The following is a 90,706-nucleotide window of genomic DNA, read 5'->3' as shown; positions in this document are numbered from 1 at the left end:
AACGCCCGGTTACATTCCGAACCCGGAAGCTAAGCCTCACAGCGCCGATGGTACTGCAGGGGGGACCCTGTGGGAGAGTAGGACGCCGCCGAACTTTACTTATAGCCGTGGTTCCCGGAATCAATTGATTCCGGGAACCACGGCTTTTTGTGTTTCTGGCCCCGGACCACCCCTCTGCACCGCCGGCCGACAACTGAGGGTAAGGTCAGGGGGCATCATCGGCTCGTTTCCCACAGGAGGCCCCCGGGTGGAGGTCCAGGAGACGCGTGTCCAGACGGACCGAGTCCTCACCATCCCGAACATCCTCAGCATGGCGCGCCTCGTCGGCGTACCCCTCTTCCTGTGGTTGATCCTCAGGCCGGAGTTCGGTGGCCCCAAGAGCGACCACTGGGCGCTGTTGGTGCTGATGCTGAGCGGCATCAGCGACTATCTCGACGGCAAGTTGGCCCGCCGCTGGAACCAGATCAGCAACCTCGGGCGGCTACTCGACCCGGCTGCTGACCGGCTCTATATTTTGTCCACATTGGTCGGACTCACGTGGCGGGAGATTCTTCCGCTCTGGCTGACCGCGGTGCTGCTCCTGCGCGAGCTGGTTCTGCTGGTGATGGTCGGGATCCTCAGGCGTCACGGCTATCCGCCGCCGCAGGTGAACTTCCTCGGCAAGGCGGCCACCTTCAACCTGATGTACGCCTTTCCACTACTGCTGCTCAGCGATGGAAGTGGCTGGATCAACACGCTCGCTGCTATTTTCGGATGGGCGTTCGCCGGATGGGGTACAACGCTGTACTGGTGGGCAGGGATCCTCTACGTGGTTCAGGTCCGCAGACTTGTCCGGGCGGACGCCACGGCCGATTGAGCTTGCCGATTCGGCAGTTGCAGAGGCTTGCAGGTCCGTGACTGACATATGCGGGCCTATCCGGGCGGGCTAAGTCGGCTAGATCGTCGTCTATTGAGGAGGACGCTTCCGACATGAAGGCCGTCGTAATGGCCGGAGGCGAAGGCACGCGCCTTCGCCCCATGACCTCGAGCATGCCCAAGCCGCTCCTGCCCGTGGCCAATAGGCCGATCATGGAGCATGTGCTGCGGCTGCTCAAGCGGCATGGGCTCACCGAGACCGTAGTGACCGTGCAGTTTCTGGCCTCTCTGGTCAAGAATTACTTCGGCGATGGTGAAGAGCTCGGGATGGAGCTCACCTATGCCAATGAGGAGAAGCCACTCGGCACTGCTGGGAGTGTGAAGAACGCTGAGGAAGCGCTGAAGGACGATGCATTCCTCGTGATCTCCGGTGATGCTCTCACTGATTTCGACCTCACCGAGCTCATCAACTTCCACAAGGAAAAGGGCGCGCTTGTCACCGTCTGTCTGACGCGCGTGCCCAATCCGCTGGAATTCGGCATCACCATCGTGGACGAAGAAGGAAAGGTCGAGCGCTTCCTCGAGAAGCCGACCTGGGGGCAGGTCTTCTCGGACACGGTGAATACGGGCATCTATGTGATGGAGCCCGAGGTCTTCGACTATGTCGAGGCCGATGTGTCGGTGGACTGGTCCGGTGATGTCTTCCCTCAGCTGATGAAGGAGGGCAAGCCGGTCTACGGGTATGTCGCCGAGGGGTACTGGGAAGACGTCGGCACCCACGAGAGCTACGTCAAGGCGCAGGCCGACGTGTTGGAGCGGAAGGTCGACGTCGAGCTCGACGGCTTCGAGATCTCGCCCGGCGTGTGGGTGGCCGAAGGCGCAGAGGTGCACCCGGACGCCGTGCTGCGCGGGCCGCTCTACATCGGTGACTACGCCAAGGTCGAGGCCGGCGCCGAGATCCGGGAGCACACCGTCGTCGGCTCCAACGTCGTGGTGAAGAGCGGCGGCTTCCTGCACCGGGCCGTCGTACACGACAACGTCTACATCGGGCAGCACAGCAATCTGCGGGGCTGTGTGATCGGCAAGAACACCGACATCATGCGGGCTGCCCGGATCGAGGACGGTGCGGTCATCGGGGACGAGTGCCTGGTCGGTGAGGAATCGATCATCCAGGGCAATGTGCGCGTCTATCCGTTCAAGACGATCGAGGCCGGCGCCTTCGTCAATACGTCCGTCATCTGGGAGTCGCGGGGCCAGGCCCATCTCTTCGGCGCGCGCGGAGTGTCCGGGATCCTGAACGTGGAGATCACTCCGGAGCTGGCGGTGCGGCTCGCGGGGGCGTATGCGACGACCCTGAAGAAGGGTTCCACGGTCACCACCGCGCGCGACCACTCCCGGGGCGCCCGGGCGCTGAAGCGGGCCGTCATCTCGGCACTGCAGGCCAGCGCCATCGACGTACGCGATCTGGAGAATGTCCCGCTGCCCGTGGCACGGCAGCAGACCGCGCGCGGCAGTGCCGGCGGGATCATGATCCGGACGACCACCGGGGTGCCGGACTCCGTCGACATCATGTTCTTCGACGGGCGTGGGGCGGATCTGTCGCAGGGGAGTCAGCGGAAGCTTGACCGGGTGTACGCGCGTCAGGAGTACCGGCGTGCCTTCCCCGGTGAGATCGGGGATCTGCACTTCCCGTCGAGTGTCTTCGATTCGTACACCGGCTCGTTGCTGCGCAATGTCGACACGACGGGTGTGGCCGAGTCGGAGCTGAAGGTGGTCGTCGACGCGTCCAACGGCAGTGCGGGGCTTGTGCTGCCGAGCCTGCTCGGGCGGCTCGGTGTCGACGCGTTGACCATCAATCCGGGGCTCGACGAGTCGCGTCCGACCGAGACCTATGAGGCGCGCAGGTCCGGGCTTGTGCGGCTCGGCGAGATCGTGGCGTCCGCGCGGGCCGCGTTCGGGGTGCGCTTCGACCCGGTGGGCGAGCGGCTCTCGCTCGTCGACGAGAAGGGGCGGATCGTCGAGGACGACCGGGCGCTGCTGGTCATGCTCGACCTGGTCGCCGCCGAGCGGCGCAGTGGGCGCGTGGCGCTGCCGGTGACGACGACACGCATCGCCGAGCAGGTGGCGGCGTATCACGGGACGCAGGTCGACTGGACGACGACTTCGCCGGACGATCTGACCCGCGTCGGGCGCGACGAGTCGACGATCTTCGGGGGTGACGGCCGCGGCGGCTTCATCATTCCCGAGTTCAGCAGCGTCTTCGACGGTACGGCGGCGTTCGTGCGGCTCCTCGGTCTGGTGGCACGGACGCAGCTCACGCTCAGCCAGATCGACGCGCGGATCCCGCGGGCCCATGTGCTGCGGCGGGACCTCGCGACTCCCTGGGCGGTCAAGGGGCTTGTGATGCGCCGTGTCGTGGAGGCCGCGGGGGAGCGTTCGGTGGACACCACCGACGGTGTACGGGTCGTGGAGGCCGACGGGCGGTGGGTGCTCGTGCTGCCCGACCCCGCCGAGGCGGTCACTCATCTGTGGGCCGAGGGGCCCGACGACGCGTCCGCCCAGGCGCTGCTCGACGAGTGGTCGGCCGTGGTGGACAGCGCGGGTCACTGACCGTGCGCGGGGGCCGGACGGCACACGGGAGAGGTGGCGTCCGGCTCGCCGGTGGGGCCATTCGGAGGTAACGCCCGCGACGTGCGACGATGTGCGGCATGCCGCAGCAGCCCCCCGTTCGGAGCACCCCCTCGCGCCCCCGGCGCCCGGACGCCTCCATGTCGCTGCTCACCACCGTCATGGACCACAGCCTGGACGAGGGGTACGCGGAGGCGGCGGCCCGGAAGCGGGCGAAGGGTGACGGCGGTGTGCCGCGTCCGTTGCGCGCCAAGCTCGGTCTCGCGCTCGGTCTCGTGCTCGCCGCCCTGGTGGTGACCGTGGGCGCCGCGCAGGCGCGGATAGCGGCACCGGTCGTCGCCAAGGAGCGCGCCGAGCTCATCGACCGTATCGAGTCGGCGACTTCGGACGCGGACAGCCTCGAGGATGACGTCGAGACGCTCCGCGACGACGTCAGCGAGCGGCAGCGTGAGGCCCTGAAGAAGCACGGCGGCAGCCAGGGCGAGTTGGTGGCCCTCCTTTCCGGTGCCACCGAGGTGCAGGGGCCGGGCGTGAAGCTGGTCGTGGACGATGCCAAGGAAGCCGACCAGGGCGGTGGCGGGCCGCGGGAGAGCGCGGGTTTCTCCGACACCGGACGGGTGCGGGACCGCGACATGCAGCGGGTGGTCAACGGCCTGTGGCAGTCGGGCGCGGAGGCGATCTCCATCAACGACCAGCGGCTGACGGCACTGTCGGCGATCAGGGCCGCGGGTGACGCGATACTGGTCGACAACAAGCCGCTCGTGCCGCCGTATACGGTGCTTGCCGTGGGGGACGGGCAGCGCTTGAGCACGAGATTCCAGAACAGTCGCGACGGTCAGTATCTGCATGCTCTGCAGGAGAACTTCGGGGTCAGGACCAGCATTTCCGTCCAGGAGAGCCTCCGGATCCCGGCAGCACCGAGTGTGACCGTACGTACAGCAGAGCCGAAGGCAGGAAAGGGCACATAGTGATCGCCGTACTGGGCCTCGTCGTGGGAGTCGTGGCCGGATTGTTGGTCCGGCCCGAGGTTCCGGCGGTGGTCGAGCCGTATCTTCCGATCGCCGTCGTCGCGGCACTCGACGCGGTGTTCGGAGGCCTGCGCGCGATGCTCGACGGGATCTTCGACGACAAGGTCTTCGTGGTGTCGTTCCTGTCGAACGTCGTGGTGGCCGCCCTGATCGTCTTCCTGGGCGACAAGTTGGGCGTCGGCGCCCAACTCTCCACCGGCGTCGTCGTGGTGCTCGGCATCCGGATCTTCTCGAACGCCGCCGCCATCCGCCGACACGTCTTCCGGGCGTGACGGCCATGGGGACGGACGGGACGCCCGGGAACGACGACCGGCACAAGGAGCTGCCCGCGGAGGTGCCGAGCACGCCCGTGGAGCCGGCGGACGGCGCCGAGCGCGCGCGGGGCGAGCAGCCGCAGCTGACGGGCCGTAAGCGGCTGCGGGAGGCGCTGTGGCCGCCGCGGGTCACGCGCCCGCAACTCATCGTGGCCCTGCTGCTGTTCGTGCTGGGGCTCGGCCTGGCCATCCAGGTGCGCTCCAACAACGACAGCAGCGCGCTGCGCGGGGCACGTCAGGAAGATCTTGTACGCATCCTCGATGAACTGGATGACCGTACACAGCGTCTGGAAGATGAGAAGCAGCGTCTGGAGGATCAGCGCACCGGTCTCGAGAACAGCTCGGACCAGGCCGAGGAGGCCCGCAAGCAGACGGTCGAGAAGGAGCGTCAACTCGGCATTCTGGCGGGCACCGTGGCCGCGCAGGGTCCTGGCATCACGCTGACCATCGACGACAAGAAGGGGTCGGTAGAGGCTGACATGCTGCTCGACGCCATTCAGGAGCTGCGCGCCGCGGGGGCCGAGGCCATCCAGATCAATGATGTCCGGGTGGTGGCGAATACCTATCTTTCGGACACGGACGGTGGGGGTGTCCGCGTGGACGGGCAGAAGGTCGGTAAGCCCTACCGCTTCAAGGTGATCGGCAAGCCGCAGGATCTGGAGCCGGCGCTGAACATCCCCGGTGGGGTGGTGCAGACTCTGGAGAAGGAGCAGGCCACCGTGACCGTGGCGCGAGCGGAGAAGATCGTGGTGGACGCCTTGCGACCTGCGAAGCGGCCTGACTACGCTCGGTCGTCCTCCCAGTGAGGCGGGGGCGCATGGGGGCCGTTGTGGGAGGGCATGAGGTTGCGGGGGGTCGGCGCACTGGAAGCGTGGTGCGTGGTGGAAACTGTTTGGCGGATACGGACGTTGTGAGGATGTCTGGTAAGCCGCTGTACGCCGGTGTGTGCAATCAGGGTTCGTCCTGCCCCACGGGCGGGTCTGTTTCGGTCAAGGGGAATCGCCCGTGAAGTTGTTTGAGAAGTTGTTCGGCAAGCGTTCGCGCGAGGACAGTGGCAATCCCGCCACTGCCCGGCACCGTGCGCCGCGCCAGTCAGATGCCGAGGGGCAGGGCGCCGAGCGCCCGATGTTCCGTGATCAGGTCGGTGGACCGGGCGGAGACATTTCGGGCGGACAGGGCGCGTCGTCTGTTGACCCTGCCGGTCCGGGCCGCATAGGTTTCGGAGAACCGTCAACCTCAAGTACGGGTGGAGGGTTTACCCCCGATCCGTACGCATCCAATGCCCCCGCGGGGCAGCCGCGGCAGGAGGATCCGTCCATGGCCCTGGTGTGTACGAGGTGCGGGAACCGCAACGCCGAGGCGAGCCGGTTCTGCTCCAACTGCGGTGCGCCGCTGCGGGCCGGGGCCGCGCCGGAGCGCGCGTCCGAGACGACCTCGACGATCTCCATCTCGGGCCTCGAGGCCTATGACGCGGAGGTGACGGGCCAGACCGCGTCGCCCGCCCTCTCGCCGGAGGCCCAGGCCGCCGTCGACGCGTTGCCGCTCGGTTCGGCGCTCCTCGTCGTTCGCCGCGGGCCGAACTCGGGCAGCCGCTTCCTGCTGGACGGCGAGCTGACCACGGCGGGGCGTCACCCGCAGAGCGACATCTTCCTCGACGACGTGACCGTGTCACGCCGTCACGTGGAGTTCCGTCGCGTCCAGGACGGTTCCTTCACCGTCGCGGACGTGGGCAGCCTCAACGGCACGTACGTCAACCGGGAGCGCATCGACTCCGTCGCGCTGTCGAACGGCGACGAGGTGCAGATCGGCAAGTACCGGCTGGTCTTCTACGCGAGCCAGCGGGGCGTCGGCATCTGACCCGTATCTGATCCGTCAGGAAGGTCCATGCTTCAAACACCGAGGGGCGGTGCCGGGAACGGCACCGCCGCCGAGGACCGTCGGCTGATGAGCATCGGCGCTGTGCTGAACGCGCTGCGTGACGAGTTTCCCGAGGTCACGATCTCCAAGATCCGCTTCCTGGAGTCGGAAGGGCTCATCGAGCCGGAGCGCACGCCGTCCGGGTACCGGAAATTCAGCCCTGAGGACGTCGAGCGGCTCGGTCACGTCCTGCGGATGCAGCGGGACCACTATCTGCCGCTCAAGGTCATCAGGGGCCACCTTGACGCCCTGGAGCGCGGCGAGCGGGTCCAGCTGCCGTCCCTGGGGCAGCCGAGGGAGCCCGGGGATGCCTGGGAGCCCGCTGAGGCCGATGGGCCCACCGCTGCCCGTGTGGGCAGGGCCGAGCTGCTCGCCGCCGCCGAGATCGGGGCGGAGCAGCTCGAGGAGTGGGAGACGTACGGACTCATCGCGCCGCTGCCGGAAGGTGGTTACGACGCCGAGGCCGTGACGGTCGCCGCGCTCGTGGTCGAACTCGGCAGGTTCGGGATCGAGCCACGTCATCTGCGCGCCATGAAGGCCGCCGCCGACCGCGAGGCCGGTCTGGTCGAGCAGGTCGTGGCGCCGCTGCGCAGGCACCGCAATCCGCAGACCAGGGCGCATGCGGAAGCCCGCACGAAGGAGCTGGCGGGGCTCACGGGAAAGCTGCATTCGGCGCTCCTGCAGACCGCTCTCGGGGTGCGGCTGCCCTGACTCAGGGGGTGCCCGACTACCCAAACCTGCCGGGCACGTCCTAGGGTTGCTGTGTGAACGAGCTCGACGTCGTAGGTGTCCGGGTCGAAATGCCCTCCAACCAACCGATCGTGCTCCTGCGTGAAGTGGGAGGCGATCGGTACCTCCCCATCTGGATCGGACCAGGGGAGGCGACCGCGATCGCCTTCGCACAGCAGGGGATGGCGCCCGCGCGGCCGCTGACCCACGACCTGTTCAAGGACGTGCTGGAGGCGGTGGGTCAGGAGCTCACCGAGGTGCGCATCACGGACCTCCGTGAGGGGGTCTTCTACGCGGAGCTGGTCTTCGCCAGTGGAGTCGAGGTGAGCGCGAGGCCGTCCGATGCCATAGCGCTCGCCCTGCGGACCGGAACGCCGATCTACGGCAGCGACGGTGTCCTCGACGACGCCGGCATCGCGATTCCGGACGAGCAGGAGGACGAGGTGGAGAAGTTCCGCGAGTTCCTCGACCAGATCTCGCCCGAGGACTTCGGCACCAACAGCCAGTGAAACGACGGCTCCGGAGGGTCCCCGCGGGCCATTCGGCTAGCCTTTCCCGGCGGTGAGGTACGGCAAACCACTCTCAGGGTGATTATCACTCGGCGTGCCGAGTGTGGCGATCGTTGACGAGCCCCTGGTGACTGCCTACCGTCGAGAAGGCAGGTCAAGGACGGAGGTCGGCGTGAGAAGCAGCGGCGACGGTACGGCGATGGGCGGACCGTATCCGCTTCACGGCAGCTCGGCCGATCACTCTCCGAAGCGGCCGGTGGCGGTTCAGGGGAGCGGGGACGGGACGTCCGGACAGACCGAACAGGAACAGATCGGCTACCGGGGGCCGACCGCGTGCGCGGCCGCCGGGATCACGTACCGCCAGCTCGACTACTGGGCCCGTACGGGGCTCGTCGAGCCGAGTGTGCGGGCCGCGGGCGGGTCGGGGACGCAGCGCCTCTACAGCTTCCGGGACGTCGTCGTCCTCAAGGTCGTGAAGCGGTTCCTGGACACCGGGGTGTCCCTGCAGAACATCCGGACCACGGTCCAGCATCTGCGGGACCGCGGGTTCCGGGATCTGGAGCGGATGACTCTCATGAGCGACGGTGCGACCGTCTACGAGTGCACGTCGCCCGACGAGGTCCACGATCTGCTCCAGGGCGGCCAGGGGGTCTTCGGGATCGCCGTGGGGGTCGTGTGGCGGGACGTGGAGGCGGCGCTCTCGCAGTTGCACGGGGAGCGGGTCGACACGGGGGAGACGCTGCTGCGGCAGAACCCGGCGGATGAGCTGGCGCGGCGGCGTAATCGGGCTGTGTGAGGCGTTCCGGGGCGGCTGTGGGCACTGGGGCCGGTGTGGTGCTTCCGGTCCGTTGTCAGTGGCGTAGGGCAGCATCAGGGGTGTGAGAACCGCGCCGACGATCCTGCATCTGGACATGGATGCCTTCTACGCGTCTGCCGAGCAGGCCGCGAAGCCGAGCCTGCGCGGGAAGGCCGTGGTCGTGGGCGGGCTCGGGCCGCGGGGTGTGGTGGCCACGGCGTCGTACGAGGCGCGGGCGTTCGGGGTGCATTCGGCGATGCCCATGGGGCAGGCGCGGCGGCTGGCGCCAAACGCGGCGTATCTGGTTCCGCGCTTCGGGCTCTACCGGGACATCAGCGAGCAGGTGATGACGCTGCTGCGTGAGCTGTCGCCGCTGGTGGAGCCGCTCAGTCTGGACGAGGCCTTCGTGGATCTGGAGGCGGGCGGCGTCGCGGACGACGAGGCGTCGGCGCGGGCGGTGGGGGAGCGGCTGCGGTCGGACATCAAGGCGGTCACCGGGCTCACCGGGTCGGTGGGGCTCGCCGCGTCCAAGATGCTGGCCAAGATCGCCTCGGAGGAGGCCAAGCCGGACGGGCTGCGGCTGATAGTGCCGGGGACCGAGCGGGCGTTGCTGGGGCCGATGACGGTGCGGACGCTGCCGGGGGTCGGGCCGGCCACGGGGGACCATCTGCGGCGGGCCGGGATCACCACGGTGGAGGAGATCGCCGAGGCGGGCGAGGACGAGCTCGTACGGCTCCTGGGGAAGGCGCATGGGGGTGCGCTGTACGCGATGGCGCTGGCGCGGGACGAGCGGCCTGTGGTGGCCGAGCGGGACACGAAGTCGGTGAGCGTCGAGGACACGTACGACGTGGACATCCATGACCGGGTGCGGGTTCGGGGGGAGGTGGCTCGGCTCGCGGATCGGTGTGTGGAGCGGTTGCGGGGGGCGGGGCATTCGGGGCGGACGATCGTGCTGAAGGTGCGGCGGTTCGATTTTTCGACGCTTACGCGGTCGGAGACGTTGCGGGGGCCTACGGATGATGCGGGGGTCGTGCGGGAGGCCGCTGCTCGGCTGCTGGAGTCTGTGGACACTACGGGTGGGGTGCGGTTGCTGGGGGTGGGGGTTACGGGGCTTGCGGATTACACGCAGGAGGATTTGTTCGCGCAGGCGCAGGCGCAGGCTCTGGCCGGGGGCCTTGAGCGGGAGGCTTCCTCGGGGGTGGAGGTGGCGGAGGCCGTCGTGGAGGAGGCCGGGGTTGTCGAGGAGGTGCCGCTTGGGGAGCGGCGGTTTGCTGCGGGGCACGATGTTCGGCATGCGCGGTTCGGGCATGGGTGGGTGCAGGGGAGCGGGCTTGGGCGGGTGACTGTGCGGTTCGAGACGCCGGGGTCTGCGCCGGGGCGGGTGCGGACGTTTCGGGTCGATGATGCGGAGTTGGAGGCGGCGGATCCGTTGCCGTTGGTCGGTTTGGGGTGACCTGCGGTCGGCTGGGCCGGGGTTTGGGGTGACCTGCGGTCGGCTGGGCTGTGGCTTGGGGTGACCTGCGGTCGGCGTGTGCGTGCTGCCGCTTTCGTCGGCGCTCGGCGCTGTGCGTTGTGCCCACCCGTTCCGCCGTGCGGAACGCCTGCCCACAACGAGGGCGGGGCCTAGGGGGTGGGGGGGAGCTGTGCTGAACGGTTGCCCACAGTGAGGGCGGGGGCCTGGGGGTTGGGAGAGCCGTGCGGAGCGGCGTTCCGCAACGAGGGCGGCGGGCTAGGGGGTGGGGGGAGCTGTGCGGAGCGGCGTCCCACAACGAGGGCGGGGGCCTAGGGGGTGGGGGGAGCTGTGCGGAACGGTTGCCCGCGGGTGAGTGCGGGGGCCTAGGGGGTGGGGGAGAGCCGTGCGGAGTGGGCTGGCCGCAGCGAGGGCGGCGGGGTGGGGTGGGGAGCTGTGTGGAGCGGCGGTCCGCAGCGAGGGTGGCGGGCTAGGGGGTGGGGGAGTTGTGTGGGAGGTCTGTCCGTGACGGCCGTGGCCTGGGGATGTGGGGAGTGGCTGGGGGCGGCGGAGGGTGGGTGTGGGGCCTGGGTTAGAGGGTGTCCTCGCCTGCGATGTTGCCGAAGTCTTTGTCCGGGGGTGGGGGAGGGGTGATGTCCAGGCCGTAGTGGTGGTAGAGCTGGAGTTCTTGTTCGGGGGAGAGGTGGCGGCCTACTCCGAAGTCGGGGGCGTCCTTGATCAAGGAGCGTTCGAAGGGGATGCGCAGGGTGCCCTCCGTCGTGACCTCGCTGGGTTCCAGGGGGACGAAGGCGTCGCGGCTGAACAGGCCCGTGCGTATCGCGGCCCACTCCGGGGCGCCGGTGGCATCGTCGAGGTAGACCTCGTCGATCGTGCCGATCTTGGCCCCGTTCCGGTCGAACGCCTTGCGGCCGATCAGGTTGCGCGGATCGATGTCGGTCTGCACGGGCCCTCCAACTGGTCGCAGTTTGTCGAAATGGCGCGTAACTCATCCTTATTCGCTCGTAATCACTACGAAAGAGCACATCGGGGCAGGCGGCCACTCGAGGGATCGGGCGCGGTCCTCGCTGGTAGGCTGGCGGTGGCTGTCGACCCCGTGCGGGAGAGCTCTCCGGAACCTGGTTCTCGGAGGCGCCGAAGGAGCAAATCCTCCCCGGAATCTCTCAGGCACCTGTACCGCACGGACGAGGTCACTCTGGAAAGCAGGGCGGGCGTCGGGCGGGCACGTTCGGGACCCTTCCTCACCGACGGTGAAAGCAGATCTGTCCAGGACTGGGCGGGCCTGTGAAGCTCTCAGGTTGAGATGACAGAGGGGGAGGCCGTCCGGGTACCCGCGCCGTGGTACCCCTCGCAGGTCGTGCAGACCAGGAGGCCTCCGCAATGACCACCACCCATCGCATCCCGCTCTCCGAGCTCGAGCAGGGCATCCCCTTCGAGCAGCGGCACATCGGGCCCGATGCGGAAGCGCGGGCCAAAATGCTCGCCCAGGTCGGGTACGGCTCGCTCGACGAGCTGACCGCCGCCGCGGTGCCGGATGTGATCAAGAACGCCGAAGCGCTGAACCTGCCCGGAGCGCGCACCGAGGCCGAGGTGCTCGCGGAGCTGCGCTCCCTCGCCGATCGCAATCAGGTGCTCGATTCCATGATCGGGCTCGGGTACTACGGGACCTTCACGCCGCCCGTCATCCTGCGCAATGTCATGGAGAACCCTGCCTGGTACACCGCCTACACGCCGTACCAGCCCGAGATCTCCCAGGGGCGGCTCGAGGCCCTGCTCAATTTCCAGACCGTCGTCGCCGAGCTGACCGGGCTGCCCACCTCCGGTGCCTCGCTGCTCGACGAGGGGACCGCCGCCGCCGAGGCCATGGCCCTTTCGCGGCGCATGAGCAAGGTCAAGGACGGGGTTTTCGTTGTTGATGCCGATGCGCTGCCGCAGACCATTGCCGTCATCCAGACCCGTGCCGAGCCCACCGGCGTCGAGATCGTCGTCGCCGACCTGAGCGACGGCATCCCCGCCGAGGTCGCCGAGCGCGGCGTCGTGGGCGTACTGATCCAGTACCCGGGCGCCTCCGGTGTCGTACGCGACATCAAGCCCGTCGTCGACCAGGCGCACGAGATCGGTGCCGTGGTCACCGTCGCCGCCGATCTGCTCGCGCTCACCCTGCTCACCTCGCCCGGCGAGCTCGGCGCCGACATCGCCGTCGGCACCACCCAGCGCTTCGGCGTCCCGATGGGCTTCGGCGGTCCGCACGCCGGCTACATGGCGGTCCGCGAGAAGTTCGCCCGCAGCCTGCCCGGGCGGCTCGTCGGCGTCTCCGTCGACGCCGACGGCAACAAGGCCTACCGCCTCGCGCTGCAGACCCGTGAGCAGCACATCCGCCGCGAGAAGGCGACCAGCAACATCTGTACGGCCCAGGTACTGCTCGCCGTCATGGCCGGTATGTACGCCGTCTACCACGGGCCCGAGGGGCTCAAGTCCATCGCGCGGCGCACCCACCGCTACGCGACGCTGCTCGCCGCGGGGCTCACCGCCGGCGGCGTCGAGGTCGTCCACGGCGCGTACTTCGACACGCTGACCGTGCGCGTCGAGGGCAAGGCCGAGGAGCTCGTGACCGCCGCCCGCGAAGGCGGCGTGAACATCCACCTCGTCGACGCCGACCACGTCTCCCTCGCCTGCGACGAGACCACCACGCGCAAGCAACTGGCCGCCGTATGGAGTGCCTTCGGGGTCGAGGCCGACGTCGAGGCGCTCGACGCGGCCAGCGAGGACACCCTGCCCGCCGGGCTGCTGCGCTCCGACGACTACCTCACGCACCCGGTCTTCCACCAGTACCGCTCCGAGACCGCGATGCTGCGCTACCTGCGCAAGCTGGCCGACCGCGACTACGCGCTCGACCGCGGCATGATCCCGCTGGGCTCCTGCACCATGAAGCTCAACGCGACCACCGAGATGGAGCCGGTCACCTGGCCCGAGTTCGGCCAGCTGCACCCCTTCGCGCCCGCCCAGCAGGTGCAGGGCTACCTCACGCTCATCCGTGAGCTGGAGGAGCGGCTCGCCGAGGTCACCGGGTACGACAAGGTCTCGCTGCAGCCCAACGCCGGGTCGCAGGGCGAGCTGGCGGGTCTGCTCGCCGTACGCGGCTACCACCGTGCCAACGGCGACGAGCAGCGCACCGTCTGCCTCATCCCGTCCTCCGCGCACGGCACCAACGCCGCGAGCGCCGTGATGGCCGGCATGAAGGTCGTTGTCGTGAAGACCGCCGACGACGGCGAGATCGATGTCGCCGATCTGCGTGCCAAGATCGAGAAGCACCGCGACGAGCTGTCCGTGCTGATGATCACGTACCCCTCGACGCACGGTGTTTTCGAGGAGCACGTCGCCGACATCTGCGCCGAGGTGCACGAGGCCGGCGGCCAGGTCTACGTCGACGGCGCCAACCTCAACGCCCTGGTGGGCCTGGCCAAGCCGGGCCACTTCGGCGGCGACGTCTCGCACCTGAACCTGCACAAGACCTTCTGCATCCCGCACGGCGGCGGTGGCCCCGGCGTCGGCCCGGTCGGTGTCCGCGAGCACCTCGCGCCGTACCTGCCCAACCACCCGCTGCAGCCCGCGGCCGGTCCCGAGACCGGTGTCGGACCGATCTCCGCAGCGCCGTGGGGCTCGGCCGGGATCCTGCCGATCTCCTGGGCGTACGTACGCCTCATGGGCGGCGAGGGGCTCAAGCGCGCCACCCAGGTCGCCGTTCTGTCGGCGAACTACATCGCCAAGCGGCTCGAGCCGCACTTCCCGGTGCTCTACACCGGCCCCGGCGACCTCGTCGCGCACGAGTGCATCATCGATCTGCGGCCGCTCTCCAAGGAGACCGGCGTCAGCGTCGACGACATCGCCAAGCGCCTCATCGACTACGGCTTCCACGCGCCGACCATGTCGTTCCCGGTCGCGGGGACGCTGATGATCGAGCCGACGGAGAGCGAGGACATCGTCGAGATCGACCGGTTCTGCGAGGCGATGATCGCCATCCGCCGGGAGATCGAGAAGGTCGGGAACGGCGAGTGGGCCGCGGACGACAACCCGCTGCGCAACGCGCCGCACACCGCTGCCGCGCTCGGCGGTGACTGGGAGCACGCGTACAGCCGCGAGGAGGCCGTCTTCCCGGCCGGTGTCTCGGCCGCGGACAAGTACTGGCCGCCGGTGCGCCGCATCGACCAGGCGTACGGCGACCGGAACCTGGTCTGCTCCTGCCCGCCGCTGGATGCGTACGAGGACTGATACGCGGTCCAGGACAAGCGGCCTGGCACATGCGTGGGGGCCGGTCCGGAGGTTGATTCTCCGGGTCGGCCCCTTTGTGTTGTCCGTGCCGTGGCGCCGCGTCAGGCGGCCGTCATGATCTCGTCGGTGCCCAGCGGTCGGTGCGGGGCGATGATCTGGCCGTCCGGCAGCAGCTCACCGGTGTCCTCGAAGAGAAGGACGCCGTTGCACAGCAGGCTCCAGCCCTGCTCCGGGTGGCTCGCCATGAGGAGAGCGGCTTCCCGGTCGGCGGAGTCGGCTGTCGGGCACGGTGGTTGGTGCTGGCACATGGAAGGGTTCTTTCGCTGCGATGTGATGGCTGTGACGTCTGTCCTGCGGCTCGATGCGGTGTTCATGACCGCCCCCCGTGGTTAGTTCGGTCCGTTCCCAGTGTTGCCCTACGGGCGTCAATCCGCAGGGATTTTGCGGCAGCGCTTCCTACTGCTTAATGACGTATCACCCGCCCGGACGGTTCAGCCCAACTGCACTGTCTCTTCGGGTGGTTCGGGGTGGTCATACCGGGCTAGTCCGTCTGGGCAGCACAGCGCGCCGTGCCCCGCGGCGGGGCACGGCGCGGACGGCGAGGTCAGGCGGGCGAGCCGAGCAGCGGCGCCGGGGTCAGCCGGTGGGTGAGGACCTTGAGCAGTTCGGCGGCGCGGTGCGGGCGATGGGCGGCGATGCCGGGCGGGGCAGGTGCCAGCGGCACGAGGATGTCGGTCGGGTCCAGATGGCCGCTCGCGCCGTCCGCGGTGCAGTCGCCGTGCAGCCACAGCGTGAGCATGTAGAGCTCGGGCACCGAAAGGAGGCGCGGCTGGTACGGCAGCGGCATCGCCTCGGCGTGCCGCAGGGCGCGCTCGGTGGCCGCTATGTACGGGCCTTCGAAGAAGTGCGAGAACGTCCATCCGTCAGGCGTCAGCATCGTGTCCGCCGCGGCCACCGCACGCTCGCCGCAGCGGATCAGGAACCGCCACCCCGCGAGCCGGGTGGGCGTACCGCCCGACGGGGTGATGCGGTCCAGGACGTGGACCGGCAGCGGGAGTTCGGGTGTCGCGGGTCCCTGGGCGGAACGCAGGGACGGGGTGCGGGCTTCGCGTACGGCCGTGGGGGAACCGAGTGCCGCGAGGACGCTGCGCAGGGCGGGCGCGGGAGCCGGGGGGACTTGCAGCGGCATGGTGGGTCGCCTCTCTCATTCGACAGGCACGGTGGATCGAGGACAGGTGCGGACGGCGCTGTCTGCTCTGGGGTCAGAGGGGCGGGGGCAGGGGGACCGCGAGCGCCAACTCTCTGCCTCGTTCGCGGAGTTTATACGACACGTGTTCAGACGGTGTTTCGTCTAACCGGGCCCAATATTGCCCGCAAGTCGCTTACCGGTCGCGCTTCTGCGCGCTTTATCCCGATTCCACATGGCACGTCTTCGGCTGACCTCGGGTCACTTCCCGGGAGCGGACGGCCGATTCTCGTCGGTGTTTTTCACCAGACGCGGGTGCGGGGATTTTCTGCTGTGTGTCATGCCTCGCGAATGTGCCGAGTGACGACCCTGTCGAGCGTACTGGGCCGGGGGCATGTGCGGGGCGTTATCGATCATATTGGCGGGCATCATCCCCCGTGACACAGCGGCCGGATCATTGGCTGCCCATCCGAGGAGGGGACGCTTCGATGGGGGAGAAGGTCGTGGCAGGAACGTTTGACCTGTCCGAGCGGAACCGGTACCGGAGCAAGCTCAGGGAGTGTCTGGCGGGACTGCGGAGGCTGTTGGACGACGAGCGGTTCGACCGGCCCAAGAATCTGATGGGCGTGGAGATCGAGCTGAATCTCGCGGGGCCCGACGGGATGCCGAGAATGATGAATGCGCAAGTTCTCGAGCGCATCGCGAGCCGCGACTTCCAGACGGAACTCGGAATGTTCAATCTCGAAGTCAATATCGCCCCGCACCGATTGGGCGGCCGCGTTCTCGACCGGCTCGCGGAGGAGCTGCGCACCGGTCTCGCATATGCCCACCGGAAGGCGAACGAGGTGAACGCCGGCATTGTCATGATCGGCATTCTGCCGACCCTCGCGCACCAGGACCTGGTCTCCGGGAACCTCTCCGACGTCGACCGCTATGTGCTGCTCAACGACCAGATCGTGGCGGCGCGCGGCGAGGAGTTCGTCCTGGACATCACCGGGGTCGAGCGGCTGACCTGCACGTCCACGTCCATAGCACCCGAAGCGGCGTGCACCTCCGTGCAGTTGCACCTCCAGGTGACCCCGGGACGGTTCGCCGACGTGTGGAACGCGGCGCAGTCCATCGCCGCCGCGCAGATCGCCGTGGGCGCCAACGCCCCGTTCCTGTTCGGCCGCGAGCTGTGGCGCGAGTCCCGGCCGCCGCTGTTCCTGCAGTCCACCGACACCCGCCCGCCTGAGCTGCAGGCGCAGGGCGTACGGCCGCGCACCTGGTTCGGGGAGCGGTGGATCTCGGACGCGTACGAGCTGTTCGAGGAGAATCTGCGCTACTTTCCCGCGCTGCTCCCCCTGATGGACGAGGAGGACCCGCTGCGGGCGATCGACGAGGGCCTGGTGCCGCGTCTTGGCGAACTGGTCCTGCACAACGGCACCGTCTACCGCTGGAACCGCCCGGTGTACGGCATCGCGGACGGCGTCCCGCACCTGCGCGTGGAGAACCGCGTGCTGCCGGCCGGCCCCACCGTCACCGACGTCATCGCCAACGCCGCCTTCTACTACGGTCTGGTGCGCGCCCTCGCCGAGGAGTCGCGGCCGGTGTGGACCCGGCTGCCCTTCGAGGCCGCCGCCGCCAACTTCGACACCGCGTGCCGGCACGGCATCGAGGCCCGCCTGAAGTGGCCCCGGCGCGGCAGATACGGCGGGCTCGTCGAGGTGTCCGCGACCTCACTGGTCCGCGACGAACTGCTGCCGCTGGCCGCCGCGGGACTCGACGCGTGGGGTGTCGAGCCCGCCGACCGGGACTTCTACCTGGGGGTGATCGAGGAGCGGTGCAGGCGGCGCGTGAACGGGGCGTCCTGGCAGGCCGCGACGTACCACCAGGCATTGGAGACCGGCCTCGACCGGGAGACCGCGCTCGCCGCCACCACCCGGCGGTACGCCGAGCTGATGCACTCGGGGGAGCCGGTGCACACCTGGCCGGTGGGGCTGCCCGAACCCGCCGTACTGAGCTGAACCCGGCCTCGGGAGGCGGGCGTCAGACCTGGCTGCCCGCCTCCATGATGGCCTTGAGGATGACCGCGTGGATCTGTGCCGGGTCGTCGACCTGGTGGCCGGAGCCGCCGGTCGCCTCGGCGATCTGCTTGACCTCCTCCTTGTCCGTGTTCGGACCGACGGCGATCGCGATGAGCGGCACCGGGCGCTTGGGGTCGGCGAGGCCCTCCAGCTGGGAGACGAGGCTGGAGCGCGAGATGGAGTCGGTGTCCTGGTTGACGCCGTCGGTGAGCACCACGAGCGCGTTGAACTTGCCGCTCGCGTACGTCGACGTCGCCTCCTTGTAGGCGGCGAGTGTGGTGTCGTACAGACCCGTCGCACCTCCCGGAATGGGCCGCAGACCGCTGAACGCCTTGGAGATCTTGTCCCGTTGGGTGCCGTCGCCCTTGCGGTCGCCGAGCCGTTCGGTCGGCACGAGCTTGCGGTAGTCACGGGTGCCGTCGAGCGTCGTGGCGAACTCCCAGAGCCCGATCTCGTCCTCGTCGGTGAACCCCGCGAGCCCCTGGAGCAGCGAGGACTTGGTGACCTCCATACGGGACTGGTCCGTGCCCGGCACGAATTCGCCCATGGAGTCCGACACGTCGACGACCGTGCTGAGCCGGGCGCTCTGCACCGTGATCGTCCACATGCCCAGCGTCTCGTCGAGCTGCTTGTCCGACGGCGGCTCGGTCGCCTCGCCCGCGTACGGCTGCGGGGTGCGGCCGCCGGCGGCCGTGACGAGCTTCTCGGAGGGCCGCTCGTCGTCCGTCCTGAAGCCGTGTTTCTCCAGGATCCTCTGACCGTCGTCGTCGCCGAACAGGGTCATGAAGCGCAGCGCGGCCCGGCTCTCGTCCGTGGACAGCCGGTCCTCATCGACCAGCGTGTACGGGTAGTCGAGGCGGGGCGAGCCGTCCTTCGGATAGAACATGTCAAGGCTGTTCTCCTCGCCCGCCGACGCGTTGTGCCGGAACGCGGCCTGCTCGGAGAGGATCAGCGCCTGATTGCGGCGAGGGTTGCCCTGCTCGGTGCCGGAGGAGTCGCGGGCCAGGGTGTCCAGGAGCTGGCTGTCGCTGTCGGTGGTGCGGGCCGAGAGGGCCTTGGCCATGCCCGCGGCCTGGCTGTCGCCGTCGTCGCCGCCCGATTTCCGTGCCGAGGCGCTGAGTTTGGTGAGGGCCAGCAGGCCCGTCGCGCTGCGCGCCGGGTCGGCGGCGCCGAGCCGCAGCTTGTCGCCCTTCATCGCGGCGCCGGCCAATTCCTGCCAGTCGTACGTCTTCTTGGGCCAGCCCAGGGATTCGGCGGCGGACGGCACCATGGCCACGCCGACCGGCGACGAGGCGATGTTGCCCGCCGGGGACACCTTGGTCTGCTTGCCGCCGAGGCCGACGCGCTGCACCCACAGATCCGAGTCGGGCACCCACACGTCGTACCCCGGATCGCCCTTGCCGGAGCGGAGTTCGTCGGCGACCTTGGACGACTCGCGGGCGGTGACCCGCACGTCGATGCAGTGCCCGTCGGACATCACCTGCTTCTCGCGGGCGTCGTCGGCGGCGGCGCGCAGCGCCGGGGTCACGTCCGGAGCGGCGACGACATCGAGGCGTACCGCGTCGTCGCCGCACGATCCGCCGAAGTCGAACAGGTCGCTGCGGACGGCGAACGCGGTGCCCGCGGCGACCGCCAGGACGAGCGCCGTCGCGATGGCCACGGTGCGGCCGCGGGTATGCGGCCGTGGGTCGGGTGCGACCTTCCCGTACTCATCGGGCAAGCTGTGACGTCCCATGGCGGTGGTGCCCCTCCTTGATTGATGAAGCAAGGAAAGAGGGGGTGGTATGACCGCAGTCGGCGTCCGTCCCCCTCGGCCTGTCGCGCACGATCTTCGTAACTTCTTTCGAGACCCTAGCGGGGCGCGGGTGAGGATGAGGCGGGAATACTCAACTGGAGGCGCAGTGCAAGCGGAGCCCGGGTCGTTGGCCGGTTCTTTTCGTCCGGAGGTGCCGTCACGGCGGATCTTCCGGGACGAGACGCTGCTCGTCCTGGCGCTCTCGCTCGGAGCGAGCGGTGTGTCCGCGCTGATCAGCTTTGTCGGATCGGTCACCAAACCGGGCGGTCTGAAGGATCAGGCGGCGACGATGAACGCATCGGCCGCGCCGGGGCGTCCATGGCTTGATCTCGCGTGGCAATTGTTCGGGATCAGCACCGCGTTGGTGCCGGTGGCGCTGGTCGCGCACTTCCTGCTGAGGGAGGGTGCCGGGCTTCGCACGATCGGCTTCGACCGGAGCCGGCCGTGGCCCGATCTGGGGCGCGGGGCGGCGATCGCCGCGGTGATCGGCAGCACCGGGATCGCCTTCTATCTGGCGGCGCGGGGCCTCGGGTTCAACCTCACGGTGGTGCCGGAGGACCTGCCCGACGTGTGGTGGAAGTACCCGGTGCTCGTGCTGTCCGCGGTGCAGAACGCGGTGCTTGAGGAAGTGATCGTCGTCGGCTATCTGCTGCGCAGGTTCGGCCAGTTGGGCTGGACGCCGATGGCCGCGCTGGTCGGCAGCTCGGTGCTGCGCGGCTCCTACCACCTCTACCAGGGCATCGGCGGGTTCATCGGGAACATGGCGATGGGGGTCGTCTTCGTGCTGCTGTACCGCCGGTGGGGCCGGGTGGGACCGCTGGTGGTCGCGCATTCGCTGCTCGACATCGGGGCGTTCGTCGGATACGCCCTGCTCGCGGGCAAGGTCGGGTGGCTGCCCACTCCTTAGCGGCCTCGCCGTGGGGACGTACGAGAGATTTCTCCGTACGTCCCCACAGTGCTGTCAGGCGAGCAGCTCGCCGTCGACGACCGTGACCGCGCTGCCCGTCAGCAGGGTGCGCTCGCCGCGCAGTTCGAGGCGGACGAGGCCGCTGCGGGCCGATGCCTGGAGGCCGGTCAGTTCCGTGCGGCCGATGCGCTGGGCCCAGTAGGGGGCGAGGGCCGTGTGCGCGCTGCCCGTCACCGGGTCCTCGTCGATGCCGACCCGCGGGAAGAAGCAGCGGGAGACGAAGTCGTGGCCGGCGGCGGGGTCCTCGGCGCGGGCGGTGGCGATGATGCCGCGCTCGGAGTGCCGGACCAGGGCCTTGTGGTCCGGGTTCAGGGCGCGCACGGTCTTCTCGTCCGCGAGCTCCACCAGCAGGTCGCCGAGGTGCGGCCCGGTGTCGTACGCCGCCAGGGGCCGGGCGCCCAGGGCCTCGGCGACGCCGTCGGGGATCTCCGCCTCGGTGAGCGGGGCGGTGGGGAAGTCCATGGTGATGGTGGAGTCGGCGTGCGCGGTCGTGGTGAGGACGCCGCTGCGGGTGGCGAAGCGGACGGAGCCCGTCGCGGCGCCCGTGGTGTGCAGGACGTGCGCCGTGGCGAGCGTGGCATGGCCGCAGAGGTCGACCTCGGTGGCCGGGGTGAACCAGCGCAGGGCCCAGTCCGCTTCGCCGTGCGCGGGGAGGCGGTGCGCGAAGGCGGTCTCGGCGTGGTTGACCTCCGCGGCCACGTTCTGGAGCCACTCGTCGTCCGGGAAGGCGTCCAGGAGCAGGACTCCTGCGGGATTGCCGGAGAACGGGCGGTCGGTGAAGGCGTCGACGACGCGGATGCGGTGGGAAGTCGGCATGACGCCGACGCTAGCGGGCCAATCCGGGGGGCGGCCAAGGCCAATCGGGGGTGCGTGGACCGACCCACGGGAAGAGGCTTGCCAGGCGAAGTGTTCCGATATATCGTTGACGCATCGCGACTGATCAACGATAAGACAGTTGATCGATGGCACGCGAGTCGACGACACAGATCACACAAGAGGAGTGATGGCGATGCGTTCCCACGGTTATGAACACGAGCACGGACAGGGCAGGTGCGGCCCCGGCCATGAGGGTCGGGGCGGTTTCGAGGGGCGGCGCGCGGCGTTCGGGCCCTTCGGGCCCGGCTTCGGTGGGCCCGGTGGTCCCTGGGGCGGCGGGCGCGGCGGCAGGGGCGGTCCGCGGGGCAGGGCGCGGCGCGGTGATGTACGCGCTTCCATCCTGGCCCTCCTGAAGGACCGGCCCATGCACGGCTACGAAATGATCCAGGAGATCGCCGAGCGCAGCGGCGGGGCGTGGAAGCCCAGTCCCGGTTCGGTCTACCCGACCCTCCAGCTCCTGGAGGACGAGGGGCTGATCAGCAGCGCCAGCGAGGGCGGCAAGAAGCTCTTCTCGCTGACCGACGCCGGTCGCGAGGCGGCCGACGAGGGTCCCGACGCGCCCTGGGAAGAGGCCGGGCGCGGGGTCGACTGGGAGACGCTGAACGAGATCCGGCAGGCCGGCTTCGGTCTGATGGAGGCGTTCGGCCAGGTCTGGAAGACCGGCAGCAAGGACCAGCGCGAGAAGGCGCTCACGGTCATCAACGACGCCCGCAAGAAGCTGTATCTGATCCTCGCCGATGAGGACTGAGGAGGTGGGGGTCGCCGACCCCTGCCGTAGCTGAGGCGCCCCGCATGTCCGAACTGCGGGGCGCCTCTTCGTGTGTGCTCGTCCGGTACCTCAGGTCACCAGGCCGCCCAGTTTCCGCAGCGACTCGTTCAGCGCCGCCGTCGCCGAGTCCTTCAGCTTGCCCGCCATCAGCGAGACCGCGGCGCCCGTGAACGAGCCGTCGATCCGCATCGTCGTCGCGTCGCCGTCCGGAGTGAGGGTGTAGCGGGTGCCCACGTTCACGCCCATCGGGCCCTTGCCGCGGATCGCCAGGGTGCGGGCGCTCTCCAGCTCCTCGATGGTCCACTCGACCTCCGCGGGGAAGCCCATCAGCTTCATGTTCTCCGCGAAGGTGCCGCCCACCTCCAGCGCGCTGGGGCCGCCCTTCGGGAAGCTGGTGTGCGTGGCGTTCCATTCGCCGTACGAGGAGAAGTCGGTCAGTTGGGCCCAGACCTTCTCGGCGGGCGCCTCGATCCGTGCTTCCGCGCTGACTTCGGCCATGCGACGACCCCTTCTCGTTGGGCGCTGCGGCGGGGCGCAGCTGCGGTGTCGCGGAACGTAGCCGCAGGGCCTCGAACATTCAATACTGATGAACCGTCAGAAACGGTGGAGGTGCCGCCGCTGCCGTCCCTGTGCGGGTCGGGTACTGTTGCCGTCTCCTGCGACCGACGCAGGCAGACGGAACGAGGAGGTGAGACCCATTACCGCAGTGGCAGGTCGGGTGCTCCCCTCTCGCGACCGCACGGTTCACCCGGCATAGGTGACCGAGGGAGCCCCACAGGCATCCCGAGAGGTTTTCTTCTTCATGTCGGCTTCATCGTTCTCAGCCGCTTCACCGTCCCGTGCTTCCGCACCCTCCGAGTTCCCCGCCGTCGTGGCCCGGCTGCGTGCCGCAGGCTGCGTCTTCGCCGAGGACGAGGCGGAGTTGCTCGTCTCCACCGCTCATGGCCCCGCCGAGCTCGCCGCCATGGTGCAGCGGCGCGTCAGCGGGCTCCCGCTCGAACACGTCCTGGGCTGGGCGGAGTTCTGCGGATCGCGGATCGCCGTGGACGCCGGGGTCTTCGTCCCGCGACGGCGCACCGAGTTCCTCGTCCGGCAGGCCGCCGCGCTCGCCGCGCCCGAGGCGGTCGTCGTCGACCTGTGCTGCGGCTCGGGCGCGTTGGGCGCCGCGCTGGGTGCCGCCGTGGACGGCGTCGAGCTGCACGCCGCCGACATCGACCCCGCCGCGGTGCGGTGCGCCCGGCGCAATGTCGCCGGCATAGGGGGCGAGGTCTACGAGGGGGATCTGTACGGGCCGCTGCCCGCCGCGCTCAGGGGCCGCGTCGACATCCTGCTGGCCAACGTCCCCTACGTACCCACCGAAGAGGTCGGTCTGCTCCCGCCCGAAGCCCGGATCCACGAGGCGCGGGTGGCGCTCGACGGCGGCGCCGACGGGCTCGACGTGCTGCGCCGGGTGACCGCCGACGCCGCGAGCTGGCTGGCTCCCGGCGGTCTGCTGCTGTTCGAGACGAGTGAGCGGCAGGTGCCGAACGCCGTCGAGGCGGTCGCGGCGGGCGGTCTCGTGGCGCGGGTGGTGAGCGACGAGGAGCTGTACGCGACGGTCGTCGTCGCCGGGCGGCGGGCCTAGCCGGAGGCGTGGGCCCCTGTGGTCAGCCGACCTTGCTGATCACCGCCGCGTCGAACAGATCGCAGGCCCGGGGGAACGGGCCCTCGTCGTGGCAGTGCCAGGCCTCCCAGAACAGGTCGGCGGGCAGCGCGTCGTCCGGGGCGTACACCCGGTACACGTACTGCCTGCCGTCGATCGCGGGCAGCGCGACCATCCAGCACCTGCTCTCCATGCCTCCAAGACGAACGGCGGGTGCCCGATGGTTGCGGCGCGAATCAAGGCGGCGCGCGCCCTCCGGGGAAAACGGTCAGATCTCATCCGTAAGGAGGAGAACCCAGTCAGGCGTACCCAACCTGTGTCGGACGCGAAGATGCTTCCCGCCGCCGATGACTCCGCCTCCGGGGACTGATGGGGTGGGAGATGTGCAAAGCCGTACACCGCAGGGCGCCGAGCCCGGCCCGACCCGCGCAGACATCGAATCCCGGCTCAGCGTCGCGCTGGCGTCGGTCGTGGCGGGCGCGCGCCGGCGCGCGGTGCGTGACGGGGACCGGCAGATCGACACCGCGCACCTGCTGCACTCGCTCCTGGAGACCGAACCCGACGTGCGGGCGGTCATCGACGACGGCGCGCAGGTCGTGCGGCTCCTCGGCTATCTCGTGCAGCGCAGTATCGGCTACGGCCTGCAGTGGCAGGGCACGGTCGAGGACTCCGGGGCGGTGCCGGTGGTGGCCTGCGCGAAGGAGACGGGCTGGTCGCCCGCTGCGGCCACCGCCATGGAGGCGGCCGTCGCACGGGCCGCCCGGCGCGGCGAGCCGCGTGCCGTCGGCGTCGACCTCCTCGCGACGCTTCTCGCCGATCCGGACTGCCGCGCGGTCGAGGTGCTCGGCCGGGCGGGCGCCGACGCGAACGCGCTGCTGCGGAGGATCGAGATGGACGGGACGGGAGGGACGCGCGGGACGGGAGACGCGGGCTGGCAGGCGGATCCGTACGCCGAGGCGTCCGCGGAGTGAGTTCGCGGGCCCGGTGTCCGCGGGCCGAGTCCGCAAGCCCGGATTTCCGCGGGCCGAATTCGAGGGCCCGGGCGTCCGCCGATTGAGACAGGGTCTATTGGGGGTGACGCTCATGACATGCCCTGTCATGATGTGCCGGTGCAAGCGTCTCAGGGGAATCAGGCAGGCTCGCGGGCGAGCCGGGGAAGGGGCGTCGGCCTGGGGCTCGCCCTCGGTTCGGCGATCGCCTTCGGTGGATCGGGCGTCGCGGCGAAGCCGCTGATCGAGGCGGGACTCGACCCGCTCCATGTGGTGTGGCTGCGGGTGGCGGGCGCCGCCCTGGTGATGCTGCCGGTCGCCTGGCGCCACCGCGACCTCGTCCTGCGCAGGCCCGCGCTGCTCCTCGGCTTCGGCCTGCTCGCCGTGGCCGGCGTCCAGGCCTGCTACTTCGCGGCGATATCCCGGATCCCCGTCGGCGTCGCGCTGCTCGTCGAGTATCTGGCGCCCGCGCTCGTCCTCGGCTGGGTGCGCTTCGTGCAGCGGCGGCCCGTGACGCGTGCCGCCGCGGTCGGTGTGGTGCTCGCGGTCGGCGGGCTCGCCTGCGTCGTCGAGGTGTGGGCCGGGCTGAGCTTCGACGCCGTCGGGCTGCTGCTCGCGCTCGGCGCGGCCTGCTGCCAGGTCGGCTACTTCGTCCTGTCCGACCAGGGCAGCGACGCGGGCGACGAGGCCCCGGACCCGCTCGGCGTCATCGCGTACGGACTGCTGATCGGTGCCGTCGTGCTGACCGTCGTGGCCCGGCCCTGGGGCATGGACTGGTCGGTGCTCGGGGGCAGTGCCGACATGGACGGTTCGGCCGTGCCCGCGTGGGTGCTCATCGGCTGGATCGTGCTCGTCGCGACCGTCGTCGCGTACGTCACCGGGGTCCTGTCGGTGCGCCGGCTCTCCCCGCAGGTGGCGGGCGTCGTGGCCTGCCTGGAGGCGGTCATCGCGACCGTGCTCGCCTGGGTCATGCTGGGCGAACACCTGTCGGCGCCGCAGATCATCGGCGGCGCGGTGGTGCTCGCCGGTGCGTTCATCGCCCAGTCGTCCACGCCCGCGAAGCCCAAGGACGGGCCAACCGCGGGCGGGGTTCCGGAGTCCGATACGCGCTTGTCGTCGACCGGCAGCGCTGTCTAAGGTGACGATCATGCATTCACGCGCGCTCGTTCTTCCGCCCCCGGCCGCCTAGGCGCGGGCACTTCCCGGATCACACCCGGCCGGTCGCCGGGTGGAACGACGCTGCCCGCAGACGGAGCCCAGGGACCTTCTTTCTTTCTGCGGAGAACACAACGTGTCGAATGCTCACGTTTCGTCGAATGCTCATGCCTCATCGAACGTTCACGTTTCGAACGGGTCGCATGCCGACCTCTCACATGCCGACGTCTCGCATGCCGACGTCTCGCATGCCGACGTCTCACATGCCGCGTCCGGTCTGTCCGTCGGACGAGGCCTGCTCTATCTGATCGTGGCCGGTACGGCCTGGGGCACCGCCGGTGCCGCTGCCGCGCTGGTCTTCCAGGTCAGCGACATGGGGCCGGTGAGCCTCTCCTTCTGGCGTTGCGTGGGCGGTTTCGCCCTGATGTTCGCGGCCCGTCTCGTGCGTCCGCGCCGGCGGTCCCCGGCCGCCGGCGCCGGTCTGCCGCTGCGGCGCAGGCTGCCGCGGATCGTGGCGACCGGTCTGGCCCTCGCCGTCTTCCAGACCGCCTACTTCGCGTCCGTCGAGTCGACCGGGCTCGCGGTCGGCACGGTCGTCACGATGGGCGCGGGGCCCGTCCTCATCGCGCTCGGGGCGCGGTTCACCATGGGGGAGCGGCTCGGGCGAGGCGGGGCCGTCGCGGTGGCGGGGGCGCTCGCCGGTCTCGTGGTGCTGGTCCTCGGCGGCGGCGGTGCCAGCGTGCGGATGCCGGGTGTCGTGTGGGGTCTTGTCTCGGCGGCCGCGTACGCCGCGATGACGCTGCTCACGCGCTGGTGGGGGCGGGACGGAAGCGCCGACTCGGCCGACACGACGATCTGGTCGTTCGCCGTGGTCGCCGTCTGCCTGCTGCCGCTCGCCGCGGTGGAGGGCCTGGTCCCGCATGCCGCCGAGCCCGCCCGCATGGGCCTGTACCTGCTGTACATCGCGGCGATCCCGACGGCCGTCGCCTACGCCCTGTACTTCGCGGGCGCCGCGGTCATCAGGTCCGCGACCGTCTCGGTGATCACGCTCCTGGAGCCGCTGAGTGCCGCGGTCATCGCGGTCGTCCTGCTGGGCGAGCGGCTCACCCTGCCCACCGTCGTCGGCACGCTGCTCATGCTGGCCGCGGTGACGGGCCTCGCGGTGGCGGAGACGCGCGGGGCGGTGGCGGCCCGGCGGGGGCCGGAGCCGGTGGCGGACGCGGTGTGAGTGGGGCGCGGGGGCGCGGCCTGTGCGGGCAGCCGCCCCCCCCCGTGGGGTCACGTCAGCGCCGCCCCGGCCTGCGGGTCTCGGCGCCGCTGGTGGGCGCGTGCCGCCGAGTCGCCGGGGCCGCCCCGCGCGATGAGCTCTCCGGTGATCCGGTGCCGCACCTCGGCCGGCTTGTGGCCGGCGTACTTGAACTTCGCGCGTACGTCGGTGACTTCGAGGATCAGGCCCCGGATACCGGAGAGCATGCGGCCGTACGGGGCCTCGCCCACGGCGGCCTTCGCCGATCCGCCCTCGGGCTGGAAGTGGTCGACCTGGAGGTTGAGCAGCTCGGCCTTCTCCTCCGGGTCGTCCACGACGCGGGCCGTGCAGCGGAGCTGGACGGCGGCGTAGAGGCTGGTCGGGACGCCGTGCTCGGGCGGGGTGTCCGGGGGCGCCTGCCAGGGGCCGGGCACGTACACGTAGTCGTCCACCACGCTGAGCAGCACGTCCGGGTCGGCCTCGAGCGCGGGCCACAGCGGGTTGGGGCGGGCCAGATGCAGGATCACCCGGCCGTGCGGGCCGTGCCCGGCGTCGTAGGCGAAATGTGCGGGCTGGACGTGCGGCGGCTCCCCGGGCAGGCCGTTGACCGCGAGCTGCCCGAAGTCGTGGCCCGCCAGCCACTGCCGCCACTCCGCGTCGGAGTGCGGCGCGTCCCAGGGGTGGATCAGCATCACAGCTCGATCAGGTAGTCCGGGAGCGCGATGCCGGGGGTGAGGTCCTCGGCCGGGACCGGTGCGTCGTAACCCTTGCGCACCGGCACCACGCCGGCCCAGTGCGGCAGATCCATGTCCTCCGGCTCGTCGTTCACGCCGCCGGAGCGGACCTTGGCCGACACCTCGTTGAGGTCGAGGCTGAGCACGGCGGTCGCCGCGAGCTCCTTCGCGTTCGCCGGGCGGGAGTCGCCCGAGCGGCCCGGCACGACGTGGTCGACGAACGCGTCGAGGGCGGTGCGCTTCTCCTCGGGGTCCGTGACCTGGTGCGCGGTGCCGTGGATCATCACGGAGCGGTAGTTGATCGAGTGGTGGAAGTGGGACCGGGCGAGGACCAGGCCGTCGACGTGGGTGACCGTCAGGCAGACCTCGAGCCCCGGGTCCTCCTCCGGCGCGCTCCCCGCCATCCGCAGCGGACGCGATCCCGTCGAACCGTGTACGTAGAGGCGCTCGCCCACCCGGCCGTACAGCGTGGGCAGGACGATCGGGGCGCCGTCACGGACGAAGCCGAGATGGCAGACGTAGGTCTCGTCGAGTATCGCGTGCACCAACGCCTGGTCGTACGAGGCTCGCTCGCGGGCGCGGGTGGGGACGGTGCGGTCGGTCGGCGCGTACGAGGCGGTGTCGGACGCGGTGTTGGCAGCGGTCTCGATGCCGGGCTCGGATGCGACGCTCATTTTGCCTACTCCATTGCACTAGTGCATAATCTGCTTTGTGCTAGGAGAGTATCGGATCGAAGGTCGGCGCGCAGCCGAGATCGCGGCCAGCGTGGAGCGCGCGGTCGGTGACGGCGGCCTTGCGCCGGGGCAACTCCTGCCGCCGATGCGGGAGTTGGCGCAGCAGCTCGGAGTGAATCCCAATACCGTTGCCGCCGCCTACCGCACGCTGCGGGAAAGGGGCGTCATCGAGACGGCGGGGCGGCGCGGCAGTCGCGTACGGCCGAAACCGGCGACGACGGTGCGTGAGCTGATCCGGGTGGACGTGCCGCCCGGCGTGCGGGACGTCTCCAACGGCAATCCGGACACCGCCCTGCTGCCCCCGCTCGCCGAGGCGTTCGCGGCGGCGGCCGCCGAAGGCGACCGGCGGCCCGTGCTCTACGGAGAGGCGGCCGTGGACCCGGTCATGGAGCGCCACGCGCGCGTGGCCTTCGACGCGGACGGCGTGCCCGACGGCCCGGTGGCCGTCACCTCCGGATCGCTGGACGCCATCGAGCGCGTGCTCGCCGCCCATCTGAAGCCCGGCGACGCGGTGGCGGTCGAGGATCCGGGGTGGGGCAGCCTGCTCGACCTGATGCCGGTGCTCGGGCTGCAGACCGTCCCGGTGGGCGTCGACGACGACGGGCCGCTGCCCGCCGACGTGGAGCGGGCGGTGCGGGGCGGCGCCCGCGCCATCGTCGTCACCGACCGGGCGCAGAACCCGACCGGCGCCGCGATCAGCGCTCCACGCGCGCGTGCCCTGCGCGAGGTCCTCGCCGCGCACCCGGAGGTGCTGCTCGTCGAGGACGACCACGGGCACAGCATCGTCGACCTGCCGCTGCACCCGCTCGCCGGTGTGACCCGCTCCTGGGCGTTCGTCCGCTCCACCGCCAAGGCGTACGGCCCCGACCTGCGGCTGGCCCTGCTCACCGGGGACCCGGTGACCGTCGACCGAGTCCAGGGGCGCCAGCGCCTCGGGCCCGGCTGGGTGAGTCATGTGTCGCAGCGGGCCGTGGTGCGGCTGTGGCGGGAGGGGGCGGTGGACGCGGCGCGGGTGGCCGGTTCCTACGGGCGGCGGCGTGACGCGCTGATCGCGGCGCTCGCCGAGCGGGGCGTCGTGGCGCACGGGCGCAGCGGGATGAACGTCTGGGTGCCCGTGCCGGACGAGACCGGCGCGGTCGCGAGGCTGCTGCACGCGGGATGGGCCGTCGCTCCTGGGGCGCGGTTCCGGATGAACGCGCCCCAGGGGGTGCGGATCACGGTCTCGACGCTCGGGGACGAGGACATCGAGACGGTGGCGGACGCGGTGGCCTCCGCCACGGGGCCGGCTCCGGTGCGGAGGTACGAGTGACTCTGGTGCGGTGTTACGGGTGACTCTGGTGGGGCGTTACGGCTGACTCCGGTGCGGTGTCGCGAGGGATCGGTGCGGCGTCACGAGGGATCGGTGCGATGTCACGAGGGATCGGTGCGGGGCGTGGGCTCGCGGGCCGGGGCTTCGACTGGGTGAGGGCGGCCCCCGCCAGGACGATCACGGCGCCGACCGGCGTCGACCAGCTCAGGGACTCGCCGAGCAGGGCGACGCCCGCGGCCGTGGCGATGACCGGGATGAAGTACGTGACCATCTGGGCCGTCGTCGGCCCGACCTCGGCGACAAGGCCGTACTGGATCAGGAAGGCGAGCCCGGTGCCCAGCGCGCCCAGGGCCACGACCGCGAGGAGCGGCACGACCGGGAAGCGCGTCGGCAGGGACGTGAACAGCGGGGTCACCACGGCGAGTTCGCCGGTCGCGACCAGCAGCTGGGCCCCCGAGAGCGAGAGGTTCGAGTGGCCCGAACCGGCCAGGGTGCGCCGCACATAGATCCAGCCGATCGGATAGCTCAGCGAGGCGAGCAGCGCCATCGCCGTGCCCTTGAGGTCGAGCCCGCTGAAGCCCTGCCAGGCGCCGAGCACCGTGAGCACCCCGAAGAAGCCGATGCCCAGGCCCGCGACCCTGCGCCGCGTCGGGCGGTCCTCGGAGAGCGCGACCAGGGAGAGCGCCATGCCCCACAGGGGCGAGGTCGCGTTGCAGATCCCGGCCAGCGTGGACGGGATGGTCAGCTCCGCGTACGCGAACAGCGAGAACGGCAGGGCATTGAGCAGCAGCGCCGCGACCGCGAGATGACCCCAGGTCCGTGCCCCGCGCGGCAGCCGCTCGCGCTTGACGACGAGGACGGCCGCCACGACCGCGGTGCCGAACAGGAGCCGCCCCAGGGTGACTTGGAACGGCGCGTACCCCTGCGTGCCGACCTTGATGAGCAGGAAGCTGAAGCCCCAGATCAGCGCGAGGACGGCGAAGCGGAGGTGCCAGCCGCGGGCGGGGCGGCGCTTGGGCGCGGCGGCCAGGGGCGTGGTGCCCGGGGAGGTGGTGGTGACGCTCATGTACGCAACGATGGGCGAGTCAATCTCGTAGCACAAGCGAGATTAAATGCCGAATATCGCGTAGCATCGCTTACATGTTGAAGCTGAGGCACACGCAGTGAGGCTGGAGCACACATGCTGAACCTGGAGCGCCTGCGCACCCTCGACGCGCTCGCCCGGCACGGCTCGGTCAGCGGGGCCGCTGCGGGGCTGCACGTCACGACGTCGGCCGTCTCGCAGCAGATGACCAAGCTGGAGCGGGAGGTGGGGCAGCAGCTGCTCGCCAAGAACGGCCGGGGCGTGCGCCTCACGGACGCCGGACGGCTGCTCGCCGACCACGCCGCGCGGATCCTCTCCCAGGTCGAGCTGGCCCAGTCCGACCTGGAGGAGCAGCGCGGCAAGGCGGTCGGCGAGCTGCGGCTCGCGGCGTTCCCCACGGCGATGCGGGGACTGCTGCCCGCCACGCTCTCCGCGCTCCGGGCCCGGCACCCCGGACTGCGGGTCAGTTCCCAGGAGTTGGAGCCGCAGCCGGCCGTCGCCGGAGTGGTGCGCGGCGACGTCGACATGGCGGTGGTCCTGGACTGGTACAACAAGCCGCTGCCGCTGCCCGACGGCCTCGTCAAGGCCTCCCTCCTGGACGACCCCGCCGATGTCGCGATGCCGGCCGCCCATCCGCTGGCCGACCGCGCCGAGGTGGACCTGGACGACTTCGCGGACGACGAGTGGATCACCTGGGCGGAGGGGGAGTTCTGCCACGAGTGGCTGATGTTCACGCTGCGCGCCAAGGGCATCGAACCGCGTATCGCGCACCGTGCGGAGGAGCATCACACCCAGCTCGCCCTGGTCGCTGCGGGCCTCGGCGTGTGCGTGGCACCCCAGTTGGGGCGCGACCCGATGCCGGCCGGGGTCAAGGCGGTCCCGGTGCGGCATCGGGTGCGGCGTCATGTGTACGTGGTGTGGCGCGCGGACGCCGACCGACGCCCGTCGATCAGGGCGGCCGTCGAGGCGCTCCAGGAGGTGGGGCGGGGCGCCCCGTCATGACGCGCAGGGGTGCTCAGTGTGACGCGCGGGGCGCTCAGTCGCTGACGGCGAGCCGGACGCCGAAGGCGACGATGACGGTCCCGGTGATCCGGTCGAGCAGGCGGCGGGCCCGGGGCCTGCGCAGCCAGCGGTGCAGCACGCGGGCGAATCCGATGAGGGCGGCCGACCACAGCAGACCGAGCAGGATGTGCACCGCGGTGAGGAGCAGCCCCGTGGTGAAGTGGTCTGCGCCGGCCGGGATGAACTGGGGCAGGACGGCGACGTAGAACGCGCCCATCTTCGGGTTGAGGAGGTTGGTGAGCGTCCCCTGCCGCCAGCCACCGGTGAGCGAGTCCTTCCCGGCGGGCGGCTCGGGCTCACCGGCGCCGGTCGCGGGCAGGCCCCGGAAGGCGTCCAGCACCATGCGGACGCCCATCCAGACGAGATACGCGGCGCCGACCCAGCGCAACGCCACATAGGCGACGTGCGAGGCCGTGAAGAGCGCGGTCACGCCCAGGGAGGTGAGCGCACCCCACAGCAGGGTGCCCGACTGGATTCCGAGGACGACCCCCCAGGCCCTGCGGCGCTGACCGAGGGCGGAGGTGCGCAGGATCAGGGCGGTGTCGAGACCGGGGGTCAGCGTGAGAAGCCCTACGACCAGGGCGAAGGACCACAGCGAAGTGCTTATTGCCATGGAAGGCCAGCCTACGACACCGGCCGTCCCACCTGCGCACACGCCCCGGGCCGGGACCTAGCCCCGCAGCTGCCCCAGCTTCCGGAAGTCCCAGGAGGCGACCGCGTCCGGCGTCAGCCTGATCCAGGCGTGCTTCCCGTCGTACGGCATCGAGTCCATCCCGAAGTACTTCTGGGTGAACAGCCGCTCAGGCGTCTCCAGTTCGGGGCACGGCTCGCCCGTGCGGGGCGCCTCGGCGACGAAGACCGCCGTCCCGGAGAGCTCCGCGCCCCGCAACTCCCCGTACTCCTCGCCGGAGTCGATCAGCACGGCGATCCGCTGGTCGCGCCGCAGATCGGCCCAGCGCTTGCTGCGGGTGATGGAGAACAGCCACAGGGAGGTGCCGTCCCAGACGAACCAGAGGGCGCTGACGTGCGGCGCGCCGTCGCGGGACACGGTCGCGACCCGGCAGGTGCGTTCCGTGGCGAGGAACGCGTCGAGCTCGGCAGGCGACATCATGATCCGGCGGCCCCGGCGCTGTGTGACGGTCATGCGTCCTCCGTACCTAAGTGGCATCGTGCATACCTTCGCCGCATCCGCATCCGCATCCGCATCCGTAGCTGATGCTGTGTCAGATGTCGGCGTCAGAAAAGAATGCGGCCTCTTCCGCCCTGACGCAATGGCGGCTAGCCTCCGCGCAACCCGGGCGGAGGGCCCCTCGGGCGTCCGGATCGCGACAGGGGGAGCCATGCCGTCGTACGAACAGCTCAGGGAACTCCTCGACCCCGCCACCACCGTCCTGATGACCGTCGAGTGCCAGCAGGGCGTCGTGGGGACCGAGAGCGCGCTGCCCGAACTCGCCGAACAGGCACGGACTTCGGGCGCCCTCGTCAATGTCGCCCGGCTCGTCGCCGCGGCACATCAGTCCGGTACCCAGGTCCTGCACGCCGTCGCCGAACGCCGCCCGGACGGCCGGGGCGCCAACCACAATGCCCGCCTCTTCCGCGCCGCGGGCCGGCTGCCCGTGCAGCAGCTCTCCGGGACGGAGGCGGTACGGATCGCGCCGCCCATCGAGGTGCTCGAAGAGGACCTCGTCGTACGGCGGTTGCACGGTCTCTCGCCCATCACGGGCACGGACGTCGACCCGCTCCTGCGCAACCTGGGCTGCCGCACCCTCCTGGTGACGGGAGTCTCCGCGAACGTGGCGATCCCCAACGCCGTCTTCGACGCGGTGAACCGCGGCTACACCGCGGTCGTCCCCGCGGACGCGATCGCGGGAGTTCCCGCCGACTACACGCCGGCGATGATCCGCAACACGCTGGCGCTGGTGGCGACCGTGACCACCACGGAGGATGTGCTCGGGGCCTGGAAGCGGCCGGGGTCCCGTGGCTGACAAGGGCAGTTCGTTTGACACGTGAGGTCCGGGCGCCTGTAATAGGGACGCGTGCCGCGTGGCACCGGCCAAAGAGCAGTGGGCGGGCCGGATGCCGGGCGAGCACCCTGAATCAGGGACGTGTCATGAGGTCATACTCCGCATCCCATATCTGACGTAGCACCGTACTCGGTGGCGCAACGTCGTCCCCTTTCTTGTCTTCTCGTCTTTCTCGACTTTCACGTCTTTCTCGTCGTTTCCCGTCCTGCGCCGACGCCCGGCCGCCCCGTGCGGCGCGGTCGCTGTCCCGCGCGGACGCATCACCCTGCCTGGAGGGTCACACCCGTATGTCCACGTCCGCGCCCATGTCGTTCAACCAGTCCGTCATCGAGGAGTTCCGCGCCAACGGAGGGAAGGTCGGCGGCCCCTTCGAAGGCGGCGATCTCCTGCTGCTCACCACCGTCGGGGCCAGGTCGGGGGAGCAGACCACCGTTCCCCTCGGGTACGTGCGCGACGGCGAACTGCTGCTCGTCGTCGGGTCCAACCTCGGCTCGTCCCGGCACCCCGCCTGGTACCACAACCTCCTCGCCCACCCCGCGGTGACCGTCGAGATCGGCGACGATGCCTTCGAGGCGATCGCCGTGCCCGCCGAAGGGGCCCGGCGCGACCGGCTCTTCCGTCGGTGCGTCGACGCGGCCCCCGGCTACCTCGACTACCAGGAGCGGACCACCCGCATCCTGCCGGTCGTCGCCCTGGAACGGTCCGAACCCGCTCCGGGCGAGGGCCCCCGCGAGATCACCAGCCTCGCCGACAAGATCCTGGAGATCCACACCTGGCTGCGGCACCAACTGCGGTACGTACGCGCCGAGTCCGACGCCCATTTCGCCGCGCGAGCGGCACATCAGGGACCCGGCGAGGTGCCCGCGCCCGGCCTCGGGCTGCAGATCCGGCAGCACTGCCTCGCGTTCTGCCAGACCCTGGAGTTCCACCACGGCAGCGAGGACGGGCATGTCTTCCCCGTCGTCGCGCATCACCATCCCCACCTGAAGGACGCCATGGAGCGCATCCAGGAGGAGCATCGCGCCGTCGGGCGCATCCAGGCCGAACTCGTCTCCCTGCTCGCCGACGTCGGTACGGCCGACCCCGACCGGTTCCGTGCCGAACTGGCCCGGATGTCGGACGAGTTGCTCGCCCATCTCGCGTACGAGGAAGACGTCGTGCTGCCGCTCCTCGCCGACATCCCGTGGCCGCCGGCCCCGCCAGCCTAGGCCAGCTTGATCGAGTCCCCGTCCACGCTGATCTCGGCGGTGGGCAGCGGCGCGGGCGCGGGGGAGGCCTTCACGCTGCCGTCGGCGATGTCGAACTTGCTGCCGTGGCACGGGCAGTTGATGGTGCCGTCCGCGACGCTCGTCACCGGGCACTGCTTGTGCGTGCAGCGGTTCGAGAAGGCCTTGAACTCGCCCTTCGTCGGCTGCGTCACCACCACTCCCTCGGCCTTGAAGATCTTGCCGCCGCCGACGGGGATCTCCGACGTCTTGGCGAGCACCGCACCACCGGCGGCACCGTCCGGGGTCTTCTTCTCGGCCGGTGCGTCGCCGTTGCCGTACTGGTCGCCGCCGTCTCCGCCGTCTCCGCAGGCGGTGAGCGCGACGGCCAGACTGACGACGCCCGCCGCGGCGACGACGGAACGACGGGACGGGGTGGGCAGGGTTTCCCTGGAAACGTTCATGCAGGGTGGTACGAGGCGCGGCGCCACCGTGTTCAAACGCTCAAGCATTTCTTGTACGTCGGCTCCGGCGCGCTCCCGCGCCGGAGCCGACATACTCCTGCGTCAGCCCCGGCGCGCTCCCGCACCGGCATGAAGGCTCGCCCCGGAACCGGCATTAACCTGGGGCAATGCTCACCGAAGTCACCGCGGTCCGCTACGTCACGCCCCTGCGCGAGGGCGGTTCGCTCCCCGGCCTCGTCGAGGCGGTCGACGACGAAGGAACGTACGCCGCGTACGTCATGAAGTTCACCGGCGCCGGACAGGGCCGCAAGACGCTCGTCGCCGAGGTGATCTGCGGACAGCTCGCGCGCGCACTCGGACTGCGGGTGCCGCGCCTCACGCGGATCCGGCTCGACCCCGTGATCGGCCTCGGCGAGCCCGACCAGCAGGTGCAGGAGCTGCTCAAGGCGAGCGGCGGCCTCAACCTGGGCATGGACTTCCTGTCGCGGGCCCTCGGCTTCGACCCGCTGGCCCACGCCGTGGACCCGGCCGAGGCGGGCCGCGTCGTCTGGTTCGACGCGCTGATCAACAACGTCGACCGCTCCTGGCGCAACCCCAACATGCTGATCAGGAACGGCGAGCTGTGGCTCATCGACCACGGCGCGAGCATGATCTGGCACCACAACTGGCGCACCGCCGAGACCGCCGCCGCCAAGCCTTACGACGCATCCGACCACGCCCTCGCGCCCTTCGGTCCCGACGTCGCGGCGGCCGCCGCCGAACTCGCGCCGCTCGTGACCGAAGAACTCCTCGCCGACGCGGCAGCCGACGTACCCGACGAGTGGCTCGTGGACGAGCCGGGCTTCGAGGGCCCCGACGACGTGCGCCGCGCCTATGTGGCGGCGCTGCTGCCGCGTGCCAAGACCATTCACGAACGGATCCAGCTGCCCGAGCCGCAGCGGAAGGGCGCCACCCAGTGACCGAGCAGCCGTCGATCGAGCGTGACGTCTTCGAGTACGCCCTGGTGCGCGTCGTGCCGCGGGTGGAGCGCGGGGAGCAGTTCAACGCCGGTGTCGTGGTCTACTGCCGCGCCAAGTCCTTCGTGGCCGCGCGGACGCATCTGGACGAGGGCAAGCTGCGGGCGCTGGACCCGGCGGCCGACGTGGACGGTGTCCGGGCGGCGCTCGGCGCCGTGGAGCGGATCTGCGCGGGCGGCGAAGCCGCAGGTCAGGCCGAGCGCGACGATGCCGGGCGGCGTTTCCGGTGGCTGATCGCGCCCCGCTCGACCGTCGTCCAGCCGGGCCCCGTGCACACGGGACTCACGGCCGATCCCGCCGCGGAGCTGGACCGGCTGCTCGACCTGCTGGTGAGGTAAAGAATCACAGGCCCCGGTGTGCCGTTGACACCGGGTGCCAGGGCTTCTAGCGTCTCGTTCAGCTGAAGGTACTAAGCGGTCGCTCACCATCGGGGCGTACCGTGGACCGCACCCCATGAGCCGTATCCAAGGGCGAGGAGAACCAGCATGTCCACCACTGAGCAGCGCGTCGCGGTCGTGACCGGAGCAGCGCGAGGCATCGGCGCGGCGACCGCCGTGCGCCTGGCCGCCGAGGGCCGCGCCGTCGCGGTGATCGACCTCGACGAGGCCGCCTGCAAGGACACCGTCGGGCAGATCACCGCCGCCGGTGGCAAGGCGATCGCGGTCGGCTGCGACGTGTCCGACGAGGCCCAGGTCGAGGCGGCCATCGCCCGGATCGCCGAGGAGCTGGGCGCGCCCACGATCCTGGTGAACAACGCCGGTGTGCTCCGCGACAACCTGCTCTTCAAGATGAGCGCGAGCGACTGGGACACGGTCATGAACGTGCACCTGCGCGGCGCCTTCCTGATGTCCCGCGCCATCCAGAAGCACATGGTCGACGCCAAGTTCGGCCGCATCGTGAACCTCTCCTCGTCCTCCGCCCTCGGCAACCGCGGCCAGGTCAACTACGCGGCGGCCAAGGCCGGTCTGCAGGGCTTCACCAAGACCCTCGCCAAGGAGCTCGGCAAGTTCGGCGTCACCGCCAACTCGGTCGCGCCCGGCTTCATCGTCACCGAGATGACCAAGGCCACCGCCGACCGCGTCGGCATGGGCTTCGAGGACTTCCAGGCCGCTGCCGCCAGCCAGATCCCGGTGCAGCGCGTGGGCCGCCCCGAGGACATCGCCAACGCCATCGCCTTCTTCACCGGCGACGCGGCGGGCTTTGTCTCCGGTCAGGTCATGTACGTGGCCGGCGGCCCGCTCAACTAGCCCGGAGGGATCGCGAGATGGCAGTGCAGGACAGCGGAAAGGCCGCGCTCGTCACGGGCGCGAGCCGCGGGATCGGCTACGGCATCGCGGAGGCGCTCGTCGCCCGCGGTGACCGGGTCTGCATCACCGGACGCAACGAGGACGCCCTCAAGGAGGCCGTCGAGAAGCTCGGCGCCGACCGGGTGATCGGCGTCGCGGGCAAGGCCCACGACGAGGCGCACCAGGCGGTGGCCGTCGAGCGCACGATGGAGGCGTTCGGCCGGGTCGACTTCCTGGTCAACAACGCCGGTACGAACCCGGTCTTCGGGCCGATCGCCGAGCTCGACCTCAATGTGGCGCGCAAGGTCTTCGAGACCAACGTGATCTCGGCGCTCGGCTTCGCCCAGCAGACCTGGAAGGCCTGGCAGAGCGAGAACGGCGGCGCGATCGTCAACATCGCCTCCGTCGCGGGCGTCTCCGCCTCGCCGTTCATCGGCGCGTACGGGATGAGCAAGGCCGCCATGGTCAACCTCACCCTGCAGCTGGCGCACGAGTTCGCGCCCAAGGTCCGGGTGAACTCGATCGCGCCCGCTGTGGTCAAGACCAAGTTCGCCCAGGCGCTGTACGAGGGCCGTGAGGCGGAGGCCGCCGCCGCGTACCCCCTGGGGCGGCTCGGTGTGCCGGAGGACATCGGCGGCGCCGCCGCGTTCCTCACCTCGGACCAGTCCGACTGGATCACCGGCCAGACGCTCGTGGTCGACGGCGGCATCTTCCTCAATGCGGGCGTCGGCTGACGAACCCCGCACAACCGTGATGTGCGACGAAAACGCACAACCCTGATGTACGACATCTAACGGGACGTACATGCGCATCAAGTGCCCCGTCGGCGCCATGAGTTGGCCCGGCGGGGCATTGCGATATTGTCTCCCGACCCATGGCATGGCCGATCGAGGAGCGTGCGCGTGTTCAGTGAAGTTCGCCCGGTGGCGGCGGCCGGTCTCCGAGGCCTGGCCGGTCTGTCCCGCCGGGGCCTGCGGCCGGCGGCGGGGCTGCTGTCCATATCCCTGCTCGCTGGATGCGGGATCATCTCCTCCGACGGGGAGGACGAGGAGCAGCAGATCACCGTCGGCACGATGAGTGCCCCCAGCACCCTTGACCCGGCGGCGGCCTGGGACAGCTCCTGGGAGCTGTACCGCAACGTCTTCCAGACGCTGCTGAGCTTCCCCACCGGCGCGGCGGAGCCCGAGCCGGACGCGGCCGAGTCCTGCAAGTTCACCGACGCGACCAACACGGTCTTCACCTGCGAACTGCGCGAGGGCCTGAAGTTCTCCGACGGGCACGACCTCGACGCCAAGGCGGTCAAGTACACCTTCGACCGGATGCGGCGCATCGACGTCAAGGGCGGACCCATGGGGCTGCTCGGCTCGCTCGACCGGGTCGAGACCAAGGGTGAGCGCACGGTCACCTTCCGGCTCAAGAAGTCGGACGCCACGTTCCCGTTCGTGCTCTCGACGCCCGCCATGTCGATCGTCGACCCGCAGGAGTACCCGGCCGACAAGCTCCGCGAGGGCAACGCCATCGGTGGCTCGGGACCGTACGCCCTGAATTCGTACAAGCCGGGCGAGCGGGCCGAGCTGATCAAGAACGACCACTACAAGGGCTCGGCCGAGCGCCAGAACGACGCCGTCACGATCCGCTACTTCAAGAAGTCGTCCGCCATGGTCGACGCCCTCAAGAAGAAGCAGATCGACGTGACCTTCCGCGGTCTCGCGGCCGAGGACATCGTCGAGATGCAGGGCAAGCACCGGCGCGAGGGCATCCAGCTGGTGGAGGGCGCGGGCACCGAGATCCGCTACCTGGTGTTCAACCCCAAGGACCCCTGGGCCAGGAAGAAGCCGGTCCGGCAGGCCTTCGCCCAGGTCATCGACCGTGGGGCGATCGCCCACAAGATCTACCAGGACACCGTCGAGCCGCTCTACTCCATGGTCCCGCAGGGCCTCGCCGGACACGGCACGGGCTTCTTCGACGACTACGGAGACCCCAGCACCGCCAAGGCGAAGCAGATCCTCCAGGAGGCGGGCATCACCGCACCCGTGCCGCTGACGCTCTGGTACACGACCGACCGCTACGGCTCGGCGACCGCACCGGAGTTCGCCGAGATCAAGCGGCAGCTGGAGGCCTCCGGCCTGTTCAAGATCACGCTCAAGAGCCGTCCCTGGACCGAGTTCGACGCGGGCACCAAGAAGGGCGAGTACCCGGTCTTCGGCCGTGGCTGGTTCCCCGACTTCCCCGACGCGGAGAACTTCATCGCGCCGTTCATCGGCGAGAAGAACGTGCTCAACACGCCCTACCCGTCACGCGAGATCACCGAAGAGGTGCTTCCGCACTCGCGCCGCGAGGCCGACCGGGGCGCCGTGGCCGACGACTTCGAGCGGGCCCAGCAACTGCTCGTCGACGACGCCAGGCTGCTGCCGCTGTGGCAGGGCAAGCAGTACATCATGGCGAGCGAGGAGATCGCGGGCGGCGAACGCGCCCTCGACCCCTCGGCGATCATGATGATGTGGGAGCTCCAGCGCAAGACCAGCTGGTAGCGCGGGTCTTCGCGGGCAGCAGGGCGAGCGGACCGATTGTCAGTGGCCGCCGGTAGGTTCTGTGGTGAGAAGTGACCGCACACCGGAGGTTGTTGACGTGACGGACCCCTTGAACACAGCCATGCTGCCCGCGTCCTGGCGTGGAGTCCTCGGCGAGGAGCTGCAGAAGCCCTACTTCAAGGAGCTCACCGAGTTCGTCGAGGAAGAGCGGGAGAAGGGCCCCGTCTACCCTCCGCGCGACGAGGTCTTCGCCGCCCTGGACGCGACGCCGTACGACAAGGTCAAGGTCCTCGTCCTCGGCCAGGATCCGTACCACGGCGAGGGACAGGGCCACGGCCTCTGCTTCTCCGTGCGCCCCGGCGTGAAGACGCCGCCCTCGCTGCGGAACATCTACAAGGAGATGAAGGAAGAGCTCGGCCACCCGGTGCCGGACAACGGCTATCTGATGCCGTGGGCCGAGCAGGGCGTCCTGCTCCTGAACGCGGTGCTCACCGTCCGCGCGGGCGAGGCCAACTCCCACAAGGGCAAGGGCTGGGAGAAGTTCACGGACGCGGTGATCCGCGCGGTGGCGGACCGGCCCGACCCGGCCGTCTTCGTCCTGTGGGGCAACTACGCCCAGAAGAAGCTCCCCCTCATCGACGAGGAGCGGCACGTCGTGGTGAAGGGCGCGCACCCCTCGCCGCTCTCCGCGAAGAAGTTCTTCGGCTCGCACCCCTTCACCCAGATCGACGAGGCGGTGGCGGCGCAGGGGCACGAGCCGATCGACTGGCGCATCCCGGACCTCGGCTGAGATCGGCCGAAGGCATCGCCCGCCGAAGACGCACGTCATCCGATGGCGTACGTGAGGGTGTACGGCACCGTGGAAGCGCCGTGGCCCGTGGTGAACGAGCCGGTGCCGCTCAGCCCGGCAAGTTCGCCCGCCCCCGATCCGGGCAGGACGGTCAGCTCGCAGCTGATGGTGCCGTCGGCGCCGAACGAACCGCGCTGCTCCAGGACGAACGAGCCGCGGCGGCCGTCCAGGGTCCCCTCGATCAGCTCGTAGCCGACGAAGGCACCGGTGGTCTCGTCTGCGTACACCAGGGTGTACTCGCAGGAGGTGCCGGTCGCCTCGACGGCACCGGTGAAGTCGTTCGTGACGGCGGCGTGCGCGATGCGTGCGCCGCCGTCGGTGTCCGCGACGGGCTTCTCGTCCCACCGGGAGAAGGTGAAGCTGCCGGTCACGGTGGTGGTCTTCGTCGTCATGGATGGCCCTTCGGGGGACTGCGCTGTCCGGCTCGGTGCCGGCTGACGAGAGGAGCCTGTCAGCGGTACCTGACATCTTCTGTCAGGTACCGGTGCAGACTTGGGGCCATGCGCGCCGACCGGCTTCTGGCCCTCCTCCTGCTGCTCCAGAACCGCGGGCGCATGACCGCGCCCGAACTCGCCGCCGAGCTGGAGGTGTCGGTGCGGACCGTCTACCGGGACGTGGAGGCGCTGGCCGCCTCCGGAGTCCCCGTCTACGCCGAGCGCGGTCCCGCGGGCGGCTTCCGGCTGATGGACGGCTACCGCACCCGGCTCACCGGGCTCACGGACGACGAGGCCGACTCCCTGGCCCTCGCGGGGATGCCGGCGGCCGCGGCCGATCTCGGCCTGGGCGCGGAACTGGTCACCGCGCAGCTCAAGTTGGGCGCGGCCCTGCCGTCCGGACTCGGCGAGCGGTCCCGGCGCATCCAGGAGCGGTTCCTGCTGGACGCCGAGGGCTGGTTCCGTACGGCCGATCCCGCGCCGCTGCTGCCGGTCGTCGCCGACGCCGTGTGGCGCCGACGGGTCCTGCGGGTGCACTACCGGCGCTGGGGCGGCGAGGTGCGCCGCGAACTGCATCCCCTGGGGCTCGTCCTCAAGGCGGGCAACTGGTACCTGGTGGCGTCCGCCGAAGGCTCCGTGCGCACCTACGGCGTCTCGCGCCTCCTGGATGTGACGGTGCCCGACCGCGACGAGCCCGCCGACCGCCCCGCGGGGTTCGACCTGGCCGCCTACTGGGCGACGGCGGCAAAGGAGCTGCAGGCCCGCGTGCTGCGGGGCACGGCGCACGTCCGGGTCTCCCCGGCCGGGCTCCGGCTGCTGCCCGTACTGTTCGGGGCGGCCGGGACCCGCGCCGTCGAGACGGCGGGCGAGCCGGACCAGGACGGCTGGCGGGCGGTCGACCTGGAGGTGGAGACGCTGCCCGTGGCCGTGAGCGATCTGCTCAGGCTCGGCGTCGAGGCCGAGGTGCTCGGCCCGCCCGAACTGCGCGCGGAGCTGGCGAGGACCGTCACCGGGCTGGCCCAGCGGTACGCGTGAGTGCCCCCGCCCCCGATCGCGCCTGACGGTGATTGTCAGTCCGTGCGGATAGCGTCGTGATCGGTTTGCACGACGGTCGTACGAGTGTGGAGGATCCGGTGGCGGAGCAGCGGGAGCAGGCGGCGGACGACGCCATGATGACGCGGATCGGGCAGGCGGTCATGCTGCACCACGGCGGCGACCGCGAGGAGGCGCAGGGCCGTTTCCTCGACCTGTGGTCGCAGATCGGCGAGGCCGGCGACCCGCTGCACCGCTGCACGCTCGCGCACTACATGGCGGACACCCAGGAGGACCCCACGGACGAACTGGCGTGGGATCTGCGGGCGTTGTCGGCGGCGGACGAGCTGACCGACGAGCGGCTGCACGAGCACCACGGTTCGATCGCGGTCCGCGGCTTCTACCCGTCCCTGCACCTCAACCTGGCGGCGGACTACGTGAAGCTGGACCGCCCCGAGGCGGCGCGCAGCCATATCCGCCGGGCGCGTGCCGCGGTGGGGGCGCTGGGGGACGACGGGTACGGGGACGGGATCAGGGCGGCCATCGGCCGGCTTGAGCTGCGGCTCGGGGAGGGGAGTGAGGTGGAGTGAGGTGGAGTGAGGTGGGGTGAGGTGGGGTGAGGTGAGGTGGGGTGAGGCGCTGCGGCCGTGGGGTCAACGGCCGTAGGTGCCCTCGCAGATGACGGCCTCGGGGCTGCCCGGCTCCCACTTGCCGTACTCCTCGCCCAGGGCGCAGACGTCCAGGATCGTGGGCGCCGCGGACGGCAGGTCGGGCAGGGCGGCGCGCTCGGGGCGGTCGCCGTGGCGGTGCGGGGGAGAGGCGGAGCGTTCCGGCTGCTGGGGGCGGGGTGTGCCGGACGGCGCCGCGGGGACGGTCGGTGCGGTGCCGGTGGTGCTGGGGGCGGGCCTGCGGGGCGGCCCGATCAGTTCGAGTGCCTCCCGCGCGGGGGCCTCCACGACCCTCGGGCGTGCGCTGCCGTCCGGGCGCGGCGCCGGGGGCGGGGCGGACGCGGCGGACGGTCCCCGCGCGGGCTGCCGCTCGACGCTCACACAGCCGGAGACGGCGGTGACCGCCACGGAGACCAGGAGCGTCGCGGTGGTCGTGGTTCGGTGCATTCGCGCAACTCTGGTGCGTCCCCGCACCCTTCGGGAAGGGATCGGGCGCAGGATGCCCCGCATGGGTGAAGGGGCGCGTCCGGTGGGAGGAGAGACGCGTCAGCAAGGGGTACGTGCGTCACTCCTCGCCCGGCATCCCCCGCACTCACTCCCCGCCCAGCATCCCCCGCAGCAGTTCGCGGAAGGCCGTCCGCAGTTCCTCCTCGGTCGGCACCGTGGAGTGGTACGAACCGGCCACACAGGAGAAGAGCAGCCCGTCGCTGAACGCCACCAGGGACAGGGTGTGCCGCTCCGGGTCCGATGACCCCGCGGCCCGCAGCATCGCCGTCAGCGGCTCCCTGAACTGCGCCCCCGTAGCGTCGTAATAGGCCCGGAGCTCCGGTCTGCGGGTCGCCTCCAGGGCCAGTTCGTAGCGCGAGACCAGCAGTGGGCGGTAGTCGCCCGAGAGATAGCGGTGCAGGGCCAGGGCGAGCGAGGTGATCAGGGCCTCGCGGTCGCCGGCCGGGTCCGGAAGTCCGGCCGGGGCGAGGACCTCGCCCTCGCGCTCCGCCTGTCTGCGTACCGCCGCCTCCAGGAGCGCGAGCCGGGTGCGCGCGTGGTTCGACGTCGAGCCCTGCGGCAGTCCCGCCGCCTCGTCCACGGCCCGGTGCGTGAGCCCCCGCATCCCGCGCTCGGCGAGCAGGGCGAGCGCCGTGTCGGCGATGCGTGCGGTGCGGGGCGACCCCGTGCTGCGTTCGGACATGAGGGCCACCCTACCGCGATCACTACAGCTGTAGTACGGTCGCTCCATCGCTCACTACAGCTGTAGTGAGGGGCGCGTCGAGGAGGAGCCATGGCACAGGAACAGCAGGCCCGGCGGACGGGGCGGACGCCTCACGCGGTCGTGGTCGGCGGCGGCATTGGCGGCCTCACCGCCGCCATCGGACTGCGCCTGGCCGGCTGGCGGGTCACCGTCCTGGAGCGCGCGGCCACGCTGGAACCCGTCGGCTCCGGCATCGGACTCGCCCCCAACTCCCAGCGCGCCCTCGACGTCCTGGGCCTCGGCGACCGGGTGCGCGAACTCGCCGCCTGGGAGGGCGCGGGCGGCATGCGGGCGCAGAACGGGCGCTGGCTCGTGCGGACCAGTGCCACGGCCGCCACGGAGGAGTTCGGCGGCTCGCTCGTGATGCTGCACCGGGCGACCCTCGTCGACCTGCTCGTCTCCGCACTGCCGGAGGACGCCCTGCGCACCGGGGTGCGCGCGGAGCTGGCGGACCCCGGATCGGCCGACCGCGGGGCCGTCGTCAGGACCGACGCGGGTGACATCGAGGCGGACCTCGTCGTCGGCGCCGACGGCATCAACTCCGCCGTGCGCACCGCCCTCTTCCCGGCTCATCCGCAGCCGTCGTACGCGGGATTCACCGCCTGGCGCCTCGTCGTCCCCTCCCTCGGCCGCACCTTCGCCCCGCACGAGACCTGGGGGCGCGGCGGTGTCTGGGGCACTCATCCGCTCAAGGACGGCAGGATCTACGCGTACGGCACCGCGAGGGTGCCCGAGGGCGGCCACAGCCCCGACGGCGAGCAGGCCGAGCTGGCCCGCCGCTTCGCCGACTGGCACGACCCGATCCCCGCGATCATCGACGCCGCACGCCCCGAGGACATCCTCCGCAACGACGTACGCCACCTGACCACACCCCTCGCCGCCTACCACCGGGGCCGCACCGCGCTGATCGGCGACGCCGCGCACGCCATGGCGCCCACGCTCGGCCAGGGCGGCAACCAGGCCATCGAGGACGCCGTCGTCCTCGCCCACCACACCGCCCCCGGCGGCGACCTCGCGGCGGGGCTCGCCGCCTACAGCGCGGTGCGGGTGCCGCGCACCACGGCGATCGTCGGGCAGGCGGCGCGCGCGGCCCGGCTGAACCATGTGACGAGCGCCCCCGTCATCGCCGTACGCAACACGCTCATCCGCGCGGCGGCGCGGCTCGGCCCGAACCTCATCCTGCGCAGCTTCGCCTCGATCGCCGACTGGCGGCCCCCGCAGCCCCCGTATGCTGCGGGAACGGAACGCGCGGAGCGGGAGCGCGGCGCACGGCGGTAGAGGAGACAGTGGTGAAGGTCGGCTGCATCGGACTCGGGGACATCGCGCAGAAGGCGTATCTGCCGGTGCTCACCACGCTGCCTGGGGTCGAGCTGCACCTGCAGACGCGTACGCCCTCGACCCTCGCCCGAGTCGCGGGCGTCCACCACATCCCCCAGGAGCGCTGCCACACCGACCTGGACGCGCTGCTCGCCCAGGACCTCGACGCGGCCTTCGTGCACGCGCCGACCTCCGTGCACCCCGAGATCGTGACGCGGCTGCTCGAAGCGGGCGTCCCCGTCTACGTCGACAAGCCCCTCGCGTACGAACTCGCCGACTCGGAGCGGCTCGTGCGGCTCGCCGAGGAGCGCGGCACCAGCCTCGCCGTCGGCTTCAACCGCCGCTTCGCGCCCGGCTACGCGCAGTGCCTGGACCACCCGCGCGAGCTGATCCTGATGCAGAAGAACCGAGTCGGGCTTCCCGAGGACGCGCGCACCCTCGTCCTCGACGACTTCATCCACGTCATCGACACGCTGCGCTTCCTGGCGCCGGGCCCGATCGACCATGTCGGCGTGCGGACCCGGATCGCGGACGGACTCCTGGAGCACGTCGTGCTGCAGCTCGCGGGCGACGGATTCACGGCCATCGGCATGATGAACCGGATGAACGGCTCCACCGAGGAGATCCTCGAGGTATCCGGCCAGGACACCAAGCGGCAGGTGCTCAACCTCGCCGAGGTCGTCGACCACAAGGGCCAGCCCACCGTGCGCCGGCGCGGCGACTGGGTGCCGGTGGCCAGGCAGCGCGGCATCGAGCAGGTCGTGCACGCCTTCCTCGACGCCGTGCGCGCGGGCAAGCTGCTCAGTGCCCGGGATGCGCTGGCGACCCATGAGCTGTGCGAGCGCGTGGTCCGCGCCGCTCGGGAGCAGGCCGCCTGAGCGCGCGCACGCCCTCCGTCGCGCAGAGGGCGGCGAGCACGCCGAGCGCCGCGTGCACGGGCCAGTCGCCGAACCTCACGTACGGAGTGACGCCCTTGGCCAGCGGTATCTCGTACGTCGCCGTGGCGCTCGCCGATGTGCCGAGCGGCGCCCCCACGCGCTCGCCCCGCGCGTCGTACACCGCGGAGACGCCGGTGAGCGTCGCGTGCACCATGGGGCGGCCGGTCTCGGCGGCCCGCACCGCCGCGAGCGAGGCGTGCTGCTCGGGCGCCCAGCTGGACTGGAACGTCGAGGTCGCCGACTGGGCGAGCAGCAACTGGGCGCCCTCGCGCGTCAGATGGCGGCTCATGTCGGGGAACGCCGACTCGAAGCAGACCAGCGGGCCGACCTTGAGGCCCTCGCCTCGACTGTCCCCCCGACCGTCCCCCCGACCGGTCCCGACGTCCATCACCACCGGCCGCTCGCCCCGCATCCGGTCCTCGCCCGCCGCCTTGCCCACGGAGGTCGCCCAGCCGAGCAGCGAGCGCGCCGGGACATACTCGCCGAAGGGGACGAGCCGCATCTTGTCGTAGCGGTCGCCGGTGGGGCCCTGCGGGCCCACCAGGACGGAACTCTTGAAGATGCCGGGCCGGTCGGCGCGGCGGGCGTCCACGTTCACCAGGATGTCCGCGCCGACCTCGCGGGAGAGCGCCGCCGTCCGGCGCGCGACATCGGGGCGCCGCGTCAGGTCGTACCCGACACTGCTCTCGCCCCAGACGACGAGATCCAGGTCCTGGCCCACCAGGGTGCGGGTCAGCTCCTCCTGGCGCGCGAACCGCTTCTCGGCGCCGCCGACGCCGTCGATGACGCCGGGCTGGACGACGGCGACCTTGACGCGTCCCGCGGGCTCGGGGCGCGGCGCCCAGGCCCAGGCGGAGGTGGTGACGGCGGCGACGGTCACGAGCCCGGCGACCGCGGGGATGCGGGAGGTACCGGGCGCCCGTGCCGCCTGCGCCACGACGAGTACCGCGACACCGGTGTTGACGGCGACGACGAAGGCGCTGACCAGCCACACTCCGCCCACCGAAGCGAGCCGCAGGGCCGGACCGACCTGCCACTGGCTGGAGCCGAGCAGTCCCCACGGACCGCCCAAGCCCTCCCAGGACCTTGCCAGTTCGACCATGAGCCAGCCCGACGGCAGCACGAGCAGCGCGGCCGACGTCCGCCGCGGCGTCAGGGCGCCGCCGAGGAGGCGCCGCACCAGCCAGCCCCACGGCGCCCACAACAGGCCGAGGAGCGCGGCGATGACCAGGGTGAACACATGCAGGCTCGGCAGCAGCCAGTGGTGCACGGCCACCATGAACCCGAGACCGCCGAGCCAGCCGTCCAGCGCGGCCCGGCGGCCCGTCCCCGCCGAGCGGGCGAGCAGCATCCACGGCACGAGCGCCACATACGCGAACCACCACAGCGAGGGGGCGGGGAAGGCCAGGGCGGGCAGCGCGCCGGCGAGGACGGCGAGGGCGCCGCGCCATCGGGCGGAGGCGAGCAGTCCGCCACCCCGGGGGAGGGCCCACCGCCTGTTCCGGCCGTCGCCGACTGCCTCCATGCAGCGCCTCCTCGGTCCTCGACGCCCGGTCGTCCTTCCAGTGTGCGCGCCCGGGACGATCTAGGACAGGGGGCCTGCGCGGCGTGCCGCCGAACGCGTCAGGCTCCGGTCGTGCGCTGGTCCTGCAGCACGGGGGTCTGCCGCCACTTCTCCTCGACGACCACCCGGCGCAGCCGCCAGCCCGCGTGCGTGCGCAGCGCCGTGAACGCGTAGCGCCCGCCGCACACGAAGTCCGGCGCGGTGGACGCCGCCGCGCCGTCCCGTGCGAACCGCATGGGGTTCACATAGTCGGCCTGTATGTGAGCGGTGTCGCCGGTGTCCTGTTCCAGCGTCCCGAAGCGGAGCTTCCGGTTGACGATCAGGTGCTGGCGCATCGGGAAGAGCCGCATGGTGTCGGCCAGCCACGCGGCGATCTCGGCGGCTCCGCCCTCGATGCCGCCGGCCGAGCGGTAGTCGGCGCGGCCGTCCGCGGCGAACAGTTCGCGGTACGCGTCCCAGTCGCCGTCGTCGACGGTGACCGCGTACTCGGTGATCAGGGCATCCACGGCCAACCGGTCGAGCACGGCGGCGAGTTCGGCACGCTGCGTCATCGGCTCAGTGTTGGGCACGGGGGGTGCACAGCCAAGGGTCGTGCAGCGACGAACCCTGGGTTCGCGATGTCATACGTCGTACGATGCACGGCAGTCCATGGCGCGGAGGCCCTCTGGGGCGGCCGTGCGCGGGAGCCGAACAGGGGAGGTCCGGTGAAGAACGAGCAGCGCGTCGAGGTGTACAAGAAGCAGGGCGGCCGCAAGGAATTGACGGGACGTCAGAAGCGGCGGATCGCGAAGAAGGCGCGGCAGGGGAAGGGCTGAGCGGAAGCGCTCCGCTATCGCCGCCCCGCGCGGCGTCGCGCCGCCGTCAGCGCGGCCGGGTCGAGGTCGACGACGAGTTCGTCGCCCTCGTAACGGCCGCGTTCCTCCACGGCGAGACCGATCAGCGCCAACTCGGCGGCCTGATCCCTCAGTTGAGCCTGCTCGGGGGTCTCGTCCCCGATCCGGTCGGTCTCGTCGCGCCGCCATGCCCGGACGGCCCCCTCGGCGAGGCCGCGCGGCAGCCGCACGGTGATCCGCCCCGTCCGCTCGTCCGGCCGGGATGTACCGGCCCGGCGGGCGAGGTGGTCGTCGAGCGTGGCGAGTAGCGTCGCGTCCTGTCGATGGCGAAGGTACTGCTCATGAGGCCGCATGACCGCAGCGTACTGATCGACGCCGGTGGCGTGCTCGTCCCCGAGTATCTGCCCGGCGTGGCGGCGCGGTGGGGCGAGCGGCTGGGGCTCGCGCCCGCCGCGTTCCTGGCCGCCCTGTACGAGGGGAACGACTCCGGGGTGCTCATCGGCCGCGTCGGTCTGGACGCGTGGTGGGACATCGTCCGGGAGCGGCTTCGGGTGGGGCCCGAGGCGATCCGGGAGCTGCGGGGCGATCTTGAGGCGCGGGAGACCTGGGACGAGCAGCTCGTGGCGGCGCTGCGGGCCCTGCGCGGCGCGGGCGTGCCGACGGCGGTCGTCAGCAACACCTGGCCCGGGCTGCGGGAACGGATGACACGCGGCGGCCTGACGGACATCGCCGACCACCTGGTCCTGTCCTGCGAGGTCGGCTGCGCCAAACCCGGCCGGCGGATCTACGAGATCGCGCTCGGGCGGCTCGGCGCCGAGCCGGAGCGGGCGCTGTTCATCGACGACGTACCCGCCAATGTCAGTGCCGCGCGGGCGCTGGGGCTGGCCGGTCACGTACACACGGAGACGGCGTCGACGCTGGCCCGCATCGGGAAGTTCGTCGCCGGGGAGTGAACCGGGGCCGCGATTCGGGTGCCCGCTACGCCGCCTTCACGACCTCGTCGCGCACGGCTGCCGCCCACTCCGTCACCAACTGCTCGTACTCCCGCCGCTGTTCGGCCGAGAGACGGCCGTCGGCGCGCAGCCACAGGCCGCGGATCCGCTCGTTCAACTCGGCGGCAGACCGCACGGAACCAGAGGGCTGAGGGGTTAAGGGCATGGAGTCAAGCCTAGGGGATAGCTACGACAATCGGAACTGTCAGCTACTGGGCAGATCCTCCAAGTGAGCGTTGCGGGGCTGGTGTTGGGGGTTGTGGGCGGGGAGGCTGTGATGGATCACTCATCGGTGAGCAGCCGTCGGGGGGGCGGGTCCGCCGATCTCGCCGTACACGGTCTCGCCGTACGCGCTCTCCGTCGCGGCGAACGGGGTGTGGCGAACGGGGTGAACGGGGTGTGGCGAACGGGGTGTGGCGCATCCCCGCGCAGGCGGGGCCCGTGCCGACCGGCGTCACCCATACGGCCTAGCAGTGCCGCGTCCCCGCCCGTGGCCCCTGGTATCCAGGGAGGAAGACGCGCCGTGCGGTGCGCGCCACGGGGGGTTCATCGGGCCGCCGCCACGGCGCGCGGACCACAGCGAGTGGAGGACCACTCATGACCCAGCACATCGTTCTCTCGGTGGACTTCACCCAGGGCCTCAACGACGCCTGGTCCAAGGTCGCGCAGTTCGTGCCGAAGCTGATCGGCTTCCTCATAGTCCTGGCCATCGGCTGGTTCGTCTCGAAGATGATCGCGCGGGTCCTGGACCGGGTCCTGCGGAAGGTCGGCTCCGAGAAGCTCGCCGACCGGGCGGGGGCGTCCGGGCTCCTCGAGGGCTCCAAGTACGACATGACGGCGATCATCTGCAAGGTCGTCTACTTCGCCCTGCTCCTGATCACGCTCCAGCTCGGCTTCGGCGTCTTCGGCAGCAATCCGGTCTCCACGATGCTCAACGGGATCGTCTCCTGGCTGCCGCGCGGCATCGTCGCCATCGTCCTGATCGTGGTCGCCATGGCCGTCGCCAATCTCGTACGCGACATCGTCAGCAACGCGCTGTCCTCGATGTCGTACGGGAAGACCGTCGGCACGATCGCCTGGGCCTGCATCGTGGCCCTCGGCGCCTTCGCGGCGCTCGGCCAGGCGGGCATCGCCACGTCGGTCACCCAGCCGGTGCTGTACGCGGCGCTGGCGGCCGGCGCCGGAATCCTGATCGTCGGTGTGGGCGGCGGTCTCATCGGCCCGATGCGGCAGCGCTGGGAGCGCTGGCTGAACACGGCCGAGCAGGAGACGGCCAAGGCCCGTGGCAGCGTCAGCGCCTACCAGGCGGGCCGGGAGGACGCGATGGCCAACCAGCCCGTGCAGGAGCGCGAACGCAACGACATGTGAGCCGGGCCGCCGCCTCAGGACTCGGCGGGTCCGGAGGGACGCGGGATCAGTTCGTGCCGCTTCACCAGCCAGCTGATGGCGGTGAGGCGGCACACCGCGTAGTCGTGCCCGACGGGCTCACGCCAGCCGTTCTCGTCCAGGGCGTCGAGGAACCCGAGCGCGTAGTCGGCGAGCAGCTCCGCGTCCGGCGCCGGCGGCACGAGTCCCGCCCCGCGCACCTCCAGCCGGTCGCGCAGCTCCGCGACATGCTGGTCCACCGCGGCCGTGAATCCGGGTTCGAAGGCGAACTCCGCGAAGCGCGGCGCGTAGGCGGTGCTGATGCGGGCGAGCGGCGACATTCCTTCACGGTAAGCCGGACACACCCTCCTGAAGAGGGCCTTTCGTCATGTGCTTGGTCACAGCGCGGCGCGCGAAGGGCCTGACTCGGGCGGCCGGTTCGGCGCCGTGGCGCCCCCGTGCGGCCATCGGGGTGGTGGGCGACGACACCGGCGCCAAGCGCTGTCCGAGAAGTGGAATCTCTTTCCCCTTCCGTAAGCGCGCGCTGCTGGTCGGCGCGGGCATCGTCTCCATCGCGGCCGCCTCGGGTGTGGCCTTCGCGGCGGCGGACACCGCGAGCGCGCCGCATGCCCAGGCGGCGGTGAAGGTCAACTCGAACGGAGACATCCTGACGGCCAAGGGCATCGACAGCGTCACCAAGCCGGAGGGCGGCGTCTACTGCATCAAGGTCGCCGACAGCAGCATCAGGCGCGCCGAGTCCGTCCCGGTCGCCAGCCTGATCGGTGGCTACAGGGACGCCGGCGTCCGCGCCTATAACAACGGGAGCAGGTGCGGCAACGCAAGCTCCTTCGGGGTCCCGCCAACGCCTACCGCTCGCAGGTGGCCGCTGTCGTCGAGCGCGACGGATCCGTCGCGCGCGCCAAGGGCGTCGAGTCGGTGTGCAAGGTCGGCACCGGACGCTACTGCGTCGAAGCCACGCAGGTGCCGGGGCTCCGCGTGAACGAGACCGTCCCCGTCGTCAGTGTGTACGGCTCGGGCGTCTCCACGAACGTGAACGCGTTCGCCGCCAGCGACCGGACCCCTGTCTGCGACGCCCCGAACACGATCACGGTGTACACCGGCAACGCCGCGGGAGACGCGGTGGACGCACCCTTCTCGCTCATCGTTCCCTGATGCGTTGATGCGCTGACGCGTTGATCCGCCGGGCGCCTCAGCCCGCCGACTCCCCCGCGTGCGGGCTGAGCGCCCCGGTGCCGACGAGGATGAACAGGACGATGCCGAGCAGGATGCGGTAGTACACGAACGGCATGAAGGACTTCGTCGTGATGAACTTCATGAACCAGGCGATGACCGCGTAGCCGACGACGAAGGCGATGATCGTCGCGAAGATCGTCGGGCCCCACGACACATGCCCGCCCTCGGTCGCGTCCTTCAGCTCGAAGACGCCGGAGGCCAGTACGGCCGGGATGGCGAGCAGGAACGAGTAGCGGGCCGCGGCCTCGCGGGTGTAGCCCATGAGGAGGCCGCCGCTGATCGTGGCGCCGGAGCGGGAGACGCCCGGGATCAGGGCCATCGCCTGGCAGATGCCGAAGATCAGGCCGTCGCGGACGCCCAGCTCCCGCAGGCTCTTGCGTTCCCGTACGGCACGGTGCTTGCCGCCGGTCTCGTCGCGGGCCGCGAGGCGGTCGGCGATGCCGAGGACGATGCCCATCACGATGAGGGTCGTGGCGATCAGGCGCAGGTCGCGGAAGGGGCCCTCGATCTGGTCCTTGAACGTGACGCCCAGTACCCCGATCGGGATCGAGCCGACAATGACGAGCCAGCCCATCTGCGCGTCGTGGTCCGAGCGCGGCACCTTGCCGAAGAGCGAGCCGAACCACGCGGAGATGATCCGCCCGATGTCCTTGCGGAAGTAGATCAGCACGGCGGCCTCGGTGCCGATCTGGGTGATCGCGGTGAACGCGGCCCCCGGATCGTGCCAGCCCGCGAACGCCGCGGTCAGCCGCAGATGCGCGCTGGACGAGATCGGGAGGAACTCGGTCAGCCCCTGGACGAGCCCGAGGATGAAGGATTCAAGCCAAGACATGAAACTGCGCCGTCCAAGTACTGATCATGGGCTGCGGGTGCGGTCAGGTGCGTGCGGGTACGTCGGATGAGGGGATGCCGGTCGTGCGTGCGCGAGGGGTGATCAAGCCCTTGCCGTGGGGCAGCGTAGCGTCACTTGATGAAGAAGCCGCCGGAGGGCCGCGCGCTAGGCCGCCGAAGGTCCTGCCGTGGTCCACCCCGGCGCCTGCGGGTGCGCCGTGAGGTCGTCGTGCCTGACCTGGTCGCCGCAGGATCCGCATGTCACCACGGGCACCATCTCGTTGCCGCAGACGTGTTCGATCACCATCGGGCGGTCCTCGTCCTCGCGGAGGTGGCGGTCGCCCCACGCCATCAGCGTCATCAGGACCGGCTCCAGCTCCAGGCCCGCCTGGGTCGGGCGGTACTGGAACCGCTGCGGGCGCTCGCTGTAGGCGGTCTTCTCCAGGACGCCCGCCTCCACCAGGCGGCGCAGCCGCGTGGCGAGGATGTCGCGCGGGGCGCCGATGTTGCGCACCAGCTGGTCGAAGCGTCCGTTGCCGAGGCAGACCTCGCGCAGGACGAGCAGGGAGTACTTCTCGCCGACTAGGGCGAGGGCGTCGGCGATCGAGCAGGGGCGCGCATCCTTCATGCGGGCAGTCTAGGGGGCGCGAGGCAGAGGGTTTGATTTTCCAACTGACGAGGTTATGGTGAGTCCAGATTTCCTACTCACTGGTAATCGCCCTGGGGGAGTGCCGTTCCGTGCCCCTCCACGGCCCTCTAGGAGGACCGCACCATGCGTGACGCCGTCATCGTCGAAGCCGTACGCACCCCGGTCGGCAAGGGCAAGCCCAACGGCTCCCTCGCCCACATCCACCCGGTCGAGCTCCTCGCCCACACGCTGCGCAGCCTCGTCGAGCGCAGCGGTGTCGACCCCGCCCGCATCGACGACGTGATCGGCGGCTGCGTCGACCAGGTCGCCGAGCAGGCCATGAACACCACCCGGTACGCCGTCCTGTCCGCCGGATTCCCGGACTCCGTGCCCGCCACCACCGTGGACCGCCAGTGCGGCTCCTCCCAGCAGGCCGTGCACTTCGCCGCCCAGGGCGTCATCTCCGGTGCGTACGACATGGCCGTCGCCTGCGGCGTCGAGTCCATGAGCCGCGTACCGATGTGGTCCAACGTCCCCCCGGGCGCCGATCCCTTCGGGCCCGGCGTCGCCGAGCGGTTCCCCGAAGGGCTTGTCCCGCAGGGCATCAGCGCCGAGCTCATCGCCGCGAAGTGGTCCATCGGGCGTGCGGAGATGGATGCCTTCGCCACCACGTCGCACCAGCGCGCGGCGCGTGCCCGGGACACCGGGCTCTTCGACGCGGAGGTCGCCCCGATCGACGGCGTCACCCGTGACGAGTCCGTACGTGCGACCACCACTCCGGAGATCCTCGCCGGCCTGAAGCCCGCCTACGAAGACCCCGCCTTCGCCGAGCGCTTCCCGCAGATCGACTGGTCCGTCACGGCGGGCAACACCAGCCCCATCAACGACGGGGCCTCCGCCGTCCTCATCACCACCAGCGAGAACGCGGCACGCCTCGGCCTGCGCCCGCTGGCCCGGCTGCACAGCTTCGCCGTCGCCGGTTCCGATCCGCTGCTGATGCTCACCGGCGTGCTGCCGGCCACCGAGAAGGTGCTGCGGAACGCCTCGTTGAGCCTCGACGACATCGACCTCTTCGAGGTCAACGAGGCGTTCGCGAGTGTGGTCCTCGCATGGCTCCAGGAGACGGGCGCCGACCCGGAGCGGGTGAACGTGCACGGCGGCGCGATCTCGCTGGGGCATCCGCTCGGGGCGAGCGGGACCCGGCTGATGACCACCCTGGTGCACGCCATGCGGGCGCGCGGGGCGCGGTTCGGGCTGCAGACCATGTGCGAGGCGGGAGGCCTCGCCAACGCGACGATTCTGGAGGCGCTGTAGATCCCTACCGGCCCCGCAAATGGTGCCGCTTGCGCCACGCCACCGCAGCCCCCGCAAGACCCGTCACCGCGATGAACCCCATCGCGACCAGGAAGACGGGGGACGTCGGTGTCGACGCGCGGGCGCCCGCGATGACGTACGCCGCCGTGTTGGGGACCGAACCGATGGCCGTGGCCAGGAGGAACGGGAGCCAGCCCATCCGGGAGACCGCCGCGCAGTAGTTGGCGGCCGCGAACGGGACCCCGGGGAACAGGCGCACCGCGAGCATCGAACGGAAGCCGTGCCGGCTGAGCTGGCCGTCGGCGGCGTTCAGCCAGCGGCCCCGGAGCAGCGGACGCAGCGCGTCCTGGCCGAGGACCCGGCCCAGGCCGAAGGCGATCCCGGCACCGAACACCGTGCCGGCGATCGCCGCGGCGAGCCCCGCCTGCGAACCGAACAGGGCCCCCGCCGCCAGATTGAGCAGCGGGCGCGGCACGAACGCCGCCGTGCACAGCCCGTACGCGGCGGCGAACACCACCACCGCGGCCGCCCCGCCGAGCTGCCGGGGAAACCCGTCGGAGAGGAGCCGCTGGGGCTCGAAGACCAGCACGCACGCACCGGCCGCCGCGAGCAGCACCACCAGGAGTGAAAGCCGCGACCACGGCGAGAGCAGCGCCCTGGCGCAGCGCACGGCGAGGCCCTGCGGACGGGCGGCGGCGGTGTCGAACATCCGGGGAGACTAACCGACATATGTGTGTGATCGCCGTAGGGTGCGTCTCATGAGCGTCACAGGTGGAGCGAACGTCACAGGAACGGGTCCGGGCGGCACCGTCCCGCCCAGCGACCTCGCCGACACCGTCATGGAGCGGCTCACCGCCACGTACCCGGCGGCGGCCGATCCCGCGCGGGCCGCGCAGGCACAGGCGTACATGAAGGACGTCGCACCCTTCCTCGGCCTGCCGACGCCCCTGCGCCGCACCCTCTCCCGCACCGTGCTCGCCGGGACCCCGCGCCCCGACGAGGCCGACTGCACGGCGATCGCACTGCGCTGCTGGCGGCTGCCCGAGCGCGAGTACCAGTACTTCGCCGTCGACTATCTGCGTCGGCACGTGCGGCGCTGCTCGTCCGGCTTCCTGCCCGTCGCCCGGCACCTCGTCACCACCGTCTCCTGGTGGGACACAGTCGACCTGCTCGCCGCGCACGTCGTCGGCGGGCTCGTCGCCGCCGATCCGCGGCTCACGGCGGACATGGACGCCTGGATCGAGGACGAGAACCTGTGGGTGGCCCGCACCGCCCTGCTCCATCAGCTCCGCCACAAGGAAGCCACCGACGCCGCACGCCTCTTCGCCTACTGCGAGCGGCAGGCCGAACACCCCGACTTCTTCGTCCGCAAAGCCGTCGGCTGGTGCCTGCGCGAGTACGCCAAGACCGACCCGGACGCCGTGCGCGCCTTCGTCGAGCGGCAGCGCGGCCGCCTCGCGCCGCTCTCCGTGCGCGAGGCCCTGAAGAACCTCTGACCGGCCCGCGCCCCCAACTGCCGTACGCGGAAAACCATTCGACGTGCCGCGGCCCGTCGGCGATGATCTGCGACATGTTCCGGTACGCCTTTCCCGCAGTCACGGCCGCAGTCGCGGTCGCTGCGCAGGCTGCCGCTTTCCTCAGCGCCGCACCTTCTGTCGACGGCGCCCGAAGCTGACCCTCCCCGGACACTCCGGCGGACCCCATAGGGGGAGGGTCGGTTCGGCCCCGGGGTCCCCGTCCCGAGCGCGTACGCGACGACGTACGGCCGGGACCCCAGCTTCGAGTCCCGGAGTAAGCAACCCATGTCCAAGACGGCGTACATCCGCACGAAACCGCATCTCAACATCGGCACGATGGGCCACGTCGACCACGGCAAGACCACCCTGACCGCCGCCATCACCAAGGTCCTCAACGAGCGCGGCACCGGCACGTTCGTGCCCTTCGACCGCATCGACCGCGCCCCCGAGGAGGCCCAGCGCGGCATCACCATCAACATCGCGCACGTCGAGTACGAGACCGACACCCGGCACTACGCGCACGTGGACATGCCGGGCCACGCCGACTACGTCAAGAACATGGTCACCGGCGCCGCCCAACTGGACGGCGCGATCCTCGTCGTATCGGCGCTCGACGGGATCATGCCGCAGACCGCCGAGCACGTGCTGCTCGCCCGGCAGGTCGGCGTCGACCACATCGTCGTGGCGCTGAACAAGGCCGACGCGGGCGACGAGGAGCTCACCGACCTCGTCGAACTGGACGTGCGCGAACTGCTCTCCGCGCACGGGTACGGGGGCGACTCCGTCCCCGTCGTACGGGTCTCGGGGCTGAGGGCGCTGGAGGGCGACCCGCGCTGGGCCGCCGCCATCGAGGCGCTGCTCGACGCCGTGGACACGTATGTGCCCATGCCCGAGCGGTATGTCGACGCGCCCTTTCTGCTTCCGGTGGAGAACGTGCTCACCATCACCGGACGCGGGACCGTCGTCACCGGGGCCGTCGAGCGCGGCACCGTCAAGGTCGGTGACCGTGTCGAGGTGCTCGGCGCGGAGACGGAGACGGTCGTCACCGGGCTCGAGACCTTCGGCAAGCCCATGGAGTCCGCGCAGGCCGGCGACAACGTGGCGCTGCTCCTTCGCGGGGTGCCGCGCGACGCCGTGCGGCGCGGGCATGTCGTCGCGGAGCCGGGGAGCGTCAGTCCCAGTCGCCGCTTCACCGCCCAGGTGTACGTCCTGTCGACGAAGGAGGGCGGCCGGTCGACGCCGATCGCGACCGGCTACCGGCCGCAGTTCTACCTCCGCACGGCGGATGTCGTCGGCGACGTCGACCTGGGCGGGGCCGCCGTCGCCCGGCCCGGCGACACCGTCACCATGACGGTCGAGCTGGGCCGGGACATGCCCCTGGAGACGGGGCTCGGCTTCGCCATCCGTGAGGGCGGACGGACCGTCGGCGCGGGCACGGTGACCGAGGTCGGCTGAGCTGCGGTGCCCGCCTCCCGCGGGGGATCCACCCCTGTGGGAGGCGGGCACAATGGAGCGGTGACGGATGACGAACGCGCGGACGAGGCGACACCGGTCGTGGACGGCGAGGCCATACCCGTCGTCAAGGACGTGGACCACGGCACCGCCAAGCTGATGCCGGACGTGGACCGGCCGCGCGCCTGGCTGCTCACGGTCGACGGGGCGCCCCAGTCGTACGTCGACCTGGACGCGCCCACCTACCTGGAGTTCGAGTACGCGCAGCGCCTCGCCCATGTCCTGGACACCGCGGCGGAACCGGACACCCCGCTCGACGTGATCCATCTCGGCGGCGGTGCGCTCACCCTGCCCCGCTATGTCGCCGCGGCCCGGCCCGGCTCGCGCCAGCACGTGGTGGAGGCGGACCGGGGGCTGCTCGACCTGGTGGGCGAGCATCTGCCGCTGCCGGCCGGATCGGGGGTCGCCGTGCACGGCGCGGACGCCCGGCAGTGGCTGGAGGCGGCGGCGCCCGACAGCACCGACGTACTGGTGGCCGATGTGTTCGGCGGCTCGCGGGTGCCCGCGCATCTGACTTCCGTGGCCTACGCGCGCGCCGCGGACCGGGTCCTGCGCGCGGGCGGGCTCTACGCGGCGAACCTCGCGGACGGCGCGCCCTTCGGCTTCCTCCGCTCCCAACTCGCCACGTTCGCCGAGGTCTTCGAGGAGGTCGCGCTGATCGCCGAGCCCGCGGTGCTGCGCGGCCGGCGCTTCGGCAACGCGGTCCTCGTTGCCTCGCACGGCCGCATCGACGTCGACGCGCTGGCCCGGCGGGCGGCGGGCGACGTCTTCCCCGCACGGGTCGAACACGGCAGCGCACTGCGGAAGTTCATCGGCGACGCGCGGCCGGTGGTGCGGGACGAGGACGCGGTGGCGTCACCCGAGCCGCCCGACGGGGCCTTCAGTATCGGCTGACGCGGGACCGGGCAGGTCGGCCGCCTTCGCGACCTGCTTCGACGGCGTGCGCCGCGTCAGGTTCCGTACGTCGGGCACCAGGAGGACCAGCGCCGTCATGACGACCACCAGGGCCGCGCACCCCCACAGCGAGGCCGAACGTCCGAAGGCGGTCTCGGCGGGACCGGCGAGCGCGGTGGCCAGCGGCACCATCGCGATCGAGCCGAACCAGTCATAGGCGGCGACGCGGGAGAGCTTGTCCTCGGGGATCTCCTGGTGCATGGCCGTCATCCAGGAGACGCTGAACACCTCGATCGCCACGCCGCTGACGAACATCACCGCGGCCAGGCCCCACACCGGCAACGGCACCGCGAGCGCCGCCGAGGGCGCGCCGAGCGGGAAGACGCAGAGCGTGCCCGCGAGCAGCAGGCGCCGCGGCTTCCACCGCATCATCAGGACGGCACCGCCGACCGTGCCCGCGCCGAACGCGCCGAGCGCGAGTCCCCAGGGCCCGGCACCGCCCAGCTCGTCGCGGGCCACCAGCGGGCCGAACACCGCCTCGGCCGCGCCGACCACCGCCACCACCACGGAGAACTGCGCGACGATCGCCCACAGCCAGGGCCGGCCGATGAACTCCCGCCAGCCCTCCCGCATGTCGGAGAGCAGCCCGCCGCCCGGCTCGCGCGCCGGGACATGACTCACGTCGAGGAACGACCGCATCGCCCCCGCCACCGCGAACGCCGCCGCGTCCACCGCGAGCACCCAGCCCGGACCGAGCACGGCGACCATCAGACCGCCGAGCGCGGCGCCGCCGAGGCCCGCGCCCTGCATCGCGAGCCGGTAGAGGGCGAAGGCACGGCTCGCCTGCTCGCCGCTGACCGTCGACATCAGCATGCCCTCGGCGGCCGGACCGAAGAACGCCTGGCCGATGCCGCCGAGAGCGGTCAGCAGCATCATCGACCACAGCGGGGGTGAGCCGGCCAGGACCAGCACCGCGAAGACCGCCTGCGAGAGGCAGTTGAGGGCGTTGGCCGCGACCATCACATGGTGCCGCGGAAGCCGGTCGGCGACGGCGCCGGCGATCAGCAGGAACAGCACGAGCGGCAGCGTGCGCGCCGCGGCGACCAGACCGACGTCCCCGCCGTCGCCGCCCGATTCGAGCACCGCGAACGCCGCCGCGATCAGGGCGCCGTGGCTGCCCAGGTTGGTCACGATCGCGGCGGCGGTCAGCAGCGTGTAGTTGCGGCCGGCCCAGGCGGGGCGGCGCGCGGCGGGGGGAGTGGTCACCCCGGGACTATCCCCTCAGGGGTACCCGCTTGCCAAACCGTTTCCGCGCCGCACCCGGTGGTTCAGGACTCCTCGGGGTCGCCGTGCAGACGTACCGTCTTGAGGATCTTCTGCACCATCGCGTCGGGGATCTCGTCCTTGACGCCCTTGGCGCCGTACAGGGTCCAGGCCACGTAGTCACCCTCGGAGTTCTTGAAGGCGAACGTGGTGGCCTTGCCGTCCGAGTCGCACTTGTCCTCCTTGGCGACGCCGGAGGTCGTGGAGGTGGCGACGCTGCCCTTGATGCCGGAGTCGGTGGTGAAGTCCTTGATCTTGCCGATCTTGATCTTCTTCTTGTCGGCCTTCTTCTGGCCGGTGTAACCGCCGAAGACCCACCACGCGGAGTCGTTGCGCGCGACGTCCTCGGTGTTCTTCGCGCCGTTCTGACCCTTGGTGCCGACCGCGCCGAGCGCGGTGTCGTCCTTCGTGCCGTCCTTGTCGTCGTCGGACGAGCACCACTTGGACTTGTAGTACGCCGGTGCCGACATGCCGATGAGCGCGCTGCCGTCACCCTTCTCGCTGTCCTCGAAGCCGATGAACGTGTCGGGGGTCTGCACCTCCCAGTCGGCGGGGACGTCGAAGGCGGTGCCCCACTTGGGGTTCACCACGACCTGCCAGCCGTCGATCGTCGGCTTCGGGCCGTTGCCCGTGCCGCGCTCGGTGCCCTCGTCCTTGGTCGGGCTCGGCTTCGGCGACGCCGACTTGGAGGGCGTCTTCTTGCCCGGCTTCCCGTCCGCCTCGTCGTCCTTGTCGCCGCCGAGGACCAGGAACCCCGTGACACCGGCGGCCACCACGACCGCGAGCGCCGCGACGATCGCCGTGATCTTCGTCTTGTTTCCGTCCCCGCCCTGGCCGCCGCCCTGGGGCGGCATCGGCGGCGGAGTGGGCGCGGCCCACTGAGCCTGCTCGGGCTGCGAGAAGGAACCCGGCTGCGGCTGCGGCGGCTGCTGGTAGCCGGGCTGCTGGTACGGGTTCGGCTGCTGGTACCCCGGCTGCTGGTACGGATTGGGATTCTGGTCCTGCGGGTTCTGCTCGCCCCCGGGCGGCTGCTGTCCTGGCCACATGGGCAGTAACCATAGAGGGGCTTGTGGCCTGATGTCATCGCTGCCCTCGCGGAGCGGTCGACACATCGGGTCACAAGCCCCGGAGGCGTACGAAACGAATCAGGACTCTTCGGGGTCCCCGTGCAGCCGGACGGTGTTGAGGATCTTCATGACCGTCTCCTCCGGGATCTCGTCCTTGACTCCCTTGGCGCCGTACAGCGACCACGCCACGTAGTCGCCCTCGGAGTTCTTGAAGCCGAAGGTGATCGCCTTGCCGTCCGAGTCGCACTTGCCGTTCTGCGGCGTGTTCGTCGAGTGGGCGCGGGCGATGCTGCCCTTGATGCCGGTCTTCGTGGTGAAGGGCTTCGCCTTCTTGTCGGTGGTGATGCTCTTCCGGTCCGGCTGCGTGTAGCCGCCGAAGACCCACCACGGCACCTGGTTGACCGCGACCTCGTCGGTGCTCTTCGCGCCGTTCGCGCCCTTGGTGCCGACGGCGCCGAGCGCGGTGTCGTCCTTGGTGCCGTCCTTGTCGTCGTCGGACGAGCACCACTTGGACTTGTAGTACGCCGGTGCCGACATGCCGATGAGCGGGCTGCCGTCACCCTTCTTGGCGTCCTCGAAGCCGATGAAGGTGCCGGGGGTCTGCACCTCCCAGTCGGCGGGGACGTCGAAGGCGGTGCCCCACTTGGGGTTCACCACGACCTGCCAGCCGTCGACGACCGGCTTCGGGCCGTTGCCCGTGCCGCGCTCGGTGCCGCCGCCGGTCGCCGGATCGCTGCTCGGCTTCTTCGACGCGGACGCGGCGGGCGACTTGGACGGCTTCGAGTCCGCCTCGTCGTCCTTGTCGCCGCCGAGGACCAGGAAGCCGGTGACACCAGCGGCCACCACCACGGCGAGCGCCGCGACGATCGCGACGACCTTCGTCTTGTTGCCGTCGCCGTTGCCGCCACCGGAGGGCGACGGCGTGACGCCCATCGGCGCGGTCGGCGCGCTCCACTGCCCCTGCTGCTGGCCCGGCTGTCCGGGCGCCTGCTGGTAGGGGTTGGGCTGCTGGTATCCCGGCTGCTGATACGGGTTCGGCTGCTGGTACCCCGGCTGCTGGTACGGGTTCTGGTCCTTCGGGTTCTGCTCGCCCCCGGGCGGCTGCTGTCCTTGCCACATGGCGGGAAACGATACGGGGTCGTCGGGCGCGGACGGCCCGCCAACCCCTGGTGGGAGGGGCGGAGACGGTGAAGATTCCGGCGGACCCGGCGCTCAGGACTTGGGTGACGTCCCGATCTCACGCACCGTGCCGAGGATCTTCTGCACCGTCGCGTCGGGGACCTCGTCGCTCACCCCCCTGGCGCCGTGGAAGGACCACGAGGCGAACTCGCCCTCCGAGTCCCTGAAGGCGAACACCGTCGCCTTGCCGTCCGAGTCGCACTTGTCCTTCTTGGCCACACCGCTCGACGAGGCCGTCACCACGCTGCCGGTGAGTCCCGACTTCGTGGTGTACGACCGTGCCGCCCCGGTCGTGACCTTCGCCCTCTCCGGCTGGGCGTAGCCGCCGTAGACCCAGAGTTCGGCGTCCTTGCGGGCGGCCTCCTCGGTGCTTCTGGCGCCGCGGTTGCCCTTGCTGCCGGTGGCCGCCAGGGGCGAGTAGTCCTTGGTGCCGTCCCGGTCCCCGTCGGATCCGCACCACTTCTCCTTGAGGAACGCCGGTGCGGCCATGGCGACCAGCGGCTTGTCCTCGGGGTCGCCGTCCTTCGCGACCCAGCTGATCCAGTCCGTCGACTGCAGGCTCCAGTCGGCGGGCACGTCGAAGGCGAGGCCGCGCTTCGGGTTCACGACGGTCTGCCAGCCGGGGACGGTCGGCTTCTGGCCGCGGTTCTTCCCGCGTTCGTCGGAGGGGGCCGGGCTCGGCGAGGCGGACGCCGACTTGGACGGCTTCGAGTCCGCCTTGCCGTCCTTGCCGTCCTTGTCGCCGCCGAGGACCAGGAAGCCGGTGACTCCGGCGGCCACCACGACGGCGGCGGACGCGACGATCGCGACGACCTTCGTCCGGTCCCGCCGAGGCGGTCCTGGCTGCTGATACGGCTGCTGATAAGGCTGCTGATATGGATTCGGCTGCCCGCTGTGCCCGCCCCCGGGCTGCTGCTCTCCTGGCCACATGGCCGCAACGATAGGGGAGCTTGATCCACCGTGCGGACAGTCCTGGCCAAAGCAGGCTACCGGTGGGTAACATTCCGCCATGAGCGCAGACCAGATGACGATCGGCGAGATGCTCGCCGCCACCGTGCCGATGGCCCGGACCCTGAACCTCGAGTTCCGCGAGACCACGCCCGAGAAGGCCGTGGTCGCCCTGCCCGACCAGGCGGACTACCACAACCACGTCGGCGGGCCGCACGCCGGAGCCATGTTCACGCTCGGCGAGTCCGCGAGCGGCGCCATCGTGCTCGCCGCCTTCGGGGAGCAGCTCGCGCGCGCCGTGCCGCTGGCCGTCCGCGCCGACATCGCGTACAAGAAGCTCGCCATGGGCCCGGTCACCGCCACCGCGACGCTCGGCCGCCCGGCCGCCGACGTGGTCGCCGAACTGGACGCGGGGAAGCGGCCCGAGTTCCCGGTCGCGATCGCGATCACGCGGGAGGACGGCGCCGTGACCGGCGAGATGACGGTCGTCTGGACGCTGCGTCCCAACAGCTGAGCTGCGGGGCGGGTGGCGCCGGGCGGGCCGGGCCTGGAGGGTCGGTCGGCTCGGCGTTGCTGTTCTTCTTTGCTGTTCTCCTTTCAACTTTCTCTGTGCATGTCATTGACACGAGTCAACTCCGGTCATAGTTTCCTCGCCGCCAGCAGGTCGACGTCAGCAGAGAGGTCGCCGCATGAGGAGCTCCAGCCGTACGCGCCGTGTCCTGTCCGTGTGCGCCGCCCTCGCTGCCGCGTTCGCCGCGCAGTCGGCTCCCGCGCAGTCGGCTCCCGCGCAGTCGGCTCCCGTGCGGGCGGCCGAGGAGCGTGCGCCCCTCGTCCGTACCGAAGCCGGCTGGTTACGCGGTGAGTCCACCGCCGAGGGGCGGCAGTTCCTCGGTGTTCCCTACGCCCGGCAGCCCGTCGGCGACCTGCGGTGGAAGGAACCCCGGCCGGTCGAGCCGTGGCGGGGCGTGCGCGCGGCGACCGGCTTCGGCAACAGGTGCGTACAGAACGCCAGTTGGGACCCCGGCTACGAGAACCCCAGTCACACCGAGGACTGCCTCGACCTCAACGTCTACGCCCCCGAAGGGCGCGAGCGGCGCCCCGTCCTGGTCTGGCTGCACGGCGGCGGGCTCACCGGGGGAGCGGGCGAGGACATCGTCCCCGACGTCTTCGCGCGGCAGACCGGCACGGTCGTCGTGACCGTCAACTACCGCCTCGGCGCGATGGGGTTCCTCGCCACGGACGGGCTCGACGGCGAGGCCGCCGACGGTGTCTCCGGCAACTACGGCATGCTCGACCAGCAGGCGGCCCTGCGCTGGGTGCGCGCCAACATCGGCGCGTTCGGCGGCGACCGGCACCGCGTCACCGTCGCGGGCGAGTCCGCGGGCGGCCGCTCCGTCTGCTCCCAGCTCGCCTCGCCCGCCGCCAAGGGCCTCTACCGCGCGGCGATCATCGAGAGCGGCGCGTACGACGACTGCGCGGCCCGCGAGCAGCAGCAAGCCGTCGCGCAGGGCGCCGAGTTCGCCGCGAAGGCGGGCTGTCCGGACGCCGCGACCGCCCTCGACTGTCTGCGGAAGAAGCCCGCCGAGAAGATCCTCGCCGCGCAGGCCGGGTTCGCCTGGGGCCCCGTCGTGGGCGGCGACTTCCTGCCGGTCCAGCCCACGACGGCGTACCGGAACGGGAGTGCGTCCCGCGTGCCCGTGCTCAACGGGGCGAACCGCGACGAGGGGCGGCTCTTCGCCTACTCGCAGTTCGACGGGCAGGGCAAGCCGCTCACCGCCGAGCAGTATCCGGGCGCGCTCACCAAGGCGTACGGCGGTGAACTGGGCGCCCGAGTCCTCGACCGCTACCCGGCGTCCGCGCACACGTCGCCCACGCACGCCTACGCCGCAGCGCTCGGGGACCGGATGTTCGCCTGCTCGGCGCTGCGCATGGACCGGGCGCTCGCGGAGCGGGGCCCCGTCTACGCCTATGAGTTCGCCGACCGCACCTCGCCGCCCTTCGCCTCGATCCGCGACGCGGGCCGGACGTTCGACTTCGGGGCCACCCATGTGAATGAAGTGCAGTACCTCTTCCGGCACTTCGGGCTCGACGCGCCCTTCGACGCCGGGCAGCGGGCCCTGTCGCGGCAGATGGTCCAGTACTGGGGCACCTTCGTCCACGGCGGGGTGCCGCGCGCCGAAGGGCAGCCCGCCGCGCCCGACCAGCGCACCCGGCCGGGGCAGGTGCTCTCGCTGCGCACCGCCTCGGCGGGCGGGAACGTGCTCAGTACCTCTGTGGCCGATGAGCACCAGTGCGACCTCTGGGACTCCGCCCCGGCCGGTGCCGGGTGAGCGGGTAGGCTGCCCGGCGTGCGCGATCTTGGGGGGAACGCGCACGCCGGGTACACGCACATCAGCACAGGAGGAACCGGCGTTGCACGTCCAGGAATGGCTGGAGACCGTACCGGCCGTCAGTATCTACGCGCTGGTGGGCGTGGTCATCGGTCTGGAGAGCCTGGGCATCCCGCTGCCGGGTGAGATCGTCCTCGTCTCCGCCGCGCTGCTGTCCTCGCAGCACGGCGAGCTCAACCCGGTGATCCTCGGCATCTGCGCCACCGCGGGCGCCATCATCGGCGACTCCATCGGCTACGCGATCGGCCGCAAGGGCGGCAGGCCGCTGCTCGCCCGGCTTGAACGGAAGTTCCCCAAGCATTTCAGCGCCGCGAACGTCGGCAGCGCCGAGCGGTCCTTCCAGAAGTGGGGCATGTGGGCGGTCTTCTTCGGCCGCTTCGTCGCCCTGCTCCGGATCTTCGCCGGACCGCTCGCGGGCGTCCTGCGCATGCCGTACTGGAAGTTCCTGATCGCCAACGTCCTGGGCGGCATCGTCTGGGCGGGCGGCACCACGGCCGTCATCTACTACGTCGGTGTGGTCGCCGAGGACTGGCTCAAGCGGTTCTCGTACCTCGGTCTCGCCATCGCCGTCCTGGTCGGCGTCGGCTCGATGCTGTTCGTCAAGCGCCGCGCCAAGAAGTCGGCCGAGGGCGCGGGGGCCGAGGGCGCGGGGGCCGGCGGTGCGGCGGCAGAGGGCGTCGTCCCGGCGGCCGAGCCGGTGCCCGTCCCGGCCGCCGACTGACTCACTGCGCGTGGGCGTCCTTGTGGGCCTTGGCCAGCTCGACGTACATCGTGCCGTTGAGCGTGACGCCCGCGCGCTCCTCCTCGGTGAGGGGCCTGCGGACCTTCGCCGGTACGCCCGCCACCAGCGAGCCCGGCGGCACGACCATCCCCTGCGGCACCAGGGCCTGCGCCGCGACCAGTGAACCGGCGCCGATCACCGCGCCGTTGAGGACCGTGGCGCCCATGCCGATCAGGCAGTCGTCCTCGACGGTGCAGCCGTGCAGGACGGCGTTGTGGCCGACCGAGACGCGCTCGCCGATGGTCATCGGGAAGCCCAGGTCGACGTGGAGGCTGCAGTTGTCCTGGATGTTGCTGTCGGCGCCCACCACGATCGGCCCGCCGTCAGCGCGGAGCACCGCCCCGTACCAGGTGCTCGCGCCCGCGTGCAGCGTCACCTCGCCGATGACGACGGACGTCGGCGCGGTGAAGGCGTCCGGGTCGATCTTCGGGTCCTTGCCGCCGATCCCGGTGATGAGTGCCTCGTGGCCCATCGGAAGTCTCCATTCGTACGTGACTCGCGCCTGCCGGAACCGTACGGGACGGCGGCGGCTCCGCCGCCCTGTGGGGTGAAGATCACAGGGACCCGGGCTCACCAGGGGGCTTGTGGCTGAGTAACGTGAGCGCGTGCCGAAGAACAGGAACACGTTCTCATCCGCGGTCGCCGACTGGCGGCGCCGCGCGACCCAGCGCGCCGTCCACGCGGGCTGGGCGTGGGTCCAGCGGACGGGCGCGGTGACGGCGCAACGGCCGGGGCGGCTGCGGTTCGGCGCGCTCGGCGAGAACACGAAGCTGGCCTTCCCGCAGGGGACGGTCTTCGGTGAGCCGTGGATCCGCATCGGCGACCACTGCATCATCGGCGAGCAGGTCACGTTGACCGCCGGGATGATGCCCGGCCTGGACCTCGGCCCCGACCCGATCCTGCGCATCGGCAACGGCGTCGTGCTCGGCCGCGGCAGCCATGTCATCGCCGACACGACGGTGACGATCGGCGACGACTGCTACTTCGGGCCCACGGTGTACGTGACGTCCACCAATCACTCGTACGACGATCCCCACACGCCCATCGGCAAGCAGTGGCCCCGCATGGAGCCGGTCGAGATCGGGCCCGGCTGCTGGATCGGCACCAACGCGGTGATCCTTCCGGGGGCGCGGATCGGCCGCAACGTGGTCGTCGCGGCCGGGGCGGTCGTCCGGGGACAGGTCCCCGATCATGCGGTGGTGGCGGGGGCGCCGGCGCGTGTGGTGCGGACGTGGGATCCGGAGGGCGGTTGGCAGCCGCCGCTGCGGACGCCGGCGCCGACTCCTATCCCGGAGGGGGTTACGCCGGAGCAGCTGCTTGCTCTGGGGGAGTTGGGGGAGGGGTAGGTCGCCCATTCCCTCGTCTGCGGGTGTGTTGTGCTGGTCGCGCACTTCCCCGCGCCCCTTCGGGGCGCGACTTGGCTCGCGGCGATGACTCAACTCGCCAGCAGCACCGTCCCCACCAGCGCCAACCCCGCCCCCGCCGCCTGGATCCCCCGCAGGCGTTCGTTGAGGACCATCCGTGCCGCCAGCGCCGTCACCACCGGGTAGAGCGAGGCGAGTACGGCGGCCACCGTGACCGGGCCGTTCTGGGCCGCGATCGAGTACGTGCCGTTGGCGGCGACATCGGCCAGTCCGACGAAGGCGAGTGCCGGGAGCGAGGCCCAGATCACCCGCATCCCCGCGCCCTCGGGCAGTGCCGCGCCGCCGCGCTTCACGGAGACGAACAGGGCGAGGCCGCCCGCCGCCACGTTCGTCACGCGCTGCACGAACAGCGCGAGGAACAGGCCGGTGAGGTTGCTGGACGCCTCGGAGATGAGGGCCATCACCGCCCCGAATCCGAACGCCGCGAGCAGGGTGAGCAGCACCGCACGCCGCTGCACGGGAGCCCCGCGCAGCTCGGGCCCGCCCGCCAGGACGATGCCGACGACCGCGACGGCGATCCCGGCGAACTGCGCCGTTCCCGGCCGCTCGCCCAGGAAGAGTCCGACGCCCACCGGCACGACGACGCCCAGCGAGCCGAGCGGCGAGACGACGCCCATCGGGCCGAGGGCGAGGGCCTTGTAGAACGAGAGCATCGCGACCGGCCCGACGAGGCCCGCGCCGACCGCGAACCACAGCTGCGGCCCCCACTCCGTCCAGCCGCCCGAGGCGACCACGATGACGCCGAGGACGACCACGGCGACGGCCTGCGAGGCGACGACCACCGTGAGCGCGGGGATGCGTCGGGTCAGCAGTCCGCCGCCGAAGTCGGCAAGGCCCCACATCAGGCTCGTGGCCAGGGCGAACAGTGCTGTCATCGATGATCCTCGCAGTACAGTGTGGTGAACCTTCAGGTGCACCACACCGTAGTTCAGGATAGTGAACTCTGTCATCCAATATATTGGACGGAATGTGTCGGACCTCGACCAGCTCACCCAGTCGCTCGCCCGCAACCTCAAGCGCTGGCGCACCGAGCGCGGCTTCACGCTCGACGCGCTCGCGGCCCGCGCGGGCGTCAGTCGCGGCATGATCATCCAGATCGAGCAGGCAAGGACCAACCCCAGCGTCGGCATCACGGTGAAGCTCGCCGACGCGCTCGGCGTCAGCATCACCACGCTGCTCGACTACGAACAGGGCTCGCACGTCCGGCTCGTGCCGGCCGAGCAGGCCGTCCGGATGTGGTCGACGGACGCGGGCAGCAGCACGACCCTCCTGGTCGGCACCGAGGCGCGCGGCCCCTTCGAGCTGTGGGCCTGGAAGCTGATGCCCGGCGAGGGCAGCGACTCCGACGCGCACCCGCCGGGGACGATGGAGCTGCTGCATGTCGCGGCCGGCGAACTGACGCTGCTCGTCGACGGGGTGGAGCATGTGGTGGCCGCCGGGTCGGCCGCCAGCTTCGAGGCGAACGTCCCGCACGGCTACCACAACAAGGGCTCCGAGCCGGTCGAGATGACCATGTCGGTGTCCGTGCCGCCCGCGCACGCCGCGTCCTACTGACGCTTCGGTGCCTGCCTTCTGACGCTTGGGTGCCCGCCTTCTGAGACGGTCGATTCGCCGCGTACGCAACGCTGTTAGCGTGCGGCCATGCGTGCACCCATGGGAGATTTCGACGACGTCCGCCCGGCCGCCGAGGCCCTCGACCTCCTGGTGGCCCCTGTCGCCGACGCCGTGCGCGGCTGGCAGGCGGACGTCCCCGCCGGGCAGTTGATCCATGTCGACACCGACCCGCAGTGGGCCGACACCGCCACCTTCGTGGAGCACTACGGCCAGGACATCCTGGAGCAGTCCGCGAACTGTGTCGTCGTCGCCGGGAAACGCGGCGGCGAGTCCACGCTCGCCGCGTGTGTGGTCCTCTCCTCGACCCGCGTCGACGTCAATGGTGTCGTACGCCGCCAACTCGGCGCCCGCAAGGCCTCGTTCGCGCCCATGGACACCGCGACCGGCGAGACCGGCATGGAGTACGGCGGCATCACCCCGATCGGCCTGCCCGCGCACTGGCCGCTCCTGGTGGACGCCGCCGTCGTCGACCTGCCGTACGTCCTGATCGGCAGCGGCAGCCGCCGGGGCAAGCTGATCGTGCCCGGCAAGGCGTTCGCGGGGCTGCCGAACGCGGTCGTCCTCGAAGGGCTCGGCGTCGCCTGACGCCGCTCAGCCGCAGGCACCGCCCGGCGCGCGCAGCCGGGCGATGTCGGCCGGGCCGTGGCCCAGTTCGGCGAGGATGCGCTCGGTGTGCTCGCCCGCCGACGGCACGGCGTCCATGCGCGGGCTCACGCCGCTCAGATCGGCGGGCGGCAGCAGCGCCTGCACCGGCGACGCGGTGCCCGGAATCGCGACCTCCCGCCAGCGCTCGCGCTCGCTCAGCGCCGGGTGGTCCAGGAACTCGGTGACCGAATTGACGCCCGCGTTCGCGATGCTGGCCTCGTCGAGCAGCTCCATCGCCTCGTCGCTGCCGAGTTCGGCGAAGCGTACGGCGATGATCGCGTCGAGCTCCTCACGGTGCGCCACCCGGTCGGAGCCGGTGGCGAAGCGCGGGTCGTCGGTCAGCTCGGGGCGCCCGATGACCCGCTCGCACAGCGCGGCCCACTCGCGTTCGTTCTGCACGGACAGCAGCACGTCCTTGCCGTCGGACGCGGTGAACGGGCCGTAGGGCGCGACCGTCGCGTGCCGGGCGCCGACGCGCGGCGGCTGGGTGCCGCCGTAGCGCGTGTAGTACGCGGGCTGGCTCATCCACTCGGCGAGCGCGTCGAACAGGGAGACCTCGACGGCCGGCGCGTGCCCGGTCCGCTCCCGGGTGAACAGCGCGGACAGTACCCCGCTGTAGGCGTACATGCCGCCCGCGATGTCGGCGACCGAGATGCCCGCCCGCACCGCCTCGTCGGGCGTCCCGGTCAGCGAAAGGAGTCCGGTCTGGCACTGCACCAGCAGGTCGTACGCCTTGCGGTCGGCCCAGGAGCCGCTGGTGCCGTAGCCGCTGACGGTACAGGGGATCAACGACGGGTAGCTGGCCTGGAGTTCATCGGCGCCGAGGCCCAGGCGGTCGGCCGCGCCCGGCGCGAGGTTCTGCACGAACACGTCGGCTTCCGCGAGGAGTTGGTGCAGGATCGCCAGGCCATCGGCGGACTTGAGGTCCAGGGTGAGCGACTCCTTGGAGCGGTTGAGCCAGACGAAATAGCTGGCCTGGCCGTGCACCGTGGTGTCGTAGCGGCGCGCGAAGTCGCCGCCGCCGGGGCGCTCGACCTTGATGACACGGGCACCGAGGTCGGCGAGCTGCCGGGTGGCGAAGGGCGCGGCCACGGCCTGCTCCAGGCTGACCACGGTGATGCCGTCCAGGGGGAGCGGGCCGGGTGTCTGTCGTGCGGTCGCCATGGGTGCCTCTCGTCGGACGTACGCCTGTGCGGGTGTCGCTGCCTGTGCCTGCGACTCTGCCTGTGCCTGCGCCTGTGAGTCTCCATGGCCATGGTCACGTTCCGGGCGCAGGGCGGGCGGTGCGCTCAGCCGTGGCGGTCCGGTCAGCCGCGGTGGCCCGGTCAGCCGTGGTGGCCCGCTCAGCCGTGGCGGCCCACGACCGCCTTGGAGACGAGCCGTCCGTCGGCGAAGCACAGGCGGTAGCCGTCGCCCGACATGAGTCCGGTGCTGTAGTACGCGCATTCCTGGCCGCGCGGCGTCGGCGGCGCGCCCTCCGGCGGGGCGTCGCGGGTGAACCGGGGCATCCGGGACTCCACCTCGCCGCGCGGCTCGCCCTCGGTCAGTCCGTCGTACACGTCCCGGTCGAGCACCGAAAGGGCGGAGCTGACCAGACCGACCGGGATCATCAGGAGCAGAATCCCGGCGACCACCGCCAGCGGGGCCACCAGGGTCTCGGTGAGCCGCCGCCGCACCTGTCGCTTGGCGTGCGCAAGCTCCTGCGCGGACGCGGTCGGCCGCGGGGTATCGGCGGTGCGGGGCGCCGCTCCGGCGGCCGGCAGCTCGGCGGCCACCTCGAAGCCGCCGTCGTCCGTAGGGCCCGCCCGCAGGGTGCCGCCCGCGAGGCGTACCCGCTCGTCGAGGCCGACCAGACCGCTGCCGCTGGACGCCACGGAGTCCAGCGGGCCCGCCGGGGCCGGGTCATTGGCCACGGTGAGGCGCAGCGCGGCCCCCTCGCGGGCGAGCCGGACCCGGACCGCCGCGCCCGGAGCGTGCTTCGCCGCGTTCGTCAGGGATTCCTGGAGGACGCGGTGGACGGCGAGGGCGACCATCGGAGCGGTGTCGCCCTTGCCGCCCATGTCGTCGGTGCAGCCGTCGCGTTCGAGGGTGACCGCGATCCCCGAAGCCCGCGCCCGCTCCACCTGCGCCCGCGGTGTCTCCTCGGAGGGAGCGCGCGGTGGCGGCTCCTCGTTCACCCGCAGTACGCCGATGATCTCCCGGAGCCGTTCGGTCGCCGCCGCTGCCGCCTCGCGCAGCTCGCCCACCGCCGCCTGCCGGCGGGCGTCCAGGGTCGGGTCGACCTCCAGCGCGCCCGCGCGGACCGCGATGAGCGTCAGGTCGTGGCCGAGCGAGTCGTGCATGTCGCTCGCGATACGGGCCCGTTCGCGGACGCGGGTGCGGTCCGCGACGGCCCGCTGCTCCCGCTCCATGCGCTCGGCGAGGCGCCAGCCGGTGGCGACGAGTTCGGCGTACTGATGGCGGTAGCGGCCGACCAGCCATGGCAGCACCCCGCTGATCAGCAGGGTGAGCAGCATCGAGGGCCAGTCCCACAGGTCGTCCGCGGCGAGCGCGCTCAGGGCAAGACCGGCGAGCGCGACCGTCCCGAAGAACCACAGGGCCGGGCGCACGACAGGGAGCCGGCTCCCGGCGAGGTATCCGAAGACGGCGACCGCCGGCCAGTACGCGGGCGTCAGCATCTGCGTACTCGTCAGCAGGCTCAGCGCGACCGGCACCGCGAGCGCCGCGAGCGGCCACCGGCGGCGCAGCGCCACGGCGGCCGTGAGCAGCGGGACGGCCACGACCGCCACCACCGCGGCACGTCCGTCGAGCCGGACCGCCGCCGCGACGGGCGGCGCGCACACCAGGAGCCACAGCCCGATGCCGTAGAGCCGGGTGAACCGGCCGGGTACTGAGCGCATCGCCCAAGGATCGCCGATCAGGGCCGGTGGGCGCCCCTGACGAAAGTAGGGGATCTCGGGAGGCCCGGCTCACTCCCCGCCGACGAGTCCCGCCTCGTACGCGAGGATCGCGGCCTGCACCCGGTTCCTGAAGCCGAGCCGGGCCAGGACCTGGCTCACATACGCCTTCACCGTGCCCTCGACGACATGCAGCCGCCCCGCGATCTCCGCGTTCGACAGGCCGGCCCCGACCAGGGCGAGCACCTCGCGCTCTCGCCCCGTCAGCTCGTCGACCCGGGCGCGGGCCGCCGCCTGCTTGCCGAGCTGCCCCGCGCCGAGATGCGAGATGACCCGGCGTGCGATGGCCGGGGAGAGATACGCGCCGCCTTCGGCGACGGCCTGCACCCCGGCGATCAGTTCACGCGGATTGCCGGACTTGAGGAGGAAACCGGCCGCGCCCGAACCGAGCGCGCTCGCGATGTACTCGTCCTCGGAGAACGTCGTGAGCATCGCGACGGCCGTGTCCGGCGCGACCCGGCGCAGCTCGTCCGCCGCCGCGAGGCCGTCGAGCCGCGGCATCCGGATGTCGAGCAGGCAGACGTCGGGCCGGTGCCGGAGCGTCAGGTCGATCGCCTCGCGCCCGTCGGCGGCCTCCGCGACGACCTCGATGTCCCCCGCGGTGGCGAGGATCGCGCCGACGCCGGCCCGGATCATCGCCTCGTCGTCGGCCAGCAGCACTCGGATCATGCGAGCACGCTACCCGGCCGCCCGACCCCTGACGAAAGTGCAGGGCGGTCGGTGACCAAGGTCCCCTGCCCCCGGCCGCGCCGCTTCGTAGCGTCCCTGTCGTACCCGCCGACGTGCACCGACGCGGCGCCCAACGGCACAGACGACGAAGGCGACTTGGGGAACGATGCTCACACTGCGGAACCTGACCAAGCGATACGGCGAGAAGACCGCCGTCGACCGGCTCACCCTGGACGTGGCCCCAGGGAAGATCACGGGCTTCCTCGGACCGAACGGCGCGGGCAAGTCCACGACGATGCGGATGATCCTCGGCCTCGACCACCCCACTTCCGGCACCGCCCTCATCAAGGGCAAGCGGTACGCCGACCACACCCACCCGCTGCGGGAGGTCGGGGCGCTGCTCGACGCGAAGGCCGTGCATCCCCGGCGCAGCGCGTACCGGCATCTGCTCGCCATGGCGCACAGCCACGGCATCCCCGCACGCCGGGTCGACGAGGTGCTGGAGGCGACCGGCCTCGGCGAGGTGGCGGGCAAGCGGGCCGGGGCGTTCTCGCTCGGCATGGGGCAGCGGCTCGGCATCGCGGGGGCGCTGCTCGGCGACCCGGAGGTACTGATGCTCGACGAGCCGGTCAACGGCCTCGACCCGGACGGCGTGCGCTGGATCCGCGGCTTCTTGCGGTCCCTTGCCGAACAGGGCAGGACGGTCTTCGTCTCCAGCCATCTGATGAGCGAGATGGAGGTCACCGCCGACCGGCTCGTCGTCATCGGCAAGGGACGGCTCATCGCGGACGCCCCGATGGCGGAGATCATCGCGCGCGGCTCCCGCAACGCCGTGAAGGTGCGGGGACCCGAGCCAGAGGGGCTGCACGCCCTGGCGACCCGCCTCGCCGACCTGGCGTACGACGTCGAGTGGGTGTCCCGCGAGGAACTCCTCGTCCGCGGGATCGGCGCGGACCGCGTCGGTGATCTCGCGCACGAACAGCACGTACGCATCCACGAACTGCGCGCCGTCGAGGCGTCGCTGGAAGAGGCCTACATGGAACTGACCGCGAGCAGCGTCGAGTACGGGGAGGCACGGCTGTGAGGACCTTTGATCTGACCGGGAACGCGCGGAGCGGCGGCCTGCGCGGTGCCGTCGCCGCCGAGCGGACCAAGCTGTTCTCGCTCCGCTCGACCTGGTACTTCCTGCTCACGGCGGCTGCCGTGATGGGCGTGACCGCCGGGTGTGTCGGTGCCGTCACCCACGACGCGGGCGCCTCACCCGCCGATCCCGCGACGCTCGCCACCGTCTACGGGGTCGAGTTCGTCGTCGCCGCCCTGGCCATGCTGAGCGTCACGGGCGAGTACGCCACCGGCAGCATCGTCAATAGCCTCCAGTGCGTGCCGGACCGGGCGCGCCTGCTGATCGCGAAGAGCGTCACGCTGGGGGCCGTCGCCTTCGCCGCCGGAATCGTGCTGGCCGGGCTCGGAACGGCGGCGGGCGCGGCCGCCATGGACGAGTCGACGTTCGATGCCGCACAGGTCGTGGGCCGGATGTTTGCGATCGCCGTTCACCTGATGCTCATGAGTGTCCTGACCATCGGCCTTGCGGCCATCGTGCGCAGTTCAGCCGGTGCCCTCACCGTGCTGTTCGTGCTGCTGCTCATCGTGCCGACGATCCTGCAATCGATTCCCCTCGACCTCACCTCGAAGCTGGCGCAGTTCCTGCCCCAGGCGGCGGGCACGCAGTACCTCACGGGCGACGCGGATCTGTACGGACCCACTGCCGGGCTGCTGCTCCTCGCGGCCTGGGTCGCCGCCTCCCTCACGCTGGCCGTGGTGATCATGCGGCGCCGCGATGCCTAGCACCGTCCCCGAACACCGAACGCCGAACGGAGCACCTGAACTGTCATGCCCTCGACACCCATTGCTTCGACATCCGCTGCTTCGACGTCCCCCGTCTCGACGTCCCCCGTCTCCACCGGCTCGTACGTCACCTCCATCGCCGACTCCGTGGACCAGATACGCGCCGCGCAGCGCCTGCGGTACCGCGTCTTCGGCGAGGAGATGGGGGCCACGCTCCACACGCCCCTGCCCGGTCACGACGTGGACGACTACGACGACCTCGTCGACCACCTGATCGTCACCGACACCGCCACGGACGAAGTGGTCGGCACCTACCGGCTGCTGCCGCCCGGCCGCTCGTCCCGGTCCTACTCCGACGGCGAGTTCGATCTGCGGGCGCTGGAAGGGCTGCGGTCGTCGACGATCGAGGCGGGCCGCTCCTGCGTCCACCCCGACCACCGGTCCGGCGCGGTGATCAACCTGATGTGGTCGGCCCTTGCCCGGTACGTCCTGCTCTCCGGCCACCGCCATCTCGCGGGCTGCGCCTCCGTGCCGCTGTCCGACGGCGGGAAGGCCGCGTCCAGCGCCTGGCTGCTCGGCACGTCCAAGCACGCGTCGCCGCCCGAGCTGCGGGTGCACCCCCGGCGGCCCTGGACGCCGACCGCGCCGACGGTGGAGCGGCCCACCTACGCCGATCTTCCGCCGCTCCTGCGGGGCTACCTCCGGCTCGGCGCGTGGATGTGCGGGGCGCCGGCGCACGACACCGAGTTCGACGTGGCCGACTTCTTCGTGCTGCTCGACATGGAGCGGCTCAGCGACCGCCACCGCCGCTTTTTCCTGGGGGAGACCGCATGAACGCGTGGGCTCCGGTGAGCCCGTGCACCCCGGCCTGCGCCACCCGCTCGGCGCCGTCCGTGCGGCCCGGTCGACTCGCCCACCGGTACGCGGCGTTGGCGTACCAGATCGGCCGTGGCGTCGCGCGGGGCGAGCGGCTCGCGGAGCCCGCCGAGCTGCGGGCGCGGGCCCTCGGCGTGCTCGACGCGCTCGGCGTAGGACTGGAGACGGGGCCGGGTGGGGATTCGGGTTCGGAGCCGGATTCAGAGCCGCTGACGGTCGGCGGCTCGGGCTCGGGCTCCGGTCCCGGCACCCTCATCGTCGCCAACCACATCTCCTGGCTCGACGTCATCGGTCTGCTCGCCGTGCAGCCGGTGACGGTGCTCGCCAAGCGGGAGGTGGGCCAGTGGCCGGTCGTCGGCACGCTCGCCCGGCGGGCCGGGACGCGGTTCATCGACCGCGAGGGGCTGCGGCAACTGCCGGACGCGGTCGCCGAGTTGACCCGGACCCTGCGCTCCGGCCGGTCGGTCGCCGTGTTCCCCCAGGCGACGACCTGGTGCTCCGTCTCCGGCGGCCGGTTCCGCCGGGCCACCTTCCAGGCGGCGGCCGACGCGGGCGCCCCCGTACGGCCGGTGACCATCCGCTACGAGCAGTACGGAGTCCCGAGCACGGCCGCGGCCTTCCTCGGCGACGACACCTTCGGGGCCTCGCTGCACCGGGTCGCGTGCGCGGACGGGCTGAGCGTGCGCATCACCGCGCACGCGCCGCTGTTCGGCTCCGACCGCAGGGCGCTGGCGGCGGAGGCGCAGGCGGCCGTCGGCGCAGAGGAGGAGTTGCCCGTACACGTCTGAGGTCTGAGGTCTGAGGTCTGAGCGGCGGCATGACGGACCCTCACCACCCCGTGTGCAGCAGGTGGTTGATCAGCAGCGAGACCACCGCCTGTGCCGTCAGCCAGAACCGGCGGTTCCGTGCGGGCAAGAACGCCGCCGCGCACAGCAGCCACGCCGCGAACGGCAGCCAGATGCGCTCCGTCTCCGCCTTGCTCATCCCGGAGAGGTCGGCGACGGCCAGGGAGAGCAGGGCGGCGAGTACGAGAAGGACGAGCCGGTCGGCGGCCGAGTCCCCGCCCGCACACAGCCGGCGGACGGAGCCCCGCACGGCCGGCAGGGTCCTGCCCAGGCCCGCGACCGTGGCGAGGCCGACGACCAGGACCGTGCAGGCGAGGTTGGCCCAGACCCAGTAGGCGTACGGACGGATGCCGCCCGCCCCTTGGTGGTAGCGCTCCACGAGCAGCCGGTACGCCTCCCACCAGTCGAAGCCGGCCAGAGTGAACGCCAGCGGCACGACCACCGCCCCGGCGAGGAAGAGCGGGAGCGGGCGTGCCGTCCTGCCGAGCAGCAGGACCGCCGCGCCGATCAGCGCGAACAGCGTCAGGCCGTAGCTGAGGTAGCAGAGCAGACCGAACAGCAGGCCCGAGCCGACGGCGGCTGCTGCCGGGAAGCGGGTCGCGCGGGTCGCGGCGAGCGCGAGCAGGGCGATGGTCCACGCGGCGACGGCGGCGAAGTAGCCGTCCGCCGACGTGCCGGTCCACACCGCCGTCGGGGCCAGGACCAGGAACGGCGCCGCCCGTCGCGCGTGCGTCTCGTCGGCCAGCGCGCGCACGGTGACCAGGACCGCCGCCGCGACGCTCGCGCCGAGCGTGATGCACCAGACGCCCGCCCAGGCGCCGCCGCCGAGACCTGCCCGGTCCAGGAGGACGAAGGTGAGCGTGGCGCCCGGCGGATGGCCCGCCGTGTGCGCGGGCCAGTGGTCCGGCGCGTCGATCAGGATGTGCCGGGTGAAGTCCCGCAGCGCCGCCGGGATGTCGTCGAACCGGTCGATGACCTGGAGATACTCGTACTTGGTGGTCAGCCGCCTGGCCACACCCTGATGCCAGCCGTCCACGAGCGCGAGGGACCAGATCCAGGCGAGTGACGCGCCCGAGGTGCCGAGCACCAGCGACCGCCAGGGCAGCCGGGCGGCAAGGGCCGGGCCGTACGCCACCGTCGCCGCCGCCACGGCGAGGGCGGCGGGGGTGCCGGGGCCGAGGTGCGGGTCCCATTTGGCGTACAGCGGCGGCCAGTTGACGTGCAGGTTGCCGTACGTGCCCTCCAGGTACGTACCGATGGCTGCCGCCAGGGCCACCAGGAGTACGGCGGCCGCGGCGGTGAGGAGGTCGCGGCGTGGTGGCAGGTCGGTACGTCTTTCTCGGGGGATCACGTGTGCACGCTAGGCGGCGGGGCCGCTGCGGGGGGCTTTGGCGGGGTCGGTGTCATCGTTCCGTCAGATCTTGGCCCTTCGGGGCGCCCCCGTCCGCCGTCAGAGTTTCGTCATGAGTCGTGAGCCCGATTTGGCGGGGGAGGCCGCTTACCTTCAGGGGCAGAGCCGCGGAATCCGCCGTCGCTCGTGACCCTCGGGGACGCATGATGGGTGATCAGCCGGCGATTCCGTCACGGAGTCAGCCGTTCAGCCGCCTCTGGCGCAGTCCGTTGCGCGGGACCTGGCTCAGTTCCGTGCTCGGCCTCGTGCTGCTCTTCGGGATAACGCTGCTCTTCGTCACGGGGCTCCTGTCGTACGCCGCGTACAACCCGGATCTCTCGCCGGTGAACGACAAGACCCCGGACAAGGGGCTGCTCGGCTTCTATCTCTTCTCCTGGCCCACCGATCCGCACTGGCTCTACCGCCTCACCCAGGGCCTGCACGTCACGGTCGGCGTCGCGCTGATCCCGGTGCTGCTCGGCAAGCTCTGGTCGGTGATCCCGAAGCTGTTCGAGCTGCCGCCCGTGCGGTCCGTCGGGCATGCGCTGGAGCGGCTCTCGCTGCTGCTCCTCGTGGGCGGGGCGCTCTTCGAGTTCGCCACCGGGGTGCTCAACGTCCAGCTGGAGTACCTCTTCCCCGGCTCCTTCTACCCGCTGCACTTCTACGGAGCCTGGGTGTTCTTCGGGGCGTTCGTGGCGCACGCCGCGCTGAAGCTGCCGCGAGCCGTGCGGACGCTGCGGGAACGCGGGCTGCGCGAGCAACTTCGTACGCACGACAAACCACAAGGCGCGTCGCGTCACACCCCGCGTGACGAGCCGTCCGAGACATCGACCATGTCCCGGCGAGGCGCCCTCGGTCTCGTCGGCGGTGGCTCGCTGCTGCTGCTCGCCACGACCGCGGGGCAGAGCTTCGACGGGGCGGCGCGGCGCACCGCGCTGCTCGCGCCGCACGGGGGCGGTGAGCCGGGCACCGGACCGAACGGCTTCCAGATCAACAAGACCGCGGCGGGGGTCGGCATCAGATCCGTCGACACGGGCTCGGCCTGGCGTCTCGTCGTCACCGGTCGTGACGGGCGTGAAGTCACCCTGGACCGCGCCGAGTTGCTGGACATGGCCCAGCACAGCGCGGCGTTGCCCATCGCGTGCGTCGAAGGCTGGTCCACGTCCGACCAGTGGTGGCGCGGAGTCCGGCTGCGGGACCTCGCCGCGCTCGTCGGACACGAGGAGGGCGCGGCGCCCGGCGTCCTCGTCGAATCCCTTCAGGTGCGCGGCTCGTTCCGCAGGGCCGCGCTGCGCGACAACCAGGTCCGCGACCCGCGCTCGCTGCTCGCGCTCCGGGTGAACGGCGAGGACCTGTCGCCCGACCACGGCTATCCGGCGCGCGTCATCGTCCCGGCGGCGCCCGGTGTCCTGAACACCAAGTGGGTGGCCCGGCTGACCTTTGGAGAGCTGTGACGAGCGATGCGGTGCCCGGCCGGTTCCGTCGTATGTACGGCGAGAGCCCGCTCCAACTCCTTCTGCTCCTCGCCTCGTTCGCCCTGGCGGGATACGCCGGAGTGCGGCTGCTCGCCGACGACTGGGCTGCGGCCCTGGCCTGGTTCGTCGGCGCGGCGCTGCTGCACGACCTCGTGCTGCTTCCCGTGTACGCGATCGCCGACCGGGCCCTGCAGAAGGCGCTCGGCGGGCGCCGCAGGGACCTGGTCAACTTCGTCCGGGTCCCTGCGGCACTGTCCGGGCTGCTCCTCCTGGTGTGGTTCCCGCTGATCACCCGTCAGGTCGAGCGCTACGAGTCCGCCACCGGCCTGCCCGCCGGGGTGTTCCTCACCCGCTGGCTCCTGGTGACGGCCGCACTGTTCGCGGCCTCCGCGCTCTGCCTCGTGTGCCGGGCGCTGCGTACGTCGCGACGCCGGCGCAGGGCGACGAAGGAGCGTCCGCCGACGGTCCACTGATCGGCGGGCCGCCAGCCGAGCGGGCGGGCGTGCCGCAGCAGCGCGGGGGTGCCGAGCCGGGCCCAGGGGAAGGTCTCCTGGGCCGCGTCCGCGCCCCGGCCGTCGTCCACCCGGACCTGGACCCGCTCGTCGACGTCCACCGGCGCGGTCTCCGCGACGAGCAGACCGCCGGGCGCGAGGAGCCCCGCGGTCCGGGTGAGCAGCGCGGCGGGATCGCCGCCGATGCCGATGTTTCCGTCGATGAGCAGCGCCGTACCCCACCGGCCCTCGTCCGGCAGCGGCTCGAAGACGGAGCGGCGCAGTGCCGGGCCGCCCAGGCTCCGGGTGTGGGCGACGGCGGCTTCGCTGATGTCGATGCCGAGCGTCCGGTGGCCGAGCGCGGTGAGCGCGGCGACCAGGCGGCCGGGGCCGCAGCCGATGTCGAGCACCGGGCCCGTGCAGCGGCGCAGCGCCGAGCGGTCAGCGGCGTCGGCGGCGGCGCACCAGCGCTCGACGTCGAGGGGGAGCAGCCAGCCGTCGGCGCGCCGCAGGAACAGCGGGCCCCGGCCGTTGCGCAGGGCGTCGGCGTACGGGTCGGCGCACCACGGCACGGCGGTGCTCATCGGCGGCCGGCCGGGGCGAGCCGGGCGAGGGCGGCGGCGAACCGGCTGTCCGGCGCCTCGGCGGCGACCAGCGCGGCGTCCCGCGCGGTGTCGACGTCACGCAGCGGCGGCAGATCGCGGACCCGCAGGCCCGCAGCCGTCAGGCGCTCCCGCTGGGCCGCGCCCGTGGTCGGCGTCGACATCGGGACACCGCGCAGCAGCTCCGGGTCGGGCTCGGCGAGGCCGAGCGCCCAGAAGCCGCCGTCCGTCGCGGGGCCGAACCAGGCATCGGCGTCCCGCCAGGCGTCGCCGCCGAGGGCGGGGGCGAGCAGGGCGGGGGTGACCTGCGGGGTGTCCATTCCGATGAGGAGCGCGGGCCCGGCGCAGCCGCCGAACGCCGCGGCGAGCCGCTCGTCGAGGCCGCCAGCGCACTGCGGTACGACGTCGAAGCCGGGCGGCAGCCAGGGGCCCGCGTCCCCGTCGAGCACCAGGACGCGCCGCCGGGCGGGCGCCGCGAGCACGGCGTCCAGGGTGTCGCGGAGCGCGGCCTCCGCCAACTGGGCGGCCTCCCGCGGCGAGTAGGGCGGGGTGAGCCGGGTCTTCACGCGGCCGGGGAGCGGCTGCTTGGCGATGACGAGGAGGGTGGTGGCCCCTCGGCCTGCCTGCCGCTCTGTGTGCCGCCTCATCGCGCCTCCCCGGCACCGCGCGCGGCGGCCTCGGTCCGTGGCGGCTCGGCGAGCACACCGCGCATGTCCCGCACGGCGTGCCACGTGCCCCGCCAGGTGCCGGTGACCTTGGATTTTCCGGTACGCGGCAGATACGGCACGTCCCGCTCCGCGACCCGCCAGCCCGCGTCGGCGGCCCGCACGACCATCTGCAGCGGATAGCCGCTGCGGCGGTCGGTGAGGCCGAGCCCGAGCAGCGCCTCGCGCCGGGCCGCCCGCATCGGCCCCAGGTCGTGCAGCCGCACGCCGGTGCGCCGCCGCAGCATCCGGGCGAGCACCGCGTTGCCGACGCGGGCGTGCGGCGGCCAGGCACCCCGGCCCTGCGGTCGCCGCCGCCCCACGACCAGGTCGGCGCCGCCCGCGTCGACCTGACGTACGAAAGGTTCGAGCAGGCCCGGATCGAGCGAGGCGTCGCAGTCGCAGAAGCAGACGTACTCGGCGGTCGCGGCCGTGAGCCCCGCGTGGCAGGCGGCGCCGAAGCCCCGGCGCGGCTCGTGCACCACGGTGGCGCCCAGCGAGCGGGCGATCTCCGCCGAGCCGTCGGTGGAACCGTTGTCCACGACGATCGCCCGCCAGCCCGCGGGGATCCGCCGCAGCACCCAGGGGAGCGCGGCGGCCTCGTCGAGACACGGCAGGACGACATCGGCCCGCGGGGCCGCCGACGTCCCGGTCGGGAGAGGGGGAGGAGGAGGGGAAGTGTCGGTCACGCAACTCACCCTACGAAGGGAAATGCGGCATTTCGGACTTCAGGTTCTTACGAAACGGGGACGTCGGCCGCCGGGGCGGGCCCGCGATGCGGCACCCGCCCGTGCGCGGTGCGAGGCTGGCGGCATGGAGACACCACCGCAGGGCGGCGCACCGCGCGTACTCGTCGTGGACGACGACGCCACCGTCGCCGAGGTCGTCACCGGCTACCTCGAACGCGCCGGGTACGCCGTCGACCGTGCCGGGGACGGCCCCGTGGCCCTGGAGCGGGCCGCCGCCCGCCGCCCCGACCTGGTCGTGCTCGACCTGATGCTGCCCGGCATGGACGGTCTTGAGGTCTGCCGCAGACTCCGGGCGCGGGGCCCGGTGCCGGTCATCATGCTCACCGCGCGGGGCGACGAGGACGACCGGATCCTCGGCCTGGAGATAGGCGCGGACGACTACGTCACCAAGCCGTTCAGCCCCCGCGAACTGGTGCTGCGCGTCGAGTCCGTGCTGCGCCGCACGGGCTCCGCCGCCGGTGACCGGACCGGCACGCTGCTGCGCGCGGCGGGCCTCGCGCTCGACCCGCCGGCCCGCCGCGCGACCAAGAACGGCACCGAACTCGCCCTGACCGTCCGGGAGTTCGACCTGCTCGCCTTCTTCCTGCGCCATCCGGGCCGCGCGTTCGGCCGCGAGGAGCTGATGCGGGAGGTCTGGGGCTGGGACTTCGGGGACCTGTCGACGGTCACCGTTCATGTCCGCCGCCTGCGCGGCAAGGTCGAGGACGACCCGGCACGGCCCCGGCTCATCCAGACAGTGTGGGGGGTCGGGTACCGGCTGGCGGAGGCGGACGCCGCCGAGGACGGCCCCCCGGACCCCGCCGCCCCCGAGGCCCCCGAGGAGCCTCCCGTCACCCCCGAGGCGGCCCCCCATGCGTGACACCCTCCTCATCGCCCTCTATGCCTTCCTCGGTGCCGCCGCGGCCGGGATGGTCGGGGCTCTGCTGCTGCGCGTCCTGCGGCGGCGGTCGCTCGTCGTGTCGCTGACCGTGGTCGCCTTCGTCGCCGTGACCGCGATGCTGGCCGGGACGCTGGTGGTGGCCTGGGCGATGTTCCTCTCGCCGCACGACCTGACCGTCGTCACCACCGTCGTCGCGATGGCGGCCGTGGTCTCGCTGGCCACCGCGCTGCTGCTCGGCCGGTGGGTGGTGGCGCGGAGCAAGGCGCTGACCCTCGCGGCCCGTTCGTTCGGCGACGGCGGCGACTTCGCCGCGCCCGGCGTGCCCGCCACCGCCGAACTCGCCGCCCTCACCCGCGAATTGGAGTCCACCAGCGCCAGACTCGCCGAGTCACGCGAGCGGGAACGCGCCCTGGAGACCTCACGCCGCGAACTCGTCGCGTGGATCTCGCACGACCTGCGCACTCCGCTGGCCGGACTGCGCGCCATGAGCGAGGCCCTGGAGGACGGCGTGGCCGCCGACCCCGACCGCTATCTGCGGCAGATCCGCACCGAGGTCGAGCGGCTCAACGGCATGGTCGGCGACCTTTTCGAGCTGTCCCGCATCCACGCGGGCGCCCTCGCCCTCACTCCGTCCCGGATGTCCGCGTACGACCTGGTCGGCGACGCCATCGCGGGCGCGGACGCTCTCGCCCGCGAACATGGCGTCCGCCTCGTGGGCGACCGGATCGACGCCGTGCCCGTCGAGGTCGACGGTAAGGAGATGAGCCGGGTGCTGGGCAATTTGCTGATCAACGCGATCCGGCGGACCCCCGCCGACGGGACCGTCGCCGTCGCGGCCCGGCGCTCCACCGACGGCGTGGTGCTCTCCGTGACGGACGGCTGCGGCGGCATTCCCGACGAGGACCTGCCCCGCGTCTTCGACACCGGCTGGCGCGGCACCCACGCCCGTACGCCCCCGGCCGGAGCGGGGCTCGGCCTCGCCATCGTGCGCGGCATCGTCGAGGCCCACCAGGGCCGGGCCGCCGTACGCAATGTGACGGGCGGCTGCTGCTTCGAGGTGATGCTGCCGGAGGCCAGGGGCTGACCGGGCGAGCCGGCCGCCCCCGAGCCGTCCGTCCTATCCGCGCATCCCCGCCTCCGCGAACTCCCGCATCCCGGAGGCGAATTCGACCACCGGCTTCCAGCCGAGATCGGCCCGCAGCCGTGCCGAGTCCGCCGTCACATGGCGTACGTCGCCGAGCCGGTACTCGCCCGTGACCACCGGCGCGGGACCTCCGCAGGCGGCGGCCAGCGTCCCGGCCATCTCGCCGACCGTGTGCGGTTCCCCGCTGCCCGTGTTGTACGCCGTGAACTCCCCGGCGGACCGGCCGCGCACCGCCTCCAGTGCCACCGCGTTGGCGGCCGCCACATCGCGTACGTGCACGAAGTCCCGCCGCTGGCGGCCGTCCTCGAAGACGCGCGGGGCCTCTCCCGCGGCCAGGGACGAGCGGAAGAACGAGGCGACGCCCGCGTACGGGGTGTCGCGCGGCATGCCGGGCCCGTAGACGTTGTGGTAGCGCAGCGACACCGCCCGGCCGCCGGTGGACCGCGCCCACGCGGCGGCCAGATGCTCCTGGGCGAGCTTCGTCGTCGCGTACACATTGCGCGGGTCGACCGGCGCGTCCTCGGCGACCAGACCCGGCGTCAACTCCGCGCCGCAGGACGGGCAGCGGGGCTCGAAGCGGCCGGCCCGGAGGTCTGACTCGGCACGCGGACCGGGCCGCACCACACCGTGCCGCGCCTCGCAGATGTAGCGGCCCTCCCCGTACACCACCATCGAACCGGCGAGCACCAGATCCGGCACGCCCGCCCGCGCCATGCCGGCGAGCAGCACCGCCGTACCGAGGTCGTTGCAGCCGACGTACTCGGGCGCGTCGGCGAAGTCCTTGCCGAGGCCGACCATCGCCGCCTGATGGCACACCGCGTCGACGCCGCGCAGCGCGCCGGCCACGGCGTCCGGGTCGCGGACGTCGCCGACGATCAGCTCCGCGGCCGGGCCGGGGCCGGGCGGCGGCCCGGAGTGCGCCGACGGGAGCAGCGCGTCGAGGACGACAGCCTCGTGCCCGCGCGCCGCGAGCGCGTCGACGATCTGGGACCCGATGAACCCGGCACCGCCGGTGACCAGTACTCGCATGGCGCCCACGCTAGGCCGGGCCGACCGGTTCGGCGACGCGTCGCGGCACCGTGTCACCGGTCCGTAAGAACTCGCGCCCCGGTCACCTCGCGGACGTGGACGAAGGCGTCGAAGAAGTCGCTGAGGGAACCTCCGGAGAGATGGTGGGCCGCGTCATCGCGCGGGTCGTGACCCGGGCCGACGAGACGGGTCCGCGTCGGCGTCCGGAACCAGGCGTCGACGTCGGCGGGGCGCGGCGCGCGCAGATCCAGGAGGTATGCGGGCAGCCCCGCCCGGCCGAGGGCAGACTCGGCGAACTCCGGTGCCGGGTCCGGGTGTTGACCGCCGTGGTGGAAGCTCAGGCCGACGGACACATACGCGGGGCCGAAGTGCTCGCGCAGCTGGCCGCCCGCGTTGCGGTGGGTCTGGCGGCCGGGATCCGACACGGTCCGCGGGTCACCGACGGCGGTGTGGGCCGTCCCGCCCCAGTAGACCGTCCCGCCCGGCGCCTTCGCCTGCTCGCGCCACCGGATCGCGTCCCGCGCGAGACCGCGCTCGATCTCCGCGAGCCCGGTCGCGGGCACGGCAGCCCCGGACGGCGGGACGGCGAGCCGCACCGGGTCGTCGGGGTGGCGCGCGTTGCGGGCGCGCAGCCACCGCAGCGTGCCGAGGATCTCCTCGGTCCGCCAGAAGGAGCGGGCCCCGGACAGGAGTGCCGCCGGATCACCCGCGCCCGTCAGGACGTACGCGTCCAGGCCGAGCCGCGCCGGATCGTCCCCTTCGAGGAGGAGCGAGCGGAAGCCGTGCTCCTCCACCAGGCGGCGCACCAACCGGTGCTGGGCGACGGACAGTTCACGGGTCGCCCGCGAGGAGACGCCGAGCGCGACGATCTCGGCGTTCCGCACCAGCTCGTCGAGCGGGCTCAGATCGTCGGTCGGGGCCTCGGGGTCCAGGACGTCGACGGGGTGCGCGTGCTGGGTCAGCCACGCGGCCACCGCTGCCTCGGACGGCTTCATCGGCTGCTTCATGCGATCAGACTCCGACCTCAAGTCCGCTTGAGGTCAAGGGAGATGTCCCGGCAGGGCGACGGACGGGAACTCGGGGCCCTGCGCGGCCGACTCCTGAACAGGCGCGGTCCCACCGGATCCGCGCCGTCGCGTTCACGACTGTCAGGAGAGCGGCGATGAGCAAGCGCCCCCAACTGTTCGCCCTCTACGGCTTCCTCGCGCTGCTCGTCCTCGTCTTCGCGGTGTCGTACGCCGTCGGGGTGGCCGTCGCGCCGGACGCGCCCCGAGAGCACCGGGTGGACGAGCACTCGGGCCGCGGCCATTGACCGTTCCGGAGATCAACTGCCGTACAGGAATGCCGTTCAGGAACTCCGTAAAGAAACTCCGTACAGGAAAGGGATGTGAAGGATGAGCGTGGAGCAGTTCGAGGGGAATGAGGGGCGTCGGCGGTTACTGCGCGGCGCCGTCGCTGGGACGCTCGGCGCGGCCGGTCTCAGCGCCGCGTCGACCGCTCCGGCCGAGGCCGGGGACGGGGGCGGGAGCACGGGAGACAGGGGAGGGGAGCAGCTCGACGTCGCCATTCTGCTGTACGACGGTTTCACCGCCCTCGACGCCGTGGGGCCGTACGAAGTGCTCTGCCGGCTGCCCGGCGTGCGCGTGACGACGGTCGCGCGGAAGGCGGGGCCCGTCCGGACCGACACCGGCGAGCTGGCGCTGACGGCGGAACGCGCGATGAGCGAGGTCGCCGGGGCCGATGTGCTGCTGGTGCCCGGCGGCGGCAACCGCGGGACCCTCGCCATGATGGAGGACGCCGGGGTCCACCGGTGGATCCGCGCGGTGCACCGGCGCAGCCGCTGGACCACCTCTGTCTGTACCGGCTCGCTGATCCTCGGCGCGGCGGGGCTCCTGCGCGGGCTCCCGGCGACGACGTACTGGGCGTCGCGCCCGTATCTGAAGGAGGTCGGCGCCGTCTACACGCCAGGCCGCTTCGTCGAGACGGGGAAGATCATCACGGCGGCCGGTGTCTCCGCCGGCATCGACATGGGCCTGCACCTGGCCGCCAGGCTCGCCGACGAGCGCGTCGCCCAGGCCATGCAGCTCGCCGTCGAGTACGACCCCGATCCGCCGTACGACACCGGCAGCCCCGAGAAGGCCGACGCCGATCTTGAGGCGCTGGCCCTGAAGCTGCTGGCGGACTCGGCCGCTCCCCGGTAAGTCGGGATCAACTGCCGCCGGGTTCCCGTGAAGTGGTGTGGCGTGACTCACAAGAGGGGAGATGTGAGCGGGGTGAGTGAAACGGGCGTACCCCTCCGTGAAGAGAGTGACGCGGATGCAAGGATGAGCCGCCATGACTGCTGGCTGGGGTTGTCGAGCGACACGGGCTGCGGTGTTCGCCGCCGTCTGTGTGCTGCTCGCTGCCCTGGGGCACGTCATGATGTCGCAGACCCAGGTGCCCTGGTGGGCGCTGGGCGCCGGAGCCGCCGCTACCGGCGGCGCCGCGTGGGTGCTCGCGGGGCGTGAACGGGGTCTCCCGCTGGTCGTCTCCGTCGCGGTGGCCGCCCAGGCCGCGCTGCACTCGGGCTTCTCCCTGGCGCAGACCCTGGCGTCGCCGCCGGCGGGCGGCACGTCCGTCCTGCGGCAGTGGGTGCGCACCGTGCTGTGCCTGCCACCGGAGGACGGCGGCGCCATGAGCATGGGGCGCGGCACGGACGCGGGCGCCAGGGGCATGGGCATGGGCGGCGACGGCTCGGCCGTGTCCGGAGCCCTGCAGCACGCGCAGCACATGCAGCACATGCGCGACATGCCGGGGATGCGGCACTCCGAGTCCATGCAGACGGCCATGGAGACGGCCATGGGGCACGCCGGGGAAGGCGGGCACATGCACCACATGGGCGGCATGTCGCCCATCGGCATGCTCGCCGCGCACCTCCTCGCCGCGCTCCTGTGCGGGCTCTGGCTCGCCCATGGCGAGCGCGCCGTCTTCCGCGTCGCGCGCGCCTTCGTGGGGCGGCTAGCCGCCCCGCTGCGGCTGCCCGTCGCGGTTCCGGCGCCGGGCGGCCCGCCGCGGGTCCGCCCGCGCCGCAGCCGCTCCGTCCGTACGCCGCGGCAGTTCCTGCTCGTCCACGCCATCACTTCTCGGGGTCCGCCCGCGGGGACCGCTGTCGCCTGACAGCCGGTTCCCCGACGCCGTCCCGCGCGCCGCGCCCCAGTGCCGCGCGCCCCGGCCGGCTCGGGCATCGGCCGCACAGCTCCGTGCGGCCGTACCCCCAACACCGGACCCGCCTCTCTCCGCGTACGCCGCTGCGTACGCGAGGCCGGTCCGGATCCCGGAATCCCGGTTCTCCGGACTCCCGAGAAGGACACCAGGTGATCATTCCTGTCTTGCCCGGCTCCACCTCACCCGACGAGTCGATAACCGCCTGGGCGCTCGCCGCGCGCGGCGGCGACCCGGAAGCGGTCGAGCATTTCGTACGCGCCCTGCACCGCGACGTCCGCAGGTACGTGACGTACCTGGGGGGCGACCCGCAGGCCGCGGAGGACCTGACGCAGGACACGTTCCTGCGCGCCCTCGGCAGCCTGCACCGCTTCGAGGGGCGCTCGTCCGCCCGTGCTTGGCTGCTGTCCATCGCCCGGCGCGCGGTGATCGACAGCCTGCGGCACGCCGCCGCACGGCCGCGGCTCTCCGACACCGACGACTGGCAGTCCGCCGCGGAGCGGGCCCAGCCGCGCGGTCTGCCGGGGTTCGACGACGGTGTGGTCCTCGCCGACCTGCTGGCGACGCTGCCCGACGAGCGGCGTGAGGCCTTCGTCCTCACCCAGCTCCTCGGACTGCCCTACGCGGAGGCCG

95 protein-coding genes, 1 rRNA gene and 1 riboswitch (1 of these 97 running past the window's edge) are annotated in these 90,706 nt (G+C 71.6%); of the genes, 57 read left to right on the top strand and 39 right to left on the bottom strand.

Features of this window, described 5'->3' with window-relative positions; all coding sequences use genetic code 11:
- The 11 genes from rrf to ACIBKX_RS35390 form a co-directional block, all read left to right on the top strand.
- A 5S ribosomal RNA gene (gene rrf, locus ACIBKX_RS35440) occupies nt 1–94 on the top strand; the annotation flags it as partial.
- Between the two features lie 153 nt (nt 95–247).
- Nucleotides 248–856 carry a CDP-alcohol phosphatidyltransferase family protein gene (locus ACIBKX_RS35435; RefSeq protein WP_135335514.1) on the top strand — a complete coding sequence of 203 codons (609 nt, stop codon included), beginning with the start codon at nt 248–250 and terminating at the stop codon, nt 854–856.
- Between the two features lie 113 nt (nt 857–969).
- Entirely contained in the window at nt 970–3,465 is a 2,496-nt protein-coding gene (locus tag ACIBKX_RS35430; protein WP_363274892.1) for a mannose-1-phosphate guanyltransferase, read from the top strand.
- A gap of 89 nt (nt 3,466–3,554) precedes the next feature.
- The gene (locus tag ACIBKX_RS35425) at nt 3,555–4,451 is read left to right on the top strand and encodes a DUF881 domain-containing protein (RefSeq protein WP_363274891.1); all 897 of its coding nucleotides are present in this window, start codon (nt 3,555–3,557) and stop codon (nt 4,449–4,451) included.
- A complete protein-coding gene (locus tag ACIBKX_RS35420; RefSeq protein ID WP_003988855.1) occupies nt 4,451–4,783 on the top strand; it encodes a small basic family protein in 333 nt (110 codons plus the stop codon). Before ACIBKX_RS35425 ends, ACIBKX_RS35420 begins: the two co-directional genes overlap by 1 nt.
- A 5-nt stretch (nt 4,784–4,788) precedes the next feature.
- Nucleotides 4,789–5,631 carry a DUF881 domain-containing protein gene (locus ACIBKX_RS35415; protein WP_363274904.1) on the top strand — a complete coding sequence of 281 codons (843 nt, stop codon included), beginning with the start codon at nt 4,789–4,791 and terminating at the stop codon, nt 5,629–5,631.
- A 511-nt stretch (nt 5,632–6,142) separates the two neighbouring features.
- Nucleotides 6,143–6,682 (top strand): FHA domain-containing protein, encoded by a 540-nt coding sequence (locus ACIBKX_RS35410; RefSeq protein ID WP_363274890.1) that lies wholly within the window; start codon nt 6,143–6,145, stop codon nt 6,680–6,682.
- A 27-nt stretch (nt 6,683–6,709) separates the two neighbouring features.
- On the top strand, nt 6,710–7,453 hold the full coding sequence (locus ACIBKX_RS35405; RefSeq protein WP_363274889.1) for a MerR family transcriptional regulator: 744 nt from the start codon (nt 6,710–6,712) through the stop codon (nt 7,451–7,453).
- Nucleotides 7,454–7,506: 53 nt separating this feature from the next.
- Nucleotides 7,507–7,980: a bifunctional nuclease family protein gene (locus ACIBKX_RS35400; RefSeq protein WP_006123076.1), complete on the top strand. Its 474-nt coding sequence runs from the start codon at nt 7,507–7,509 to the stop codon at nt 7,978–7,980.
- A 172-nt stretch (nt 7,981–8,152) separates the two neighbouring features.
- Nucleotides 8,153–8,776: a MerR family transcriptional regulator gene (locus tag ACIBKX_RS35395; RefSeq protein ID WP_363274888.1), complete on the top strand. Its 624-nt coding sequence runs from the start codon at nt 8,153–8,155 to the stop codon at nt 8,774–8,776.
- 82 nt (nt 8,777–8,858) lie between these two features.
- Nucleotides 8,859–10,229, top strand: a complete 1,371-nt coding sequence (locus ACIBKX_RS35390; RefSeq protein ID WP_363274887.1) for a DNA polymerase IV — start codon at nt 8,859–8,861, stop codon at nt 10,227–10,229.
- Between the two features lie 589 nt (nt 10,230–10,818).
- Here ACIBKX_RS35390 and ACIBKX_RS35385 read toward each other — a convergent pair.
- Nucleotides 10,819–11,190, bottom strand: coding sequence for a PRC-barrel domain-containing protein (locus ACIBKX_RS35385; protein ID WP_363274886.1), 372 nt, complete (start codon nt 11,188–11,190; stop codon nt 10,819–10,821).
- 143 nt (nt 11,191–11,333) lie between these two features.
- A riboswitch (glycine riboswitch) is annotated at nt 11,334–11,433 on the top strand.
- Between the two features lie 191 nt (nt 11,434–11,624).
- On the opposite strand from ACIBKX_RS35385, the gene gcvP reads away from it, so the two are divergent.
- Nucleotides 11,625–14,513 carry an aminomethyl-transferring glycine dehydrogenase gene (gcvP, locus tag ACIBKX_RS35380; protein WP_363274885.1) on the top strand — a complete coding sequence of 963 codons (2,889 nt, stop codon included), beginning with the start codon at nt 11,625–11,627 and terminating at the stop codon, nt 14,511–14,513.
- Between the two features lie 101 nt (nt 14,514–14,614).
- On the opposite strand, the gene ACIBKX_RS35375 is transcribed toward gcvP, so the two are convergent.
- Nucleotides 14,615–14,821, bottom strand: coding sequence for a DUF5999 family protein (locus ACIBKX_RS35375; RefSeq protein ID WP_280922834.1), 207 nt, complete (start codon nt 14,819–14,821; stop codon nt 14,615–14,617).
- Nucleotides 14,822–15,117: 296 nt separating this feature from the next.
- A complete protein-coding gene (locus tag ACIBKX_RS35370; RefSeq protein WP_363274884.1) occupies nt 15,118–15,702 on the bottom strand; it encodes a hypothetical protein in 585 nt (194 codons plus the stop codon).
- Between the two features lie 485 nt (nt 15,703–16,187).
- On the opposite strand from ACIBKX_RS35370, the gene ACIBKX_RS35365 reads away from it, so the two are divergent.
- On the top strand, nt 16,188–17,705 hold the full coding sequence (locus ACIBKX_RS35365) for a glutamate--cysteine ligase (RefSeq protein WP_363274883.1): 1,518 nt from the start codon (nt 16,188–16,190) through the stop codon (nt 17,703–17,705).
- 22 nt (nt 17,706–17,727) lie between these two features.
- Here the strand turns inward: ACIBKX_RS35365 and ACIBKX_RS35360 are convergent, their stop codons facing one another.
- Complete coding sequence (locus ACIBKX_RS35360; protein WP_363274882.1) at nt 17,728–19,500, bottom strand: substrate-binding and VWA domain-containing protein; 1,773 nt, start codon at nt 19,498–19,500, stop codon at nt 17,728–17,730.
- Between the two features lie 166 nt (nt 19,501–19,666).
- Here ACIBKX_RS35360 and ACIBKX_RS35355 point away from each other — a divergent pair, with 166 nt between their 5' ends.
- A complete protein-coding gene (locus tag ACIBKX_RS35355; protein WP_363274881.1) occupies nt 19,667–20,467 on the top strand; it encodes a type II CAAX endopeptidase family protein in 801 nt (266 codons plus the stop codon).
- 54 nt (nt 20,468–20,521) lie between these two features.
- Here the strand turns inward: ACIBKX_RS35355 and ACIBKX_RS35350 are convergent, their stop codons facing one another.
- A complete protein-coding gene (locus ACIBKX_RS35350) occupies nt 20,522–21,343 on the bottom strand; it encodes a PhzF family phenazine biosynthesis protein (protein ID WP_363274880.1) in 822 nt (273 codons plus the stop codon).
- 193 nt (nt 21,344–21,536) lie between these two features.
- Here ACIBKX_RS35350 and ACIBKX_RS35345 point away from each other — a divergent pair, with 193 nt between their 5' ends.
- A complete protein-coding gene (locus ACIBKX_RS35345; RefSeq protein WP_363274902.1) occupies nt 21,537–22,151 on the top strand; it encodes a PadR family transcriptional regulator in 615 nt (204 codons plus the stop codon).
- A 90-nt stretch (nt 22,152–22,241) separates the two neighbouring features.
- Here the strand turns inward: ACIBKX_RS35345 and ACIBKX_RS35340 are convergent, their stop codons facing one another.
- Nucleotides 22,242–22,670 carry an SRPBCC family protein gene (locus ACIBKX_RS35340; protein ID WP_363274879.1) on the bottom strand — a complete coding sequence of 143 codons (429 nt, stop codon included), beginning with the start codon at nt 22,668–22,670 and terminating at the stop codon, nt 22,242–22,244.
- A 304-nt stretch (nt 22,671–22,974) separates the two neighbouring features.
- Here ACIBKX_RS35340 and ACIBKX_RS35335 point away from each other — a divergent pair, with 304 nt between their 5' ends.
- Nucleotides 22,975–23,796: a putative protein N(5)-glutamine methyltransferase gene (locus tag ACIBKX_RS35335; RefSeq protein WP_363274878.1), complete on the top strand. Its 822-nt coding sequence runs from the start codon at nt 22,975–22,977 to the stop codon at nt 23,794–23,796.
- A 22-nt stretch (nt 23,797–23,818) separates the two neighbouring features.
- Here ACIBKX_RS35335 and ACIBKX_RS35330 read toward each other — a convergent pair whose 3' ends face one another.
- Nucleotides 23,819–24,007: a hypothetical protein gene (locus ACIBKX_RS35330; RefSeq protein WP_363274877.1), complete on the bottom strand. Its 189-nt coding sequence runs from the start codon at nt 24,005–24,007 to the stop codon at nt 23,819–23,821.
- 190 nt (nt 24,008–24,197) lie between these two features.
- Here ACIBKX_RS35330 and ACIBKX_RS35325 point away from each other — a divergent pair, with 190 nt between their 5' ends.
- The 3 genes from ACIBKX_RS35325 to ACIBKX_RS35315 all read left to right on the top strand — a co-directional run bounded on the left by ACIBKX_RS35325 (nt 24,198) and on the right by ACIBKX_RS35315 (nt 27,186).
- Nucleotides 24,198–24,785, top strand: a complete 588-nt coding sequence (locus ACIBKX_RS35325) for a Clp protease N-terminal domain-containing protein (RefSeq protein WP_363274876.1) — start codon at nt 24,198–24,200, stop codon at nt 24,783–24,785.
- Nucleotides 24,786–24,902: 117 nt separating this feature from the next.
- Complete coding sequence (locus ACIBKX_RS35320) at nt 24,903–25,940, top strand: EamA family transporter (protein ID WP_363274875.1); 1,038 nt, start codon at nt 24,903–24,905, stop codon at nt 25,938–25,940.
- 295 nt (nt 25,941–26,235) lie between these two features.
- Nucleotides 26,236–27,186, top strand: a complete 951-nt coding sequence (locus ACIBKX_RS35315; protein ID WP_363274900.1) for a DMT family transporter — start codon at nt 26,236–26,238, stop codon at nt 27,184–27,186.
- A 50-nt stretch (nt 27,187–27,236) separates the two neighbouring features.
- Here the strand turns inward: ACIBKX_RS35315 and ACIBKX_RS35310 are convergent, their stop codons facing one another.
- Both ACIBKX_RS35310 and ACIBKX_RS35305 read right to left on the bottom strand, forming a co-directional pair.
- Nucleotides 27,237–27,896, bottom strand: a complete 660-nt coding sequence (locus tag ACIBKX_RS35310) for an FMN-binding negative transcriptional regulator (protein WP_363274874.1) — start codon at nt 27,894–27,896, stop codon at nt 27,237–27,239.
- The gene (locus ACIBKX_RS35305) at nt 27,896–28,612 is read right to left on the bottom strand and encodes a pyridoxamine 5'-phosphate oxidase family protein (protein ID WP_363274873.1); all 717 of its coding nucleotides are present in this window, start codon (nt 28,610–28,612) and stop codon (nt 27,896–27,898) included. Before ACIBKX_RS35305 ends, ACIBKX_RS35310 begins: the two co-directional genes overlap by 1 nt.
- Nucleotides 28,613–28,649: 37 nt before the next feature.
- Here ACIBKX_RS35305 and ACIBKX_RS35300 point away from each other — a divergent pair, with 37 nt between their 5' ends.
- Nucleotides 28,650–29,981: an aminotransferase class I/II-fold pyridoxal phosphate-dependent enzyme gene (locus tag ACIBKX_RS35300; protein ID WP_363274871.1), complete on the top strand. Its 1,332-nt coding sequence runs from the start codon at nt 28,650–28,652 to the stop codon at nt 29,979–29,981.
- Nucleotides 29,982–29,994: 13 nt separating this feature from the next.
- On the opposite strand, the gene ACIBKX_RS35295 is transcribed toward ACIBKX_RS35300, so the two are convergent.
- Nucleotides 29,995–31,047: a DMT family transporter gene (locus ACIBKX_RS35295; RefSeq protein ID WP_399376923.1), complete on the bottom strand. Its 1,053-nt coding sequence runs from the start codon at nt 31,045–31,047 to the stop codon at nt 29,995–29,997.
- Nucleotides 31,048–31,161: 114 nt separating this feature from the next.
- Between ACIBKX_RS35295 and ACIBKX_RS35290 the strand changes: the two genes are divergently transcribed.
- Complete coding sequence (locus ACIBKX_RS35290; protein WP_363274868.1) at nt 31,162–32,067, top strand: LysR family transcriptional regulator; 906 nt, start codon at nt 31,162–31,164, stop codon at nt 32,065–32,067.
- Nucleotides 32,068–32,101: 34 nt separating this feature from the next.
- Here the strand turns inward: ACIBKX_RS35290 and ACIBKX_RS35285 are convergent, their stop codons facing one another.
- Nucleotides 32,102–32,740 carry a LysE family translocator gene (locus ACIBKX_RS35285; protein WP_363274867.1) on the bottom strand — a complete coding sequence of 213 codons (639 nt, stop codon included), beginning with the start codon at nt 32,738–32,740 and terminating at the stop codon, nt 32,102–32,104.
- 57 nt (nt 32,741–32,797) lie between these two features.
- Nucleotides 32,798–33,271 (bottom strand): pyridoxamine 5'-phosphate oxidase family protein, encoded by a 474-nt coding sequence (locus ACIBKX_RS35280; protein WP_363274865.1) that lies wholly within the window; start codon nt 33,269–33,271, stop codon nt 32,798–32,800.
- Nucleotides 33,272–33,467: 196 nt separating this feature from the next.
- Between ACIBKX_RS35280 and ACIBKX_RS35275 the strand changes: the two genes are divergently transcribed.
- Nucleotides 33,468–34,112 carry a cysteine hydrolase gene (locus ACIBKX_RS35275; protein WP_363274864.1) on the top strand — a complete coding sequence of 215 codons (645 nt, stop codon included), beginning with the start codon at nt 33,468–33,470 and terminating at the stop codon, nt 34,110–34,112.
- A 326-nt stretch (nt 34,113–34,438) separates the two neighbouring features.
- Nucleotides 34,439–35,359, top strand: a complete 921-nt coding sequence (locus ACIBKX_RS35270; protein WP_363274863.1) for a nitroreductase/quinone reductase family protein — start codon at nt 34,439–34,441, stop codon at nt 35,357–35,359.
- Here ACIBKX_RS35270 and ACIBKX_RS35265 read toward each other — a convergent pair.
- Nucleotides 35,356–35,820, bottom strand: a complete 465-nt coding sequence (locus ACIBKX_RS35265; protein ID WP_363274862.1) for a Rieske (2Fe-2S) protein — start codon at nt 35,818–35,820, stop codon at nt 35,356–35,358. The two genes, ACIBKX_RS35270 and ACIBKX_RS35265, sit on opposite strands and share 4 nt — an antisense overlap.
- 167 nt (nt 35,821–35,987) lie before the next feature.
- Between ACIBKX_RS35265 and ACIBKX_RS35260 the strand changes: the two genes are divergently transcribed.
- The 6 genes from ACIBKX_RS35260 (at nt 35,988) to ung (ending at nt 41,443) form a co-directional block, all read left to right on the top strand.
- On the top strand, nt 35,988–36,779 hold the full coding sequence (locus ACIBKX_RS35260; protein ID WP_363274860.1) for a HipA family kinase: 792 nt from the start codon (nt 35,988–35,990) through the stop codon (nt 36,777–36,779).
- Nucleotides 36,776–37,174, top strand: coding sequence for a DUF3037 domain-containing protein (locus tag ACIBKX_RS35255; RefSeq protein ID WP_363274859.1), 399 nt, complete (start codon nt 36,776–36,778; stop codon nt 37,172–37,174). Before ACIBKX_RS35260 ends, ACIBKX_RS35255 begins: the two co-directional genes overlap by 4 nt.
- A gap of 147 nt (nt 37,175–37,321) precedes the next feature.
- Nucleotides 37,322–38,083: a 3-oxoacyl-ACP reductase FabG gene (gene fabG, locus ACIBKX_RS35250; protein ID WP_363274858.1), complete on the top strand. Its 762-nt coding sequence runs from the start codon at nt 37,322–37,324 to the stop codon at nt 38,081–38,083.
- A gap of 17 nt (nt 38,084–38,100) precedes the next feature.
- A complete protein-coding gene (locus ACIBKX_RS35245) occupies nt 38,101–38,856 on the top strand; it encodes an SDR family oxidoreductase (RefSeq protein ID WP_363274857.1) in 756 nt (251 codons plus the stop codon).
- A gap of 189 nt (nt 38,857–39,045) precedes the next feature.
- On the top strand, nt 39,046–40,653 hold the full coding sequence (locus ACIBKX_RS35240; RefSeq protein ID WP_399376939.1) for an ABC transporter substrate-binding protein: 1,608 nt from the start codon (nt 39,046–39,048) through the stop codon (nt 40,651–40,653).
- Nucleotides 40,654–40,774: 121 nt separating this feature from the next.
- The gene (ung, locus tag ACIBKX_RS35235) at nt 40,775–41,443 is read left to right on the top strand and encodes a uracil-DNA glycosylase (protein ID WP_399376938.1); all 669 of its coding nucleotides are present in this window, start codon (nt 40,775–40,777) and stop codon (nt 41,441–41,443) included.
- 35 nt (nt 41,444–41,478) lie between these two features.
- On the opposite strand, the gene ACIBKX_RS35230 is transcribed toward ung, so the two are convergent.
- A complete protein-coding gene (locus tag ACIBKX_RS35230; protein WP_363274855.1) occupies nt 41,479–41,895 on the bottom strand; it encodes a DUF3224 domain-containing protein in 417 nt (138 codons plus the stop codon).
- Nucleotides 41,896–42,003: 108 nt separating this feature from the next.
- Between ACIBKX_RS35230 and ACIBKX_RS35225 the strand changes: the two genes are divergently transcribed.
- Entirely contained in the window at nt 42,004–42,972 is a 969-nt protein-coding gene (locus ACIBKX_RS35225) for a WYL domain-containing protein (RefSeq protein ID WP_363274854.1), read from the top strand.
- A 98-nt stretch (nt 42,973–43,070) separates the two neighbouring features.
- On the top strand, nt 43,071–43,559 hold the full coding sequence (locus tag ACIBKX_RS35220; protein ID WP_363274896.1) for a hypothetical protein: 489 nt from the start codon (nt 43,071–43,073) through the stop codon (nt 43,557–43,559).
- A 63-nt stretch (nt 43,560–43,622) separates the two neighbouring features.
- Here the strand turns inward: ACIBKX_RS35220 and ACIBKX_RS35215 are convergent, their stop codons facing one another.
- Complete coding sequence (locus ACIBKX_RS35215; RefSeq protein ID WP_363274853.1) at nt 43,623–44,084, bottom strand: hypothetical protein; 462 nt, start codon at nt 44,082–44,084, stop codon at nt 43,623–43,625.
- A 145-nt stretch (nt 44,085–44,229) separates the two neighbouring features.
- A complete protein-coding gene (locus tag ACIBKX_RS35210) occupies nt 44,230–44,826 on the bottom strand; it encodes a TetR family transcriptional regulator C-terminal domain-containing protein (protein ID WP_363274852.1) in 597 nt (198 codons plus the stop codon).
- A gap of 90 nt (nt 44,827–44,916) precedes the next feature.
- Between ACIBKX_RS35210 and ACIBKX_RS35205 the strand changes: the two genes are divergently transcribed.
- The gene (locus tag ACIBKX_RS35205) at nt 44,917–46,164 is read left to right on the top strand and encodes an FAD-dependent monooxygenase (RefSeq protein WP_363274851.1); all 1,248 of its coding nucleotides are present in this window, start codon (nt 44,917–44,919) and stop codon (nt 46,162–46,164) included.
- 11 nt (nt 46,165–46,175) lie between these two features.
- The gene (locus ACIBKX_RS35200) at nt 46,176–47,081 is read left to right on the top strand and encodes a Gfo/Idh/MocA family oxidoreductase (protein ID WP_363274850.1); all 906 of its coding nucleotides are present in this window, start codon (nt 46,176–46,178) and stop codon (nt 47,079–47,081) included.
- Here the strand turns inward: ACIBKX_RS35200 and lnt are convergent.
- The 3 genes from lnt to ACIBKX_RS35185 form a co-directional block, all read right to left on the bottom strand.
- Complete coding sequence (lnt, locus tag ACIBKX_RS35195) at nt 47,005–48,666, bottom strand: apolipoprotein N-acyltransferase (RefSeq protein WP_363274848.1); 1,662 nt, start codon at nt 48,664–48,666, stop codon at nt 47,005–47,007. The genes ACIBKX_RS35200 and lnt overlap by 77 nt on opposite strands.
- Before the next feature lie 98 nt (nt 48,667–48,764).
- Nucleotides 48,765–49,256, bottom strand: coding sequence for a nuclear transport factor 2 family protein (locus tag ACIBKX_RS35190; protein WP_363274846.1), 492 nt, complete (start codon nt 49,254–49,256; stop codon nt 48,765–48,767).
- A 278-nt stretch (nt 49,257–49,534) separates the two neighbouring features.
- The gene (locus ACIBKX_RS35185; RefSeq protein WP_363274845.1) at nt 49,535–49,891 is read right to left on the bottom strand and encodes a hypothetical protein; all 357 of its coding nucleotides are present in this window, start codon (nt 49,889–49,891) and stop codon (nt 49,535–49,537) included.
- On the opposite strand from ACIBKX_RS35185, the gene ACIBKX_RS35180 reads away from it, so the two are divergent.
- Complete coding sequence (locus ACIBKX_RS35180; protein WP_363274843.1) at nt 49,880–50,491, top strand: HAD family phosphatase; 612 nt, start codon at nt 49,880–49,882, stop codon at nt 50,489–50,491. The genes ACIBKX_RS35185 and ACIBKX_RS35180 overlap by 12 nt on opposite strands.
- A gap of 25 nt (nt 50,492–50,516) precedes the next feature.
- Here the strand turns inward: ACIBKX_RS35180 and ACIBKX_RS35175 are convergent, their stop codons facing one another.
- Entirely contained in the window at nt 50,517–50,696 is a 180-nt protein-coding gene (locus tag ACIBKX_RS35175; RefSeq protein WP_363274842.1) for a hypothetical protein, read from the bottom strand.
- A gap of 431 nt (nt 50,697–51,127) precedes the next feature.
- Here ACIBKX_RS35175 and ACIBKX_RS35170 point away from each other — a divergent pair, with 431 nt between their 5' ends.
- Nucleotides 51,128–51,898, top strand: coding sequence for a hypothetical protein (locus ACIBKX_RS35170; RefSeq protein ID WP_363274841.1), 771 nt, complete (start codon nt 51,128–51,130; stop codon nt 51,896–51,898).
- A 14-nt stretch (nt 51,899–51,912) separates the two neighbouring features.
- On the opposite strand, the gene ACIBKX_RS35165 is transcribed toward ACIBKX_RS35170, so the two are convergent.
- The gene (locus ACIBKX_RS35165; RefSeq protein WP_363274840.1) at nt 51,913–52,236 is read right to left on the bottom strand and encodes a DUF6401 family natural product biosynthesis protein; all 324 of its coding nucleotides are present in this window, start codon (nt 52,234–52,236) and stop codon (nt 51,913–51,915) included.
- Nucleotides 52,237–52,723: 487 nt separating this feature from the next.
- Between ACIBKX_RS35165 and ACIBKX_RS35160 the strand changes: the two genes are divergently transcribed.
- A complete protein-coding gene (locus ACIBKX_RS35160) occupies nt 52,724–53,068 on the top strand; it encodes a hypothetical protein (RefSeq protein WP_363274839.1) in 345 nt (114 codons plus the stop codon).
- 37 nt (nt 53,069–53,105) lie between these two features.
- Here ACIBKX_RS35160 and ACIBKX_RS35155 read toward each other — a convergent pair whose 3' ends face one another.
- Both ACIBKX_RS35155 and ACIBKX_RS35150 read right to left on the bottom strand, forming a co-directional pair.
- The gene (locus ACIBKX_RS35155; RefSeq protein ID WP_363274838.1) at nt 53,106–53,981 is read right to left on the bottom strand and encodes an undecaprenyl-diphosphate phosphatase; all 876 of its coding nucleotides are present in this window, start codon (nt 53,979–53,981) and stop codon (nt 53,106–53,108) included.
- 165 nt (nt 53,982–54,146) lie between these two features.
- Nucleotides 54,147–54,608: a helix-turn-helix domain-containing protein gene (locus ACIBKX_RS35150; RefSeq protein ID WP_363274837.1), complete on the bottom strand. Its 462-nt coding sequence runs from the start codon at nt 54,606–54,608 to the stop codon at nt 54,147–54,149.
- 144 nt (nt 54,609–54,752) lie between these two features.
- On the opposite strand from ACIBKX_RS35150, the gene ACIBKX_RS35145 reads away from it, so the two are divergent.
- Nucleotides 54,753–55,922 carry a thiolase family protein gene (locus ACIBKX_RS35145; protein ID WP_363274836.1) on the top strand — a complete coding sequence of 390 codons (1,170 nt, stop codon included), beginning with the start codon at nt 54,753–54,755 and terminating at the stop codon, nt 55,920–55,922.
- 4 nt (nt 55,923–55,926) lie between these two features.
- Here ACIBKX_RS35145 and ACIBKX_RS35140 read toward each other — a convergent pair whose 3' ends face one another.
- Nucleotides 55,927–56,631, bottom strand: coding sequence for a TVP38/TMEM64 family protein (locus tag ACIBKX_RS35140; protein ID WP_363274835.1), 705 nt, complete (start codon nt 56,629–56,631; stop codon nt 55,927–55,929).
- A gap of 49 nt (nt 56,632–56,680) precedes the next feature.
- On the opposite strand from ACIBKX_RS35140, the gene ACIBKX_RS35135 reads away from it, so the two are divergent.
- The 3 genes from ACIBKX_RS35135 to ACIBKX_RS35125 all read left to right on the top strand — a co-directional run bounded on the left by ACIBKX_RS35135 (nt 56,681) and on the right by ACIBKX_RS35125 (nt 59,845).
- Nucleotides 56,681–57,418: a DNA alkylation repair protein gene (locus ACIBKX_RS35135; RefSeq protein ID WP_363274834.1), complete on the top strand. Its 738-nt coding sequence runs from the start codon at nt 56,681–56,683 to the stop codon at nt 57,416–57,418.
- A gap of 306 nt (nt 57,419–57,724) precedes the next feature.
- Nucleotides 57,725–58,894 (top strand): elongation factor Tu, encoded by a 1,170-nt coding sequence (tuf, locus tag ACIBKX_RS35130; RefSeq protein WP_363274833.1) that lies wholly within the window; start codon nt 57,725–57,727, stop codon nt 58,892–58,894.
- A gap of 156 nt (nt 58,895–59,050) precedes the next feature.
- A complete protein-coding gene (locus ACIBKX_RS35125) occupies nt 59,051–59,845 on the top strand; it encodes a fused MFS/spermidine synthase (RefSeq protein ID WP_363274895.1) in 795 nt (264 codons plus the stop codon).
- Here ACIBKX_RS35125 and ACIBKX_RS35120 read toward each other — a convergent pair.
- The 4 genes from ACIBKX_RS35120 to ACIBKX_RS35105 all read right to left on the bottom strand — a co-directional run bounded on the left by ACIBKX_RS35120 (nt 59,807) and on the right by ACIBKX_RS35105 (nt 64,344).
- Nucleotides 59,807–61,111: an MFS transporter gene (locus ACIBKX_RS35120; protein ID WP_363274832.1), complete on the bottom strand. Its 1,305-nt coding sequence runs from the start codon at nt 61,109–61,111 to the stop codon at nt 59,807–59,809. The genes ACIBKX_RS35125 and ACIBKX_RS35120 overlap by 39 nt on opposite strands.
- Before the next feature lie 62 nt (nt 61,112–61,173).
- Nucleotides 61,174–62,214, bottom strand: a complete 1,041-nt coding sequence (locus ACIBKX_RS35115; RefSeq protein ID WP_363274831.1) for a hypothetical protein — start codon at nt 62,212–62,214, stop codon at nt 61,174–61,176.
- Between the two features lie 99 nt (nt 62,215–62,313).
- Nucleotides 62,314–63,354 carry a hypothetical protein gene (locus ACIBKX_RS35110; RefSeq protein ID WP_363274830.1) on the bottom strand — a complete coding sequence of 347 codons (1,041 nt, stop codon included), beginning with the start codon at nt 63,352–63,354 and terminating at the stop codon, nt 62,314–62,316.
- A 93-nt stretch (nt 63,355–63,447) separates the two neighbouring features.
- Nucleotides 63,448–64,344, bottom strand: coding sequence for a hypothetical protein (locus tag ACIBKX_RS35105; RefSeq protein ID WP_363274829.1), 897 nt, complete (start codon nt 64,342–64,344; stop codon nt 63,448–63,450).
- Between the two features lie 79 nt (nt 64,345–64,423).
- Here ACIBKX_RS35105 and ACIBKX_RS35100 point away from each other — a divergent pair, with 79 nt between their 5' ends.
- From ACIBKX_RS35100 to ACIBKX_RS35090, 3 genes are all read left to right on the top strand, one after another.
- Nucleotides 64,424–64,876 (top strand): DUF4442 domain-containing protein, encoded by a 453-nt coding sequence (locus ACIBKX_RS35100; protein ID WP_363274828.1) that lies wholly within the window; start codon nt 64,424–64,426, stop codon nt 64,874–64,876.
- 175 nt (nt 64,877–65,051) lie between these two features.
- Nucleotides 65,052–66,692, top strand: a complete 1,641-nt coding sequence (locus ACIBKX_RS35095; RefSeq protein WP_363274826.1) for a carboxylesterase family protein — start codon at nt 65,052–65,054, stop codon at nt 66,690–66,692.
- An 82-nt stretch (nt 66,693–66,774) separates the two neighbouring features.
- The gene (locus tag ACIBKX_RS35090; RefSeq protein ID WP_363274825.1) at nt 66,775–67,473 is read left to right on the top strand and encodes a DedA family protein; all 699 of its coding nucleotides are present in this window, start codon (nt 66,775–66,777) and stop codon (nt 67,471–67,473) included.
- Nucleotide 67,474: 1 nt separating this feature from the next.
- Here the strand turns inward: ACIBKX_RS35090 and ACIBKX_RS35085 are convergent, their stop codons facing one another.
- A complete protein-coding gene (locus ACIBKX_RS35085; RefSeq protein ID WP_363274824.1) occupies nt 67,475–68,005 on the bottom strand; it encodes a gamma carbonic anhydrase family protein in 531 nt (176 codons plus the stop codon).
- 133 nt (nt 68,006–68,138) lie between these two features.
- Between ACIBKX_RS35085 and ACIBKX_RS35080 the strand changes: the two genes are divergently transcribed.
- A complete protein-coding gene (locus tag ACIBKX_RS35080) occupies nt 68,139–68,879 on the top strand; it encodes an acyltransferase (RefSeq protein WP_363274823.1) in 741 nt (246 codons plus the stop codon).
- Nucleotides 68,880–68,968: 89 nt separating this feature from the next.
- Here ACIBKX_RS35080 and ACIBKX_RS35075 read toward each other — a convergent pair whose 3' ends face one another.
- Complete coding sequence (locus ACIBKX_RS35075) at nt 68,969–69,832, bottom strand: DMT family transporter (protein WP_363274822.1); 864 nt, start codon at nt 69,830–69,832, stop codon at nt 68,969–68,971.
- A 94-nt stretch (nt 69,833–69,926) separates the two neighbouring features.
- Here ACIBKX_RS35075 and ACIBKX_RS35070 point away from each other — a divergent pair, with 94 nt between their 5' ends.
- The gene (locus tag ACIBKX_RS35070; protein WP_363274821.1) at nt 69,927–70,511 is read left to right on the top strand and encodes an XRE family transcriptional regulator; all 585 of its coding nucleotides are present in this window, start codon (nt 69,927–69,929) and stop codon (nt 70,509–70,511) included.
- An 87-nt stretch (nt 70,512–70,598) separates the two neighbouring features.
- Nucleotides 70,599–71,156, top strand: a complete 558-nt coding sequence (locus tag ACIBKX_RS35065; RefSeq protein WP_363274820.1) for a YbaK/EbsC family protein — start codon at nt 70,599–70,601, stop codon at nt 71,154–71,156.
- Nucleotides 71,157–71,162: 6 nt separating this feature from the next.
- Here the strand turns inward: ACIBKX_RS35065 and ACIBKX_RS35060 are convergent, their stop codons facing one another.
- The 3 genes from ACIBKX_RS35060 to ACIBKX_RS35050 form a co-directional block, all read right to left on the bottom strand.
- Nucleotides 71,163–72,380, bottom strand: a complete 1,218-nt coding sequence (locus ACIBKX_RS35060; protein ID WP_363274819.1) for a CaiB/BaiF CoA-transferase family protein — start codon at nt 72,378–72,380, stop codon at nt 71,163–71,165.
- Nucleotides 72,381–72,559: 179 nt separating this feature from the next.
- A complete protein-coding gene (locus ACIBKX_RS35055) occupies nt 72,560–74,116 on the bottom strand; it encodes a histidine kinase (RefSeq protein WP_363274818.1) in 1,557 nt (518 codons plus the stop codon).
- A 69-nt stretch (nt 74,117–74,185) separates the two neighbouring features.
- Nucleotides 74,186–74,842, bottom strand: a complete 657-nt coding sequence (locus ACIBKX_RS35050; RefSeq protein WP_363274817.1) for a response regulator transcription factor — start codon at nt 74,840–74,842, stop codon at nt 74,186–74,188.
- A gap of 166 nt (nt 74,843–75,008) precedes the next feature.
- Here ACIBKX_RS35050 and ACIBKX_RS35045 point away from each other — a divergent pair, with 166 nt between their 5' ends.
- Genes ACIBKX_RS35045 through ACIBKX_RS35030 form a run of 4 tightly spaced genes read left to right on the top strand, consistent with a single transcriptional unit; the run spans nt 75,009 to nt 78,351 of the window.
- Entirely contained in the window at nt 75,009–75,926 is a 918-nt protein-coding gene (locus ACIBKX_RS35045) for an ABC transporter ATP-binding protein (protein WP_363274816.1), read from the top strand.
- On the top strand, nt 75,923–76,687 hold the full coding sequence (locus ACIBKX_RS35040) for an ABC transporter permease (RefSeq protein ID WP_363274814.1): 765 nt from the start codon (nt 75,923–75,925) through the stop codon (nt 76,685–76,687). Before ACIBKX_RS35045 ends, ACIBKX_RS35040 begins: the two co-directional genes overlap by 4 nt.
- A gap of 45 nt (nt 76,688–76,732) precedes the next feature.
- Nucleotides 76,733–77,521: a GNAT family N-acyltransferase gene (locus tag ACIBKX_RS35035; protein WP_363274813.1), complete on the top strand. Its 789-nt coding sequence runs from the start codon at nt 76,733–76,735 to the stop codon at nt 77,519–77,521.
- On the top strand, nt 77,518–78,351 hold the full coding sequence (locus ACIBKX_RS35030; RefSeq protein ID WP_363274812.1) for a lysophospholipid acyltransferase family protein: 834 nt from the start codon (nt 77,518–77,520) through the stop codon (nt 78,349–78,351). The genes ACIBKX_RS35035 and ACIBKX_RS35030 overlap by 4 nt, the downstream gene beginning before the upstream one ends.
- A gap of 40 nt (nt 78,352–78,391) precedes the next feature.
- Here ACIBKX_RS35030 and ACIBKX_RS35025 read toward each other — a convergent pair whose 3' ends face one another.
- Complete coding sequence (locus ACIBKX_RS35025; protein ID WP_363274811.1) at nt 78,392–79,759, bottom strand: hypothetical protein; 1,368 nt, start codon at nt 79,757–79,759, stop codon at nt 78,392–78,394.
- A gap of 206 nt (nt 79,760–79,965) precedes the next feature.
- Between ACIBKX_RS35025 and ACIBKX_RS35020 the strand changes: the two genes are divergently transcribed.
- Nucleotides 79,966–81,252, top strand: coding sequence for a molybdopterin-dependent oxidoreductase (locus ACIBKX_RS35020; protein ID WP_363274810.1), 1,287 nt, complete (start codon nt 79,966–79,968; stop codon nt 81,250–81,252).
- 328 nt (nt 81,253–81,580) lie between these two features.
- Here the strand turns inward: ACIBKX_RS35020 and ACIBKX_RS35015 are convergent, their stop codons facing one another.
- From ACIBKX_RS35015 to ACIBKX_RS35005, 3 genes are read right to left on the bottom strand one after another with little or no spacing between them, the layout of a single operon-like run.
- A complete protein-coding gene (locus ACIBKX_RS35015) occupies nt 81,581–82,348 on the bottom strand; it encodes a methyltransferase domain-containing protein (protein ID WP_363274809.1) in 768 nt (255 codons plus the stop codon).
- A complete protein-coding gene (locus tag ACIBKX_RS35010; protein WP_363274808.1) occupies nt 82,345–83,013 on the bottom strand; it encodes a DUF2064 domain-containing protein in 669 nt (222 codons plus the stop codon). Before ACIBKX_RS35010 ends, ACIBKX_RS35015 begins: the two co-directional genes overlap by 4 nt.
- Nucleotides 83,010–83,759 carry a glycosyltransferase family 2 protein gene (locus ACIBKX_RS35005; RefSeq protein WP_399376903.1) on the bottom strand — a complete coding sequence of 250 codons (750 nt, stop codon included), beginning with the start codon at nt 83,757–83,759 and terminating at the stop codon, nt 83,010–83,012. The genes ACIBKX_RS35010 and ACIBKX_RS35005 overlap by 4 nt, the downstream gene beginning before the upstream one ends.
- 124 nt (nt 83,760–83,883) lie before the next feature.
- Between ACIBKX_RS35005 and ACIBKX_RS35000 the strand changes: the two genes are divergently transcribed.
- Together ACIBKX_RS35000 and ACIBKX_RS34995 are read left to right on the top strand one after the other, a co-directional pair.
- Nucleotides 83,884–84,678, top strand: a complete 795-nt coding sequence (locus ACIBKX_RS35000; RefSeq protein WP_363274807.1) for a response regulator transcription factor — start codon at nt 83,884–83,886, stop codon at nt 84,676–84,678.
- A complete protein-coding gene (locus ACIBKX_RS34995) occupies nt 84,671–85,783 on the top strand; it encodes a HAMP domain-containing sensor histidine kinase (protein WP_363274806.1) in 1,113 nt (370 codons plus the stop codon). Before ACIBKX_RS35000 ends, ACIBKX_RS34995 begins: the two co-directional genes overlap by 8 nt.
- 33 nt (nt 85,784–85,816) lie before the next feature.
- Here the strand turns inward: ACIBKX_RS34995 and ACIBKX_RS34990 are convergent, their stop codons facing one another.
- Together ACIBKX_RS34990 and ACIBKX_RS34985 are read right to left on the bottom strand one after the other, a co-directional pair.
- Nucleotides 85,817–86,872 (bottom strand): NAD-dependent epimerase/dehydratase family protein, encoded by a 1,056-nt coding sequence (locus tag ACIBKX_RS34990; RefSeq protein WP_363274805.1) that lies wholly within the window; start codon nt 86,870–86,872, stop codon nt 85,817–85,819.
- Nucleotides 86,873–86,925: 53 nt separating this feature from the next.
- On the bottom strand, nt 86,926–87,879 hold the full coding sequence (locus tag ACIBKX_RS34985; RefSeq protein ID WP_363274804.1) for an erythromycin esterase family protein: 954 nt from the start codon (nt 87,877–87,879) through the stop codon (nt 86,926–86,928).
- 155 nt (nt 87,880–88,034) lie between these two features.
- Here ACIBKX_RS34985 and ACIBKX_RS34980 point away from each other — a divergent pair, with 155 nt between their 5' ends.
- From ACIBKX_RS34980 to ACIBKX_RS34965, 4 genes are all read left to right on the top strand, one after another.
- Nucleotides 88,035–88,184: a hypothetical protein gene (locus ACIBKX_RS34980; RefSeq protein ID WP_363274803.1), complete on the top strand. Its 150-nt coding sequence runs from the start codon at nt 88,035–88,037 to the stop codon at nt 88,182–88,184.
- Nucleotides 88,185–88,266: 82 nt separating this feature from the next.
- Nucleotides 88,267–89,073, top strand: a complete 807-nt coding sequence (locus tag ACIBKX_RS34975; RefSeq protein WP_363274802.1) for a DJ-1/PfpI family protein — start codon at nt 88,267–88,269, stop codon at nt 89,071–89,073.
- Nucleotides 89,074–89,206: 133 nt separating this feature from the next.
- Nucleotides 89,207–90,028, top strand: a complete 822-nt coding sequence (locus ACIBKX_RS34970; protein ID WP_363274801.1) for a hypothetical protein — start codon at nt 89,207–89,209, stop codon at nt 90,026–90,028.
- Between the two features lie 197 nt (nt 90,029–90,225).
- Nucleotides 90,226–90,706: the 5' portion of a sigma-70 family RNA polymerase sigma factor gene (locus ACIBKX_RS34965; protein ID WP_363274800.1), read on the top strand. The gene runs 119 nt beyond the window's last position; only the first 481 of its 600 coding nucleotides appear in the window; the start codon lies at nt 90,226–90,228; its stop codon lies off the right edge, out of view.

The sequence above is a fragment of the Streptomyces sp. NPDC050658 genome, from assembly GCF_044457025.1.
GTDB lineage: Bacteria > Actinomycetota > Actinomycetes > Streptomycetales > Streptomycetaceae > Streptomyces.
The sequence above is the reverse complement of the archived record's forward strand: the minus strand, read 5'-3'. Positions and strand labels throughout refer to the sequence as shown.

Bases quoted from the DNA above. Each gene is read 5' to 3' on its own strand.
- ACIBKX_RS35430 (WP_363274892.1), top strand. From the start codon at position 970: ATGAAGGCCGTCGTAATGGCCGGAGGCGAAGGCACGCGCCTTCGCCCC.
- ACIBKX_RS35425 (WP_363274891.1), top strand. From the start codon at position 3,555: ATGTGCGGCATGCCGCAGCAGCCCCCCGTTCGGAGCACCCCCTCGCGC.
- ACIBKX_RS35415 (WP_363274904.1), top strand. From the start codon at position 4,789: ATGGGGACGGACGGGACGCCCGGGAACGACGACCGGCACAAGGAGCTG.
- ACIBKX_RS35410 (WP_363274890.1), top strand. From the start codon at position 6,143: ATGGCCCTGGTGTGTACGAGGTGCGGGAACCGCAACGCCGAGGCGAGC.
- ACIBKX_RS35405 (WP_363274889.1), top strand. From the start codon at position 6,710: ATGCTTCAAACACCGAGGGGCGGTGCCGGGAACGGCACCGCCGCCGAG.
- gcvP (WP_363274885.1), top strand. From the start codon at position 11,625: ATGACCACCACCCATCGCATCCCGCTCTCCGAGCTCGAGCAGGGCATC.
- ACIBKX_RS35375 (WP_280922834.1), bottom strand. From the start codon at position 14,821: ATGTGCCAGCACCAACCACCGTGCCCGACAGCCGACTCCGCCGACCGG.
- ACIBKX_RS35370 (WP_363274884.1), bottom strand. From the start codon at position 15,702: ATGCCGCTGCAAGTCCCCCCGGCTCCCGCGCCCGCCCTGCGCAGCGTC.
- ACIBKX_RS35365 (WP_363274883.1), top strand. From the start codon at position 16,188: ATGGGGGAGAAGGTCGTGGCAGGAACGTTTGACCTGTCCGAGCGGAAC.
- ACIBKX_RS35360 (WP_363274882.1), bottom strand. From the start codon at position 19,500: ATGGGACGTCACAGCTTGCCCGATGAGTACGGGAAGGTCGCACCCGAC.
- ACIBKX_RS35350 (WP_363274880.1), bottom strand. From the start codon at position 21,343: ATGCCGACTTCCCACCGCATCCGCGTCGTCGACGCCTTCACCGACCGC.
- ACIBKX_RS35345 (WP_363274902.1), top strand. From the start codon at position 21,537: ATGCGTTCCCACGGTTATGAACACGAGCACGGACAGGGCAGGTGCGGC.
- ACIBKX_RS35340 (WP_363274879.1), bottom strand. From the start codon at position 22,670: ATGGCCGAAGTCAGCGCGGAAGCACGGATCGAGGCGCCCGCCGAGAAG.
- ACIBKX_RS35335 (WP_363274878.1), top strand. From the start codon at position 22,975: ATGTCGGCTTCATCGTTCTCAGCCGCTTCACCGTCCCGTGCTTCCGCA.
- ACIBKX_RS35330 (WP_363274877.1), bottom strand. From the start codon at position 24,007: ATGGAGAGCAGGTGCTGGATGGTCGCGCTGCCCGCGATCGACGGCAGG.
- ACIBKX_RS35320 (WP_363274875.1), top strand. From the start codon at position 24,903: ATGCCCTGTCATGATGTGCCGGTGCAAGCGTCTCAGGGGAATCAGGCA.
- ACIBKX_RS35310 (WP_363274874.1), bottom strand. From the start codon at position 27,896: ATGCTGATCCACCCCTGGGACGCGCCGCACTCCGACGCGGAGTGGCGG.
- ACIBKX_RS35305 (WP_363274873.1), bottom strand. From the start codon at position 28,612: ATGAGCGTCGCATCCGAGCCCGGCATCGAGACCGCTGCCAACACCGCG.
- ACIBKX_RS35295 (WP_399376923.1), bottom strand. From the start codon at position 31,047: ATGAGCGTCACCACCACCTCCCCGGGCACCACGCCCCTGGCCGCCGCG.
- ACIBKX_RS35290 (WP_363274868.1), top strand. From the start codon at position 31,162: ATGCTGAACCTGGAGCGCCTGCGCACCCTCGACGCGCTCGCCCGGCAC.
- ACIBKX_RS35285 (WP_363274867.1), bottom strand. From the start codon at position 32,740: ATGGCAATAAGCACTTCGCTGTGGTCCTTCGCCCTGGTCGTAGGGCTT.
- ACIBKX_RS35280 (WP_363274865.1), bottom strand. From the start codon at position 33,271: ATGACCGTCACACAGCGCCGGGGCCGCCGGATCATGATGTCGCCTGCC.
- ACIBKX_RS35275 (WP_363274864.1), top strand. From the start codon at position 33,468: ATGCCGTCGTACGAACAGCTCAGGGAACTCCTCGACCCCGCCACCACC.
- ACIBKX_RS35270 (WP_363274863.1), top strand. From the start codon at position 34,439: ATGTCCACGTCCGCGCCCATGTCGTTCAACCAGTCCGTCATCGAGGAG.
- ACIBKX_RS35265 (WP_363274862.1), bottom strand. From the start codon at position 35,820: ATGAACGTTTCCAGGGAAACCCTGCCCACCCCGTCCCGTCGTTCCGTC.
- ACIBKX_RS35260 (WP_363274860.1), top strand. From the start codon at position 35,988: ATGCTCACCGAAGTCACCGCGGTCCGCTACGTCACGCCCCTGCGCGAG.
- fabG (WP_363274858.1), top strand. From the start codon at position 37,322: ATGTCCACCACTGAGCAGCGCGTCGCGGTCGTGACCGGAGCAGCGCGA.
- ACIBKX_RS35245 (WP_363274857.1), top strand. From the start codon at position 38,101: ATGGCAGTGCAGGACAGCGGAAAGGCCGCGCTCGTCACGGGCGCGAGC.
- ung (WP_399376938.1), top strand. From the start codon at position 40,775: ATGCTGCCCGCGTCCTGGCGTGGAGTCCTCGGCGAGGAGCTGCAGAAG.
- ACIBKX_RS35230 (WP_363274855.1), bottom strand. From the start codon at position 41,895: ATGACGACGAAGACCACCACCGTGACCGGCAGCTTCACCTTCTCCCGG.
- ACIBKX_RS35225 (WP_363274854.1), top strand. From the start codon at position 42,004: ATGCGCGCCGACCGGCTTCTGGCCCTCCTCCTGCTGCTCCAGAACCGC.
- ACIBKX_RS35215 (WP_363274853.1), bottom strand. From the start codon at position 44,084: ATGCACCGAACCACGACCACCGCGACGCTCCTGGTCTCCGTGGCGGTC.
- ACIBKX_RS35210 (WP_363274852.1), bottom strand. From the start codon at position 44,826: ATGTCCGAACGCAGCACGGGGTCGCCCCGCACCGCACGCATCGCCGAC.
- ACIBKX_RS35205 (WP_363274851.1), top strand. From the start codon at position 44,917: ATGGCACAGGAACAGCAGGCCCGGCGGACGGGGCGGACGCCTCACGCG.
- lnt (WP_363274848.1), bottom strand. From the start codon at position 48,666: ATGGAGGCAGTCGGCGACGGCCGGAACAGGCGGTGGGCCCTCCCCCGG.
- ACIBKX_RS35190 (WP_363274846.1), bottom strand. From the start codon at position 49,256: ATGACGCAGCGTGCCGAACTCGCCGCCGTGCTCGACCGGTTGGCCGTG.
- ACIBKX_RS35180 (WP_363274843.1), top strand. From the start codon at position 49,880: ATGAGGCCGCATGACCGCAGCGTACTGATCGACGCCGGTGGCGTGCTC.
- ACIBKX_RS35185 (WP_363274845.1), bottom strand. From the start codon at position 49,891: ATGCGGCCTCATGAGCAGTACCTTCGCCATCGACAGGACGCGACGCTA.
- ACIBKX_RS35175 (WP_363274842.1), bottom strand. From the start codon at position 50,696: ATGCCCTTAACCCCTCAGCCCTCTGGTTCCGTGCGGTCTGCCGCCGAG.
- ACIBKX_RS35170 (WP_363274841.1), top strand. From the start codon at position 51,128: ATGACCCAGCACATCGTTCTCTCGGTGGACTTCACCCAGGGCCTCAAC.
- ACIBKX_RS35165 (WP_363274840.1), bottom strand. From the start codon at position 52,236: ATGTCGCCGCTCGCCCGCATCAGCACCGCCTACGCGCCGCGCTTCGCG.
- ACIBKX_RS35155 (WP_363274838.1), bottom strand. From the start codon at position 53,981: ATGTCTTGGCTTGAATCCTTCATCCTCGGGCTCGTCCAGGGGCTGACC.
- ACIBKX_RS35150 (WP_363274837.1), bottom strand. From the start codon at position 54,608: ATGAAGGATGCGCGCCCCTGCTCGATCGCCGACGCCCTCGCCCTAGTC.
- ACIBKX_RS35145 (WP_363274836.1), top strand. From the start codon at position 54,753: ATGCGTGACGCCGTCATCGTCGAAGCCGTACGCACCCCGGTCGGCAAG.
- ACIBKX_RS35140 (WP_363274835.1), bottom strand. From the start codon at position 56,631: ATGTTCGACACCGCCGCCGCCCGTCCGCAGGGCCTCGCCGTGCGCTGC.
- ACIBKX_RS35135 (WP_363274834.1), top strand. From the start codon at position 56,681: ATGAGCGTCACAGGTGGAGCGAACGTCACAGGAACGGGTCCGGGCGGC.
- tuf (WP_363274833.1), top strand. From the start codon at position 57,725: ATGTCCAAGACGGCGTACATCCGCACGAAACCGCATCTCAACATCGGC.
- ACIBKX_RS35125 (WP_363274895.1), top strand. From the start codon at position 59,051: ATGCCGGACGTGGACCGGCCGCGCGCCTGGCTGCTCACGGTCGACGGG.
- ACIBKX_RS35115 (WP_363274831.1), bottom strand. From the start codon at position 62,214: ATGTGGCCAGGACAGCAGCCGCCCGGGGGCGAGCAGAACCCGCAGGAC.
- ACIBKX_RS35110 (WP_363274830.1), bottom strand. From the start codon at position 63,354: ATGTGGCAAGGACAGCAGCCGCCCGGGGGCGAGCAGAACCCGAAGGAC.
- ACIBKX_RS35105 (WP_363274829.1), bottom strand. From the start codon at position 64,344: ATGTGGCCAGGAGAGCAGCAGCCCGGGGGCGGGCACAGCGGGCAGCCG.
- ACIBKX_RS35100 (WP_363274828.1), top strand. From the start codon at position 64,424: ATGAGCGCAGACCAGATGACGATCGGCGAGATGCTCGCCGCCACCGTG.
- ACIBKX_RS35095 (WP_363274826.1), top strand. From the start codon at position 65,052: ATGAGGAGCTCCAGCCGTACGCGCCGTGTCCTGTCCGTGTGCGCCGCC.
- ACIBKX_RS35085 (WP_363274824.1), bottom strand. From the start codon at position 68,005: ATGGGCCACGAGGCACTCATCACCGGGATCGGCGGCAAGGACCCGAAG.
- ACIBKX_RS35075 (WP_363274822.1), bottom strand. From the start codon at position 69,832: ATGACAGCACTGTTCGCCCTGGCCACGAGCCTGATGTGGGGCCTTGCC.
- ACIBKX_RS35065 (WP_363274820.1), top strand. From the start codon at position 70,599: ATGCGTGCACCCATGGGAGATTTCGACGACGTCCGCCCGGCCGCCGAG.
- ACIBKX_RS35060 (WP_363274819.1), bottom strand. From the start codon at position 72,380: ATGGCGACCGCACGACAGACACCCGGCCCGCTCCCCCTGGACGGCATC.
- ACIBKX_RS35055 (WP_363274818.1), bottom strand. From the start codon at position 74,116: ATGCGCTCAGTACCCGGCCGGTTCACCCGGCTCTACGGCATCGGGCTG.
- ACIBKX_RS35050 (WP_363274817.1), bottom strand. From the start codon at position 74,842: ATGATCCGAGTGCTGCTGGCCGACGACGAGGCGATGATCCGGGCCGGC.
- ACIBKX_RS35045 (WP_363274816.1), top strand. From the start codon at position 75,009: ATGCTCACACTGCGGAACCTGACCAAGCGATACGGCGAGAAGACCGCC.
- ACIBKX_RS35035 (WP_363274813.1), top strand. From the start codon at position 76,733: ATGCCCTCGACACCCATTGCTTCGACATCCGCTGCTTCGACGTCCCCC.
- ACIBKX_RS35030 (WP_363274812.1), top strand. From the start codon at position 77,518: ATGAACGCGTGGGCTCCGGTGAGCCCGTGCACCCCGGCCTGCGCCACC.
- ACIBKX_RS35020 (WP_363274810.1), top strand. From the start codon at position 79,966: ATGGGTGATCAGCCGGCGATTCCGTCACGGAGTCAGCCGTTCAGCCGC.
- ACIBKX_RS35015 (WP_363274809.1), bottom strand. From the start codon at position 82,348: ATGAGCACCGCCGTGCCGTGGTGCGCCGACCCGTACGCCGACGCCCTG.
- ACIBKX_RS35010 (WP_363274808.1), bottom strand. From the start codon at position 83,013: ATGAGGCGGCACACAGAGCGGCAGGCAGGCCGAGGGGCCACCACCCTC.
- ACIBKX_RS35000 (WP_363274807.1), top strand. From the start codon at position 83,884: ATGGAGACACCACCGCAGGGCGGCGCACCGCGCGTACTCGTCGTGGAC.
- ACIBKX_RS34995 (WP_363274806.1), top strand. From the start codon at position 84,671: ATGCGTGACACCCTCCTCATCGCCCTCTATGCCTTCCTCGGTGCCGCC.
- ACIBKX_RS34990 (WP_363274805.1), bottom strand. From the start codon at position 86,872: ATGCGAGTACTGGTCACCGGCGGTGCCGGGTTCATCGGGTCCCAGATC.
- ACIBKX_RS34985 (WP_363274804.1), bottom strand. From the start codon at position 87,879: ATGAAGCAGCCGATGAAGCCGTCCGAGGCAGCGGTGGCCGCGTGGCTG.
- ACIBKX_RS34980 (WP_363274803.1), top strand. From the start codon at position 88,035: ATGAGCAAGCGCCCCCAACTGTTCGCCCTCTACGGCTTCCTCGCGCTG.
- ACIBKX_RS34975 (WP_363274802.1), top strand. From the start codon at position 88,267: ATGAGCGTGGAGCAGTTCGAGGGGAATGAGGGGCGTCGGCGGTTACTG.
- ACIBKX_RS34970 (WP_363274801.1), top strand. From the start codon at position 89,207: ATGACTGCTGGCTGGGGTTGTCGAGCGACACGGGCTGCGGTGTTCGCC.